Origin of the sequence: Burkholderia sp. 9777_1386 (genome assembly GCF_015712265.1) — a bacterium.
Lineage (GTDB): Bacteria > Pseudomonadota > Gammaproteobacteria > Burkholderiales > Burkholderiaceae > Burkholderia > Burkholderia cenocepacia.
Genome location: NZ_JACCQB010000004.1, coordinates 113,589 through 227,239, shown reverse-complemented (window position 1 = coordinate 227,239; position 113,651 = coordinate 113,589). Strand labels below are relative to the sequence as shown.

The window sequence follows — 113,651 nt, the reverse complement described above, 5'->3', positions numbered from 1 at the left end:
CATCGTCGTAGACACCGTCGTCGTCGTCGAATTCCTCGTCGCCCTGCCCGAAGCCGAGCGCGGCGACCAGTGCGTTCATGTCGTCCGGCAGCGGGCAGCGCCACTGCATCGCCTTGCCCGTGACCGGATGCACGAGGCCGAGCCGCCACGCGTGCAGCGCCTGTCGCGCGAACCCGTCCGGCAGCGGCGTGACCGAGCGCTTGCCGCGCGCGCGCCCGTAGACCGGATCGCCGAGCAGCGGATGTCCGGCATGCGCGCAATGCACGCGGATCTGGTGCGTACGGCCGGTTTCGAGATCGCACTGAATCGCCGAAACCGGCTGACGTTGCCACAGGCATGTGTCAACCGTGCGGAAATGCGTGCGCGCGGGCTTGCCCGACGCGCCGGTGACGACGGCCATGCGCGTGCGCTCGCGCGGATCGCGGCCGATCGGCGCGTCGATCGTGCCCGCCTCGGGCATCGTGCCCCACACCAGCGCGAAATAGCGGCGCTTCACCGTGCGGGCCTGCAGCTGGCGCACGAGGTCCGTCTGCGCGGCCAGCGTGCGGGCGACCACCATCAGGCCGGAGGTTTCCTTGTCGAGCCGGTGGACGATCCCCGCGCGCGGCAGGCCGGCCGCCGCGTCGCCGTAGCGATGCAGGAGGCCGTTGAGGATCGTGCCGCTCCAGTTGCCGGCGGCCGGATGCACGACGAGGCCGGCCGGCTTGTTGATGACGACGAGCGCGTCGTCCTCGTAAATCACGTCGAGCGGCACGGGCTCCGGCGTGAACGCGAGCTGCTCGGGCAGCAGATCGGGCACGAGCGCGATCTTCGCGCCGAGCGGCACCGGCTGGCGGATCTTCGCCGGCGCCCCGTCGACGAGCACCCGCTGCGCCTCGATCCAGCTCTGCAGGCGGCTGCGCGAGAATTCGGGGAACAGTTGGGCAAGCGCCTTGTCGAGCCGTTCGCCGGCGAGCGACAGCGGCACTTCGACGATACGCGGCGCGTCATCGCCCGCCACGGACGGCACGACGGGCGGCTGCATCGCGTCGCCGGCCAGATCGTCATCGAGGGAATCCCCCGAGGCAGCGTCGGCGGGCCGATCGCTTGGGCTATAATCTTCGCGATTTGGTGTGCCCGGCTGGGCATTCTGCGAACTTGAACGGGTCATTTAGACTGGGTCACCGAGACTTGAAGCTAGGACATGCGAGCATGATGAATTCGACCAAACGCACGGCCAGAACCGTCGCCGCCCGGGCTGCGGCGGTAGCGGCCGCGGCCCTCATCGCCGGCTGCCACGGCTTGCCGCAGAAGCAGGACGAGACGGCTACCTGGTCGAACAACAAATTATACTCAGAGGCCCAGGACGCACTGTCCGGCGGCGACTGGGGCAAGTGCGCGAAATATTTCGAATCGCTGCAAGGCCGCGATCCGTTCGGCCATTTCGCACAGCAGGCGCAGATCAACGTCGCGTACTGCAACTGGAAGGACAACGAACCGGCAGCCGCCGACCAGGCCGTCGACCGCTTCATCCAGCTCCACCCGGATCATCCGGATATCCCGTACGCGTACTACCTGAAGGGGATGATCCACTTCAACGACGATCTCGGCCTGTTCGGGCGCTTCTCCGGCCAGGACATGAGCGAACGCGATCCGCAGGCGCTGCGCGAATCGTACGATGCGTTCAAGGTCGTCGTCGATCGCTTCCCGAAGAGCAAGTACGCGCCCGACGCGGCCGCACGGATGCGCTACATCGTCAACGCGCTCGCGTCGCACGAAGTGCACGCGGCCGACTACTACTACCGTCGTGGCGCGTATGTCGCGGCCATCAACCGCGCCCAGCTCGCGATCAAGGACTACAAGGGCGCGCCGGCGATCGAGGATGCGCTGCACATCATGATCCTGTCGTACGGCAAGCTGAACCAGCCAGAACTCGCCGAGGACACCAAGCGCGTGCTCGCGGGCACGTTCCCCGACAGCCCGTATGTGACGGGCCATTCGCGCCCCGGTGCGAAGAAGTCGTGGTGGCAGTTCTGAAGCACGGCGCGATGTAACATCCGTTGTGCACACAAAAAACCCGGCCATCGAGCCGGGTTTTTTTATTGGCGCCGCATGCAAGCGGCACCGGGACAATCAAGCGACAAGTGCCGCGCGCGCGATCAAGCGCGCTTGTCCGAGCGGTGCTCGTCGAAGAAATCCTGCACGACCGCGATCTCGCGCGTGCGCTTGAACGGCGGCAGGCTTTGCCAGATCCGGCGCCCGTACGGCTTGTCGACGAGTCGCGTGTCGCAGATCATCAGCACGCCGCGATCCGTCTCCGCACGAATCAGCCGGCCCGCGCCCTGCTTCAGCGTGATCACGGCCTGCGGCAGCTGATGCACCGCGAACGGGCTCAGCCCCTTCTTCGTCAACGCATCGAGCCGCGCGGCCAGCACCGGATCGTCCGGCGGCGCGAACGGCAGCTTGTCGATCACGACCAGCGACAACGCATCGCCGCGCACGTCGACGCCCTCCCAGAAACTCTGGCTACCGACCAGGATCGCATTGCCGTACGCGCGGAAGCGGTCGAGCAGCTCGGTACGGCTTGCGTCGCCCTGCACGAGCAGCGGCGTGTTCCAGCCGCGCGCCTCGATCACGTCGCGCAGCTTCGAGGCGATCCGGTCGACCGCGCGCAGCGTCGTGCACAGCATGAACACGCCACCGCCGGACGCCTCGATCGCCGGCAACGCGGCATCGAAGACGGCATCGGTAAACGCCGGCGAAGACGGTTGCGGCAGGTTGCGCGGCACGTACAGCAACCCCTGCGACTGGTAATCGAACGGGCTGGCGAGCGTCATCGAACGACGCGAGCTGAGGCCCATCTGCGCCGCGTAGTGCGTGAAATCGCCGCGCACCGACAACGTGGCCGACGTGAACACCCACGCACGCGGCACACCCGCACGCTGCTTCGCGAAAATCGGCGCGACCGACAGCGGCGTTTCGTGCAGTTGCACGGTATGCGCGAACACCTCTACCCAGCGCACCTTCTCGTTCGGATCGCCGTCAGTGGCCGCGTTGTCGCCTGCCACGGCCGCATCGGCCTGCGCGGCCGCTTCCGCCGCGCCGGGCGCGACCCAGCCGGCCAGCAGGTCCTGCAGCTCGCGGGCGCGCCGCAGACACGCGCCGAGCGATTCCGCACGCTCGGCCTGGCTCGCGAGTGCCGAGGCGAGCGCATCGAGCGCAGCGTCGAGCGCGTCGAGCGCACCGAACATCGGGTGATCGTCGCCGAGCTGCGCGAGCGACATGCGCACGATCTGGTCGTTCGCGAACGCGAGACGCAAGTCGCGCGCCGCGCGCTCGAGATCGCCGCCCAGCTTCACCCACTCGACCGCGTCGCGTGCATGGCTCAGGCCTTCGGCCACCGTGTCGCGCGCGAGCTCGAGGATCTGCGTCGTCGACAGCGTCTCGCCGAAGAACAGCGTCGCCGTCTCCGGCAGCTGATGCGCTTCGTCGAAGATGATCGTGTTCGCGTTCGGCAGCAGCTCGGCCATCCCCGTGTCGCGCAGCATGATGTCCGCGAAGAACAGGTGATGGTTGACGACGACGATGTCGGCCTGCTGGGCCTCGCGCCGCGCCTGCATCACGAAGCATTCCTTGTAGTGCGGGCATTCCTGGCCGAGGCAGTTGTCGCGCGTCGACGTGACCATCGACCACACGGGCGCGTTTTCCGGCACGCTTGCGAGTTCGGCCTTGTCGCCGCTCTTCGTGATCTTCGCGAAGCGGACGATTTCCTGCAGATAGGCCGTGTCCTGCCGCGACGGCAGCCGGCCGTTGTCGGCCGTGCGTTGCAGGTAGTAGTGGCACAGATAGTTGGCGCGGCCCTTGAGCATCGCGACCGACACCGGCACCGCGAGCGCGTTGCGCACGGTCGGGATGTCGCGCTGGAACAGCTGGTCCTGCAGGTGCTTCGTGCCGGTCGACACGATCACCTTGCCGCCCCACAGCATCGCGGGCACCAGATACGCGTAGGTCTTGCCGGTACCTGTGCCGGCTTCGACGATCAGCGTGTTGTCGCCCGCGTCGTTGTCCGGTTCGGCTGCCGCGGCATCGTCCGCCGCCGGCCCGGCCGTTTTGTCGCCGTCGCCGAGACGGCGTGCCGGCCGCTTGCGGGTTTCGAAGATCTCGGGTTCGGGCATCCGGCGCGCGGACGCTTCCATCGCGGACGCGACCGCGCGCGCCATCTCGATCTGCGACGTACGCGGCCGATAGCCGTCGAGCGCGCGCGCCAGCAACCCGCCTTCGCCGAAGATCGTGTCGAGCTCGTCGACACGCTTGCGGCTCAGCTCGAAAGTGCCTTCGGGCGCACGAACGCGCCCGGCGGACGTCGTGTCACGCCGGGCATCGGGGGTGGCTTCAAGCGGTGAATTCAAGGCAAGCGTTCCTGTGTCCAGCGCCCGGGCGGCGCCGGCGCTTGCCAGGCCGCGCTCAGGCGCGCTTATCCGGTTCGAGCTGCGATTGCAGCAAAATGATTTTGTCCTTGGCCGCCAGCTTTTCCTTCTTCAGCCGGTGCAGCGTGATGTCGTCGATGTCGGAGTGTCCTTCCTTCAGCTCGATCTCCCGAGCGAGCTGCTGGTGCTGCTCCTGCAATGCAGCCAAACGGTTGTGCAATTCCTGCTGCTGTTCCGTGTGACGGTTTTGCATAGTTGCCTCCTCATCGAAGCAGCGCGACGGCCGGCGTGCCGACGCGCCCGAGACTGATCCCGATCAATTCAACACGTTACTGCCCCTGCTGCTGTTGCTGCTTGGCCTTCTCGGCCGCTTCCTGCTGACGCCGCTCGACATCGGCCTTGTGCTGCGCGGCTTCCTTCTGCTTCTGCTCGTAGCGCGTGGCGTTGTCGGCCCGTTCCTGCGCCTTCTGCGCCGCCTGCTGGTGCGCCTGGTCGAGCTTGCGCTGGAAATCCGCCTGCTTCTGGTCGTATGCCTGCTTGCTCGCCGCGCGTTGCGGTCCTTCCGCGCCGCGCTGCGCCTGTTTCAGTGCATTCTGCTCCTGCTTGTCGCGGAATGCAGCCGCGTTCGCCGCTTCGTTCGCCGCCCGCTGCGGCGCTTCCGCCGCGTTCCGGGCCTGCTTCAGCGCCTGCTGCTGGTCGCGCTGCTGCGCGCGCACCGCACGCTGCTCGTCGTTGAGCGCGAGCTGCTCCTGGCGAATGCTCGCCCGTTCCTCGCGCATCTGGTCGCGCGCCTTGCCGAGACAGTGATTGACGAAGAACTTGCTGTAACAATCGTGCTCCGCCACCGCATAACGATAATCGTTTTCCGCGGAGCGTTGATTGAGCACTTTTTGACGGGCGTCGAAATCCGGGACGGCGGAGGCGGCAACGGGCGCGGACGCGACGGCGTCCGGCGCGCTGGCGTCAGCGGCCTGCGCGAATGCGCCGGAAGGCCCGGCAGACAAAGCCGCGGCGAGCGCTGCGCCGAGCGCGACGAGAGAAATGCGGGAAGTTGGCAACGTCGTAGGAAAGCTGCGGGACATGTGTCAAATTCTATCACCCCCGGCTGGACGCTCCGCCATTTATGGCAAAATGCCCCGCTTCATTCATCCGCGGCCTCTGGCCCGTCGGGCCCGCCGGGCAGCCCGCCGCTCCGGGCCTGCCGGCCCGCGCCGCGATTTCAGCAGGCAGACAGACCATCCACGACATGACGGAAACCGTAGCACTCAAGATCGTACAGCGCATCGCCACCGAACTGTCCGTCCAGCCGCGCCAGGTCGCGGCGGCCGTGCAACTCCTCGACGAAGGCTCGACCGTTCCGTTCATTGCCCGGTACCGCAAGGAAGTGACCGGCAACCTGGACGACACGCAGCTGCGCCAGCTCGAGGAACGCCTCCTGTACCTGCGCGAGCTCGAGGATCGCCGCGCCGCGATCCTGTCGAGCATCGACGAACAAGGCAAGCTGACCGACGAGCTGCGTGCCGCGATCGACGCGGCCGACAGCAAGCAGGTGCTCGAAGACCTTTATCTGCCGTACAAGCCGAAGCGCCGCACGCGTGCGCAGATCGCCCGCGAAGCCGGCCTCGAACCGCTCGCGCAGGCGCTGCTCGCGAACCCGCTGCTCGACCCGCAGGCCGAGGCGGCCGCGTACGTCGACGCCGACAAGGGCGTCGCCGACGTGAAGGCCGCGCTCGACGGCGCGCGCGACATTCTGTCCGAACAGTTCGGCGAGACGGCGGAGCTGCTCGGCAAGCTGCGCGACTACCTGCACAACCAGGGCGTCGTGTCGTCGGCCGTCGTCGAGGGCAAGGAAAACGAGGAAGGCGAGAAATTCCGCGACTATTACGACTACGCGGAAACCATCAAGACCGTGCCGTCGCACCGCGCGCTCGCGCTGTTCCGCGGCCGCAACGCCGGCGTGCTGACGATCAAGCTCGGTCTGGGCGAAGAGCTCGACGCGCAAGTGCCGCATCCCGGCGAGGCGATGATCGCGCGCCATTTCGGCATCGCGAACCAGAATCGCCCGGCCGACAAATGGCTGTCCGACGTCTGCCGCTGGTGCTGGCGCGTGAAGGTGCAGCCGCATATCGAAAACGAACTGCTCACGCAGTTGCGCGAAACGGCCGAAACCGAAGCGATCCGCGTGTTCGCGCGCAACCTGAACGACCTGCTGCTGGCCGCGCCGGCCGGCCCGAAGGCCGTGATCGGCCTCGATCCGGGCCTGCGCACCGGCGTGAAGGTCGCGGTCGTCGACCGCACCGGCAAGGTGCTCGCGACCGACACGATCTACCCGCACGAACCGCGCCGCGACTGGGACGGTTCGATCGCGAAACTCGCGCGCATCGCCGCGCAGACGCAGGCCGAACTGATCAGCATCGGCAATGGCACCGCGTCGCGTGAAACCGACAAGCTCGCGAGCGAACTGATCGCGAAACATCCGGAGCTGCGCCTGCAGAAGATCGTCGTGTCGGAAGCCGGCGCGTCGGTCTACTCGGCGTCCGAGCTCGCCGCGAAGGAATTCCCGGAACTCGACGTATCGCTGCGCGGCGCCGTGTCGATCGCCCGCCGCCTGCAGGACCCGCTTGCCGAACTCGTGAAGATCGAGCCGAAGGCGATCGGCGTCGGTCAGTACCAGCACGACGTGAACCAGCGCGAACTCGCCCGCTCGCTCGACGCGGTCGTCGAGGATTGCGTGAACGCGGTCGGCGTCGACGCGAACACCGCGTCGGCCCCGCTGCTCGCCCGTGTGTCGGGCCTGAACGCGACGCTCGCGCGCAACATCGTCGACTATCGCGATGCGAACGGCCCGTTCCCGTCGCGCGAGCACCTGCGCAAGGTGCCGCGCCTCGGTGACAAGACCTTCGAGCAGGCCGCCGGCTTCCTGCGCATCAACGGCGGCGAGAACCCGCTCGACCGCTCGTCGGTGCACCCGGAAGCGTATCCGGTCGTCGAACGGATACTCGCGAAGATCAACAAGCGCATCGACGACGTGCTCGGCAACCGCGAAGCGCTGTCCGGCCTGTCGCCGACGGAATTTGTTGACGAACGTTTCGGCCTGCCGACCGTACGCGACATCCTGGCCGAACTGGAAAAGCCGGGTCGCGATCCGCGTCCGGAATTCAAGACGGCCACGTTCCGCGAAGGCGTCGAGAAGGTCTCGGATCTCGTACCGGGCATGACGCTGGAAGGCGTCGTGACGAACGTCGCCGCGTTCGGCGCGTTCGTGGATATCGGCGTGCACCAGGACGGCCTCGTCCACGTGTCCGCGATGTCGACGAAATTCATCAAGGACCCGCACGAGGTCGTGAAGGCCGGCCAGGTCGTCAAGGTGAAGGTGCTCGACGTCGACGTGAAGCGCCAGCGCATTGCGCTGACGATGCGCCTCGACGACGACGCGGCAGCGCCCGGCATGTCGTCGCGCGGCGGCCAGGATCGCGGCAACACAGGGCGCGGCGCCGCCCGCCCGCAGCGTTCGCGCGAGCCGGAGCCGGCCGGCGCGATGGCCGCGGCGTTCGCGAAGCTCAAGCGCTGAACAAGCGAATAGACCCGCCGTCGCCGTACGAAAAAGCCCGCCGAAAGGCGGGCTTTTTCATTATCCGGGTACCTGTGACGCGCGGCCGGACGGCCCGCGCGCCGGGCCCGTCAGATCTCGATCTTCGTCCCGAGCTCGACGACGCGGTTCGCCGGAATCGCGAAGAAATCGGTCGGCTTCGCGGCGTTCTGGTGCATCCATGCGAACACCCGCTCGCGCCAGATCGACATCCCTGGCAGATGCGTCGGCACGACCGTTTCGCGCGCGAGGAAGAACGACGTGTCCATCAGCTCGAACGTCATGTCGTGCGTGCGGCCGAATTCCTCGAGCACGGCCTTCACGTCCGGCGTCTCGTTGAAGCCGTACTCGGCCTTGACGATGTACAGCCCGCCGCCCGCATCGCGCGCGCTCTGGCGCTTGTCGTCGCGCACGTACGGAATGTCGCGCGTGACGAACGTCAGGAAAATGGTCCGTTCGTGCAGCACCTTGTTGTGCTTCAGGTTGTGCAGCAGGCTGACGGGCACGAGCTTGTCGTTGCCGGTCAGATAGATCGCGGTGCCCGACACGCGATGCGGCGGATGCGCGAGCAGGCCCTGCAGGAACGGCTCCAGCGGAATACCGTCGGCCGCCGTGCGCTCCTTGACGATGTGACGCCCCTTGTACCAGGTCATCAGCAGGAAGAACAGCAACGCGCCGATACCGAGCGGCAGCCAGCCGCCCTGCGCGACCTTCAGCAGGTTCGCGCCGAAAAAGCCGAGGTCGATCGCGAGGAACACCGCGATGATCGCGCCGACCAGCAGCCGGTTCCAGTTCCACACCTTCACCATCACGACGCACGCGAGCACGGTCGTGATCACCATCGTCGCCGTCACCGCGATGCCGTACGCGGCCGCGAGATTGTCCGAACTCTTGAAGCCGACGACGATACAGAGGATCACGGCCAGCAGCAGCCAGTTCACGACCGGCACGTAGATCTGGCCGATCGCGAGCTCGGACGTATGCAGCACCTTCATGCGCGGCACGTAGCCGAGCTGGATCGCCTGCGACGTCAGCGAATACGCGCCCGAGATCACGGCCTGGGACGCGATCACGGTCGCGACCGTCGACAGCACGACGAGCGGCAGCAGCCCCCATTCGGGCGCCAGCAGGAAGAACGGGTTTTCGATCGCTTTCGGGTTCTGGATCAGCAGCGCGCCCTGCCCGAAGTAGTTCAGCACGAGCGACGGCATCACGAGCCCGTACGCGGCGTACCGGATCGGCTTGGCACCGAAGTGGCCCATGTCCGCGTAGAGCGCTTCCGCGCCGGTCAGCACCAGCACGACCGAACCGAGCACGACGTAGGCCTGCAGCAGGTGGTCGGCCATGAACGACGCCGCGTAATACGGATTGATTGCCGCGATGATGCCCGGCACGCGAACGATGTGGTACACGCCGAGCGCCGCGATCACGACGAACCACAGCACCATGATCGGGCCGAACAGCTTGCCGACCAGCGCGGTACCGTGCCGCTGGATCCAGAACAGCGCGATCAGGATCACGATCGTGATCGGCAACACGAGATGGGACAGGTGCGGCGTCGCGATCTCGAGACCTTCGACGGCCGACATCACGGAAATCGCCGGCGTGATCACCGCGTCCCCGTAGAACATGCAGGCGCCGAATATCCCGAGCGCCATCAGCGCGCCCGCGACCCGGGTCTTGGAGTCGAGCGGGCGCAGCGACAGCGCCATCAGCGCGAGCACGCCGCCCTCGCCGTTGTTGTCCGCCCGCATCACGAACAGCAGGTACTTGACGCCGACCACCAGGATGATCGCCCAGAACAGCAGCGAGATCACGCCGAGAATCGAGCCTTCGGTCAGCGGAATGCCGTGCGCGGGGCTGAACGCCTCCTTGAGCGAATACAGCGGGCTGGTGCCGATGTCGCCGAACACGACGCCGATGGCTGCTATCGCTAGCGCCCGCATCGAGTGTTGTTGCGTCGAATGCGGCGCGTGTGCGGCGTCGGTCGCGTGAGTCGTGTCGTTCATATGAAGCGTAATAATCGGGTCCGGGTCGGACAAAACGAGCGCTATTCTACTCGCGCCCCCGTGAAACGCCGTCCTGCCGTGTTGCCGTGGAACCACGTGATCCACGCCGCGCATGCAATCCGGCGCGACCTGTGGCAGGGCTGCCATCATAGCCGGGGCCGCGCCGCCTGCCTATCGGGTCCGCCGCACACGCCGCCCGGCGCCACCCGCGCGCCAATGAAAAACGGCGCCGCAAGCGGCGCCGTACAAGACTTTCCTTCGATCGGCCGGACGCTTACGCGCCCGAACCGTCGCGCTGCGCGCGACCGCGCTTGATCCACGCCTCGAGGTTGTGCGGACGAACCGTGTCCCACTCCTCGAACGGCTGATGAATCCACGGATTCGTCGGCAGGAACTGCGTGTGATAGTCGGGCTTGACCTTCGAGCAACCCTTGTACCAGAGCACGGCCGAACGCACGGCCGTCACGGACGGATAGCGTTCCTTCAGGTGCTCCTGCACGCGTGCGAGCGTGACGCCGGAATCGACGAGATCGTCGACCAGCAGCACGTTGCCCGCCAGGTTGCCGCGCGTCATCGTGATGTACTGCGCGATGTCGAGCTCGCCCTGCTCGGTGCCGGCTGCTTCCCGGTACGAGCTCGTCGCGAGGATCGCGAGCGGCACGTCATAGATGCGCGACAGCTGGTCGCCGACGCGCAGGCCACCGCGCGCGAGGCACAGGATCTGGTCGAACTTCCAGCCCGAGGCGTGCACCTGGAGCGCGAGCAGCTCGATCAGCCGGTGATACTCGTCCCAGCCTACCCACAGGTTCTTGTCGTCGTTGCGCGGATCGGTCATCAAGTCTGCCGCCGTCATCGTGATTTGCTGCGTCATCTGGGAATTACACCTTGAACGGATGGCGGAGCAGGATCGTTTCGTCGCGGTCCGGGCCCGTCGACACCATGTCGACCGGCACGCCAGCCACTTCCTGGACACGGGACAGGTATGCCTGTGCATTCACCGGCAGCGCGTCCCACGTCTTGATGCCGACCGTGCTTTCCTTCCAGCCGGAGAACGTTTCGTACACGGGCTCGCAACGCGCGACGTCGACCGCGCCACGCGGCAGGATGTCCACGTCCTTGCCGTCGACCTTGTAGCCGACGCACAGCTTGACTTCGTCGAGGCCGTCGAGCACGTCGAGCTTCGTCATGCACAGGCCCGACACGCCGTTGATCTGGATCGAACGGCGCAGCGCAGCCGCGTCGAGCCAGCCGGTGCGGCGCGGACGGCCCGTGACCGAACCGAATTCCTTGCCGACGTTCGCGAGCGTGACGCCGACCTGGTCCTGGCGCTGCGGGTTGTCCGCATCGTACAGCTCGCTCGGGAACGGGCCCGAGCCGACGCGTGTGCAATACGCCTTCGTGATGCCGAGGATGTAGTTGAGCTTCTGCGGACCGACGCCCGCGCCCGCCGACGCCGCACCCGCGACGCAGTTGCTCGACGTGACGAACGGATAGGTGCCGTGGTCGATGTCGAGCAGCGTGCCTTGCGCGCCTTCGAACAGCAGGTTCTGGCCCGCGTTGTTCGCGTCGTACAGGCGGCGCGACACGTCGGCCACCATCGGCTTCAGGCGGTCGGCATAGCCGAGCATCGTGTCGAGCGTGGCCTGGAAGTCGACGGCCGCACCGCCCAGATACTGGGTCAGCACGAAGTTGTGGTAATCGAGATTTTCGCGCAGGCGATCGGCGAAGGTCTTCGCGTCGAACAGGTCCTGCACGCGCAGCGCGCGGCGGCCGACCTTGTCTTCGTACGCGGGGCCGATGCCGCGGCCCGTCGTGCCGATCTTGCCCGCGCCCTTGCGCGCTTCGCGCGCCTGGTCGATCGCGATGTGGTACGGCAGGATCAGCGTCGTGGCTTCGGAGATGAACAGACGGTCGCGTACGTTCACGCCGGCCTCTTCGAGCTCGCCGATTTCCTTGAACAGTGCTTCGGGGGACAGAACGACGCCGTTGCCGATGTAGCAGGCGACGCCTTCACGCATGATGCCCGACGGAATGAGGCGCAAGATCGTTTTCTTGCCGCCGATGATGAGGGTGTGGCCGGCGTTGTGACCGCCCTGGAAACGCACGACGCCTTGAGCGTGGTCCGTCAGCCAGTCGACGATCTTGCCCTTGCCTTCATCACCCCATTGCGTTCCCACGACGACGACATTGCGCCCGGGAGTCACGTTCACTGCGCTGGCAGACATGTTGATTCGTTAGCTGGTTAAAAACGTATTCTACCTATGTTCGCGGGCGATTCCGAATTTTTCCGTTTCGCTTCAACGATATGCACGCCGAAGCGCAGCCCGCGAACGCCTGTTTATCGGGGTTCGACCACCCATGCGCCGTTGCGCTCGACGAGCGAACGATCGCAGGCGAATTCGTCGAGCACGTGGTCGTGGCCCGGCAGCGCCTGGATCACGACCTCGCCCGCATCGCGCAGCGCCGCGACCGCCGCGCCGAGCGCGTCGTCCTGCGCCCACGGCGCGAGAATCGCGGTGCCGCGCGCCTCGACCGGCGAAATCCGCGCGAGCTCGCGCAGGTCGAGCGAAAAGCCGGTTGCCGGGCGGGCCCGGCCATAGGCCTGCCCCACGTGGTCGTAACGACCGCCGCGCGCGATCGCGTTCGGCACGCCGTCGATGTAGGCGCTGAACATCGCGCCGCTGTGATACGCGTAACCGCGCAAATCGGCGAGATCGATCGCGACTTCGACGCCCTTCGCCTGCGACGCAAGCTGCGCGAGATCGTCGAGCGCCCGCGTGATTTCGGGCAGCACCGGCAGGCGCGTGCGCGCCTCGGCGAGCACGCTCGCGTCGCCGTAAAGGTTCGGCAGCGCACGCAGCGCGGCGCGCGTATCGGCGCCGAGATCGTCGGTCAGCTCGTTCAGCAGCGGCACGTCCTTGCCCGACAGCGCGTCGTACAGCGACTCGCCGCGCTCCGCGGCCTGCGCGTCGCGCGCCAGCAGCGCCGCGAGCACACCCGCGTGACCGAGGTCGAGGCGGATCCGCGACAGGCCCGCGAGATGCAGCGCGTCGAGCATCAGCTGCTGGATCTCGAGATCGGCTTCCAGGCCGGCGTGGCCGTAGATTTCCGCGCCGATCTGGATCTGTTCGCGCGTCGCGTGCAGCCCGCGCGGACGCGTATGCATCACGTGGCCCGCATAGCAGAGGCGCGTCACGCCCTGACGGTTCAACAGGTGCGCGTCGATCCGCGCGACCTGCGGCGTGATGTCCGCGCGCAGGCCGAGCGTCCGGCCCGACAACTGGTCGACCAGCTTGAAGGTGCGCAGGCGCAGATCGGCGCCCCCGCTCGTCAGCAGCGACTCGAGATACTCGAGCAGCGGCGGCATCACCATTTCGTAGCCGTACGAACGGAAGCGGTCGAGCAGCCTGCGGCGCAGCTCCTCGATCTTGCGCGCTTCCGACGGCAGCACGTCGGCGATATTCTCGGGAAGTAACCAGGTCGACATCGGTACGGTCCTACGACGGGAAACGGCGCGCGACACGCGCGCCGCGAGTTGAATCGGAACTTCGAAATCGGGCGGAACGAACGGCGGATGCGCCGTCCGGATCGGGGCTCCGGTCAGGTCGCGAGCAGCAGCAGCACGAGCCCGAGCACCATCACGATCAGCCCGCCGATCCGGATATGATGCGGCGGCCGCTCGGCTATTCTACGAAACGTGTCGCGCCAGGCGACGGGAAACACGAAGGGGAACGCCCCCTCGATGATCAGCATCAGCGCTACTGCGAGCAACAACGAGCCAGCCAGGTCCATGCGAGCGACGGCGCCGCTCGACGCGGCGCCCCAAAGTCAATGTTTGCGGGGAGCAGGCGCCGCCGGTGCGGCGCCGCCCGTCGGGCTGCGCATGAAGCGGAAGAACTCGCTGTCGGGATCGACGACGATGATGTCGTTGCGCTTGAACGTATTCCGGTAGGCCTGCAGGCTCGCGTAGAACTGATAGAACTGCGGATCGCGGCCGAACGCGTCTGCGGCGATCGTCGCGGCCTTCGCATCGCCCTCGCCCTTGATCGTCTGCGCGGACTTGTACGCGTTCGCGAGCACGGCCTGCTGCTCGCGTTCGGCGTCGGCCTTGATCTGCTCGACGTCGGCCGCGCCTTGCGCGCGCACTTGCGCCGCCTGATCGCGCAACGCACCGATCATCCGTTGATAGACGGCATCCGTCTGCGCGGCCGGCAGGTCGACGCGCGTCAGCTGGACGTCGACCACGTCGACGCCGAAACCGGTCGCATTCGCCTTCGTCGCATCGCGCGCCGCATCGGCGATCGCACGTTGACCGCCGAGGGCATCGTCGAGCGCGCGCTTGCCGAATGCGTCGCCGAGCGCGCTCTTCAGCGCGCCGGACAGCCGTTCGGCCGCCGCCGCCGGGTCGCCGCCCGTCGCCGTGAAATATTTCATCGGATCGCTGATCCGGTACTTCACCGCATACGCGACGAGCAGGTCGTGCTTGTCTTCGGTTGCCAGTTGCAGCGGATCGGACGACTCGAGCGACTGCAGGCGCGTATCGATCAGCGTGGCCGTCTGCAGCGGCGGCGGCAGCTTGAAGTGGACGCCGGGGCCCGCGAGCTCGGGCTGCGTGCCGTCGCGGCCCGACAACACGGCCGCATGGCGCGGATCGACGGTGAGGACCGTCGATGATGCCGCGAAGGCGACGATCACGATTGCGACGACGAGCGCAATGATTCGGTTCATGTTCTGCGCTCCCCGTTACTTCGTATCGTCTTCACGCGACCGGCTGCGAAACGCTTCGCGCGATCGCAGCACGTCGACGCCCGACGCGGTGGCGGCCGGTGCGGCGCTCGCCGGCGCGGCAGCGGCTGCCGACGGCACGGTTGCCGCCGGTGCGGACGCCGCATCGGCGGCGGATGCGCCGGTCGACGCGGCGGCGTTTTGCCGCCCCTGCTCGACGAGCTTGTCGAGCGGCAGATACACGACGCTGTTGCCGCCCTTGTTGCCGACGAATACCTTCGTCGCGTTCGAATAGATTTCCTGCATCGTCTCGAGGTACATCCGCTCGCGGATGACCGCCGGCGCCTTCGAGTACTGCGCGTAGACCTGCTTGAAGCGGTCCGCGTCGCCTTCGGCTTCGGTGACCACGCGGTCGGCATACGCCTTCGCTTCGTCGACGAGCTTCGCCGCATCGCCCTGCGCCTTCGGCAGCAGGTCGCTCGCATACGCCTGCGCGGCGCGCTTCGCGGCCTCGCGCTCGTCGCGCGCCTTCGCGACTTCGGCGTACGCGGCCTGGGTCTGGTCGGGCGCCGCGACGCTCTGCATCGTGACGGCCGTGACCTCGAGCCCCGACTGGTAGCGGTCGAGATCGCGCTGGATCGCGGTGGACAGCTGCTCGCGCAGCGCATCGCGGTCCTGGTTCAGCATGTCGGCCGCGCTGCGCGTGCCGACGATCGCGCGCACCGCGGCCTGCGCGGCCTGCGACACGCTGCGCTCGGGATCGACGCTGCGGAACAGGTAATCGGTGGCGGAACGAATCCGGTACTGGACGATGAAGCGCACGTCGACGATGTCGGCATCGCGCGTCAGCATCGCGGCTTCTTTCACGTTCGCGAGACGCACGACGTTGTTGCGGCCGATCTCGATCGAACGGACCTGCGACGTGTCGACGATCTCGTGCGATGCGAACGGATACGGCGCGCGCCAGTGCACGCCCTGGCCGACCGTGCCCGACAGCTTGCCGAGCTGCAGCACGACGCCCGTCTGGCCTTCCTGCACGACGAACAGCCCGCTGCCCGCATACACCGCGACCAGCACGCCGATCACGATGCCGACGCCGACCCGTGCGGCCCGGCCGTTGTCGGGACGGAAGCCGTTGCCGCCCTTGCCGCCGAACAGGCCGCTCAGGCGCCGGTTGAAGTTGCGCCACATCTCGTCGAGATCGGGCGGACCGTCGCCGTCGCCGCCTTGCGGACGCTTCGATTCGTTCGCGCGGGGGCGGGATCCGTCCTTGCCATTGCCTTCGCCGCGTCCCCAGCGGGGATCGTTGATCGACAGCAAGGCGCGCATCCGCCGCCAGGTACTCCGCTCGTTGTATTCGTTCACCAGAGTTTGTTCACCAGATTAGACGCCGGCGAACCGGCCGGGACCGGTTAGCGCCCGTGTTCGGAAATCGTGTGGTCTTCGTGCGGTTCAGCGGACGTGCCATCGAGCGCGTCGGGTAACGTCGCGCTGGAAAGGTGTTCCGCGGAGGCGATTTCGGCGATGGCGGCACGCAACGTATCGAGACCCTGACCGGTGCGCGCGCTCAAAAAGACGCGCGAAATATTACCATACTCGTCCCGCTCGACCGCGTCGCCGCGGGCCGCCAGCTCGGGCACGGCGTCGATCTTGTTGAAGACCAGCACCTGCCGGATCGTGTCCGCGCCGATCTCGTGCAGCACGCCGTTGACCTGCTCGATCTGCTCGAGCCGGACCGCGCTCGACGCATCGACCACATGCAGCAGCAGATCCGCATGGATCGTTTCCTCGAGGGTCGCGCGAAACGCCGCGACGAGCTGGTGAGGCAGCTCGCGGATGAACCCGACCGTATCGGACACGACGATCTGCCCGACCTCGTCGCCGAGGTACACGCGCCGCGACGTCGTATCGAGCGTCGCGAACAGCTGGTCGGCCGCGTAGGCCTGCGCTTTCGTCAGCGCATTGAACAGCGTCGACTTGCCCGCGTTCGTATAGCCGACGAGCGACACCGACATCGTGCCGCTGCGCGCGCGCTGCCGGCGCTGCGTGCTGTGCTGGCGACGCAGCCGGTCGAGCCGCGACTTCAGCATCTTGATGCGTTCGCCGATCAGCCGGCGGTCGGTTTCGAGCTGGGTTTCACCCGGGCCGCGCAGGCCGATACCGCCCTTTTGCCGCTCCAGGTGGGTCCACGCGCGAATCAGCCGGGTCGACAGGTATTGAAGCTGCGCGAGCTCGACCTGCAGCTTGCCTTCGTGGCTGCGGGCACGCTGCGCGAAGATGTCGAGGATGAGGCTCGTGCGATCGACCACGCGCCTGTTAAGTGCCTGCTCCAGATTGCGTTGCTGGGCGGGCGCCAAGGCGTGGTTGAAGATGACGATTTCGACGTTGTGCGCATCGCAGGCGAGCCGCAATTCTTCGGCTTTGCCGCTGCCGATGAACATCTTGGCATCGGGACTGGCGCGTCGACCCGTGAGGGTGACGGCGGGACGGGCTCCCGCACTGGAGGCGAGAAGACTGAGTTCTTCGAGACTGGCTTCGAAATCGGTCTTGCCGAAATCGATGCCGACGAGCGCTGCGTTGATCAAATTATCGGGTGTCAAGATAAGGCGGCTGGCATCGGTCGCTCGCGGCGACCGGATGCCGGCCGCTGCGATAGGTTAGGACGAGGCTTCCGCGTCCGGGTGGAAATTCACCGGGCGCGCCGGCACGACCGTCGAGATGGCGTGCTTGTAAACCATCTGGGTCACCGTATTACGGAGCAACACGACGTACTGGTCGAACGATTCAATGTTCCCTTGAAGCTTGATGCCGTTGACGAGGTAAATCGAAACGGGAACGTGCTCTTTGCGCAGTGCGTTCAAAAACGGGTCTTGTAACAATTGCCCTTTGTTGCTCATGGCGTACTCCATCTTTTTTTGCAGGTTGATCTGGATTGGCGGCGAAGAAAAAGAGATCCGGCGCCAATCGCTACACTATAGCTGATTTTGCCTGCCCCGCCCGGGCGTAGGCCATGCGGCCTAGCCCTTGCGGGACGTGCTTCAGCCCTTGTCCGCGTACGGGTTGTTCGACGAACGGAACTCTATGCGCAATGGAGTCCCGGTCAGCGAGAAAGTTTCGCGGAACCGGTTTTCGAGGTAGCGCTTGTAGGTTTCCGTCACCGCGTCGAGCGCGTTGCCGTGGATCACGATGATCGGCGGATTCTGGCCGCCCTGGTGTGCGTAGCGCAGCTTCGGACGCACCGGGCCGCGACGGCGCGGCTGCTGGAATTCGACCGCCTCGATCAGCGCGCGCGTGAGCTTCGGTGTCGGCAGCTTCGACATCGCCGCCGCGTAGGCATCGTCGACCGAGCGCATCAGCGCGCCGATACCCGTCTTCTTCGCGGCCGAAATGAAATGCGATTTCGCGAAGTCGAGGAATTTCAGCTTGCGGGTCAAATCCGCTTTCGCGCGGTCGCGCGCGTGGTCGTCGAGGCCGTCCCACTTGTTCACGCCAATCACGAGCGCGCGGCCCTGCTCGACGACGAAGCCGGCGATGTGCGCGTCCTGGTCGGAAATGTCCTGCTGCGCATCCAACAGAAGAATGACGACGTTCGCGTCGGAGATCGACTGCAGCGTCTTCACGACCGAGAACTTCTCGATCGCCTCGAACACCTTGCCGCGGCGCCGCAGGCCGGCCGTGTCGATCAGCGTGTATTTCTTGCCGTTACGCTCGAAGTCGACGTAGATCGAATCGCGCGTCGTGCCCGGCATGTCGAACGCGATCACACGGTCTTCGCCGATCAGCGCGTTGACGAGCGTCGACTTGCCGACGTTCGGACGGCCGACGATCGCGATCTTGATGCCGCGCGACGGATCATCCTCCTCCGCTTCCTCGGGCTGGCCGGCGTACGCGACTTCGAGCGCCTCGTTGATCATGTCGGTCACGCCGTCGCCATGCGCGGCCGAGATCGCGCGCGGATCGCCGAGCCCGAGCTCGTAGAAGTCGGTCGCGACCGCCGTGTACTTCATCCCCTCGGCCTTGTTGACGACCAGGAAGATCGGCCGGCCGGTCTTGCGCAGGTAGTCGGCGATCGACTTGTCCTGCGGCGCGAGTCCGTTACGGCCGTCGACGATGAACACGACGACGTCGGCCTCCTCGACGGCCTGCCGCGTCTGGCGCGCCATTTCGTGCAGGATGCCGTCCTTCGCGACGGGTTCGAAGCCGCCCGTATCGACGACCAGGTAAGGCCGTTCGCCGACGCGCCCTTCGCCGTAATGGCGATCGCGCGTCAGGCCCGGCAAGTCGGCGACCAGCGCATCGCGCGAGCGCGTGAGCCGGTTGAACAGCGTGGATTTCCCCACATTGGGGCGCCCAACGAGGGCAATGACCGGTTTCATCTGTGTTTTCTACGGTGAAGCGCAGCAGCGGGAGGCCCGCTGCTGCGGGCGGCTGCGCTGAATGAAAATATCACGAATTCGCGCCGCGCCGGATGCGCGCGCCCGGCGCGCGCGCGCGCCGTCGTCTTTCGTCTCGAACTGCCTTTCAAATACCGAGCGGCCGGGAACGCCGGCCGCCTTCAAGTCGCGCGGCCGCGGCGCGCGGGACCTGCCCGCCGCGCCACGGCCACGCCTGTTTCGTGCGCGTCAGCGCGGACGGAACCCGTACAGGCCACCGTCCTTCGTCTGCACGACGAGCGTATTGCCCGCGAGGACCGGCGCCGCCGTGATCGCGCTGCCGTCGGTCTTCATCCGCGCGATGAAGCTGCCATCCTCGCGCGACAGGAAGTGCACGAAGCCCTTGTAATCGCCCATCACGACCGCGTGCCCGAGCAGGTACGGCACGCCGACGTCACGGCTCTTCAGCTTGTCGTTGCGCCAGAGCTGGTTGCCCGTGGCCGCGTCGTACGCGGTGACGACCGACCAGTCGTCGCCGCCGGCGACCACCGAATCGTCCTGCGCGAGGCCGCTGCGGCTCGAGAACGGCTTTTCCCACAGTGGCCGGCCCGAGTTCGCATCGAAGCAACCGAGCTGACCCTGGAACGTCACTGCGCAGGTTTCCGCGCCCACGAGCGTCGGCGGACCGCTGACGTCGTTGATGCGCTCGACCTCGGTCACGCCCTTCGGGAACGACACCGGGGTCTGCCAGAACGGCTCGCCCGTCTGCAGGTTGATCGCGACGAGACCACCGCCCGGGAAGCCCGCGAGCACGGCCGCGTCGCCCGCAAACGTCATGCCCGCCGACACGCGCAGGTTCAGCGGCACCGCACGATTGCGGTAGTTCCACTTCTGCTCGCCCGTCTGCGCGTTGAACGCGATCACCTGGCCGTCGATCGTGCGGACGACCACGAGGCCGTTGCCGACGAGCGGCGGCGAGAAGATCTCGCCCTGCACGCTGGTCTTCCACAGCTGTTTGCCGTCCGGGCCCAGCACGAACACGCCGCCCTTCAACGCACCGACCGCGGTCAGGTTGCCGTCGCTGCCGACTCCGGCCGACAGGTCCGAACCGACCTTCGAGCGCCACAGCGTCTGGCCCGTCTTCGCGTCGATCTTCTCGACCGAACCGTTTTCGCCCGCCGCATAGACGGCGTCGCCCACGGCCACCGGCGAGAACAGGTAGCGCCCGCCCTTGCCGACGCTCGCCTTCCAGACCTGTTGCACGTCCATGACGGGCTTGAACTCGGTGAGCGGCGTCGGCACGCGGCGCGCGTCCTTCGACGACGAGCAAGCCGCCAAAGCGAGGACAGCCGCCGCGCAGGCAACGGGCACAGCGTAACGTTTCAGCAAATTCATCGGTTAGCGAAGCAGAGTTAAGAGGTTGAGGGGACCGGAATTCAGCCGCCGAGCGCGTCCAGCTTGAACTGCACGAGCTGGCGCGCGGACTGGTCGTCCTTCGACAGGCCGTCGAGCGCGAGCTTGTAAGCGGCGCGCGCGTCGTCGGTCTTGCCTTGCGCGGCAAGCAGATCGCCGCGCCGATCGGCCACGAGGCCCTTGAATGCATCGACCGGCGTACCCGACAGCAGCGCGAGGCCCGCGTCGTACGCCTTCTCGTCGAGCAGCAGCGACGCGAGACGCAGCTTCGCGATCTGCTTGTACTCGTCGTCCTTGGCGTGATCGACGGCCCATTGCAGCTGTGCCTTTGCGCCGGCCGCGTCGCCGGCCGCATACAGCGTCTTCGCGGCCGCGAGCGCCGTCATCTGCGCATACGGCGTACTGCCGAACTTGTCTTCCATGTCGGCAGCCGCGCGGGCCATCGTCGCCTTGTCGTTCGCGGCGGCAGCCTTCTGGACCTGCTCGTACAGCCCGGACGCCTCGGCAGCCTGACGGCGCTGCCAGTAGTTCCAGCCGTTGAAACCGGCCGCGACGACGAGCGCCGCGAGCACGATCCACGTGGTGAGGTTGCCCCAGCGGGCCCACCACGCCTTCAGACTTTCAATCGATTCTTGTTCGTCGTGATAACTCATCGGCGAGCGATTCCTTCCTGTTCAGGCTTTTCTTGTCGAGCGGATGCCAGCGCGATCAGTCGTCGCCGTCTTCGGCGGATGCAACCATCGCATTGATTAGGAATTCGGTCAAGCTTTCGACCGGTACGGTCTGCTGAACGTTCTTTTCCCCTTCCGCACCCGCGCCGCGCAACGCTTTCACGCCCACCGTGCCGTTCGCGACCTCTTCTTCGCCGAAGATCACCGCGAACGCGGCGCCGCTTGCGTCGGCCCGCTTCATCTGCGACTTGAAGCTCGCCGGCGCGCCGTCGGCGCTGCAGTGGAAGATCACGTCGAGGCCCGTGTCGCGCAGACGCTCGGCCGCGATGAACGCCTGTTCGCGCGCGGTTTCGCCCTGGTGCACGACGTACACGTCGACGCCTTCCTGCTCGGGCGCGAGATCCTCTTCCTTCAGCAGCTCGAGGATGCGCTCGATGCCCATCGCCCAGCCACACGCGGCGGTCGGCTTGCCGCCGAGCTGCTCGATCAGCGGATCGTAGCGGCCGCCGGCCGCGACCGTGCCCTGCGCGCCGAGCTTGTCGGTCACCCACTCGAACACGGTCAGGTTGTAGTAATCGAGCCCGCGCACGAGACGCGGGTTGATCTTGAACGGAATGTTGTTCGCGAGCAGCAGGCGCTGCAGCCCTTCGAAGTGCGCGCGCGATTCGTCGCCGAGGAAGTCGATCAGCTTCGGTGCGTTCTGCGCGATGTCCTGCAGTGCCGGATTCTTCGTGTCGAGCACGCGCAGCGGGTTCGTATACAGGCGACGCTTCGCATCCTCGTCGAGCACGTCGGCGAACTGCTCGAGGTACTTGATCAGTTCGACGCGGTGCGCGGCGCGCTCTTCGGCGAGGCCGAGCGAGTTGATCTCGAGCTTGATGCCGGTCAGGCCGAGGTCGTCCCACAGGCGCTGGCACATCATGATGATCTCGGCATCCGCATCGGGACCCGCGAAGCCGAGCGCCTCGACGCCGACCTGGTGGAACTGCCGATAGCGGCCGCGCTGCGGACGCTCGTGACGGAACATCGGGCCGATGTACCACAGGCGCTTCGGGCCGTCGTACAGCATGTTGTGCTCGATCGACGCACGCACGACGGCCGCGGTGTTTTCCGGGCGCATCGTCAGGTTCTCGCCGTTCAGCGCGTCGGTGAAGCTGTACATCTCCTTCTCGACGATGTCGGTGACTTCGCCGATGCCGCGCGTGAAGAGCTGCGTATGTTCGACGATCGGCGTGCGGATGTTCTGGTAGCCGTACGCGCGCAGCAGCGATTTCACGGTAGCTTCGAAGAATTCCCACAGGTCGGCATCCTGCGGAAGGATGTCGTTCATGCCCTTGACGCCGGTGAGCTTCTCGATCTTGCGTTTCTGTTCAGTCATCGTTCGTGTGTGTGGACGAATTAGTTCAGGGCCTCGGTGCGGCCGTAATTGCGTGCGACGTAGTCGCTGACGATCTGCTGGAATTCCTCGGCGATCCGCTCGCCGCGCAGCGTCTTGACCTTCTCGCCGTCGATGAAGACGGGTGCGGCCGGGTTCTCGCCCGAACCCGGCAGGCTGATGCCGATGTTCGCGTGCTTCGATTCGCCCGGGCCGTTGACGATGCAGCCCATCACCGCGACGTTCATCTTCTCGACGCCCGGATATTCCTTGCGCCAGACCGGCATCTGCTCGCGCAGGTAGGTCTGGATCTGCATCGCGAGTTCCTGGAACAGCGTGCTCGTCGTACGGCCGCAGCCCGGGCACGCGATCACCATCGGCGCGAACGAGCGCAGGCCCATCGTCTGGAGGATTTCCTGGCCGACGATCACTTCGCCCGTGCGCGACGCGCCCGGTTCCGGCGTCAGCGAGATGCGGATCGTGTCGCCGATCCCTTCCTGCAGCAGCACGCCGAGCGCCGCCGTCGACGCGACGATGCCCTTCGAACCCATGCCGGCCTCGGTCAGTCCGAGGTGCAGCGCGAAGCCGCAGCGGCGGCCGAGTTCGCGGTACACGGCGATCAGGTCCTGCACGCCGCTGACCTTGCACGACAGCACGATGCGGTCACGGCCCAGGCCGAGCTCCACCGCGCGTTCGGCCGAGCCGATCGCCGACTGGATCAGCGCCTCGTACATCACGCTCTGCGCGTCCCACGGCTGCGCCCGCGCGCCGTTCTCGTCCATCATGCGCGCGAGCAGGTCCTGGTCGAGACTGCCCCAGTTCACGCCGATCCGCACCGGCTTGTCGTACTTCGCCGCGGCCTCGATCATCTGCGCGAACTGCGTGTCGCGCTTCGCGCCTTGACCGACGTTGCCGGGGTTGATCCGGTACTTCGACAGCGATTCCGCACAGCCCGGGTAGTCGCGCAGCAGCAGGTGGCCGTTGTAGTGGAAATCGCCGACGAGCGGCACGGTCACGCCCATCCGGTCGAGCTGCTCGCGAATCGCCGGCACGGCGGCCGCGGCTTCGGGCGTGTTGACCGTGATGCGCACCAGTTCGGAGCCCGCATTCGCGAGTTCCTTGATCTGGATCGCCGTGCCGATCGCGTCGGCCGTGTCGGTATTCGTCATCGACTGCACGCGCACCGGCGCGTCGCCGCCGATCGTCACGAGTTGCCCGCCCCAGCGGACATCCACCGCATGCGATACGCGGCGCGGCTGATGCCCGCCGAACACCGGCTCGGTTGAACAAATCTGACTGCTGCGTGGGGATTGAGCTTTGGATTGCATCGATAGATCCATTTACGCGGAATGCGCCGCGACGCGGCGCATGAATTGAAAAAGCGCCGTGCCCTCACGGCCTGCCGAGATCGACGACAGGCCTTCGCCACGGCGCTTGACGTCAGGGCAACGTGAACCGCGCCACGTTACCCCGCGCTGCCGAATATTTTGCCGGATCGACCGGTTTTCCGTCGAACGCAACCGCGTCGAGGCCGGCCTTGTTGCCGATCGTGACCTTGAACGGCCCGTCACCGGCCACCTGCTTCGTTTCGCCGGCGCGCACCAGCGCCGAGAACAGCTCCTTGCCGTTCTTGTCGCGCACGCTGAACCAGCAATCCTGCTTGACCTTCAGTTCGACCATCGACTGACCGGCCGCCACCACGACGCTGGCCGGCTGGGCCGGCGCGGCCGTGCTTGCCGCCGCCGTGGCCGCCACGGGCTGCGACGCAGCGGCAGTCGCGACCGGCGCCGCGGGCGCCGGAACAGCCGACGCGATCGCCTGCGCCGGGGCAGCCGATGCAGCAGCCGGGGCCGGAACCGCATTCGTCACCGCGCCCGACGCGGCGTTCGTGGCCGCTTCTTCAGCAGCCGACGATGCCGTCGCCGCGCTCGCGGCCGACGCATGCTCGGCGTCGCCGCCCTTGAAGCGTGCGAGCAGGCTCGACGAATCGCCGCCAGTGTGCCACATCAGTACGGCGACCACCGCGACGATGACGATCCCCGTCCCCCACAGCCACGGATGGTGACGCGACGAGCCGCCGAGCGGAATCGACACGCGGCCGCGCGGCAGATCCGTGCCCGACGACGCCGGCATCGACAGGTCGACTTCCGGCACCCCGCGCTCGCGGCGCAGCGCCTGCGCGAACGGTTCCGGATCGACGCCGAGCATCTTCGCATAGCTGCGCACGACCCCGAGCGCGAACGTCACGCCGGGCAAATGGCTGATGTCGCCGGCCTCGAGCGCCCGGAGCTTTTGCGGTGCGACCTTGAGTCGCGCCGACACGTCGTCGACCGACCAGCCCTTCGTCTCCCGAAGCTGCGCCAGCCGGCTGCCGACCGCCGCCAGCGATTCCAGTCCCGCCGGTGCCGGCTTCGCGGCATTCGTCTCTGCGCCGTTAGACGGCTGCGGCTCACTCATCCTTGTCCTCGCGTCGATTCTTCTTCACTGGCGGCCGCCGCCGACTCCCGCCGGCCGGCACCCGCAACTGTTCATACCCTGCGCGGCGCCGAGGCGCCGCGACCGATCGCTATTCGCGTGTTGCACCGCCAAAGGGTTCGGGCACCCCGGCCAGGTGCCCCCGTCAAACTGCCCGAACTTCGATGATTTTTCCTGCTGCGCCCGTTCGTTCCGCGAGGCGCGTGCGATCCTTCACCGCGCCGGCCAGCTGCCCGCACGCGGCGTCGATGTCGTCGCCGCGCGTCTTGCGCACGGTCGTGACGACACCCGCGTCGATGAGAACCTGCGCGAAGCGCTTGATCTGCTCCGGCTTCGAGCGGATGAGGCCCGATTCCGGAAACGGATTGAACGGGATCAGGTTGAACTTGCACGGCACGTCGCGCGTGACGGCCAGCAGTTCGCGCGCATGCGCTTCGGTGTCGTTGACGCCGTCGAGCATGCAGTATTCGAAAGTGATGAAGTCGCGCGGCGCGACCTTCAGATAACGCTGACACGCGGCCATCAGCTCGCGAAGCGGATACTTCTTGTTGAGCGGCACCAGCTCGTCGCGCAGCGCATCGTTCGGCGCATGCAGCGAAACGGCCAGCGCGACCGGCAACTCGGCGCCGAGGCGGTCCATCATCGGCACCACGCCGGACGTCGACAGCGTGACGCGGCGGCGCGACAGGCCGTACGCGTTGTCGTCGAGCATCAGTCGCATCGCGGGGACGACCGCGCTGTAATTCAGGAGCGGCTCGCCCATGCCCATCATCACCACGTTGGTGACGACCCGTTCGGCCTTGCCGTTCGGGCCGGGCGCGCGGCCCAGCGACGCGCGCAATGCAAATTCGGCCATCCGGAGCTGGCCGATGATTTCAGCTGTCGACAGGTTGCGGGAGAAACCCTGCTTGCCCGTCGAACAGAAGCGGCAGTTCACCGCGCACCCGGCCTGCGACGACACGCACAGCGTGCCGCGCGTCTCTTCCGGGATGAACACGGTTTCGACCGCATTGCCGTTTCCGACGTCGATCAGCCACTTGCGCGTGCCGTCGGTGGAAACGTGATCGCTGGCGATCTCCGGCATCACGATCGACGCGCGGCCCTTGAGTTTTTCCCTCAGGGACTTCGCGAGATCAGTCATGCCGTCGAAATCGCCGGCGTTGTACTGGTGGATCCAGCGCTGCAATTGCTTGGCGCGGAACGGCTTCTCGCCCAGGCTGCCGCAGTACGCGACAAGACCCTCGGCATCGAAGTCGAGAAGATTGACGGAAGTTTCGCTCGTCATGATGTGCTGCCTTGCCGCGTGCGCTGAATCCTGCCTACTTGCTGTCAGCCAGGGCTTAACGCGAGTAAACGTTCATTTCCGGGAAGAAGAACGCGATTTCGACCGCTGCCGTTTCCGCAGCGTCCGAGCCGTGGACGGCGTTCGCGTCGATGCTGTCGGCGAAGTCGGCGCGGATCGTGCCCTTTTCCGCCTTCTTCGGATCCGTTGCGCCCATCAGGTCGCGGTTCTTCAGGATCGCGCCTTCACCTTCCAGAACCTGGATCATCACCGGGCCCGAGATCATGAAGTCGACGAGGTCCTTGAAGAACGGACGCGCTGCGTGAACTGCATAGAACTTCTCTGCGTCAGCACGCGACAGGTGTGCCATGCGCGATGCGACGATCTTCAGGCCGGCGCCTTCGAAACGGCTGTAGATCTGGCCGATCACGTTCTTTGCCACCGCATCCGGCTTGATGATCGACAGGGTGCGCTCGATTGCCATAAAAACTCCAAAAAATTAAGAAGTTACAGGTTCAAATGAATCCGCTATTGTAGCACGATCCCGTGTATCATTGCGATTGAACCCTTACACGAATGAAAGGTTCAGAATCCATATGTTTTGTGCCGCCGGGCCATTGAAACCTCCCGGCACGGAACGTATCTTAGCCATAGCTGCCCCGGTTTGCTGCGCCGCACATCGCGCGCGCCGAACCGGCCCCGGACGCCCACGCGTTCAATGTTAGGAGAAACCATGAACGACTATCCGTACAATTTCGGCCGCGGCGGTTCCGTCAGCACCGCCGAGGTTCGCAACCGCGTGCTGCGGAACACGTACTGGCTGCTCGCGCTGTCGATGGTGCCGACCGTGCTGGGCGCCTGGGTCGGCGTCGCGACGGGCTTCTCGCTGTTCGCGGCCACGAGCCCGATGATGAGCCTGCTCGCGTTCTTCGCGATCGCGTTCGGCTTCATGTTCGCGATCGAGCGGACGAAAAACAGCGCGGCCGGCGTGTTCGTGCTGCTGGGCTTCACGTTCTTCATGGGCCTGATGCTGTCGCGACTGCTGAGCTTCATCCTCGGCTTCTCGAACGGCCCGTCGCTGATCATGCTCGCGTTCGGCGGCACCGGCATCATCTTCGCCGCGATGGCGACGATCGCCACCGTCAGCAAGCGCGACTTCTCCGGGCTCGGCAAGTGGCTGTTCATGGGCGTGATCGTGATCCTGCTCGCGTCGGTCGCGAACATCTTCCTGCAACTGCCGGCGCTGATGCTCACCGTATCGGTGCTCGCGATCGCGATTTTCTCGGCGTACATGCTGTTCGACGTCCAGCGCGTCGTGAACGGCGGCGAGACGAACTACATCTCGGCCACGCTCGCGATCTACCTCGACCTGTACAACGTGTTCACGAACCTGCTCGCGCTGCTCGGCATCTTCGGCGGCAACCGCAACTGACGTTCGCTGCGCACCACGAAAAAACCGGCCCGCGGGCCGGTTTTTTTACGTCCGCCGCCCGGCTCAATCGCGCTCGAACAGCGCGATCGATTCGACGTGCGACGTATTCGGGAACATGTTCACGACACCGGCGCCCTTCAGCCGGTAGCCGGCCTCGTGCACGAGCAGGCCTGCATCGCGCGCGAGCGTCGACGGGTTGCACGACACGTACACGATGCGCTTCGGCAGCGGACCTTCGCCGCTCTGCGCGATCTCGGCCAGCGCCTTCGACACCGCGAGCGCGCCTTCGCGCGGCGGGTCGATCAGGAACTTGTCGAATGCGCCGAGCGCGCGGAGGTCGTCGCCGGTCACTTCGAACAGGTTCCGGCACGCGAACGTCGTGTGGCCGTCGACCCCGTTCTCGCGTGCGTTCGCCAGCGCGCGCGTGGTCAGCGTGTCGCTGCCCTCGATGCCCATCACTTCGCGCGACAGCCGCGCGAGCGGCAGCGTGAAGTTGCCGATCCCGCAGAACAGGTCGAGCACGCGATCGTCGCGCGACGGCGCGAGCAGGCGCAGCGCGCGGCCCACCAGCACGCGGTTGATCTGGTGATTGACCTGCGTGAAGTCGGTCGGCTTGAACGGCATGCGGATGCCGAATTCCGGCAGCGTGTAGTCGAGCGACACGTCGAGCGGATAGAACGGCGTCACCGTGTCCGGCCCCTTCGGCTGCAACCAGAACTGCACGTTGTGCTCGTCCGCGAACGCGCGCAGCAGCGCTTCGTCGTCCGCATTGATCGGCTCCAGCACGCGCAGCACGAGCGCGGTGACGGTCGAGCCGACCGCGAGTTCGATCTGCGGCATCCGGTCACGAATCGACAGTCCCTCGACGAGCCGGCGCAGCGGCACGAGCATCGCCGACACGTGCGGCGGCAGCACTTCGCAGCTCGTCATGTCGGCGACGTAGCTGCTCTTCTTCTCGTGGAACCCGACCAGCACGCCGCCCTTCTTCGCGACGTTGCGCACGGTCAGGCGCGCCCGGTAGCGGTAGCCCCACGACGGGCCGTGGATCGGCGCGAACATCGTTTCCGCGCGCAGCTTCGCCAGATGCCACAGGTTGTCTTCGAGCACGCGTTGCTTGACCGCCACCTGCGCGCGCATGTCGAGATGCTGCATCGAGCAGCCGCCGCAGGTGCCGAAGAATTTGCACTTCGGCTGCGTGCGCAATACGCTCGGGCGCAGAATGTCGACGACCGTCGCCTGCTCGTAGCTCGGCTTGCGGCGGTAGCTCGAATAAGTCACGCGCTCGCCCGGCAGCGCGCCTTCGACGAAGATCACCTTTCCCGGCCCGCCGTCCTCGGTCACCGTGCGGCCGACACCGCGCGCTTCCATGTCGAGCGATTCGATCTCGAGAACCGGGGCGGGCCCGGGCGCGACGGGCGCATTTTTCGATTTGCGCGCAGAAGTGGGGACGGCTTCGGACACCAGCTTTTCCTGACAAACGTTGAAGAAGGCGAGATTGTAGACGACGAAAGCCTCCGTCGCGCGCTTTGGATGAGGCAGGCGTCGAACTTGCGCACGGACAGCCCGTGGCGCGACCGGGCGGCCATGCAATGCGGCTGCGGGATGCGCCTGCGGCAATGCCCGGCCGCAAATCAGCCGGGGCAACGCCCGAGGCCCAAGGCCCGACATTTCGCCCGACAGGAGATTCGACCATGCGATTGATCGACTGGAACATCCAATGGGGTCGGGACGCGGACGGCGTCGTCGATCTTCCCCGCACCGTCGCGGCCATTCGCGAGCTCGGCGATTTCGACGTGCTGTGCCTGCAGGAAGTCACGCGCGGCTTCGACGCACTGCCCGGCCGGCCGGGCCCCGACCAGTTCGCCGAACTCGCCGCGCTGCTGCCCGGCTATACGGTCGTCGACGCGATCGGCGCCGACCTGCCGGCCATCCGGCCGGGCGCACCGCGCCGCCAGTTCGGCAACGCCATCGCGACAAGGCTGCCGGTCGGGCGCGTGCTGCGCCAGTCGCTGCCGTGGCCGGCCGACGCCGGCGCGCCGTCGATGCCGCGCGTCGCGCTCGACATCGAGTTGCAGGCGCCGTTCGGGCCGTTGCGCGTGGTCACCACGCATCTGGAGTATTACTCGGCGCGCCAGCGGCTCGCGCAGGTCGACGCGCTGCGCGACCGGCATCGCGAGGCCTGTGCGCACGCGACCCACCCGGCCCGCGCCGAAACCGCCGAGGGGCCGTTCAGCGCGACCGGACAGCCACGCGATGCGATCGTCTGCGGCGATTTCAACAGTGCATTCGGCAGCGACGCATACCGGCGCTTCCTGGCGCCGCTTGCCGACGCGCCGGATTTCATCGACGCGTGGGTTGCGCGGCACCCCGGCCGCACGCCGCCGCCGACGGCCGGCGTCTACGATACGGTGCAATGGTCGGACGGGCCGCTCGCGTGCGATTTCGTGTTCGTGACCGACACGCTGTTGCCGCGCGTCACCCGCTGCGAAATCGACGGTAACGTGCGCGCGTCCGATCACCAGCCGGTGCTGCTCGACCTCGGCTGATTCGGGCTGGCCGCGGCGCGGGCTGTCCGCGCTACGCGTCGAAGCCGGCCAGGTATTCGACCCAGTGTGGCGCCGGTTCCAGCGCAAGCGCGTTCTTCACGAGCAGGATCTCGTCCGCGTACTCGCTCGGCGTCAGGCCGCCGCGCATCAACTGGAACCTGCAATACAGCAGATAGGTATTGACGACGTCGGTTTCGCAGTAGTTGCGGATTTCCTCGATTCGCCCGTCCTGGAACGCCGGCCATACCTGGCTGCCGTCCATCCCGAGCTTGCCCGGAAAGCCGCACAGCTTCGCGAGCGCGTCGAGCGGCGCATTGGCGCGCGCCTGATACATCGCGAGCACGTCCATCAGGTCGGTATGCCGCGAGTGATAGCGCGAGATGTAGTTGTTCCACTTGAACTCGCGGTCGTCCTCGCCGAGATCCCAGTAGCGGGTGGCGGGAATGCCGTGCACGAGCGCGCGGTAATGGAGCACCGGCAGATCGAAGCCACCGCCGTTCCACGACACGAGCTGCGGCGTGTATTTCTCGATTACGCGGTAGAACGACTGGATCAGCGTGGCTTCGTTGTCCTGCGGCGTGCCGAGCGAGCGCACGCGAAAACCGTTGTTGTCGCGGAACACGCACGAAATCGCCGCGATCCGCTGCAGGTGATGCGGCAGGAAATCACTGCCGGTCTTCTCGCGGCGTGCGGCGAATGCATGCTCGGCCACCGCGGCATCGTCGAGCGTCGCGGGCAGGTCTTCCAGACGGCGAATGCCGTCGACATCGGGAATCGTCTCGATGTCAAAAACGAGAATCGGAGTCATCAGTTACAGAACGGCGTCCTTGCGCACGCCGTTGGAGGCAAAGAACCGCTTGAGGCGCACCAGCGCTTCCTGCTGGATCTGCCGCACGCGCTCGCGCGTGAGCCCCATCTCGTCGGCGAGTTCCTCGAGCGTCGCCGGTTCGATGTGGTTCAGGCCGAAGCGGCGCTCGATCACGTGCCGGTGCTTGTCGGACAGCCGCGACAGCCACGCGCGCGTCAGCGTTTCGAGCTCGCGGTGCTGCACCTCGGCGTCGGGCGACTGGCTCTGGTCGTCGGGCAGCAGGTCGAGCAGGCTGCTCGCGGGATCGAGGTCGAGCGGCGCGTCGAGCGACGCCGTGTGTTCGTTGAGCGCGAGGATATCGGTGACTTCCTCGGCGGTCTTGCCGGTGAGATAGGCGATGTCGTCGATGCTGGCTTCACGGCGTTCGGCCGCCTCGCCCGTCGACATCGAATTCTTTTCGAGGTGGCGCTTCGCGCGCAGCACCTGGTTCAGTTCGCGGATCACGTGCACGGGCAGGCGCACCGTGCGGGCCTGGTTCATGATCGCCCGCTCGATGCTCTGCCGGATCCACCACGTCGCGTAGGTCGAGAAGCGAAAACCGCGCGTCGGGTCGAATTTCTCGATCGCGTGCATCAGGCCGAGGTTGCCTTCCTCGATCAGGTCGAGCAGCGGCACGCCGCGGTTCAGGTACCCCTTCGCGATACTGACGACGAGACGCAGGTTGCGCTCGATCATCACCTGCCGCGCCTCGAATTCGCCGGCCTTCGCAAGACGCGAATAGCGCTGCTCTTCCTCGACGGTCAGCAGCGGCTTCACGCTGATGCGGTTCAGGTAATGCTGGATCGTGTCGGCCGTGAGTTCGGCCTGCAGCAGCGTGCGGAAATCGTCGACGTCGGGCGCGGCTTCCTGACGGCCTTCGCGCTCGTCGTCGCCACCTTCGGCCTCGGCGTCGCGTGCCTCGAGATCACGTTCGTTTTCCGCGACGTCGTCTTCGTCGTCCGTCGAAGCACCCACTCGCCCCACCGATGCTTGCGTGGCACGACTGATCTTCTCAGACTCGGCTTGCGGCTCGTGGCGCTTCGATTTCGGCATGGTCGTCTCGGTTATTGAGGCGGCAAATACTTCAGCGGATCGACAGGCTTACCCTGCCGGCGAACCTCGAAATGCAGCATCACGCGGTCGGCATCGCTGTTACCCATCTCGGCGATCTTCTGCCCCTTCGTTACCGCGTCCCCCTCTTTTACCATCAAAGCGCGATTGTGTGCATACGCCGTGAGGTAAGTTGCATCGTGCTTGATGATAATGAGGTTGCCGTAACCACGCAGACCGTTGCCGGAGTAAACGACGCGGCCGTCCGCCGCCGCCTTCACGGCCTCGCCGGCCGTCCCGCCGATATTGACACCCTTGTTCTTCGCGTCGTCGAACCCGTTCAGCACGGGGCCGCGCGCGGGCCACGCGAACGTCACGGGGCCGCTCGGCGCCGCGGCCGTATCGCTCGACCCGGTTGCCGCAGCCGGCGGCGTGGCGGCCAGCGCCGACGACGTGCCGGCAGCCGGCGCGGCCGGACCGCTGCTCAGCGGTGCCGTCGCGACCGCGCCACCGACGATCGGCGCGGCGGCCGGCGCACCCGCGACCGCGGCGCCGCCCGGCGGCGCCACGCGCAGCAGCTGGTCGACTTCGATCTGGTTCGGGTTCGCCAGGTTGTTCCACGACGCGATGTCGCGATAGTTCTGCCCATTCTCAAGCGCAATCCGGTACAGCGTGTCGCCCGGCTTCACACGATAGAAGCCAGGCGGCGGCGGGCCGAGCGGCACCGCGGGCTGCGCGGTGGCGGTCGTGCCGAGCGACCCGGAGCGGTCGACGACGGGCGCGTTGTCGAGCCGCGTCGCACAGGCGGCCAGTAGCGTGGAGAACGCAGCCACACAGATCGCGCGCTGGGCGAGCGTGAGCGGTTCCCGGGATCGGTTGTTTTGCATCGCGCGCAACATACTCATCGGTTTCAAATCACTCCGGATTTTAAAGGGACAAAGAAAACGCGATCAAGCCGGGACTCTCGCCATTGCGCGTGCGCGACGCGCTCGACGAGCGTGAGCACCTGGTGCTGCCCGCTCTGCGCGCCGACCGGCGCGACGAGCCGCCCGCCGATCGCGAGCTGCTCGAGCAGTGCCTGCGGCACGTCGAGCCCCGCCGCCGCGATCACGATCGCGTCGAACGGGGCCGCGGACGGCAGGCCGACACGCCCGTCGCCATAGTGCAGACGGATGTTCGGCACGCGCAGCGGCCGCAGGTTCAGCTTCGCGCGCTCATACAGCGGCTTGATGCGTTCAATCGAATACACGTCGCGTGCCACGTGGCTCAGCACGGCGGCCTGATAGCCGCAGCCCGTGCCGATCTCGAGCACGCGCTCGAGTGTGCGGCCGGCCATCGCGAGCTCGATCATGCGCGCGACGACCGACGGCTTTGAAATGGTTTGCTGATGGCCGATCGGCAGCGCCGAATCCTCGTAGGCCTGCGTCGCGAGCCCCGGATCCACGAACATGTGGCGCGGCACCGCGGCCATCGCGTCCAGCACGCGCGTATCGGTCACGCCGTTCGCGCGCAGGCGTTCGACCATCCGCTCGCGCACACGTTCCGACGTGAGGGCGAACGCGCCGGCCGGCGCGATCGTGGGCGCAGCCGGCTTCGGCAGCGCTGGCTTGAGCACGGTCGGCTTCGGTGCGGTCGCCGGTTTCGCGGCGCCGATACCCGGCAGCGGCGCCCGCACGGCGGCCGGCTTCACCGCAACCGGTTTCAGCACGGCTGCGGGTTTGTCGGCGGCCTTCGGCACCGCGCCCGCCGCCTGGCGTTCACCGGCCCGACCGTCCGACTTGCGTGGCGCTCGCTTGAGATCTTCGAGCGCGAGCGGGAACCGCTTCGCGCGCTCGCCGCTCATGAAGCCCGCCCTCCGGCGCGCACCCATTCGCGCGTCGCGGGCAGCATCTGCGTATGCGTGAGATCGAGCTGCAGCGGCGTGATCGACACGAAACCGTTTGCGACGGCGTGAAAATCGGTGCCCTCGCTGGCGTCCAGCGCGTCGCCCGCGGCACCGATCCAGTAGATCGGCTCGCCGCGCGGGTCGGTCTGGCGGATCACCGGCTGCGACGGATGACGCTTGCCGAGGCGCGTAACCTTCCAGCCCTTCAGCTCGTCGTACGGCAGGTTCGGAATATTGACGTTCAGCAGCGGGTTGCCCGGCAGCGGGTGCGCGAGGTAATGCGCGACGATTTCCGCGGCGACGCGCGCGGCGTCCGGCAGCTGGGCCCAGCCCTTGTCGACCAGCGAGAACGCAATCGCCGGCACACCGAACATGATGCCCTCGGTGGCGGCTGCAACTGTCCCCGAATAGAGCGTGTCTTCGCCCATGTTCTGGCCGTTGTTGATGCCGGATACGACGATGTCGGGCCTCTCATCGGCCATCCCCGTCAGCGCGACGTGCACCGAATCGGTCGGCGTGCCGTTCACGTAGAAGAAACCCGTACCCGCTGCGCGCTGCACCGACAGCGGCCGCGACAACGTGAGGGAGTTCGACGCGCCGCTGCAGTTCTGCTCGGGCGCGATCACCGTGAGCTCGGCCAGCGGCTGCAGCGCTTCGCTGAGCGCGGCGAGACCGGGGGCGAGATAGCCGTCGTCGTTGCTGAGTAGGATTCGCATCCGGCGATTGTAACCGAGGAAAGATGGCGCGAGAGCGACAGTCCGGCGGCCGCGGACGGGTGGGTATACGCATGGGCGCACGATGCGCCGCCGCATCGTGCGGCGGCATTCCATGCGCCGGGGAAAACACCGGGTCGCCGGGGTTTTTCGCCCCGACGAACGACTCGTCGGAAAAGGCGTCCGTCGGGCGGCCCGGCGCAAGGCGCCAGGCCGCGGGGCACTCAGATCGCGCCCGCCTCGCGCAGCGCGGCAATCGCCTGCGCGTCGTAGCCGAGGCCGCGCAGCACCTCGTCGGTGTGCTCGCCGAGCTCGGGCCCGAGCCAGCGCGTTTCGCCCGGCGTGTCCGACAGCTTCGGCGTGATGTTCGGCAGCGGAATGTCGGTGCCGTCGGCCAGCTTGAAACGCTGGATCATCTGGCGCGCGACGAACTGCGGATCGGTGAACATGTCGGCGGCGCTGTAGATGCGCCCGGCCGGCACGTCGGCCGCATTCAGCACGGCGAGCGCCTCTTCGATCGTGCGCGGCGCGAGCCACGCGGCGATCGCGTCGTCGATTTCCTGCGTGCGCGGCACGCGCCCGTCGTTTTGCGCGAGCGCGGGATCGTCGGCGAGGTCGTCGCGCTCGATCGCCTTCATCAGCCGCTTGAAGATCGGATCGCTGTTGCCGCCGATCACGATGCTGCCGTCGCGGCATGCATACGTATTCGACGGCACGATACCCGGCAGCGACGCGCCGGTGCGCTCGCGCACCATCCCGTACACGCCGTACTCGGGCACCACGCTTTCCATCATGTTGAAGACGGCTTCATACAGTGCAACGTCGACCACCTGCCCCGCGCCGCCGTTGACCTTGCGGTGATGGAGCGCCATCAGCGCGCCGATCACGCCGTGCAGCGCGGCGATCGAGTCGCCGATCGAGATGCCGATGCGCGGCGGCGGCAGATCCGGATAGCCGGTGATGTGGCGCAGCCCGCCCATCGATTCGGCGATCGCGCCGAAGCCGGGCCGGTCGCGGTACGGGCCCGTCTGCCCGTAGCCGGACAGGCGCACCATCACGAGGCCCGGATTGTCGGCCGACAGCACGTCGTAGCCGAGCCCGAGCTTTTCGAGCAGGCCCGGGCGGAAGTTCTCGATCACGATGTCGGCCTCGCTTGCGAGCTGCCGCGCGATCGCCTTGCCGGCGTCGGCCTTCAGGTTCAGCGTGACCGATTTCTTGTTGCGCGCCTGCACGGACCACCACAGCGACGTGCCGCCCTGCTCCGGATGGAGCTTGCGCCACTTGCGCAGCGGGTCGCCGCCGTTCGGATCCTCGATCTTGATCACTTCCGCGCCGAATTCGGCGAACAGCCGCGACGCGAACGGCCCCGCGATCAGCGTTCCGAATTCGAGCACTTTGACGCCCGCGAGCGGGCCCTGGCTGGTGCTCATGTGTCTCCCTGGCATGAGGAACGGCGCCGCCGGCAGGCGGCGCCCGGCTTACATCGTGCGGCGGTCGAGCATCGCGCGGGCGATGGTGCCCGCGTCGACGTACTCGAGCTCGCCGCCCACCGGCACGCCGCGCGCGAGGCGCGTGACCGCCAGCCCGCGCGCCTTGAGCGTCTGGCCGAGGTAGTGGGCGGTGGCTTCGCCTTCGTTCGTGAAGTTGGTCGCGAGCACGACTTCCTTGACGACGCCGTCGGACGCGCGCCGCACGAGGCGGTCGAAATGGATTTCCTTCGGGCCGATCCCGTCGAGTGGGCTCAGTCGCCCCATCAGCACGAAATACAACCCGCGGTAGGTCATCGTCTGCTCGAGCATGATCTGGTCGGCAGGCGTCTCGACGACGCACAGCAGCGTCGGATCACGCTCCTCGTCGCTGCAGACCTCGCAGATCTGCGCTTCGGTGAACGTGTTGCACTTCTCGCAGTGCTGCAGGTGCTCGGTCGCGAACAGCAGCGACCGGCCGAGCCGCTCCGCGCCCTCACGGTCGTGCTGCATCAGGTGAACCGCCATGCGCTGCGCGGATTTCGGCCCGACGCCGGGCAGCACGCGCAACGCTTCGACGAGGGCGGACAGGGCGGACGGCTGTTTCATACGGCGGCAAACAGTGGCAAGGACGCCGCGCTCAGAACGGCAGCTTGAAGCCCGGGGGCAGCGGCAGGCCCGACGTCATGCCGCTCATCTTTTCCTGCGACGTGGCTTCGGCCTTGCGCACCGCGTCGTTGAACGCAGCGGCGACGAGATCCTCGAGCATGTCCTTGTCGTCCGCGAGCAGGCTCGGGTCGATCGACACGCGGCGCACTTCGTTGCGGCACGTCATCGTCACCTTGACGAGGCCGGCGCCCGACTGCCCTTCGACTTCGATGAGCGCAAGCTGCTCCTGCATCTTCTTCATGTTTTCCTGCATTTGCTGCGCTTGCTTCATCAGTCCGGCGAGGTTGCCTTTCAACATGGGAATACTCCTTCTTGATCGTGTGAAAACCGGCACGCGGCGCGTGCCGGCCAATGTGTGCGGGGCGTGATTGTGCCTGTCGCGGGGCGCTCAGTTCAATGCAGCGTCGGCGGCGCGCCGTCCGGCGCCGAATCGGCGAGCGGGCGCACCGACCCTTCGACGATGCGTGCACCGAACTCGCGCACGAGCTGCTGGACGAACGGATCGCCGTGAATCTCCTGTTCGGCTTCGCGCTGGCGCGCCGCGCGCGCGGCCGCATCGAGCGCCGCCGCGGTGCGCCGCGCGGGCCCGACCTCGACGGTCACCTCGACCGGCTTGCCGAGCGCATCGGCCAGTGCGGCCTTCAGCTTCGCCACCTGTGCGGCGTCCGCATACTGCGGCACCGGCACGGACAATTTCAATGCGGTTGCATCGACGGCCGTCAGCTCGCTGTTGAACGCGAGCTGGTACGCGACACCCTTCAGCGGCAACCGCGCGGCCAGCGCCGGCCATTCGCCGTCGAAACCGATCGGATCGAGCGCGATCGCGGGCGGCAGCGGACGCGTGTCGATCGGCGCGGCCGGACGCGCGTCCGCCGGCTTCGGCGTCACGCGCACGTCGTCGGGACCGCTGTCGAACACCGGCACGAAGGCGTCGTCGGACCCGCCGAACATTTCGTCGGCGCTGAGCGGCACGTAGTCGTCGGGCGGGATGTCTTCCCACGGCGGCGACGGCTGGCGCGAATCGGCTGCTTGCGGCGCACGGGCGGCAGCACGCGGCGTCGGCACCTGGACGGCCGGACGCGGCGCGACCGGCTTTTCAGCAGCCGGCTGGGCCGCAGCCGGCTTGGCGGCAGCGCCTGCGCGCCCGCGGTCCGACGACACGCGCATCCCCGCATTGCGCAGCACGTCGAGTGCGGCGGCGGCACCGCCCGCGCGCGCCGCCGGCCGTGCGGCGGCCGGCTCGGGCGATGCGACGCGCGGCGCCGGTTCGGCCTGCGGAGCCGGTTCGTCGTTTCGCTGCACGACGGCAACGGCGGGCGGCTCGGGTTCCTTGCGCGCGGGAGGCGGCGTGTCGCCGACGGGCGCTGCCTTCGTTTCCGGCTGAGGAGGCTCGACAGCTTGCACGTCAGCCGCGACCGGTTCCGGCGCTGCTTCTGCCGGTGACTGAACGGCAGCCGGCTTGGCGGCCGGCCGTTCGGCTTCATCGCTCGATTGCACCGGCGCCGAACGGGCGACCGGCGCAGCCGGCGTCGCGGCTGGCGGGCGCGCTGCGCTTGCCGGCGCGGCCGATACCGGCTTCGCCGCGGCGGCGGCCGGTGCCGCCGTAGCACGCGGGGCCGGCACCGCACGCGGCGGCACGGACGGCTGACCGCCCGGTGCGCTGCCGGCGCCGACGGCCGGCTCGAACGCGAGCATCCGCAGCAGCGTCATCGTGAAACCGGCGTATTCGTCCGGCGCCAGGCCGAGTTCGGCGCGCCCGACCGTCGCGATCTGATAGAACAACTGCACCTGCTCGGGGCTCAGCGTCTCAGCAAACCGGCGCAGGTCGGCTGCTTCCGGCCATTCGTCGAGCACCGAGCCCGGCGCGAACTGCGCCCACGCGATCCGGTGCAGCAGGCTCGCGAGATCCTGCAGCGCGGTCGAGAACGACAGGCTGCGCAGCGACATCTCGTCGGCAATCGCGAGGATTTCCGGGCCGTTGCCGGCCGCGAGCGCGTCGAGCAGGCGCACCATGTAGGTCTGGTCGAGCGCGCCGAGCATGCCCGACACCGCCGACTCGGTCACCTCGTTCGCCGAATAGGCGATCGCCTGGTCGGTCAGCGACAGCGCGTCGCGCATGCTGCCCTGCGCGGCCCGCGCGAGCAGGCGCAGCGCCTGCGGCTCGAACGTGAGCCGTTCTTCGCCGAGGATCCGCTCGAGATGCGACACGATGTGCCCGGCCGGCATCTGCTTCAGGTTGAACTGCAGACAGCGCGACAGCACGGTGACGGGGATTTTCTGCGGATCGGTCGTCGCGAGGATGAACTTGACGTGCGGCGGCGGCTCTTCCAGCGTCTTCAGCATCGCGTTGAACGCGTGATTCGTCAGCATGTGCACTTCGTCGATCATGTAGACCTTGAAGCGCGCATCGACGGGCGCGTACACCGCGCGCTCGAGCAGCGCGGCCATTTCGTCGACGCCGCGGTTGCTCGCCGCGTCCATCTCGACGTAATCGACGAAACGGCCCTCGTCGATCTCGCGACACGCGCGACACACGCCGCACGGCTGCGACGTGACGCCGGTTTCACAGTTGAGCGCCTTCGCGAAGATCCGCGACAGCGTCGTCTTGCCGACACCGCGGGTTCCGGTAAACAGATAGGCGTGATGGAGACGCCCGCCGTCGAGCGCGTGCGTGAGCGCCCTGACGACGTGCTCCTGGCCGACGAGCGAAGCGAAATCCTTCGGACGCCACTTGCGTGCGAGAACTTGATAGGTCATCGGGAAATTGTATCAGTAACGCTGCGTCGCGCCGACACGCGAAGCGGTGCGGAACACGGGCAAGGTGGAGGTCGAACGGAGTGTGACGCAGAAATAAAAAACGCCCTGCGAACGGGGCGAGAAGGAAGGTGACGAGCCCAACCCTCGGCACTGGCGGAAAACGATTGTGGCTGCTTCGTTCCCGACCTGACCAGGTTCACCGCCCCACCATGCGAGGAGGCCCGTCACGGCACATTCTATCACCGCTTCCGGACGAATGCGACCGTTTGTTCGCATCAAAGCGAATATCGCCGGGCAAACCCGCGCATCGCCCGTTCGCGCGCACCGCATGCGGCCCACCCCCTTGTAATTTGCGGACCGGCCTCCACCTGCGTGGCACGACGGTCGAACGTCGCGTCGTACCCCTACTCGCGTAGCGGCTACTATCGCCGCCCGCAGCAGATAGCAATTTAGGCTAATATGACGCCCGAACGACCCGCGAGCCGCGGCATGCAGCGCTTACGCCCCCTCCCTTCCGGAAGGCGGAGTGACCTGCCGCAGCGGCCGGCAGCCTACGGCGGCCGGTACGCCGCAACGCGCAAGCAGGCAGTCCCCGAACCGTAAGAGGTATTGACCCAATGAGCGAACAGATCAAACACATCAGCGACGCATCGTTCGAACAGGACGTCGTCAAGTCCGACAAGCCCGTACTCGTCGATTTCTGGGCCGAATGGTGCGGCCCGTGCAAGATGATCGCCCCGATCCTCGACGAAGTCGCGAAGGACTACGGCGACAAGCTGCAGATCGCGAAGATCAACGTCGACGACAACCAGGCCACGCCCGCGAAGTTCGGCGTGCGCGGCATCCCGACGCTGATCCTGTTCAAGAACGGCGCGGCCGCCGCGCAGAAGGTCGGCGCGCTGTCGAAGTCGCAGCTCACCGCCTTCCTGGACAGCCACCTGTAATACCGGCAGTTCCACGGACGTGTTGTCAGTCGGCAACACGTCCGTCGCCAAGCCGCCGATCGCTCGCTCAAGCGCGAATCGGCCTATGCTAGAATTAAAAAACGTCGACAAGACGCATTTAAGTCTCTGAGCGCCTCCGCTCGCCCTCCTCCCTTATTTTCTTTCGTCGCTTCTCCTCCCTGGCGGGTTCTCCGTATGCATTTATCCGAGCTCAAGTCTCTGCACGTGTCCGAACTGATCGAAATGGCCAACGGCCTGGAGATCGAAAACGCGAACCGCCTGCGCAAGCAGGAGTTGATGTTTGCCATTCTCAAAAAGCGCGCCAAGACGGGAGAGACGATCTTCGGCGACGGTACGCTCGAAGTGCTGCCGGACGGCTTCGGCTTCCTGCGCTCGCCGGAAATGTCGTACCTCGCGAGCACCGACGACATCTACATCAGCCCGTCGCAGATCCGCCGCTTCAACCTGCACACCGGCGACACCATCGAAGGTGAAGTCCGCACGCCGAAGGACGGCGAGCGCTACTTCGCGCTGGTGAAAGTCGACAAAGTCAACGGGCAGCCGCCCGAGGCCTCGAAACACAAGATCATGTTCGAGAACCTCACGCCGCTGCACCCGAACAAGCCGCTGTCGCTCGAACGCGAAATGCGCGGCGAGGAAAACGTCACGGGCCGCATCATCGACATGATCGCGCCGATCGGCAAGGGCCAGCGCGGCCTGCTCGTCGCGTCGCCGAAGTCCGGCAAGACCGTGATGCTCCAGCACATCGCGCATGCGATCAAGCAGAACCACCCGGACGTGATCCTGTTCGTGCTGCTGATCGACGAGCGCCCGGAAGAAGTGACCGAAATGCAGCGCTCGGTCGCCGGCGAAGTGATCGCGTCGACGTTCGACGAACCGGCCACGCGCCACGTGCAGGTCGCCGAAATGGTGATCGAGAAGGCCAAGCGCCTCGTCGAAATGAAGCACGACGTCGTGATTCTGCTCGACTCGATCACGCGTCTCGCGCGTGCGTACAACACCGTGATCCCGGCATCGGGCAAGGTGCTGACGGGCGGTGTCGACGCGAACGCGCTGCAGCGTCCGAAGCGCTTCTTCGGCGCGGCGCGCAACATCGAGGAAGGCGGTTCGCTGACGATCATCGGCACCGCGCTGATCGAAACCGGCAGCCGCATGGACGACGTGATATACGAAGAGTTCAAGGGCACCGGCAACATGGAAGTGCACCTCGAGCGCCGTCTCGCGGAAAAGCGCGTGTATCCGTCGATCAACCTGAACAAGTCGGGCACGCGTCGCGAGGAAATGCTGATCAAGCCCGAGATCCTTCAGAAGATCTGGGTGCTGCGCAAGTTCATCCACGACATGGACGAAGTCGAGGCAATGGAATTCCTGCTGGACAAGATCCGCCAGACGAAGAGCAACTCCGAGTTCTTCGACCTGATGCGCCGCGGCGGCTGATCGCCCCCGCCCCGTGACACGGCCGCCCGCGCATCCTGCCCGGCGGCCGTTTTTTCGGCCCCAACCTGAACGTGAACGTACAGGTTGATCTATAATCGCGTCATTGCCCCGCCGAATCCCCGATACCCGATGCCGACCGACGCTTCCACCCCGCTATTGACCGTCAGCGACGCCGCGTCGCGGCTCGGCGTCACGCCGCGCACGCTCAAATATTACGAAGAGCGCGGCCTCGTCACGCCGTCGCGCAGCGAAGGCCGCTACCGTCTCTACGACGAAGCCGACCTCGAGCGTTTCGCGCGCATCCTGCGGCTGCGCGCGCTGGGCTTCTCGCTGCACGGCATCACCGAAATGCTGAAGCGTCCGCTGGAAGAAACGGGCGACGGCCGGCGCCGCTATTCGGATGCGTCGCTGCGCGACATCCGCGCCGGCCTCGCCGAGCAGATCGACACGCTCGACCGGCGGATCGCGGCCGTCCAGCGCGAACTGAAGGAAGCCGTCGCGCTGCGCAAGGAGTTGCAGCACGACATCGACTACGTCGAGCGGCGCCTCGCCGGTGAAAACGCCGATGAACTGATCGCGCAGCGGCGGGCCGAAATCGGCGCGCGGCGCGCCCGCAAGGACCGCGAATGAACGCCGTGCCGGGCCGGCCGCCGCTATGGAGCCGCGCGAACCTGCGCGCGGACCTGTTTCCATGGGCGCTCGCGCTCGTCACCGGCATCGACTACTTCGACAACGCCGTCTTCTCGTTCTTCGCGAGCTACATCGCGGGCGGCATCAACGCGTCGCCCGACGAACTCGTGTGGTCGTCGAGCGCCTACGCGGTCACGGCCGTGCTCGGCATCCTGCAGCAGCAATGGTGGGTCGACCGGCTCGGCCATCGCCGCTACGTCGCGGGCTGCATGCTGATGTTCTCGCTCGGCGCGATCGCGGCGGCGCTGGCCGACACGTCGCTGGAGCTCGCGTTCGCGCGCGGCTTCCAGGGCTATTTCATCGGCCCGATGATGGGCGCGTGCCGGATCCTGATCCAGATCAGCTTCAAGCCGCAGGAGCGGCCGCCCGCGACACGCGCGTTCCTGATCATGATCCTGCTCGGCAGCGCGCTCGCGCCGATCGTCGGCGGGCTGCTGGTCGCGCATTCGACGTGGCGCGCCCTGTTCGCGTGCACGGCGCCGGCCGGCATCGCGTTCGCCATCCTCGCGTTGCTCACGCTGCCCGATTCGGGCCGCACGCCGGACGACGAACGCGGCTCCGGACACTTCTGGCCGTATGTCGTGTTCGCGCTCGCGCAAGGGGCGCTGCAGATCGTGCTGCAGCAGGTGCATTACCAGCTCTACAGCGGCTCGCCGATGCTGATCATGCTGACGTTTGCCGGGCTCGGCGCGCTCGCGTGGTTCGCGTATCACCAGTGGAACCATCCGACGCCGCTCGTGCGGCTGCATGCGTTCCGCGAGCGCACTTTTCAGGTCGGGCTGCTGCTCTACATGTTCTATTACTACGAGACGACGGGCTTCAGTTACCTGACGTCGCGATTTCTCGAGGGCGGGCTCGGCTATCCGGTCGAGAATGCCGGGCGCCTGGTCGGCACGATGTCGCTGATCTCCGCCACCGCGCTGTTCGCGTACCTGCGCTACGCGAAATTCGTCACGCACAAGAAGTGGTTCGTCGTGCCCGGGTTCGCGATCGCCGTCACGGCCGCGCTGTGGATGACGCGGATGACGCCGCAGGTCGGCGAAGCCGCGCTGATCGTCCCGCTGCTGCTGCGCGGATTGCTGCTGCTGTTCATCGTGCTGCCGGTCGCGAACCTCACGTTCCGGATCTTCGCGATCGACGAATACACGCACGGCTACCGGCTGAAGAACATCGTGCGGCAACTGACGATCTCGTTCGCGACGTCGTCGGTGATCATCGTCGAGCAGCATCGCGTCGCCGTGCACCAGACGCGGCTCGTCGAGCGCGCGAACCTGTTCGACCCGCTGTTCCAGCAGACCGTCGACGCGCTGACGCGCAGCTACGCGGCAGCCGGCCACGCGCTGAACGACGCGCATGGCCTCGCGATCGCGTCGATCGCGCGAATGGTCGCGCAACAGGCGTCGTTCCTCGCGTCGCTCGACGGCTTTTACTTCCTCGCGGGCGTGGCGCTCGTCGGCGGCCTCTTCGCGGCATGGCAAAAACAGATCGATTGAGTTAAAAGACAGGCTTTGGATTTTCGTCCGCAGCCTCCATGCTTTCGAAACTGACCCGCTGGTTCGACGACCGCCGCCGCGACCGCGCGCTGCGCAGCCATCCGATTCCCGATTCGCTGTGGCAGGAAACCGTCGAACGCCTGCCGTTCCTCGCCGCCCTGCCGCCCGACGCGCTCGGGCGGCTGCGCGAGCTGACGAGCCTGTTCGTCTCGAAAAAATCGTTTTCGACTGCGCACGGGCTCGAGCTGACCGACGCGATGATCGTCGCGATCGCCGCGCAGGCCTGCCTGCCGGTGCTGAATCTGGACCTGTCGCTGTACGACGGCTGGGTCGGCGTCGTCGTGTACCCGGGCGAATTCGTGATCCGCAAGACCGTGCAGGACGAGGACGGCGTCGTCCACGAAGTCGAGCAGGATGCGAGCGGCGAGGCCTGGGAAGGCGGCCCGGTGATCCTGTCGTGGGAAGACGCGCAGATGACGGACGGCCGGGACGCGTACAACGTCGTGATCCACGAGTTCGCGCACAAGATCGACATGGTCAACGGCGCGGCCGACGGCTATCCGCCCCTGTTTCGCCGCTGGCATGCGCCGCACCTCGACGCGCAGGCGTGGGCCGACGTGTTCGAACATGCGTACGACCAGTTCTGCGCGCGCGTCGACGCGGTGCCGGATCGCGCATGGGCGCGCTTCGAGCGGGATTCGCTGATCGATCCCTATGCGGCCGATCACCCGTCGGAATTCTTCGCGGTATGCAGCGAGGCGCTGTTCGTGCGACCGAAAGCGTTCGAGTCCGAATTTCCGGAGCTGTACCGGCTCCTCGCGCGCTACTACCGACAGGATCCGGCCGGCACCGGCGCGCTCGACGCACCGTGAAAATTATTCGTCAACCGTCTGATTTTCTGGCATAATCGCCGTTTTTCGACCTTAGGCAAGTGGCTCGCGCCGGGCTTGACGTCAGCCGAATCGCTCCATCGGGGCGGCTCGACACGGCAAGCGGCGGGTTGGCTACCGCTATCACCAAGGAAAATCATGAAACCTGGCATTCACCCGGACTACCGCGAAGTCGTCTTCCAAGACATGTCGAACGGCTTCAAGTTCATCACGCGCTCGACGATTCAGACGCGCGAAAACATCGAACTCGACGGCAAGACCTACCCGCTCGCCAAGATCGAAGTGTCGTCGGAATCGCACTCGTTCTACACGGGTCAGCAAAAGATCATGGACACGGCAGGCCGTGTCGAGAAGTTCAAGAACAAGTTCGGCGTACGCGCCAACGGCAAGGCGAAGTAAGCTTCGCACCGTATCCGGTGGTTGCAACGTACCGGTATCGCACAAAAGGGCAGCCCAGGCTGCCCTTTTTTGTCTCTGCTCGCCCGACGACGCGCCGCCCGGCGCCCGGGCAACGACCTGACGCACAACAGCGGGCGCGACTACAATGCCGGATGCTCGAAACCGGCTCGACCGCGCGCAACCGCGCTGGCCGCCCGCCCATAACAAATCGCTCATCTGCATGAAGCCTGTCGTCCGTCTCACCGCCTCCGCCACGCGTGCGCTGCCGCGCTGGCTGCTGCTCACGCTCTGCCTCGTCTACGCGGCGTTCGGCCTGTTCGGCCGCGACCCGTGGAAAAACGAGGACGCGGCAGGCTTCGGCGTGATGTGGACGATGGCCAAGGGCGGCTGGCACGACTGGCTGCTGCCGAACCTGGTCGGCAAGTTCATCACGACCGACGGGCCGCTCGGCTACTGGCTCGGCGCGCTGTCGATCCGCGGCCTCGGCCCGTGGGTCGACGCGAGCAACGCGTCGCGCGTCGCGACCGGCGTGCTGTTCTGCGTCGCGTGCGCGTTCGTCTGGTATGCGGCCTACCTGCTCGGCCGGCGCGCCGAGGTCCAACCATTCAAGTACGCGTTCGGCGGCGAGCCCGAGCCGCGCGACTACGGCCGCACGCTCGCGGACGGTGCGCTGCTGGTGCTCGTCGCCTGCTTCGGCCTCGCGGAACGCGGGCACGAAACGACGCCGCAGCTCGCGCAGTTCGCGTGGATCGCGATGCTCGTGTACGGGATCGTGCGCGGCATCGACAAGCCGCTGCAGGGCGCCCTGTGGTGGGGCCTCGCGATCGGCCTCGTCGCGCTGTCCGGCAACCCGGTGCTGGTCGTCGCGCTGCTCGCGGGCACGGCCGCGCTGTGGCTCGTCACGCCCGAGATGCGCAACCTGCACCTGCCGCTGCTCGGCGTGCCGCTCGCGGCCGCGATCTTCGCGCTGTGGCCGCTCGCCGCCATCGTCGCGGCGCCCGACGACGCCGCGTGGTTCTTCAACCAGTGGATCCACGGCAGCCTGATGCGCTTTTCGGGCCCGCCGACGGCCGTGCTCGGCTATGCGGCGAAAAACCTGCCGCTGTTCACGTGGCCCGCGTGGCCGCTCGCGATCTGGGCGTGGTGGAGCTGGGCCGGCATGCGCCGTCGCGCGCACATCGCGATTCCGCTGTCGGTCGCCGTACCGCTCGTCGCGCTCGTGATCCTGCAAAGCCAGCAGTCGAACCGCATGTACATGCTGCTGCTGCCGCCGCTCGCGGTGCTCGCGACGTTCGCGCTGCCGACCCTCAAGCGCGGCGCGATCAACGCGATCGACTGGTTCGCGGTGCTGAGCTTCACGATCCTCGGCACCTTCGTGTGGCTCGTGTGGCTCGCGTCGCTCACCGGCTTCCCGCATCCGCTCGCGCGCAACCTCGCGCGCCTCGTGCCCGGCTACGAGCCGCATTTCAAGATCCTGTCGTTCATCTGCGCGGTGATCGTCACCGTGTGCTGGTGCTTCCTCGTGCGCTGGCGTGTGTCGCGCCAGCCGAAGGTGCTGTGGCGCAGCGTCGTGCTGTCGAGCGCGGGCACCACGTTGATGTGGGTGCTGCTGATGACGCTGTGGCTGCCGATCGTCAACTACGGCCGAACCTATCGCGATGTCGCGCAACAGATCGCCGTGCACCTGCCGTCCGACTACGAGTGCATCTCGCCGGTGCGGCTTGGCGACGCGCAGATCGCGACCTTCGCGTACTTCGGCGACATGCACTTCGATTTCTCCGGCGACTGCGACGTGATCCTGCGCCAGGACCGCGCCGACTTCGGCGAGCCGAGCGCGATGTCGCAATACGTGTGGCGTCTCGTCTGGGAAGGCCGGCGCGTCGCCGACCGCGACGAGCGCTTCCGCCTGTACGAGCGCATCGAACGGCCGAAAGCGCCCGTCAAGCGGCGTCCGCCGCGCCGCCCGACGGCCGATTGACGATGCTCGGCGACATCCGCCGGATCGTCGGTCTCGCGTGGCCGGTGCTGGTCGGCCAGCTCGCGATCATCGCGTTCGGCGTGATCGACACCGCGATGGTCGGCCGCTACTCGGCCGTCGATCTCGCCGCGCTCGGGCTCGGCTCGTCGATCTACGTATCGATCTACATCGGCCTGACGGGCATCCTGTCCGCGCTGCAGCCGATCACCGGGCAACTGTACGGCGCGCGGCGCCATGCGGAGATCGGCGAGGAAGTGCGCCAGGCGCTGTGGCTCGCGCTGCTGCTCGCGATTCCCGGCTTCCTGCTGCTGCATTTTCCCGAGCCGCTGCTGCGCGTCGCGCATGCGCCCGCCGCGCTGCACGACCGCACCGTCGACTACCTGCGCATCCTGTCGTACGGGCTGCCCGCCAGCCTCGTATTCCGCATCTACAACGCGCTGACCAACGCGGCCGGCAAGCCGCGGCTCGCGATGATCCTGCAGATCGGCGCGCTGCTGCTCAAGTTCCCGCTGAACGTGTGGTTCATCTTCGGCGGCTTCGGCGTACCGGCGCTCGGTGGCCCCGGCTGCGGGCTGGCCAGCACGCTGATCAACTGGGCGCTCGCGCTGATCGGCTACACGCTGCTCGCGAAGCTCGACGTGTTCGCGCCGCTCGCGATCTTCTCGCGCTTCTGCTGGCCCGTCTGGGAACGCCAGAAGGCGATCCTGAAGCTCGGCGTGCCGATGGGCCTGTCGTACCTGATCGAGGTCACGTCGTACACGTGCATGGCGCTGTTCATCGCGCAGTTCGGCACGACGACGCTCGCCGGCCACCAGATCGCCGGCAACATCGGCGCCGTGCTGTACATGACGCCGCTGTCGATCGGCGTGGCGGCGTCGACGCTGGTCGCGCGCGCGCTCGGCGCCGGACGCGCCGAGGAAGCCCGGCTGCTCGGCCGGCACAGCGTGATCTTCGCGTGCGGCGTGGCGGCCGCCTACGGCCTGCTCGTGTTCGCGCTGCGCCCGCTCATCATCGGCGGCTACACGCCGAACCCCGCCGTCGCCGCGGCCGCGATGCCGCTCGTCGCGATCGTCGCGTGCTATCACGTGTTCGATGCGCTGCAGGTCACGTCGGCGTTCGTGCTGCGCGCGTACAAGGTGGCGGTCGTGCCGACCGTGATCTATGCAGTCGCGCTGTGGGGCGTCGGACTCAGCGGCGGCTACGTGCTCGGCTTCGACGTCGGCGGCATCGCACCCGCATGGCTGACCGGCGCGCGCGGCTTCTGGTTCGCGAACACGGTCAGCCTGATGCTGGCGGGCGCGGGGCTCGTGCTGTACCTGCGCCGCATCGGTCGCGCGCACGCCACCGCGGCTGCGTGATGCGCTACGCGCTACGCGTCCTCCAGCACGTCGGCCGCGTGATATGACGAGCGCACGAGCGGGCCGGCGACGACTTCCCTGAAACCGAGCGCAAGCGCCTCGTCGTGCCACGCGGCGAACGCCTCCGGGCTCACGTAGCGCCGCACCGGCAAATGATGCACGGACGGCGCGAGATACTGGCCGAGCGTCAGCACGTCGACCTCGTGCGCGCGCAGGTCGCGCAGCGTGTCGCGCACCTCGTCGTCGCGCTCGCCCAACCCGAGCATCAACCCCGATTTCGTCACGAGCGTCGGCCGCGCGGCCTTCGCCTGCGCGAGCAGCTCGAGCGAGCCGCGATAGTCGGCGCCCGGCCGCGCCGCCCGGTACAGCGACGGCACCGTCTCGATGTTGTGGTTGAACACGTCGGGCCACGCCGACGACAGCGCGTCGAGCGCGCGGGCCGCGCGGCCGCGAAAGTCCGGCGTCAGCACCTCGACCCCGATGCCCGGCACGCTCGCGCGCACCGCCGCGATGCACGCGGCGAAATGCGCGGCGCCGCCGTCGCGCAGATCGTCGCGGTCGACCGACGTGATCACGACGTAGCGCAACCCGAGCGCCGCGGCCGCGTCGGCCAGCCGCGCCGGCTCGTCGGGATCGAGCGGTTCGGGACGGCCGTGCGCGACATCGCAGAACGGGCAACGCCGCGTACACAGCCCGCCCATGATCATGAAGGTCGCGGTGCGCTGCGCGAAGCATTCGCCGATGTTCGGACACATTGCCTCCTCGCAGACGGAATGCAGCCGATGCTCGCGCAGCACGGCGGCCATGTCGGCCACCGCCGCGCTCATCATCGGCCGCGCGCGCAGCCACGGCGGCTTCGGCAGTGCCGTGCCGGCCGCGGGCTCGACGCGCACCGGAATGCGCGCGAGCTTGTCGCGACTTCTGGCGCCGGGCTGGCCGAGCGCCGTGAGGCTGGGTCGTTCGAGCGCGGCGGCCATCGTCAGTCTCCGAGGAACGCGACGATCAGGCGGTTCACATCGGCGGCCGCCTCCATCTGCACCATGTGCCCGCTGCCGGCGATCACCTCGGCACGCACGCCGTCCGGCAAACCCTGCGCATGCTGCGCGGGAATCACCTCGTCGCGCTCACCCCAGATCACCAGCGTGCGCGGCGCAAGCGTCGCGAGCCGGTCGCGGAACACGCGCCGCTGTGCGGCGCCGTCGAACGCGGCATCCGCGATCTTCTCCAGCGCGGCCTGCACGCCTTCGAGCCGCTTGTACTTGACGAGATCCTCGACGAGCTGCCGCGTGACCAGCGCGTGGTCCGCGAACAGCGCGCCGAGGTGCGGCTTCAGCGTGTTGCGGCTGTTGCCGGCGACGAAGCCGTCGATGTACGCGCGATTGATGTCGGTGCCGAGCCCCGCGCTCGCGATCAGCGTGAGCGACGCGACGCATTGCGGCGCGCGCTCGGCCACCGTCATCGCGACCGCGCCGCCCATCGAATGGCCGATCAGGTGCGCGCGCTCGATGTGCTGCGCATCGAGCAGCGCGAGCACCGCGTCGGCCAGTTCGTCGAGGCTGCCGTTCTCGACCGCCTTGCCCGATTCGCCGTGGCCCGGCAGATCGAGCGCCCACACCGGCCGGTGCGCGGCGAGCTCCGCGTGATTGAACAGCCAGTTGTTCAGGTCGCCGCCGAAGCCGTGGATCAGCACGGCCGGCGTGCCCGAACCGTCGCCCAGCTTCAGGAAGCGGATCGTGCGTCCGCCGATCTGCGCCTTCTCGGGCTGCGGGCCGGCCGCCTCGTCGGACGCCGCGCTCGGCACGAAATCGCGCTGAAAGTCGGCGATCGCCGCGTCGATGTCGGCATCGCTTGCATCGGCCGCCGCGACCACACCGAGCAGCGCGCCGACCGGCAGCGTCTCGCCCTCCTGCGCGACCTGCCGGCGCAGCGTGCCGTCGAACGCGCATTCGACGCCCGACGAGATCTTGTCGGTCTCGACGTCGAGCACCTCGTCGCCCTTCGTCACGCGCTCGCCGACTGCCTTCAGCCAGCCGTTGACCTGCCCCTGCTCCATCGACAGCCCCCACTTGGGCATCGTGATCATGTGAATCGACATCGTGTCAGCTCCTCGTCTTCAGGACCGCCTGCGCAATCGCATCGGCGGACGGGATATACAGGTCTTCCAGCACGCCGGCGAACGGCGCGGGCGTATGCGGCGCGGTGACGAGCTCGATCGGCGCCTTCAGCGACCGGAACGCGCGCTGCGCGACGAGCGCGGCGATGTCGGTCGCGATCGAGCAGCGCGGATTCGCTTCGTCGACAACCACCACGCGGCCGGTACGCTCGGCGCTGTCGAGGATCGTTTCCTCGTCGAGCGGCGACGTCGTGCGCAGGTCGATCACCTCGCACTGGATGCCGTCCTTCGCGAGCTTGGCGGCCGCGTCCATCGCGAGATGCACCATCCGGCCGTACGTGACGATCGTCGCGTCGTCGCCGTCGCGCATCACGTTCGCCTCGCCGAACGGAATCGCATAGGATTCCTCCGGGACGTCGCCCTCGCGCGTGTAGAGCAGCTTGTGTTCGAGGAAGATCACGGGATCGTTGTCGCGGATCGCCTGGATCAGGAGCCCCTTCGCGTCGTACGGCGTCGACGGGCACACGACCTTCAGCCCCGGAATGTGCGTGAACAACGACGTGAGCATCTGCGAGTGCTGCGCGGCCGCGCGCAGGCCGGCGCCGTACATCGCGCGGATCACGACCGGCGTCACGGCCTTGCCGCCGAACATGTAGCGGAATTTCGCGGCCTGGTTGAAGATCTGGTCGAAGCACACACCCATGAAATCGATGAACATCAGTTCCGCGACGGGCCGCATCCCGCACGCGGCCGCGCCGACCGCCGCACCGATGTAGCCGCCCTCCGACAGCGGCGTATCGAGCACGCGGCCCGGAAACTTGTGGAACAGCCCCTTCGTCACGCCGAGCACGCCGCCCCATGCGTCGTCCTCGCCCGGCGCGCCCGCGCCGCCCGCGTTGTCCTCGCCCATCACGATCACGCTGTCGTCGCGCGCCATTTCCTGCGCGAGCGCCTCGTTGATCGCCTGCGAATAAGTGATCTTCCTTGCCATGTCTGTCTCCTGGAATGTTCGGTTCGCCGTGCCGGCTGCTGGGTCAGGCCGCGCTCACGGATACGACACGTAGACGTCGGCCAGCAGGTCGGCGGCATCCGGCAGCGGCGCCGCCTTCGCCTGCGCGACCGCGTCGTCGATCAGCGCCTTCACCTGTGCGTCTACCGCGCGCAGGTCGTCGGTCGTCAGCGCTTCGGCGCGCACGACGCGCGTTTCGAAATGCTTCAGGCAATCCTTCTCGTCGCGCAGCTTCTGCACTTCGCCCGGCGCCCGGTAGGTTTGCGCATCGCCCTCGAAGTGGCCGAAATAGCGCGTGAACTTCACCTCGACGAGCGTCGGGCCGCCGCCGTTGCGCGCACGCTCGACGGCCTCGCCGAGCGCCTCGTGCACCGCGAAGAAGTCGAAGCCGTCGACGATCACGCCCGGCATCCCGAACCCGTTCGCGCGATCGGCGATGTTGTCGGTCGCGACCGACCAGCTCGACGACGTCGCTTCCGCATAGCCGTTGTTTTCGGCGACGAAGATCGCGGGCAGCCGCCACACCGACGCGAGGTTCATCGATTCGAAGATCACGCCCTGGTTCGACGCGCCGTCGCCGAAGAAGCACACGCCGACGCCGCCCGTCTTCTTGTGCTTGGCCGCGAGCGCCGCGCCGCACACGAGCGGGCCGCCCGCGCCGACGATGCCGTTCGCGCCGAGCATCCCCATCGACAGGTCGGCGATGTGCATCGAGCCGCCCTTGCCGTGGCAGACGCCCGTCTTCTTGCCGTAGATCTCGGCCATCATCCCGTGCACGTCGACGCCCTTCGCGATGCAATGGCCGTGGCCGCGGTGCGTGGTGGCCACGTAGTCGTCGAGGCCGAGATGCAGCATCGTGCCGACGGCGGACGCCTCCTCGCCCGCATACAGGTGAACGAAGCCGGGTATCTCGCCGGTCGCGAATTCGACGTGCAGGCGCTCCTCGAATTCGCGGATCGTGCGCATCAGCCGATAGGCGTCCAGCAGCGTGTCCCTGCTGAGCTGTGTCGAAGCGGTCATGTGTGTCTCCTGGGTGGGTCTGACTGCGAATGCCGCCCCGGCCATGCCGTGGCGGCGGATTGCACGGCCTGCGGCCGTCAGTGGAACGTGAAGCCGCCGTCGACGTTCACGGCCTGGCCCGTCACGTTGTCCATCGTCGCGAAGAACAGCGCGAGCCGGCCCATGTCCTCCGGCGTCTGCGCGCGGCCCTGCGGAATCAGCGTCAACTGGTGCCGCTGCCACGACTGCTCGACCGATTCGCCGTCGGTCTTCCATTCGTCGGACAGCCGGTCCCACATGTAGGTACGGACGATGCCGGGGCAGATCGCGTTGACGGTCACGCCGTCGCGCGCGAGTTCCTTCGCCAGCGCATTGGTGAAGCCGACGACCGCGAATTTCGATGCGCTGTAATGCGCGAGATTCGGAAAGCCTTCCTTGCCCGCGATCGACGCGACGTTGATGATCCGGCCACGCCCCTGCGCCTTCAGGTGGGCAAGCGCCGCCCGGCAGCCGAGGAACGTGCCCTTCGCGTTCACGTTCATCACGAAATCCCAGTCGCGCTCGGTCAGCTCGGCGACCGGATGAATGCTGATCACGCCCGCGCAGTTCACGAGGATGTCGAGCCCGCCGAGGTCGGCGAGCGCCTGCGCGACCATCGCGTCGACCTGCGCGGCCTGCGTGACGTCGACCTTCGCGATCGCCGCGCGGCGGCCGAGCGCACGCACCTCGCGCGCGGTGGCGTCGAGCGCGTCGTCGAGCAGGTCGGCCAGCAGGATGTCGGCGCCGGCGCCGGCGAGCGTCAGCGCGATGCCGCGGCCGATGCCGCGCGCGCCGCCGGTGACGATGGCGACCTGTCCTTCGAGAGGGGCTGTCATGGCGATGTCTCCTTGTTGATCGTGATGGATGGCGAAATGCCGTTGCGTACCGCGAAGCGTCAGTCGTGCCATGCACCGGCGTCGCGCAGCAGTTGCCGCGACGACGCGTAGCGCAGCGTGCGGCCGACGTCGACCGTCAACGGTCCGCGCCAGTCGAGCGCAATCTCGTAGCGATCGCCGCGCGCGACCTCGATCTCGCGCTCGCCGTCGAACGCGAGCGTGCCGCGCTCGAACGGAATCGCGTGCCACGAACCCGGTTCGAGCCGCTCGCAACTGCGCATCACGACGCGGTCGACGCGCCCCGGCGCGATCGGCGCGACGAGCGGCGTGCCGGCCGTCTTGCCGGCTTCCGCGAAGCGCATCGCGAGCCCGTGCGGCGCGCTGCGTTCGAGCGGCGCCCATGCGCCGCCGAGCGCGGACAGGCCGATGCCGTCCGGTTCCGCGAACGTCAGGTAGAGCGAATCGATGTCGTCGGAGCCGGAAATCGCGCGTGCGCCGATGAAGCGTTGCCGCGCGGCGCACACGTCGACGAGCGCGATCTCCTCGCGCCCGGGCTGCGCGCCCGCGACGCAGCGCACGACGAGCCGCTTGTTGCGCACGAACGCGACCTCGGCCGGCACGGCGCCGGTTGCGGCAAGCCCGGCCGCGACGCCGGCGACGGTCGCCTCGCGATGTTCGGGAAACGCGTTGTTGGTGCCGGTGGACAGCGCGACGAGCGGCGTCGCGCCGCAATGCGCGGCCACCGCGCGATGGGTGCCATCGCCGCCGAGCACGACGATCAGCGACACTTCCATCCGGTGCAGATAGGCCGCGCCGGCCTGCGTGTCGGCGACGGTATCGGTGATCGGCAGGTCGACGAATTCGACCTCGGGCCAGCGCTCGTGCGGCGCGACCGCGCGATGCGTGTCGATCGCGCGCAGCAGCAGCGTCGCGATGCCCGTGCGGTCGCGCAGCGTCAGCACGCGCTCGACGCCCATCGCGCCAAGGCCGGCCAGGAGGCGCACGATCATGTTCGCCTTCTCCGCGGTCGGGAACACGGATGCATGCGTCGTGAGGCGGCGGATGTCGCGCCCCGAGGCGGGGTTCGCGATCACACCGACGGTAACGGGCGTCGTCACGGGTTTGTCTCCATCCAGTCGGCGGGGCCGGCGCATTGGCGCGCGCGCCGGCTCCACCTGTTTCGTCCGCTGCCATCGACGGGCGGCGGATCGTCGTCGCCGACACGATCGCGCCGGCTTGCCCGTGATCTCTGCAAGCGGCGTGCCATCGTGCGTGCGATAGCCGTGAAACCCGCGTGCACGCTGGCGTGGCGGGTGAGTGCGTGTTCCGGATGGGCGGCCGGGACGACGCCGCGCGCGGCGAATTCATCGGTGCGTCTCACGTCGTCGATACGTCGACGCGATCGTCGCGGCCCCCGCGCAAGCCCGGCGTTCCGCCCGCAAACCCCTGCATTTGCGCGGCGTCACGCAGGCGATGCGTGGCCGGACCAGCGCCGCACGCCACGCACGGGGCCGTCTCAACTGCGCGAGACATGGCGCGATACCGGTGAGACGACCGTCTCACGCGCGCCGCGTGCTGCGATGCAATGTGATCTGCCGGAACGGATGTGCTACAAGAACAGCGACATCCCCGCCGTCCGGAACCGGAGCCGACCATGCCCTACGCCGTCCCCCAGGCCCAGCACGCCGACCGTGTCCTCGGCGCGCTCGCCGGGCGCCTGCCCGCGCCGGCCGATTCCGCGCGCCTCGTGTCGTCGTGGCAACGATCGCTGGAGCGCTACCGTCTCGACCCCGCTTCGTCGATCGGCCCGCGCGTGCTGACCGCGGCCGAACTGCGCGAAGTGCGCGACAAGGAGGAAGCCTTCCTGCGCGCGTCGGGCCAGTGCCTGACGCGGCTGCACGACATGATCCGCGTCGCCGACTACTGCGTGATGCTGACCGACGCGCACGGCGTGACGATCGACTACCGGATCGACCGCGAACGCCGCAACGACTTCCGTCACGCGGGGCTGCACATCGGCTCGTGCTGGTCGGAAAGCGAGGAAGGAACCTGCGGCGTCGCGAGCGTGCTGACCGATCTCGCGCCGATCACCGTGCACAAGACCGATCACTTTCGCGCGGCGTTCACGACGCTCACGTGCAGCGCGGCGCCGATCTTCTCGCCGGGCGGCGAACTGATCGGCGTGCTCGACGCGTCGGCCGTGCATTCGCCCGACGGCCGCGACAGCCAGCGCCTCGTCTACCAGCTCGTGCGGCAGAGCGCGGCGTTGATCGAGGACGGCTACTTCGTGCACAGCACCGCGCAGCACTGGATATTGTTCGGGCATCCGAATCGTCACTACGTCGAGGCGCAACCGGAGTGGCTGATCGCGTTCGACGAATGCGGCAACATCGTCGCCGCGAACCGGCACGCGCGCGACGCGCTGCCGGCGCTGCGCGAGCCGCGTCATATCGACGAGATCTTCGACGCGACCGAGATGCCGCTGCGCGACGCCGCGCGGCTCGATGCGATCGTCGCGCTGCGGCTGCGCGCGACCGGCGCGCCGCTCTACGCGCGGCTGCGTGCGCCGCTACGGCGCGCCGGCCGCGAGCCCGGCGCGGCATCGCGCCGCCCGGGCAGCGCCGCGCCGCGTCACGTCGGCGCGCTGACGCCGTTCCTGCACAGCAGCGACCCGCGCATCGCGCAACAGGCCGAACTCGCGCTGCGCGTCGCGAGCAAGCGGCTGCCGATTCTCGTGCTCGGCGAGACCGGCGCCGGCAAGGAAGTATTCGCGCGCGCGATCCACGACGCCGGCGCGCGGCGCGCGCGGCCGTTCGTCGCCGTCAACTGCGGCGCGCTGCCCGAAGCGCTGATCGAGAGCGAACTGTTCGGTTACGCGGCCGGCGCATTCACCGGCGCACGCAAGCACGGCGCGCGCGGCAAGATCGCGCTCGCCGACGGCGGCACGCTGTTTCTCGATGAAATCGGCGACATGCCGCTCGCGCTGCAGACGCGCCTGTTGCGCGTGCTGGCCGACGGCGAGGTCGTGCCGCTCGGCAGCGATACGCCCGTGCGCGTCGATCTCGACGTGATCTGCGCGACGCACCGCGATCTCGCGCGGATGGTGGCCGACGGCACGTTCCGCGAGGATCTGTACTACCGGTTGAGCGGCGCGACGTTCGACCTGCCGCCGCTGCGCGAACGCGCGGACGTGCGCGACGTGATCGCCGCCGTGTTCGCCGAGGAAGCGCAGGCGACCGGCCACGTGCTCACGCTCGACGCGACGCTCGCCGAACAGCTCGCCGCCTACCCATGGCCGGGCAACGTGCGGCAACTGCGCAACGTGCTGCGCTATGCGTGCGCGGTGTGCGACGCCGCGCGCGTGACGCGGCGCGACCTGCCGGCCGACCTCGCCGCGCAACTCGGCGGCGCGCCGGCGGGCGCGCTGCCCGACGATGAACGCAGCCGCATCGTCGCCGCGCTCACCGCGCATCGCTGGCGGCCCGACGCGGCCGCCCGGGCGCTCGGCATCTCGCGCGCGACGCTGTACCGGCGCATCGCGAAGCACCGGATCGTCGCGCCGCACCGCGCGTGACGCACCGGCGCACGCGCCGTCATGCGGACTGCCCGGCCGCTTCGTTCGCGTCGTCTGCCACGCCGGCCGCTGCGTCGCGCCGCGTGAACACCTCGTGCGCGGCGAACAGCGCGTTGAGCGCAGCCGGCATCCCCGCATACACGGCCATCTGCATGAACACCTCGACGATCTCGTCGCGCGTGCAGCCGACGTTCAGCGCGGCCTCGATATGCACCTTCAGTTGCGGCTGTGCGTTGCCGAGCGCGGCCAGCGCCGCGATCGTCGCGATTTCGCGCGCCTTCAGGTCGAGCTGCGGCCGGCTGTAAATGTCGCCGAAGCTGAATTCGACCAGCAGCCGTCCGAAGTCCGGTGCGATCGGCGCAAGCGCCGCGATCACGCGCTCGCCCACTTCGCCGTCGATTTCCTTCAGCTTGTTCCAGCCGCGCGTGTAGCGATCCTCAACGAGTCGTTCCATCGTGTCCGTCCTGTTCCGGTAAAGAGTGAGAAGGATTCGCCCGTCGTTCCATTTCCCGTTCCTGCGCCTCGTAGTACGCGATCTTGTCGCCGATCGCGTCGAGGCTCGCCTGCAGTTCCGCGATATGCGCGCGCACCGCGTCGCGATGCGCGACCAGCAAGTCGCGCCGCGCGCCGAACGTCGACTCGCCCTGCTCGCGCAGCACCGCGAACGCCTGCATCTGCGCGATCGGCATGCCGGTCGCCTTCAGGCGCATCACGAAAGCCAGCCAGTCAAGGTCGGCCGGCGCATAGAGCCGGTGCCCGGCCGCAGTGCGCGAGATCGCGCGCAGCAGCCCGGCCTGCTCGTAATACCGCAACGTATGCGTCGACACGCCCGTCAGTTCGGCGACTTGCCCGATCGTCAGCGGACCGGCGGCGGAGGGTTGGGATACGGTTTTCGACATGGCAGGAACGAGGTTAGGAGTTAGAGTTCACTCTAAGTCAAGCCCTGTCTGACGGCCAGCGCGACGTTCTCCCGGGACACACCCTCGGACACCGTAAAGAATGGTCAAAATCGGCCCCCGGCACCGGTTTCGGCCTTTACAGCACCGCAAGCCTTCAGCAAGATTCGGTCAGCCTGTCTTAAAAAGGGCACGCATTTGTCCTATGCTTAACGGCGACGCCCGGCCACCTCGCGCGTCGTCATCCGTTGCAACAGCCATTCATCCGTCAGAACCAGGGAGCCTTTGCCATGCTGAAAAAGCTGCTGATGCTGTTCGTCGCGCTATCGCTGTCGCTCGCCGCCGGCCTTGCCGCGGCCGTCGAAGTCAACACGGCTGACCAGGCCGCGCTCGAATCCGTGAAGGGGCTCGGGCCCGTGAAGTCGAAGGCGATCATCGACGAACGCACCAAGAACGGCCCGTTCAAGGACGCCGACGATCTCGCGAACCGCGTGAAGGGCCTCGGCACGAAGTCGGTCGGGCATCTCGAGGAAAACGGCCTGACGATCGGCGGCGCATCGACGCCGCCGAAGGGCGTGAAGCTGTCGAAGCCGGCCGCGACGACGTCCGCGACCACGTCGACCACGACGTCGGCAGGCACCGCGTCGACGTCCACGACGGCGACGGCCGGCACGACGACCGCGGCGCCCGCGCCGACGGCAAGCGCACCGGAAGCGGCCGCCAAGCCGGCCAAGACCAAGCGTGCGTCGAAGAAGGAAAAAGCGGCAGCGGCGGCGGCGGCATCCGCCGACGCGGGTGCGAGCGCACCGGCGGCCGCGTCGTCCACGAAGGCGACGAAGGGTTCGAAGAAGAAGAGCAAGAAGGACAAGGCAGCCTCCGCCGCCGCGGCGTCGGGCGCCTGATGTGCGCCGCGCGCGCGACGGCGTGCGCGCGGCATTCGTTCAACGGGCGCCGTCGTCACGGCGCCCTTTTCAGTGAAGGTGAAGAACCATGGGTCTCCTCGACATCGTTGGCGGTCTGATCGGCGGCCAGGCCGGCGGCAACTCCCAAAGCGCGCTGATCACGACCGCGCTCGAATTCATCAACAACCAGCCGGGCGGCCTGAACGGGCTGATCGAGAAGTTCAAGGCCGGCGGCGCCGGCGAGATCATCGGTTCGTGGGTCGGCACCGGCGAAAACCAGCCGATCTCGGCCGATACGCTGCAGAACGTGCTCGGCTCGGACGTCGTCGGCTCGCTCGCGAGCAAGGTCGGCATCGATCCGTCGCAGGCGTCGTCGATCCTCGCGCAGGTGCTGCCGCACGTCGTCAACGGCGCGACGCCGAACGGCGAAGTGCCGGCCGGCGGCCAGGTCGACACGTCGAACGTGCTCGGCACGCTGACGCAACTCGCCGGCATGTTCGGCGGCAACAAGCAGGCGTAAGCCCGCCGCGCAGCGCGCCGACATCCCGCGCAGCGGTTTCGGTCGCTCCATATGCAAACACCCCGCCGAGGCGGGGTGTTTGTTTTTGCGCGCCCGGCGCGAACCGGGCACGCTGCCGATGGCAGGCGATCAGTGCACGACGCGGTCGAACACGAACTGGCCGTCGTTGACGTCGACCGGGATCACGTCCTTCGGACCGAAGCGGCCGGCGAGGATCAGCTTCGCGACCGGGTTCTCGATCTCCTGCTGGATCGCGCGCTTCAGCGGCCGCGCACCGAACACCGGATCGTAGCCGACCTTCGCGATCTGTTCGAGCGCAGCGGGCGACACGTCGAGCGCCATGTCCAGCTTCGCAAGCCGGTCGTGCAGGCGCGCCAACTGGATCTTCGCGATCGACTCGATGTTGCTGCGGTCGAGCGCATGGAACACGACGACGTCATCGATCCGGTTCAGGAACTCGGGGCGGAAATGCTGCTTCACCTCGAGCCACACGGCGTCCTTGATCTCGTCCTGCGGCGAGCCGGTCATGGCCTGGATCACCTGCGAGCCGAGGTTCGACGTCATCACGATGACCGTGTTCTTGAAGTCGACCGTGCGCCCCTGCCCGTCCGTCATGCGGCCGTCGTCGAGCACCTGCAGCAGCACGTTGAACACGTCCGGATGCGCCTTCTCGATCTCGTCGAGCAGGATCACGCTGTACGGCTTGCGGCGCACGGCTTCCGTCAGGTAGCCGCCTTCCTCGTAGCCGACATAGCCGGGCGGCGCGCCGATCAGCCGCGCGACGCTGTGCTTCTCCATGAACTCGCTCATGTCGATGCGGATCAGGTGCTCTTCCGAATCGAACAGGAACGACGCCAGCGCCTTGCACAGCTCGGTCTTGCCGACCCCCGTCGGGCCGAGGAACAGGAACGAGCCGTACGGACGGTTCGGATCGGCGAGACCCGCGCGCGACCGACGGATCGCATCGGCCACCGCGCTGATCGCCTCGTCCTGGCCGACCACGCGCTCATGCAGCTTTTCCTCGATGTGCAGCAGCTTCTCGCGTTCGCCCTGCATCATCCGCGACACGGGAATCCCCGTCGAACGCGACACGACTTCCGCGATTTCCTCGGCGCCGACCTGCGTGCGCAGCAGGCGCGGGCGCGTCGGGTTGTGCTGCTCCTGCTCTTCGGCCTGCGTGACCTGCTTCAGTTGCGACTCGAGCTGCGGCAGCTTGCCGTACTGCAGCTCGGCGACCTTCTCGAGCTTGCCTTCACGCTGCAGGCGCGCGATGTCCGCCCGCACCTTCTCGATCTCTTCCTTGAGCTGCGCGCTGCCCTGCACCGCGGCCTTCTCGGCGGTCCAGATCTCTTCCAGGTCCGCATATTCGCGGCCGAGGCGTTCGATCTCTTCCTCGATCAGCTGCAGGCGCTTCTGCGACGCTTCGTCCTGCTCCTTCTTCACGGCTTCGCGCTCGATCTTCAGCTGGATCAGACGACGGTCGAGCTTGTCCATCTCTTCGGGCTTCGAATCGATTTCCATCTTGATCTTCGAAGCGGCTTCGTCGATCAGGTCGATCGCCTTGTCGGGCAGGAAGCGGTCGGTGATGTAGCGGTGCGACAGCTCGGCCGCGGCGACGATCGCCGGGTCGGTGATGTCGACGCCGTGGTGCAGTTCGTACTTCTCCTGCAGCCCGCGCAGGATCGCGATCGTCGCCTCGACGCTCGGCTCGTCGACGAGCACCTTCTGGAAGCGGCGCTCGAGCGCGGCGTCCTTCTCGATGTACTTGCGGTATTCGTCGAGCGTGGTCGCGCCGATGCAGTGCAGCTCGCCGCGCGACAGCGCCGGCTTCAGCATGTTGCCCGCGTCCATCGCGCCTTCGGCCTTGCCCGCGCCGACCATCGTGTGGATCTCGTCGATGAAGACGATCGTCTGGCCTTCGTCCTTCGCGATGTCGTTGAGCACCGCCTTCAGGCGCTCCTCGAACTCGCCGCGATACTTCGCGCCGGCGAGCAGCGCGGCCATGTCGAGCGACAGCACGCGCTTGCCCTTCAGCGTCTCGGGCACTTCGCCGTTGACGATCCGCTGCGCGAGCCCTTCGACGATCGCCGTCTTGCCGACGCCCGGCTCGCCGATCAGCACCGGGTTGTTCTTGGTGCGGCGCTGCAGGATCTGGATCGAGCGGCGGATTTCGTCGTCGCGGCCGATCACCGGATCGAGCTTGCCCGCGCGGGCGCGCTCGGTCAGGTCGACCGTGTATTTCTTCAGCGCCTCGCGCTGGCTTTCCGCATCCTGGCTGTGCACCTGCGAGCCGCCGCGCACCGCGGCGATCGCGGCTTCCAGCGCCTTGCGCGTGAGGCCGTGCTGACGCGCGAGCTTGCCGGCATCGCCCTTGTCGTCGGACACCGCGAGCAGGAACATCTCGCTCGCGATGAACGTGTCGTTGAGCTTCTGCGCTTCCTTGTCGGCCTGGTTCAGCAGCCCGGCCAACTCACGGCCGATCTGGATGTCGCCGCCCGTGCCCGTCACCTGCGGCAGGCGCGAGATGGCTTCGTTCAGCGCGCCTTGCAGCGCCTGCACGTGCACGCCCGCACGCGACATCAGCGAGCGGGCCGAGCCGTCCTGTTGCGCGACCAGCGCCGCGAGGACGTGAACGGGTTCGATGTATTGATTGTCGCGGCCTGCCGCGAGGCTTTGCGCGTCCGCGAGTGCTTCCTGGAACTTGGTGGTGAGCTTGTCGATTCTCATTTAGTCGAGACCTCCAATTTTCGATTAACACCAAGATGAGGATGGTTATGCGGCTTTCAAGCGAAATTCGGGTTGATTCAGCGCAAAAAATGCCGGATCGCCTGAAAACGGCCGGCGGCGTGACGGGATGGGCGGCGCCCGCGTGTCAGTGGGCCTTGGACGACGGCTCGGCGGCCGCCGACACCTCGTCCGGCTCCGGCGCCGCACGCACGAGCGCGACCGGGCGAATGCCGAGCAGCGCCACGAGCGGCGACGCAGGCTCGGCCAGTTCGCCGATCGTGTGACGATCGAGCTCCGCGAAGAAGGCATCGCGCGCGGCCGCGAGCACGCCCTTCAGCCGGCACTGCGGCTCGATCACGCAGCCGCGCGACTCGCTGTCGTCGGGCGAAAAGCAACCGACCAGCGCGAAGTCGTTTTCGGTCGCCCGCACCACCTGGCCGACCGTCAGTTGCAGCGAATCGGCGAACAGCCGCAACCCGCCGTTACGGCCGCGAACGGTGTCGACCCAGCCCAGCTCGCCGAGCTGCTGCACCACTTTCATCAGATGGTTCTTCGAGATGCCGTAGGCGTCCGAGATCTCCTGGATCGTCGCGAGCCCCTCGCCGCGCACGGCCAGGTACAGCATCACGCGCAGCGAATAGTCGGTGTAGTCGGTGAGTCTCATGAGCGAATACGGAAAAGATCGATCGTGCCCCGATTACCTGAACCGAGCCGATCGCGATGCGTGCAGGGGCCGATCGATGGTGCCGTTGCGCGGCCCCGGGTTGCCGGGATCGCGTGCGCGCAATAAGATGCGTGACATCTACACGTTTTCCAGGGGTTATTGGACGCTATTTTGCGTCAAAATCCGGCCGGCGTCCTGCTCGTCACCCGTGCCGCCGCGCCGTCGCTGCCCCGATCCACCGGCCATTTTCGTCATGACTGTCCTGCCCACCTCGCCCGAATCCGCACCGGCCCGCCCCCGCGACGCCGAGCCGACCGAAGACAACATCCGCGATCTCGTCTACGCGTTCTACGACCGCGTGCGCGCCGATCCGCTGCTCGGACCCGTGTTCGACGCGAAGCTGGCCGGCCGCTGGGACGATCATCTGCCGAAGATGGTGACGTTCTGGTCGAGCCTCGTGCTCGGCACCAAGGGCTATCGCGGCAACGTGCAGCAGGCGCACCAGCCGCTCGACGGGATCGAGCCGGCCCACTTCAGCCGCTGGCTGTCGCTGTTCCTGAAAACCGTCGAAGCGCGCTACGCGCCGCCGGCGGCGCTCCGTTTCATGGAGCCCGCGCTGCGGATCGCGCAGAGCCTGCAGTTGAGCCGGTTCGGCTGGGATTACCAGATTCCGCCCGAGCAGCAGGCGCTGCTCGACGCGATCGCGCCGCGCCGTCGCGACGCGGGCGACGATCCGCACGCGTTGCCGTCGCGGGCCCGCGGCGAGCCGTTTCCGACCAAGATCATCGGGCGCAGCGTCGACCCGGACGCGTAACGCCCGTCACCCGCGGCGCTCGCGCGCATGCGGCACATCGCCGCATCGTTCGCGCGCCGCGCTCAGCGCCGCGTGTTGCCCGACTCGACGCCCCAGCGCGCGAGCGCGGCGTCGTCGGTGCTGCGCGCATCGACCCAGCGCTCGCCGTCGGGCGTCGTTTCCTTCTTCCAGAACGGCGCTTCGGTCTTCAGGTAATCCATCACGAATTCGCACGATGCAAACGCATCGCCGCGGTGCGACGCGACCGTCGCGACCATCACGATCTGGTCGAGCGGCAACAGCCTGCCGACGCGATGCACGATCGCGACGTCGATGCCCGGCCAGCGCCGGCCGGCCTCGGCCGCGATCTTCTCGAGCGCCTTCTCGGTCATTCCGGGATAGTGCTCGAGCTCCATCGCGGCGACCGACTCGCCTTCGTTCAGGTCGCGCACCGTGCCGACGAAGCACGCGACCGCACCGATCTTCGGGTTGCGCGCCCGCAATGCCGCCACTTCGGCATTCAGATCGAAATCGTCGGTCTGGACTCGTACCGTTGCCATCGCCCGGCCCTCAACCGCCCGTCACCGGCGGAAAGAACGCGACCTCGCAGCCTTCGGTGAGCCGCGTGTCGGGATCGGTCATCTCGTGGTTGCACGCCATGCGCAACGCGCGCCCTTCGGCGAGCGTGTCGGCCCACGCGCCGCCGCGCACGCGCAGCCACGCCCGCACGTCGCCGACGGTCGTCACGCCGTCCGGTACGGTGGCTTCTTCATCGGCGACGCCCAGCGCTTCGCGCACGCTTGCAAAAAATTTCAGCTGAATCTTCATGGTTCGGGAAGCCGTCGCGTTACGACAGCAGTTCGGAAAACGGAATGAAACGCACGGTCTCGCCGGCGCTGATCGCGTGCTGCGGCGGATTGTCGATCAGGCCGTCGCCCCAGACCGTCGACGTGAGCACGGCCGAGCTCTGGTTCGGGAACAGGTCGAGGCCGCCGGCCGCATTCACGCGCGCACGCAGGAATTCGTTGCGCCGGTCGCCCTTGCTCTGCGAAAAATCGGCACGCAGCGACAACGCGCGCGGCGCGACGTCGCGCACGCCGGACAGGCGCAGCAGGAACGGCCGCACGAACAGCAGGAACGTGACGAAGCTCGAGACCGGGTTGCCGGGCAGCCCGATGAAATGCGCGTCGGCGCGCTCGTCGCCGCGGCGCACGGCACCATACGCGAGCGGCTTGCCGGGCTTCATCGCGATCTGCCACAGCGCGAGCCGCCCTTCCGCCTCGACGGCCGGCTTCACGTGATCCTCGTCGCCGACCGACACGCCGCCGCTCGTCAGGATCACGTCGTGATCGCGGGCGGCCTCCCGCAGCGTGTCGCGGGTCGCGGCCAGCGAGTCGGGCACGATGCCGTAGTCGGTCACGTGACAGCCCAGCCGCTCCAGCAGCCCGCGCAGCGTGAAGCGGTTCGAGTTGTAGATCGCGCCGGGTTTCAGCGGCTCGCCGGGCATCGTCAGTTCGTCGCCGGTGAAGAACACCGCCACGCGAATCCGCCGCGCGACCGACAGCTGCGCGCAGCCGACCGATGCGGCGAGACCCAGCGCCTGCGGCGTGAGCCGCGTGCCGGCCGGCAGGATCACCGCCCCCTGGCGGATGTCCGCGCCCTGCGCGGTGATCCATTCACCGGCCTTCGGCGTGTGCAGGATCTCGACCGCGTCGCCGTCGGCCGACGCCTGCTCCTGCATCACGACCGCGTCGGCGCCGGGCGGCACCGTCGCGCCGGTGAAGATCCGCGCGGCCGTGCCGGCCGCGAGCGGTTGCGCCGGATGGCCAGCCGGAATGCGCTGCGACACCGGCAACCGCCGATCGCCGTGCAGCAGGTCGGCGACGCGCACCGCATAGCCGTCCATCGCGCTCGTGTGCATCGGCGGCACGTCGAGCGGCGAGCTGACGTCGGCCGCCAGCACGCGGCCGAGCGCGTCGAGCGTGGCGACGGTTTCGGCGCCGGGCAGCGGCTTCGCGGCATCGAGCAGCGCGGCGAGCGCCTCGGCGGTCGACAGCATTGGCGCGCGCGGCGCCGCGGGATTCGGGTTCGACATCGATGGAATCGGGGATCGTTGGAATCAAACCGTCATTGTAGCGACGCCGTCACGCGCACGCGCGATATGGCGAGCATGCGAAGACTGTGATCGGCGCGAACGCGCGGGTCTGGCACTTGTTTTGCGCGGAGAACGATGCCCGGATGCCGAGCCCGCGAACCAAACGAAACGGCCGGAACCCCGATCCGTTCGACGAATCGGCGTTCCGGCCGTCCTGCGCCGCCGGGCCTGCGGGCCCGGCCGTGCGTCATGCGCCCGTATGGGCGGCGATGAAGTCCTTCACCTGCTGCGCGTCGGCCTTCACGACCTCGAAGCGCTGCGGCAGCGCCTCGAGCCCGTCGAATGCGGCCGGCCGCTCGGCTTCGCGGTCGAGCGCTTCGCGGATCGTCTCGCCGAACTTGATCGGCTGCGCCGTCTCGAGCACGACCATCGGCACGCCGGCTTCCAGGTGCTCGCGCGCGACCTTCACGCCGTCGGCCGTATGCGTGTCGATCATCGTGTCGTAGCGCGAGAACACGTCGCGGATCGTCGCGATGCGGTCGGTGTGGCTGCTGCGGCCCGACACGAAACCGAATTCGGCGACGCGCGCGAAATCGCCGCTCGCCGCGAGATCGAAGCCGCCCTTCTCCTCGACGTCGCGGAACAGCTGCATCACGCGGGCCGGATCGCGGCCGAGCAGGTCGAACACGAAGCGCTCGAAGTTCGACGCCTTCGAGATGTCCATGCTCGGGCTGCTCGTGTGATAGGTGTTCTCGGCGCTGCGCACGCGATACGCGCCCGTGCGGAAGAACTCGTCGAGCACGTCGTTTTCGTTGGTCGCGACCACCAGCTTCGCGATCGGCAGCCCCATCATCCGCGCGATGTGACCCGCGCAGACGTTGCCGAAGTTGCCCGACGGCACCGTGAACGACACGCGCTCGTCGTTGGACTGCGTCGCCGCGAAATAGCCCTTGAAGTAGTAGACGACCTGCGCGACGACACGCGCCCAGTTGATCGAGTTGACGGTGCCGATCTTCTGCTGCGCCTTGAATGCATGATCGTTCGACACGGCCTTCACGATGTCCTGGCAATCGTCGAACACGCCTTCGACCGCGAGGTTGAAGATGTTCGGATCCTGCAGGCTGAACATCTGCGCCGTCTGGAACGCGCTCATCTTCTTGTGCGGCGACAGCATGAACACGCGCACGCCGGCCTTGCAGCGCATCGCGTACTCGGCCGCGCTGCCGGTGTCGCCCGACGTCGCGCCGAGGATGTTCAGCGCTTCACCGTGCTTCGCGAGCGTGTACTCGAACAGGTTGCCGAGCAGCTGCATCGCCATGTCCTTGAACGCGAGCGTCGGGCCGTTCGACAGTTCGAGCAGCGACAGCGCCGCGCCGTGCTCGGTGCCGAGCGTCTTCAGCGGCGTGATGTCGGACGCGTTCTCGCCGTGGCGCGTGTTGCTGTACACGGCGGCCGTGTACGTGCGGCGCGTGATCGCGCGCAGGTCGTCGGCCGGCACGTCGTCGCAGAACTTCGACAGGATCTCGAACGCGAGATCCGCGTACGACAGCGTACGCCAGCGCGCGAGCTCGTCGGCCGACACCTTCGGATACTCGGCAGGCAGGTAGAGCCCGCCGTCCTTCGCGAGACCGCCGAGCAGGATGTCGGAGAACGTATGGCGCTCGCCGATGCCGGCGCCGCGCGTGGAAATGTAGTTCATGTCGTCCTCGGCTCAGTTCAGCGCTTCCATGCGCAGCTTCGTGACCTTCGAGACCACCGTCGCCAGGCTCTCGATCTGCGCGATCGCCGCGTTGACGTTCTTCTCGACCGTCTCGTGCGTGATCAGGATGATGTCGGTCTCGCCGTTCGCGCCGTCGATCTGCTCCGATTCCTTCTGCAGCAGCGCGTCGATCGAGATGCCCGATTCGGCGAGGATGCGCGTAATCGCGGCGAGCACGCCGGTCTGGTCGGCGACGCGCAGGCGCAGGTAGTAGCCGCTCGTCACTTCCTCGATCGGCAAGATCGGCGTGTTCGACAGGCTGTCCGGCTGGAACGCGAGATGCGGCACGCGATGCTCGGGGTCGGCCGTGTGCAGGCGCGTGACGTCGACGAGATCCGCGACGACGGCCGACGCGGTCGGCTCCGCGCCCGCGCCCTTGCCGTAGTACAGCGTCGTGCCGACTGCGTCGCCGTGCACGACGACCGCGTTCATCGCGCCCTCGACGTTCGCGAGCAGGCGCTTTTCCGGAATCAGCGTCGGGTGCACGCGCAGCTCGATGCCGTTTTCGGCGCGGCGCGTGATGCCGAGCAGCTTGATCCGGTAGCCGAGCTCCTCCGCGTAGCGGATGTCGGTCGCGTCGAGCTTGCTGATGCCCTCGACGTACGCGCGGTCGAACTGCACCGGCACGCCGAACGCGATCGCGCTCATGATCGTCGCCTTGTGCGCGGCGTCGACGCCTTCGATGTCGAAGGTCGGATCGGCTTCCGCGTAGCCGAGCTCCTGCGCGGCCTTCAGCGCGGTCGCGAAGTCGAGCCCGCGGTCGCGCATTTCCGACAGGATGTAGTTGGTCGTGCCGTTGATGATGCCGGCGATGTACTGGATGCGGTTCGCGGTCAGGCCTTCGCGCAGCGCCTTGATGATCGGGATGCCGCCGGCGACGGCCGCCTCGAACGCGACCATCACGCCCTTCTCGCGCGCGGCTTCGAAGATCTCGGTGCCGTGCACCGCGAGCAGCGCCTTGTTCGCCGTCACGACGTGCTTGCCGTTCGCGATCGCGCGCAGCACGAGCTCGCGCGCGATGCCCGTGCCGCCGATCATCTCGGCGATGATCGCGATCGACGGATCGTCGACGACCGCGTTGAAATCGTCGGTGATCTGCGCGGCGGCGGCGTCACCGCCGAGCGCAGCCTGCGCCTTGGCCGGGTTACGCACGGCAATGCGCGCCACCTCGATGCCGCGCCCCGCGCGTCGCTTGATTTCTTCCTGGTTGCGGCACAGCACCGTGAAGGTGCCGCTGCCCACCGTGCCGAAGCCCAACAGGCCAACTTTGATCGGTTCCATGCTGCGTGTGATCGATGAGTAAGAAGTAGTGAGTTCCGTGTGGTCCTGCCCGCTCAGACCGAATGGCGCTTGCGGTAGCCGTCGAGGAAGCGTGCGATCCGGTTGATCGAATCGGTCAGGTCGTCGAGGTTCGGCAGGAAGACCACGCGGAAGTGGTCGGGCGTCGTCCAGTTGAAACCCGTGCCCTGGACGAGCAGCACGCGCTCCTCGAGCAACAGGTCGAGAATGAACTGCTGGTCGTTCTGGATCGGATAGAGCGTCGGGTCGAGGCGCGGGAACATGTACAGCGCGGCCTGCGGTTTCACGCAGGTCACGCCCGGGATCGACGTCAGCATGTCATACGCGAGTTCGCGCTGCTTGTACAGGCGCCCGCTCGGCACGATCAGCTCGTTGATGCTCTGATAGCCGCCGAGCGCCGTCTGGATCGCGAACTGGCCGGGCACGTTCGCGCACAGGCGCATCGACGACAGGATGCCGAGCCCTTCGAGGTAGTCCTTCGCGCGCCGGCGGTTGTCGCCGCCGAGGCCCGACACGGCCATCCAGCCCGCGCGGTAGCCGCACGAGCGATAGCTCTTCGACAGGCTGTTGAACGTGACGGTGATCACGTCCTCCGACAGCGCACCCAGCGCCGTGTGCTCGAGGCCGTCGTAGACGATCTTGTCGTAGACCTCGTCGGCGAACACGATCAGCCCGTGCTGGCGCGCGATCTCGAGCAGCTCCAGCAGCAATTCGTCGGAATAAAGCGCGCCGGTCGGATTGTTCGGGTTGATCACGACGATCGCCTTCGTGTTCGGCGTGATCTTGCGGCGGATGTCGTCGAGATCGGGCATCCACGCGTTCTGCTCGTCGCACACGTAGTGCACCGGCGTGCCGCCCGACAGGCTCACGGCCGCCGTCCACAGCGGGTAGTCGGGCGCGGGCAGCAGCACTTCGTCGCCGTCGTTCAGGAGCGCCTGGGTCGCCATCACGATCAGCTCGGACGCGCCGTTGCCGATGTAGATGTCGTCGAGGCCGACGCCGACGACGCCCTTTTCCTGCGTGTAGTGCATCACGGCCTTGCGCGCCGAGAACACGCCCTTCGAATCCGAATAGCCGGACGACGCCGGCAGGTTGCGGATCATGTCCTGGATGATCTCGTCGGGCGCGTCGAAACCGAACGGCGCGAGGTTGCCGATGTTCAGCTTGATGATGCGGTGGCCTTCTTCCTCGAGGCGCTTCGCGTGCTCGAGCACCGGGCCACGGATGTCGTAGCAGACGTTGAGCAGCTTGTTCGACTTCTGAATCGGTTTCACGACGACACGGTTCCTGGGTTGGCCTTGCGGCCGGGGGGACGGGATCAAAACTGGAAAGCGGCCGGTCTGTGCGCGCTGTCTAGACTGGGAAAAAGCGGCGGTCGGACGCGGCTTGTGGCGACGCACGACGCAAGTGGCGCCCGGGGGCGACCAAAAAGTTATAATTTAGCGGATTTTGGCCGACTTTCGCAATGCACCATAGCCGCGCCGGGCCCGCGCCGTCAGGCGTCCCCGCGTGCCCGGGCGCGCGAAACCGGCCAGCCGGGCCCGCACGGCCCGGCCAATCCATTCCCCTACGGAACCGCGGAATACCGATTTGAAACTGCACCAGGACGCGAGCGGCGCGCTCAACACCGTCACCGGCTACGGCCCCGATTATGTCGACGTCAATCTCGAACGCCACGAAACGAGCGTCATCGTGCTGCCCGGCGCGCCGGTCCAGGCCTGGCCCGTGTCGTCGTTCGACGCGCTCGCGCCCGAGCATTTCGCGATGCTGCTCGAGCCGACGCCCGAGCTCGTGATCTTCGGCAGCGGCGCGCGGCTGCGCTTCCCGCACCCGCGGCTCGTCGCGGCGCTCACCGCGCAGCGGATCGGCGTCGAAACGATGGATTTCCAGGCCGCCTGCCGCACCTACAACATCCTGATGGCCGAGGGCCGCAAAGTCGCCGCCGCGCTCTTAATTGAACGTTAATCCCCGATGCGGTAAAACTCGGGCCGGTGCAGCGGGTCGATCCCCCGATCGGCCCGGCCAGGCCGCCCGCCCCCGGCGCCACCCGCCGGCGGCCCGTCACAACAACCAACAGGCTGAAAACCCATGAACGATACGCCGTCGAGGCTACCGCTCAATCGCATCACGCTCGTCCTCCTGCTCGTCGCGCTCGCGATCGTCTGGTTCGCGCCGCTCGGGCTGCGCCACCTGATCCCGAGCGACGAAGGCCGCTACGCGGAAATGGCGCGCGAGATGTTCGTCACCGGCGACTGGATCACGCCGCGCTACAACGGTTACAAGTACTTCGAGAAGCCGCCGCTGCAGACCTGGCTGAACGCGCTGACGTTCGCGTGGTTCGGCATCGGCGAATGGCAGGCGCGCCTCTATACCGCCGTGGCGAGCTTCGCCGGCGTGCTGCTCGTCGGCTACACCGGCGCGCGCCTGTTCAACCCGCTGTCGGGCTTCCTCGCCGCCGTCGTGCTGGCCAGCTCGCCGTACTGGAACCTGATGGGCCACTTCAACGCGCTCGACATGGGGCTCGCGTTCTGGATGGCGCTGTCGCTCTGCTCGCTGCTGCTCGCGCAGCGGCCCGGGCTGCGCCCGGCCGCGGTGCGCGGCTGGATGTGGGCGTGCTGGGCCGCGATGGCGTTCGCGGTGCTGTCCAAGGGCCTCGTCGGCCTGATCCTGCCCGGCGCCGTGCTCGTGCTGTACACGCTGGTCGCGCGCGACTGGGCGCTGTGGAAGCGCCTGTACCTGGTCAGCGGCCTCGTGATCTTCTTCGCGATCGTCACGCCGTGGTTCGTGCTCGTCCAGCAGCGCAACCCCGAGTTCTTCAACTTCTTCTTCATCGTCCAGCAGTTCCGCCGGTACCTGACCCCGGAACAGAACCGCCCGGGTCCGCTGTACTACTTCGTGCCCGTGCTGCTGGTCGGCTTCCTGCCGTGGCTGTCGGTCGCGTGGCAGAGCATCCGCCATGCGGTGCGGATGCCGCGCCAGCCGAACGGCTTCGCGCCGATGCTCGTGCTGCTGATCTGGAGCGCGTTCATCTTCCTGTTCTTCAGCGCGTCGCATTCGAAGCTGATCTCGTACGTGCTGCCGGTCGCGCCGGCACTCGCGCTGATCATCGGCGCGTACCTGCCGCTGATGACGGCCGACCGCTTCCGTCGCCACCTGCTCGGCTACCTCGTGTTTTTCGTCGCCGCGGCGTTCGGGATCGTCTTCCTCGCGTACCAGGGCGACGCACGCACGCCGAACGCGCTGTACCGGGCGTTCCAGATGTGGCTGTACGCCGGCCTCGCGGTCGCGGCCGCGCTGACGCTCGTGGCCGCGTGGCTGAACCGTCGCGCGGGCGTGGCCGCCGCGCTCGCCACGTTCGGCGCCGCATGGCTCGTGTTCGGCACGATCGGCGGCACCGGGCACGACGAGTTCGGCCGCTACAGCTCGGGCGCGCTGCTCGCGCCGGCCGTGCGCGCCGAACTGGCGAAGCTGCCGCCCGACACGCCGTTCTACTCGATCGAAATGCTCGACCACACGTTCCCGTTCTACATGGGTCACACGACGATCATGGTGCAGCGCCAGGACGAGCTCGCGTTCGGGATCTCGGTCGAGCCGAACAAGTGGATTCCGACCGTCGGCGAATGGATCACGCGCTGGAAGCAGGAAACCCACGCGCTCGCGATCATGCCGCCCGGCCAGTACGACGCGCTGGTCAAGGAAGGCGTGCCGATGCGCGTGATCGCGCGCGACAACCGGCGCGTGATCGTCGAGAAACCGCAATCGTAAGGACGCCTCCCGCATGAACCCCGTTTCGTTCGTCTGCATCATCACCGGCGTGATGCTCAACGCCTGTGCGCAACTTCTGCTGAAAGCCGGCGTCAACGCCGTTGGACACTTCGAATTCAGCCGTGCGAACATCATCCCGGTCGGCCTGAAGATCGCGACCCAGTTGCCGATCATCGGCGGCCTCGGCTGCTACGTGCTGAGCGTCGTCGTGTGGATCGTCGGGCTGTCGCGGGTCGACGTGTCGATCGCGTACCCGATGCTGTCGCTCGGCTACGTCGTCAACGCGTTCGCGGCGTGGTACCTGTTCGGCGAGGTGCTGTCGGTCCAGCGGCTCGTCGGCATCGGCATCATCCTGATCGGTGTGCTCGTGCTCGCGCGCAGCTGAGCACGGCGCGCGGCGTTAAGCGTCCGCCTACAAAAAATCACGGTACGAATCCGCCAACCGGTGTTTAATGCCGGTTTCGGACGGATCGCCCGACCCTTTTATTACACGCCATTACAGGCCAAACGCGTTCATGAGCCAGACTACCGCCCCGTTTCTGCCGTTCACCCGCCCCGAGATCGACGAGGAAACCATCCAGGGCGTCGTCGAGGTGCTGCGCTCGGGCTGGATCACCACCGGCCCGCAGTGCCAGAAATTCGAGGCGGCGCTGTCCGAGTACTGCGGCGGCCGTCCGGTCCGCGTATTCAATTCGGGCACCTGCACGCTCGAGATCGGCCTGCGCATCGCGGGCGTCGGCCCCGGCGACGAGGTGATCACGACGCCGGCGTCGTGGGTCTCGACCAGCAACGTGATCATCGAAACGGGCGCGACGCCCGTGTTCGCGGACATCGATCCCGTCACGCGCAACATCGACCTCGACAAGCTCGAGCAGGCGATCACGCCGCGCACGAAGGCGATCATCCCCGTGTTCCTGTCCGGCCTGCCGGTCGACATGGACCGCCTGTACGCGATCGCCCGCGCGCACAAGCTGCGCGTGATCGAGGATGCCGCGCAGGCGTTCGGCTCGACGTGGCACGGCAAGCGCATCGGCGCGATCGGCGACCTCGTGTCGTTCAGCTTCCACGCGAACAAGAACCTGACGACGATCGAAGGCGGCGCGCTCGTGCTGAACAACGAGGACGAAGCGGTGCTCGCGCAGAAGTACCGGCTGCAGGGCATCACGCGCACCGGCTTCGACGGAATGGACTGCGACGTGCTCGGCGGCAAGTACAACCTGACCGACGTCGCCGCGCGCGTCGGCCTCGGCCAGCTGCCGCACCTCGAGCGCTTCACCGCGCAGCGCCGCGCACTCGCGCGCGCGTATTTCGCCGCGTTCGACGGCGGCGCGGCCGCGAAGCTCGGCGTCGGCCTGCCCGTCGCCGAATTCGAGAACGGCAACTGGCACATGTTCCTGGTCACGCTGCCGCTCGAGCGGCTGACGATCACGCGCGCCGAATTCATGGCGCAGATGAAGGAACGCGGCATCGGCACGGGCATCCACTACCCGGCGATCCATCTTTTCACGCTGTACCGTGCGCGCGGTTTCAAGGAGGGCATGTTCCCCCACGCCGAACGGTACGGCGCGTCGACCGTCACGCTGCCGCTGTTTACGCAGATGACGGAAGGCGACGTGCGTCGCGTGGTCGACGCCGTCAATCAGATTTGCGAACAATACGGAAAATAAGCGTACATGAGTCACCTTGAAGCACGCGCCGGACATCCGGGCGCCGCGCATCTGGACACCGGCCGGCCCGAAGTCTCGGTCATCATCCCCGTGTACAACGAGGAAGACGGTCTCGCCGCGCTGTTCGCGCGGCTGTATCCGGCGCTCGACGCCCTCGACACGTCGTACGAAGTGATCCTGATCAACGACGGCAGCCGCGACCGCTCGGCCGCGATGCTCGCCGATCAGTTCCACGTCCGGCCCGACACGACGCGCGTCGTGCTGCTCAACGGCAACTACGGCCAGCACATGGCGATCCTCGCGGGCTTCGCGCAGTCGCGCGGCGAGATCGTCATCACGCTCGACGCGGACCTGCAGAACCCGCCCGAGGAAATCGGCAAGCTGATCGCGAAGATGCGCGAGGGCTACGACTACGTCGGCTCGATCCGCAAGCAGCGCCAGGACAGCCTGTGGCGGCGCAAGGCGTCGCAGATGATGAACCGGCTGCGCGAGCGCATCACGCGCATCAAGATGACCGACCAGGGCTGCATGCTGCGCGCGTACAGCCGCCGCATCATCGACACGATCAACGTGTGCGGCGAAGTCAACACGTTCATCCCCGCGCTCGCGTACACGTTCGCGCAGAACCCGACCGAAATCGAGGTCGCGCACGAGGAACGCTTCGCGGGCGAATCGAAGTACTCGCTGTACAGCCTGATCCGGCTGAACTTCGACCTCGTGACGGGCTTCTCGGTCGTGCCGCTGCAGTGGCTGTCGTTCATCGGCGTGATCCTGTCGCTCGGCTCCGCCGCGCTGTTCGTGCTGCTGCTCGTGCGCCGCTTCATCGTCGGCGCGGAAGTGCAAGGCGTGTTCACGCTGTTCGCGATCACGTTCTTCCTGCTCGGCGTGATCATCTTCGCGCTCGGCCTGCTCGGCGAATACGTCGGCCGCATCTACCAGCAGGTGCGCGCGCGTCCCCGCTACCTGATCCAGGCCGTGCTCGAACAGCACGACGGCATGCCGCCGGTGCCGGCCGCCGCGAACCGCCCGGGAGCCGCGCAATGAAGCCGCGCGCGGTCGTCTTCGCATATCACAACGTCGGCGTGCGGTGCCTGCAGGTGCTGCTCGCGCGCGGCGTCGACGTCGCGCTGGTCGTCACGCACGAGGACAATCCGAACGAGAACATCTGGTTCGGCAGCGTCGCGTCCGTCGCGGCCGAGCACGGCATTCCGGTCGTCACGCCGGCCGACCCGGCCGATCCGGCGCTGCGCCGCGCGGTGGCCGACGCGCAGCCCGATTTCATCTTCTCGTTCTACTACCGCCACATGCTGCCGGTCGACCTGCTCGCGATCGCGCCGCGCGGCGCGTACAACATGCACGGTTCGCTGCTGCCGAAATACCGGGGTCGGGTACCGACCAACTGGGCCGTGCTGAACGGCGAGACCGAAACCGGCGCGACGCTGCACGAGATGGCCGCCAAGCCGGACGCGGGCGCGATCATCGGCCAGACCGCGGTGCCGATCCTGCCGGACGACACGGCCGCGCAGGTGTTCGACAAGGTCACGGTGGCCGCCGAGCAGACGCTGTGGCGCGTGCTGCCCGCGCTGCTCGCGGGCGAGGCGTCGCACCTGCCGAACGATCTCGCGACCGGCAGCTACTACGGCGGGCGCAAGCCCGAGGACGGCCGCGTCGACTGGTCGAAGCCGGCCGCGCAGGTCTACAACCTGGTGCGCGCGGTCGCGCCCCCGTATCCGGGCGCATTCACGGACATCCACGGCGCCCGCTTCGTGATCGCGCGCGCGCGCCTCGCGGCGCCCGGCAGCGCGGCAGCGGCCGCCGCGGCAGATTTGCCGCCCGGCCTGCACGTAAGCGATAATGCGCTATTCGGCGTCTGCGGCGACAGCCGCGCCCTATCCATTCTCGAGCTCCGGCAGCAGCGCGACGGCAGCGAAACCGTCGTGACGCCCGCGGAATTCGCGCAGTTCATTCATTCTTCCCGTCATTCATGAAAGCAAAAAAAGTCCTGATCCTGGGTGTGAACGGCTTCATCGGCCATCACCTGTCGAAGCGCATTCTTGAAACCACCGATTGGGAAGTGTTCGGCATGGACATGCAGACCGACCGGCTGGGCGACCTCGTCAATCACGAGCGGATGCATTTCTTCGAAGGCGACATCACGATCAACAAGGAGTGGGTCGAGTATCACGTGAAGAAGTGCGACGTGATCCTGCCGCTCGTCGCGATCGCCACGCCGGCCACCTACGTCCAGCAGCCGCTGCGCGTGTTCGAGCTCGACTTCGAGGCGAACCTGCCGATCGTGCGCTCGGCTGTCAAGTACGGCAAGCACCTCGTGTTCCCGTCGACCTCCGAGGTCTACGGGATGTGCTCGGACGAGCAGTTCGACCCGGACGCGTCGGCGCTCACCTACGGCCCGATCAACAAGCCGCGCTGGATCTACGCGTGCTCGAAGCAGCTGATGGACCGCGTGATCTGGGGCTACGGGATGGAAGGCCTGAACTTCACGCTGTTCCGCCCGTTCAACTGGATCGGCCCAGGCCTCGACTCGATCTACACGCCGAAGGAAGGCAGCTCGCGCGTGGTCACGCAGTTCCTCGGCCACATCGTGCGCGGCGAGAACATCAGCCTCGTCGACGGCGGCTCGCAAAAGCGCGCGTTCACCGATATCGGCGACGGCATCAGCGCGCTGATGAAGATCATCGAGAACAAGGACGGCGTCGCGTCGGGCAAGATCTACAACATCGGGAATCCGAAGAACAACTTCTCGGTTCGCGAGCTCGCGCACAAGATGCTCGAACTGGCCGCGGAATTCCCCGAGTACGCCGATTCGGCCAAGCAGGTGAAGCTCGTCGAAACGACGTCCGGCGCCTACTACGGCAACGGCTACCAGGACGTGCAGAACCGCGTGCCGAAGATCGACAACACGATGCAGGAGCTCGGCTGGGCGCCGCAGGCGACGTTCGACGACGCGCTGCGCAACATCTTCGAAGCGTATCGCGGCCACGTCGCCGACGCGCGCGCGCTCGTCGAACAGCAAGGCTGACCGGGACGTTCGCTTGGCTCGTATCGTCCTCAAGATCGACGTCGACACGCTGCGCGGCACGCGCGAAGGCGTGCCGAACCTCGCGCGCATCTTCGACCGCTTCAATGCGCGCGCGACCTTCCTCTTCAGCCTCGGGCCGGATCACACCGGCTGGGCGTTGCGGCGCGTGTTCCGCCCGGGCTTCCTGAAGAAGGTGTCGCGCACGTCGGTGGTCGAGCACTACGGCGTGAAGCAGCTGATGTACGGCGTGCTGCTGCCCGGCCCGGACATCGGCCGCCGTGCGATCGCCGACATGCGCGCGATTCACGAGGCCGGCTTCGAATGCGGGATCCACACGTGGGATCACGTGTACTGGCAGGACAACGTGCGCGTCCGCGATCGCGACTGGACCGCGCGTGAAATGCAGAAGAGTCACGCGCGCTTCGGCGAGATCTTCGGCGCGCCGCCCGTCACGCACGGCGCGGCCGGCTGGCAGATGAACGATGCCGCGTTCGAGCAGATCGATGCATGGGGGATGCGCTACGCGTCCGACGGTCGCGGCCATTCGCCGTACCTGCCCGTCGTCGGCGGCCGCACGCTGTCGCACGTGCAGATGCCGACCACGCTGCCCACGCTCGACGAAGTGCTCGGCATCGACGGCGTCGACACGCACAACGTCGCCGCGCACATCCTCAAGTTCACCGAAACCAATCCGCACGACCAGGTGTTCACGCTGCATGCGGAACTGGAAGGGCAGAAACTCGCGCCCGTGTTCGAACAGCTGCTCGCCGGCTGGCGTGCGCAAGGCCACACGTTTGCGACGATGGGCGACTACCACGCGACGCTGGACCGCGACTCGCTGCCATCGTACCCTGTCACGTGGGGCGAAATCCCCGGCCGCTCCGGCGAACTGATCGTCCAGCCCGACTGAAGTTCGCACGCGAGCCGGCGTCGCCGCTCCGCCCCCCGCGGCGCGCTGCCGCGACGCCCCGCCGAACCGCGCCGCCGCAGCGGCGCCCTTCCATAACAACAGGAGAAACACGTGTCTGTCGAAGTTGACCGTCAAGTTCCCGATTTCACCGCACCGGCCACGGGCGGCGACATTTCGCTGTCCGACCTGAAGGGCAAGAAGCTCGTGCTGTACTTCTATCCGAAGGACAACACGCCGGGCTGCACGACCGAAGGGCTGCAGTTCCGCGATCTCTATCCGAAGTTCAAGAAGGCCGGTGCGGAAGTCATCGGCGTGTCGCGCGACAGCCTGCGCTCGCACGACAATTTCAAGGCCAAGCTCGAACTGCCGTTCCCGCTGATCTCCGATGCCGACGAAGCGCTGTGTGCGTTGTTCGATGTCATCAAGATGAAGAAAATGTATGGCAAGGAAGTGCGCGGAATCGAGCGTTCGACGTTCCTGCTCGACGCCGACGGCGTGCTTCGCCAGGCATGGCGCGGCATCAAGGTGCCCGGTCACGTGGACGACGTGCTAAAGGCTGTACAAGCGCTTTGAGGCGCGTTATATTGGGCCGCAATGAATGCCAGTTCGCCCCATATTTCTCGTAGCTGCGCCGGTGCCCGTTGCAATGCTTCCCGGCACCTGACGCGCATCACGACGGCATCAGCCGAGCCGCATGTCCCTGTCGACGGGGCAGCGGCTTTTTTTATGGAACGCGCGCCGGCCCTCCCCGGTCCGGCCCTTACCGCATCGAGGAGCTGATCGACACTTAGGCGAACCGGCTAGACGAAATTCCTGTGCGCCACCGCGCGCAAACTGCATGCGTCTACGTCACGCAGGATGCGATCAGCGGCGCACGCCATGCGACACGATTCCTCCCGAGGGACACCATGCCTTTGCCTACTCCCCCCAGCAAGCTCGGCAGCCTGCTGCCGCCCGACGAATACAAGGCGAAAGCGCGGCCCGCGAAAGCCGCGAAGAAATCCGCCGAAGGGGACGCATCCACAGCCGGTGACTATGGTCCGGCCAGCGTGGCCCAACCGATGATCGAAGCCGCGAACACGGCCGCGCCGCTGCGTGCCGTCGCGTCTTCGGCGCCCGACGCCGCGAGCGCACCCGCGCGCGGCCGCAAGACCAAACAGACGGCCGCGCTGCTGCAGCCGCTGCCGGCGCCCGCCGAACCCGCGGCGCCGGTCGTGGCACGCCATGACAAGCCTGCCGCCGGGAAACCGGCCACGGCGCCCGCGCGCGATGCCGGCGCCGCGACGAAGTCGCGCAGCCGCAAGCCCGCCGAAGCCGAACTGCAGAAACTGTTCGTGCTCGACACCAACGTGTTGATGCACGACCCGAGCAGCCTCTTCCGCTTCGAGGAACACGACGTCTATCTGCCGATGATGACGCTCGAGGAACTCGACAACCACAAGAAGGGGATGTCCGAAGTCGCGCGTAACGCTCGCCAGGTCAGCCGCACGCTCGACGCGCTCGTCGCCGACGGCGGCCCGATCTCGGACGGCATCCCGCTGTCGCGCCTCGGCAGCCGCGAGGCGCTCGGCCGCCTGTACTTCCAGACGAAGCTCGCCGACATCGCGCCGGTCGAAGGCTTGCCCGAGGGCAAGGCCGACAACCAGATCCTCGGCGTCGTGCGCGCGCTGCAGCGCGACCGGCCCGACCGCCAGGTCGTGCTGGTGTCGAAAGACATCAACATGCGGATCAAGGCGCATGCGCTCGGCCTGCCCGCGGAAGACTACTTCAACGACCAGGTGCTCGAGGACAAGGATCTCCTCTACACCGGCGTGCGCGAACTGCCGCAGGACTTCTGGACCAAGCACGCGAAGGGCATGGAGAGCTGGCAGGACACGAAGACGGGCACCACGTACTACCGCGTGACCGGCCCGCTCGTCGCGTCGATGCTCGTCAACGAGTTCGTCTATCTCGAGCCGCAGAACGGCGAGCCGACGTTCCACGCGATCGTCCGCGAGCTGAACGGCAAGACGGCGCTGCTGCAGACGCTGCGCGACTACAGCCACCACAAGAACAACGTGTGGGGCATCACCGCGCGCAACCGCGAGCAGAACTTCGCGCTGAACCTGCTGATGAACCCCGAGATCGACTTCGTCACGCTGCTCGGCCAGGCCGGCACCGGCAAGACGCTCGTCGCGCTCGCGGCCGGCCTCGCGCAGGTACTCGACGACAAGCGCTACAACGAGATCATCGTGACGCGCGCGACCGTGCCCGTCGGCGAGGACATCGGTTTCCTGCCCGGCACCGAGGAAGAGAAGATGCAGCCGTGGATGGGCGCATTCGACGACAACCTCGAAGTGCTGCAGAAGACCGACGATGCCGCCGGCGAATGGGGCCGTGCCGCGACGCAGGAGCTGATCCGTTCGCGCCTGAAGGTGAAGAGCATGAACTTCATGCGCGGCCGCACGTTCGTCGACAAGTACCTGATCATCGACGAGGCGCAGAACCTGACGCCGAAGCAGATGAAGACGCTCGTCACGCGCGCGGGCCCCGGCACGAAGATCGTGTGCCTCGGCAACATCGCACAGATCGACACGCCTTACCTGACCGAAGGCAGCTCGGGCCTGACCTACGTCGTCGACCGCTTCAAGGGCTGGGGCCACAGCGGCCACGTGACCCTCGCGCGCGGCGAACGCTCGCGGCTCGCCGATTACGCGTCGGACATTCTGTAACGCGCAGGCCGGCCGAGCGGCCGGCTCTCGACGCCACGCGGCGCTCCGTTTCCGGAGCGCCGTTTTTATTTGGGGTCGAAGACAAAGATAACGCTTCGTCACGCAACAACGCAGTTTACGCGCGAAACTTCAAGTAAATTCTCAAGAATGGTTGCTTAAGCCCCGCCGGAGCGTCTACCATCGGGTCTGTCTGTTGTCATACGATTCGCGAGCGCGCCGCGCTCGCCCGCCTTGCCATGCTTCGAATCTGGGTTCCCGTCGCCGTCGTCTCCCTGCTTGCGGCCTGCTCCAGCGTGCCGCCGCAGTCGGCATCGCGCTCCGCTTCGGGGATGAAGATCACGACGCCGCGCGCCTTCCCGGCGCCGGCCAATTTCCCGAAATTCGTCGACCACAGCGTCGGCCAGGAAGAAATCTCGATCCAGGCGATGAGCCTCGTCGGCGTCCCGTATCGCTGGGGCGGCAACACGCCGACGAGCGGCTTCGACTGCAGCGGGCTCGTGCGCTACGTGATCGGCCGCGCGGCCGACGTGAACCTGCCGCGCACGACCGCCGACATGAGCGGCCGCGGCGTGTCGATCGAACCCGACCAGATCGCGCCGGGCGACCTGATTTTCTTCAATACGACCGGGCGGCCGCATTCGCACGTCGGCATCTACGTCGGCAAGCTGCGCTTCGTCAACGCACCGTCGACGGGCGGCACCGTGCGGCTCGACTACCTGACGAACCCGTACTGGGCCAAGCGTTTCGACGGCATTCGCCGCGTCGCGCCGCCGCGCTCGGCCCCGACGCCGTTCGATGCGCCGACCTACGAGGCCAAGCGCGACGAGCCGCGCAATCCGACCGCGGTCGCGGCCGCTCCGGTGGTCGTGACGGCCGCCGCCGCGCCGCGGCAGCCGACGTATGCACCGTCGCAAGCAAGCGTGACGCAGGCGCAGGCCATTCCGACCACGCCGGTCGTGACGACGGCCGCAGCGGCACCGCCGGCAACGGCCGCCGATCCGTACGAACCGCCGCCCCCGCGGATGCAGGCGGCGCAACAGCAAGCGACGTCGGCGAATGGCGCCGCGCCCGCGATGACGGCCAATGCAGCACCGGCCGCCCCGGCCGAGGTCGGTACGCAGATTCCGACGACCGCACTGACGGCCGCCCAGGCCGCCGCCTTCGATGCCGAGCCGCCGCCCGCTACCGCGTCGACGCCGACACGCAGTATCGAGCCTGCGCCCGTGCAGGTATTGCGTGCGTCGACGCAATCCGCACCCGTCAGCCCGCGCACCAGTACCGCGGACGATCCGATCGCGCGGTTTGCGACCGGCAGTTACTGACCCGTTGCTCGACCCCGACCGTCACGACGTGGGCGGCATTTGCCACCCGCCACCGCTTCGCCGCCCCCCTCTCCCGCGCCCCCAAAAGAAAATGCGCCGCAGCCTTTCGGCTTGCGGCGCATTTCGTGTCAACCGGAAAGCGTCGACGATCAGAAGATCTGGTGCCCGAGCCACCACCCGCCGGCCGCGAACAGCGCGGCCGCCGGCAGCGTCAGCACCCACGCCCACACGATATTGCCGGCGACGCCCCAGCGCACGGCCGACAACTTCTGCGTCGCGCCGACACCGACGATCGCGCCGGTAATCGTGTGCGTGGTCGACACGGGAATGCCGAGGAACGACGCGACGAACAGCGTGATCGCACCGCCGCTTTCCGCGCAGAAGCCGCCGACCGGCTTGAGCTTCGTGATCTTCTGGCCCATCGTCCGCACGATGCGCCAGCCGCCGAACAGCGTGCCGAGGCCCATCGACAGGTAGCACGCGCCGATCACCCATGCCGGCGGCGCATCGGCGGTGGCCGACGCGTAGCCGCTCGCGATCAGCAGCATCCAGATGATGCCGATCGTCTTCTGTGCATCGTTGCCGCCGTGGCCCAGGCTGTACAGGCCGGCGGACAGCAGTTGCAGCCGGCGGAAGCGCCGGTCGACCTTGCTGGGCGCGGTACGGAAATACAGCCACGACACGCCGAGCATGAACAGCGAACCGAGAATGAAACCGAGCAGCGGCGAAATGAAGATGAACGCGATCGTCTTCAGCAGCCCGTCGACGTTCAGCGAACTCCAGCCCGATTTCGCGAGCGCCGCGCCGACGAGACCGCCGATCAGCGCGTGCGACGAGCTCGACGGAATCCCGTAGTACCACGTGATCACGTTCCAGCCGATCGCGCCGACCAGCGCGCCGAACACGACGTAGTGGTCGACGATTTCGGGATCGATCGTGCCTTTACCGACGGTCTGCGCGACTTTCAGGTGGAAGATGAAGTACGCGATCACGTTGAACGCGGCCGCGAACACCACGGCCTGCTGGGGCTTCAGCACCCCGGTCGACACGACGGTGGCGATCGAGTTCGCCGCGTCGTGAAAGCCGTTCATGAAGTCGAATACGAGCGCGACGAGCACCAGCGTCGCGACCATCCATAGGGCGAGTTGTATCGAATGCATCGTGGTCCGCTCAGGCGTTTTCCAGCACGATGCCTTCGATGATGTTCGCGACGTCCTCGCACTTGTCGGTGATCTCTTCGAGCAGCTCGTAGATCGCCTTCAGCTTGATGAGCGTCTTCACGTCGTCTTCCTCGCGGAACAGCTTCGACATCGCCGCACGCAGCACGCGGTCGGCTTCCGATTCCCAGCGGTCGATTTCCTCGCATTGCTTGAGGATCTGCGCCGATTGTTTCATGTCGGACAGCAATCCGACGGCCTGCTGCACGTGCTGCGCCGACTGGGTGACGATGTGCGCGAGCTGGCTCGCCTCGGACGTGACGGACTGCACGTCGTACAGCGACACGGCCGTCGCGACGTCTTCCATCAGGTCGAGGATGTCGTCCATCGTCGTGATCAGCTTGTGGATCTCGTCGCGATCGAGCGGCGTGATGAAGGTCTTGTGCAGCAGATCGATCGCCTCGTGCGTGAGCTTGTCGGCGGCCTTCTCGGCGATTTGCACGTTTTGCTTGTGAATCTCGGCGTCGGCGAGATTGTCGATCAGCAGTTCGAGCTCGCGGCCACCGGAAACGATGTGCTTCGCGTGCGAGTTGAAGAGTTCAAAGAACTTGCCCTCGGTGGGCATGAATCGACCGAACATGGGATTCCTGAGAGATTGTCAAACTACTGTCACGAAAACGGGCGACATTGTACCGGTTCCGGTCGCGACGCGACGTGCGCATATGCGCACGCCGGGATTGGATACAACATTTGGCGAAATAGGTGTTTACAACCGGCTTTACTCGCCGTAGAAGGTCTGCGCCCCGGCAAAATTGTCGAACTTCGTGTATTGCCCCAGGAACGTGAGCCGAACGGGCCCGATCGGGCCGTTACGCTGCTTGCCGATGATGATTTCGGCCGTCCCCTTGTCAGGGCTGTCGGGATTGTAGACCTCATCGCGGTAAATGAACAGGATCACGTCCGCATCCTGTTCGATTGCGCCCGATTCGCGCAAATCCGACATCACCGGACGCTTGTTCGGGCGCTGTTCGAGGCCGCGGTTCAGCTGCGACAGCGCGATCACCGGCACGTCGAGCTCCTTCGCGAGGCTCTTCAGCGATCGCGAAATTTCCGAAATTTCGGTTGCCCGGTTCTCGCCCTGCGACGAACCCGACATCAGCTGCAGGTAGTCGACGATGATCAGGCCGAGCTTGCCGCATTGCCGCGCCAGACGCCGCGCGCGCGAGCGCAATTCCATCGGATTCAGGCCGCCCGTCTCGTCGATGAAGAGCTGCGCCTCGCTCATCTTCTGCACCGCGTGCGTCAGTTTCGGCCAGTCCTCGTCCGTCAGGCGGCCCGTACGCATCCGGTGCTGGTCGAGCCGGCCGATCGAGCCGAGCATACGCATCACGAGCTGGGTGCCCGGCATTTCCATCGAGAACACCGCGACCGGCAACCCGTACTCGACCGCGACGTATTCGCCGATGTTCATCGAGAACGCGGTCTTACCCATCGACGGGCGCCCCGCGACGATGATCAGCTCGCCGCCGTGCATCCCGGACGTCATCCGGTCGAGGTCGACGAAGCCGGTCGGCGTGCCGGTGACGTCGCTCGGGTTCGCGGTGTGGTACAGCGTGTCGATGCGCTCGACCACCTGCGTGAGCAGCGGGCCGATCTCGAGGAAGCCCTGGTTGCCGCGCGCGCCCTCCTCGGCGATCGAGAACACCTTCGATTCGGCTTCGTCGAGCAGTTGGCGGACTTCCTTGCCCTGCGGATTGAACGCGTCGGCCGAGATCTCGTCGGCGACCGACACGAGCCGGCGCAGCACCGCGCGGTCACGCACGATTTCCGCATAGCGGCGGATGTTCGCCGCGCTCGGCGTGTTCTGCGCGAGCGCGTTCAGGTATGCGAGCCCGCCGACATCGTCGGCCTTGCCGGACGTGGTCAGCGCTTCGTACACGGTCACGACGTCGGCCGGGCGCGTCGACGCGATCAGACGGCCGATGTGCTCGTAGATGATCCGGTGGTCGTAGCGGTAGAAGTCGCCCTGCGACAGGAAGTCGGCAATCCGGTCCCATGCCGCGTTGTCGAGCAACAGGCCGCCGAGCACCGACTGTTCGGCTTCGACCGAATGCGGCGGGACTTTCAGCGATTCGATTTGGGGATCTTGCGGCGCGTTCATGGGTTGGGATTATCGCGAATAGATGGCGGCAGCGCTACCACCGCTTGCCCGCGATCGGGCAATAAAAAAGGCAGGCCCCGGTTGCCCGGGCGCCTGCCCTTGTCCGGACGGCGGAAGCCGCCCGGCAAGCTTGCATACGCTTACGCGTGGTCGCCGATCACGTTGATCGTGACGTCGACGACGACGTCCGTGTGCAGCGCGACCTGGACGTTGTGCTCGCCGATCATCTTCAGCGGGCCTTCCGGCATGCGCACTTGCAGCTTCTCGACTTCGTAGCCTGCCTTCTTCAGCAGTTCCGCGACGTCGCCGTTCGTGACCGAGCCGAACAGACGGCCGTCGACGCCCGACTTCTGCGTGATTTCGAACGACTGGCCGTTCAGCTTCTCGCCGACTGCCTGCGATGCGGCCAGCTTTTCAGCGGCGATCTTTTCGAGTTCAGCGCGGCGCACTTCGAATTCGGCGATCGCTTCCTTCGTTGCGCGGCGAGCCTTGCGGTTCGGGATCAGGAAGTTGCGAGCGTAACCGTCCTTGACCTTGACGATATCGCCGAGGTTACCCAGATTGGCGACTTTTTCCAACAGAATGATTTGCATTCGAATTCTCCTTATTGCGTCGCCTGATTACGCCTTGTGCTGATCGGTGTACGGCAGCAGCGCGAGGAAACGCGCACGCTTGATGGCCGTATCCAGCTGACGCTGATAGTGCGCCTTCGTACCCGTCAGACGAGCCGGCGTGATCTTGCCGTTTTCGCCGATGAAGTCCTTCAGCGTTTCCGTGTCCTTGTAGTCGATCTGCTCGACGCCTGCAGCCGTGAAACGGCAGAACTTCTTGCGCTTGAAGAGCGGGTTTTGTTGCTGACGACGCTTGTCGAATTTCTTACCAGTCGGGCGGGGCATGATTTCAGTCCTTTCCAATGTCCTGCAATGCTGTGATGTGAAACACCAAGGTTCTCGCGTTGCGGCTTTTCTTGGCCAGGAAGCCCGTGAACAGCGTTTCGACGCCCATTTCACGGCTTTCCAGCTTGCCGCTCGCCTCACCGGCCGCCACCGCCTCGATCGTCATTTCGACCTGACGGGGAATGCCTGCTTCGACGACTTCCGTGCGGTGATGCAACGTGGCGCTTGCGATCGGAACACCTGCCGGCGTATATCGCACCGGTGCGCGTTCGACGACGCTCGCCGTCAATTGCAACCTGTTCACGTGAGTGGCGCGCTCCTTGATGGCTTAATGAGTGACGAACTTAAGCCTGCGCTTCGGCCGGCTGAGCTGCAGCCGCCTTCTTGGCTTCTTCGCGCTGAACTTCCTTCATCATCGGCGACGGGCCGGTTTCGGCCTTCTTCATCTTGACGATGAGGTGGCGCAGCACGGCGTCGTTGAACTTGAACGCGTGTTCGAGTTCGTCGAGCGTCGTCTGGTCGCACTCGATGTTCATGCAGACGTAGTGAGCCTTCGCGAGTTTCTCGATCATGTAGGCCAGTTGGCGACGGCCCCAGTCTTCGACACGGTGGATCTGGCCGCCGTGCGACGTGATCGTGGACTTGTAACGCTCGATCATCGCGGGCACTTGCTCGCTTTGATCGGGGTGCACGATGAATACGATTTCGTAATGACGCATTACACACTCCTTGTGGATTAAAGCCACCCGGGCGTCTGAACCGGTGTGGCAAGTGAGAAGCCGAAGATTTTAACCCGGTTACGGAGCGCATGCAAGGCCAATCGACGATGCGCGGACGGATTCGGCCGTATTTTCAAAGACTTGAGCGCGTATGTCGGGCAAGCGGCCGCCGCTCGGCCCTTCTGCAGTCGGGGTCGGAGCGCAAGCACGCCGGTCCCGCGGCCGCAACGGTCACTCGTTATGCGTGCCGGCAAGTCGCGCGTCGAGCGCCGTCCGGAACGCCGCCAGCGCCGACGGCTCGGCGTCGGTCACGGCCCACCACGTCATCCCGGCCGCGTTCCAGCGGTCGAGCGCATAGCCCTGCGACACGGTCGTGTACGGGGCCGCCGGCCGCTCCCCGGCCGGCTGCACGTAGACGTCGACCACGTGCTGCCGGTGGCGGTAGACGAGCACCGCGACGCGGCGCCGCCCGACGTAGTCGAGCCGGCCGCCGACCAGCGCGAAGCCGCTCGCCGCGAGATCCTCGACCGGCGGCGCATAGTCGAGCCGGCCGTTGAACCACGGCTTGACCGTGTGCCGGTCGGTCGAGATCACGTCGATGTCGCGCGCCGACAGGTCGGCCCGCACGTGGCTCGCGACCAGTTCGTCGACCGTACGGGCGGTGTCGGCGTGGCGGGCCGACCATGCCATTCCGCCCGCCGCCGCGAGCGCCATCAGCAACGCGACGCCCCAGCCGAGGCCCGGCAGCGCGGCCACGCGCGGGCCGGTGCCGGTCGATACCGGGCGTGCCGCCCCGCCCCGCCCGGTCAGCCACGCGAACCAGTCGCGCCCGCGCGGCCGCCGGGGCGGCGGTGGCGGGGACTCCGGTCGCGGCTCGGCCCGCGACGGCGCATCGGCACGCGCGTCGGCCGCTGCCGGCAGGCTCGCGAGGAGGCTTGCCCGCAGCGCGTCCGGCGCGCGGTGATAATCGGCCTGCCGCACGGCCTGCACCAGCGTGACGATCCGCGCGCGTTCGCGGCGGCACGCATCGCACCCGTCGACATGCTGCTGGACCCGCAACGCATCGGGCGCCGACAGCTCGCGGTCGACGTCCGCGTCCAGCAACGCTCGCGCTTCGTTACAGTCCATCGATAGCCTCCGATGCGGTTCCGCCCGCCGGCGCACGGCCCGGCCGGCCTTCGGTCGCCGGCGCGGGCGCGCCGCCCAGCAGCGCGGCGAGCTTGCGCCGGCCGCGCGCGAGCCGCGACATCACCGTGCCGACCGGCACGTCCACGATCGCCGCGATCTCGCGGTAGCTCAGGTCCTCCATCTCGCGCAGCACGAGCACCTCGCGGTGTTCGGCCGGCAGCTTCGCGAGCGCCGCATTCACGAGCCGCACGTTCTCGCCGCGCAGCAGGTGCGCGAGCGGGTCCTCCGTCGCCGGCTGCCAGTCGTCCGGGACGTCGGCGTCGTCGAGCGTGTCGGGCAGCGCGACCTCGTGCGCCTGCGTGCGCCGCCGCCACTCGGTGTACCAGGTGTGGCGCACGATCGTCAGCAGCCACGGCCGCGCGTTGTCGCCGCGACACGAATCGACGAAGCGCAGCGCGCGCATGCACGCGTCCTGCACGACGTCGTCCGCATCGCCGGCGCTGCCGCTCAGCCAGCGCGCGAGGTTGTACGCGGCGTCGAGATGCGGCAGCACGAGCGCGCGAAACCGCTCGCCGCGCGCGCGCGCATCGTCCGCCGCCCGGTCATCGACCGCCTGTCCGGCTTGCCCCACATGGCCTCCCTGGTCCCGGCGGCCGACGCCGCGCCCGTTCCGCGCACGGCACCCGGACAAACCGGCAACGTGCGCGCTCGATGACCTTACCGCTGCTGCGTCGAGTTTATTCCCGCGCCGTGCGCATGAAGCGTAAAAAATCGCCGGACGGCCCATCCGGCCGCCCGTTACGGCGTGGTGCTCCAGTAACCGGGGCGCGCGTACGCGGCGCGCAGATAGTCGATGAAATAGCGCACGCGCGCCGGCACGTAGCGCTGCTGCGGGTAGACCGCGAGGATGTCGTAGTCGGGCAGCGCGTATTCGTCGAGTACGGTCTCGAGCTCGCCCGTTTCGAGCTGCGCGGCGATTTCCCACGTCGAACGCCAGCCGAGCCCGAGCCCCTCGGCCACCCAGCGGTGCAGCAGCTCGCCGTCGTTGCAGTCGAGATTGCCGGTCACGCGCATCGTCGCGATCTTGCCGTGACGCTGGAAGTACCAGCCGCGGTTCTGCCCGCCCTGCAGGTTGAACGCCAGGCAGTTGTGCTTCAGCAGGTCGTCGAGCGACTTCGGCCGCCCGTGCTTGCGGAAATAGTCGGGCGTGCCGCACACGACGCGCCGGTTCGACGCGAGCTTCACCGCGACGAAGTTCGGATCGACCGCGCCGCCGATCCGGATCGACAGGTCGTAGCCTTCGCGCACGAGATCGACGACACGGTCGGTCAGGTTGAACGACAGCTGCATCTCCGGCTTGTCGGCCAGGAAGCCGGGCGCGTGCGGCGCGACGTGCTTGCGCCCGAACGCGGCCGGCGCCGACACGATCAGGTGCCCGCTGACCGCGCGCCGGCCGGCGGCCAGCTCGTTCTCGGCCTGATCCCATTCGGACAGCAGCCCGCGGCAGCGCTCGAGGAACGCGGCGCCCTCCTCGCTGACGACCAGCCGCCGCGTCGAGCGGTACATCAGCTTCACGCCGAGGCGTTTCTCCAGCGCGTCGATGCGCCGCCCGAGCACCACCGGCGACACGCCCTCCTCGAGCGCCGCCGCCGCGAGGCTGCCCGCGTCCGCGACCCGCACGAACGTCTCGATCTGCTTGAAGCGATCCATCTCCCGTCTCCGTCTCCGTTCCGACACCGGCGGGAAGCCCCGTCCGGCCGTCATTCCATACTTTTAGTTTCGAAATAAGCGACTTCGGCTGATCTTATCAAACCTTTCCTGCATCCCTAAAGTGTCCTCAACAGACCGATTCGCAAGATTCCACTATCCAAGGAGACATTCATGGCCAAGATGAGAGCCGTCGACGCAGCCGTACTCGTGCTCGAGAAGGAAGGCATCCAGACCGCGTTCGGCGTGCCGGGCGCAGCGATCAACCCGTTCTACTCGGCCATGCGCAAGTCGGGCGGCATCAGCCACGTGCTGGCGCGCCACGTCGAAGGCGCGTCGCACATGGCCGAAGGCTTCACGCGTGCGGCACCGGGCAACATCGGCGTGTGCATCGGCACGTCGGGCCCCGCCGGCACCGACATGATCACCGGCCTCTACTCCGCGTCCGCCGATTCGATTCCGATCCTCGCGATCACCGGCCAGGCACCGCGCGCGCGCCTCTACAAGGAAGACTTCCAGGCCGTCGACATCGAATCGATCGCGAAGCCGGTCACGAAGTGGGCCGTCACCGTGCGCGAACCGGCGCTCGTGCCGCGGGTGTTCCAGCAGGCATTCCACCTGATGCGCTCGGGCCGTCCGGGCCCGGTGCTGGTCGACCTGCCGATCGACGTGCAGCTCGCCGAAATCGAATTCGACATCGACACGTACGAACCGCTGCCGGTCTACAAGCCCGCGGCCACCCGTGCGCAGATCGAGAAGGCGCTCACGATGCTCAACGACGCGGACAAGCCGCTGATCGTGTCGGGCGGCGGCGTGCTCAACGCGGCGGCCGAAGACCTGCTCGTACAGTTCGCCGAAACGGTCGGCGTGCCGGTGATCCCGACGCTGATGTCGTGGGGCGCGATTGCCGACGACCACCCGCTGATGGCCGGCATGGTCGGTCTGCAGACGTCGCACCGCTACGGCAACGCGACGATGCTCGCATCGGATTTCGTGCTCGGCATCGGCAACCGCTGGGCGAACCGCCACACGGGCAGCGTCGAGGTCTACACGAAGGGCCGCAAGTTCGTGCACGTCGACATCGAACCGACGCAGATCGGCCGCGTGTTCGGCCCGGATCTCGGCATCGTGTCCGACGCGAAGGCCGCACTCGAGCTGTTCGTCGCGGTCGCGCAGGAATGGAAGGCCGCCGGCAAGCTGAAGGACCGCAGCGCGTGGGTCGCCGACTGCCAGGAACGCAAGCGCACGCTGCAGCGCAAGACGCACTTCGACAACGTGCCGGTCAAGCCGCAGCGCGTGTACGAAGAGATGAACAAGGTGTTCGGCCGCGATACCTGCTACGTCAGCACGATCGGCCTGTCGCAGATCGCCGCCGCACAGTTCCTGCACGTGTTCAAGGCACGCAACTGGATCAACTGCGGTCAGGCCGGCCCGCTCGGCTGGACGATCCCCGCCGCGCTCGGCGTGCGTGCGGCCGATCCGAGCCGCCCGATCGTCGCGCTGTCCGGCGACTACGACTTCCAGTTCATGATCGAGGAACTGGCGGCCGGCGCGCAATTCAAGCTGCCGTACGTGCACGTCGTCGTGAATAACTCGTACCTCGGGCTGATCCGCCAGGCGCAGCGCGCGTTCGACATGGACTACTGCGTGCAGCTCGCGTTCGACAACGTGAACGCGCCGGAACTGAACGGTTATGGCGTCGACCACGTGGCCGTCGCGGAAGGCCTCGGCTGCAAGGCGCTGCGCGTGTTCAAGCCGGAAGAGATCGAGCCGGCGCTGCGCCAGGCGCAGACGCTCGCGGAAGAGTTCAGCGTGCCGGTGGTCGTCGAAGTGATCCTCGAGCGCGTGACGAACATCTCGATGGGCACCGAAATCGATGCGATCAACGAATTCGAGGATCTCGCCGAAAAGGCCGAGCATGCCCCGACCGCGATCTCGATGCTCGACTGACCTGCAAGACTTTTTTGACTGACCGACCGAAGAGGCTTAGCTCATGCCGAAGTTTGCTGCAAACCTGACCATGCTGTTCAACGAAGTGCCGTTCCTCGACCGCTTCAAGGCGGCCGCGGACGCGGGCTTCGACGCCGTCGAGTTCCTGTTCCCGTACCCGTATGCGAAAGAGGAACTCGCCGAACGGCTCGAGACCAACCGTCTGCGCCTCGTGCTGCACAACCTGCCCGCCGGCAACTGGGATCAGGGCGAGCGCGGCATCGCGTGCCTGCCCGATCGCGTCGGCGAATTCCAGGAAGGCGTCGGCCGCGCGATCGAGTATGCGAAGGCGCTGAAGGTGCCGCAGCTGAACTGCCTCGTCGGCATCCCGTCGGCGAGCACGGCACGCGACAAGACGTTCGTCACGATCGTCGACAACCTGCGCTTCGCGGCCGACGCGCTCAAGCGTGAAGGCATCCGCCTGCTCGTCGAGCCGTGCAACAGCTTCGACATCCCGGGCTTCGCGCTGAACCGCTCGTCGGAAGGGCTCGACGTGATCCGCGCGGTCGGCTCGGACAACCTGTTCCTGCAGTACGACATCTATCACATGCAACGCATGGAAGGCGAACTGGCCGCGACGATCGAACGCAACCTCGCATCGATCGGCCACGTCCAGCTCGCGGACAACCCGGGCCGCAACGAGCCGGGCACCGGCGAGATCAACTATGCGTTCCTGTTCGCGCTGCTCGACCGGCTCGGCTATGCCGGCTACGTCGGCTGCGAATACAAGCCCCGTACCACCACGACGGAAGGCCTCGGCTGGCTGCAAAGCGTGGCCGGCTGCGCACCGGCCTCGGCGCGTCGCGCCGCCTGAGTCGCGCCCTTTCCGTTTTCAGCCCTATAGGAGACTTTCACATGGCAACCATCGGTTTCATCGGCCTCGGCATCATGGGCGCGCACATGGCGCGCAACCTGCTCAAGGGCGATCATCAACTCGTCGTGAACGGCGCGTTCCCGATCCCGGACGACCTGCGCGGCAGCGCGAAGGTCGTCGCGAACTCCACCGAAGTCGCGCAGCACGCCGACATCATCATCTCGATGGTGCCGGACACGCCGGACGTACGTAACGTGCTGTTCGCCGACGACGGCGTCGCGAAGGGCCTGACGGCCGGCAAGCTCGTGATCGACATGAGCTCGATCTCGCCGCTCGACACGCAGGCATTCGCGAAGCAGATCAACGCGCTCGGCTGCGACTACCTCGACGCGCCGGTGTCCGGCGGCGAAGTCGGCGCACGCGAAGCGACGCTGACGATCATGGTCGGCGGCCCGGAGAAGGCATTCGAGCGCGCGAAGCCGCTGTTCGAGAAGATGGGCAAGAACATCACGCTCGTCGGCGACAACGGCGCGGGCCAGACCTGCAAGGTCGCGAACCAGATCATCGTCGCGCTGAACATCGAGGCGGTCGGCGAGGCGCTGCTGTTCGCCGCCCGTTCGGGCGCCGATCCGGAGCGCGTGCGCCAGGCGCTGATGGGCGGCTTCGCCGCGTCGCGCATCCTCGAAGTGCACGGTGCGCGCATGACCAAGCGCACGTTCGATCCGGGCTTCCGCATCGAGCTGCACCAGAAGGACCTGAACCTCGCGCTCGACGGCGCGCGCAAGCTCGGCCTCGCGCTGCCGCACACCGCGAGCGCGCAGCAGTTGTTCAGCGTGTGCGCGTCGCACGGCGGCAAGGCATGGGATCACTCGGCACTCGTGCGCGCGCTCGAGATCATGTCGAACTTCGAGATCGGCCAGACGCCGGCCGCGTAACGCGGATGCCGCAACGCGCGTTTGTGCTGCGATGGCGCAGGCGCGCGACGAATACACGTGACTCGGCCGCGGCCGGTCGCATCGATGCGCGCCGCACGCGCGCATCACGGTGGGGCGCCCCGCCCTGCATCGCCAACGGCATGCGGGACGGGGCGAAAAACGCCGCTCTGGGCTGAGAGCGGCGTGGTGGGGTCCGCAGCGGCACCCGGCGGCGCCGGGGAAGCCTTGGTCGGTCAGACGTCGTCGTCGGGTGTCCGCCTGTCGGATTTCGCGTATTACATTTCTTTACGTTCGAGCGTGCGATTTTTCATGCAATCGTCGCGTTGAACGCCTACACTTTCGCCACGCCTTTCGAGAAAACCGCCGCGCTTGCGCGCCCTTCCGGGCCCGCCCCCAGCGCGGTGTTTTTTTCGCCACTTCACGGCGCGTTTTCTTTTCAACCACCTAAGGAGTGCAACGATGGGTCTTCTTTCGTTTATCAAGGAGGCGGGTGAAAAACTGCTGGGTCACGCCGATGCACAGGCAGCGGAAGATCCGAATGCCGCGAACCAGACTGCGGCCGATGCCATCAAGAACTACATCAGCTCGCAAGGCCTCGACACGTCGAACCTGACCGTCGCGTTCGACGGCGCATCGCGCACCGTCACGCTGTCGGGCAGCGTCGCCGATCTCGACACGAAGGCGAAGGTCAAGGTCGCGGCCGGCAACGTGCAGGGTGTCGCGGGCGTCAACGACGACGATCTGCAGCCGGACGATCCGGAAGTGCAGTACCACGACGTGAAGCCGGGCGACACGCTGTCGGCGATCGCCAAGGAAGTGTATGGCGACGCGAACAAGTATCCGGTGATCTTCGAGGCGAACAAGCCGATGCTGTCGAGCCCGGACCGGATCTACCCGGGCCAGAAGCTCGTGATTCCGCCGCAGTCCTGAGCGTTCGCGCAGCACTGACGCAAAAAATGGCAGGCCATTGGCCTGCCATTTTTTTATGCACGCTGCACGACGTCCGCGCGGCGACCGTCGGTCACAGCGTATCGAACGCGCGCTGCAGGGCGTCGCGATCGTGGATGCCGTTCGCGAGCGCGAGCATCAGCAGCACGCGCGCCTTGAACGGGTGCAGCGAGCCCGCGCTCACGAAACCGAGCGCATCGTCGCTCGCGGCGCCGTTGCGCATCACGTGCCCCGAACCCACGCGCGACGCGCGGACCACCGCCACGCCCGCGTTCACCGCATCGGCGAGCGCCGCCTGCAGCGTCGCATGGATCGAGCCATTGCCGGTACCCGCGACGACGAGGCCGCGCACGCCGGCCGCGACGAGCGCGTCGACGGCCGTGCGCGTCACGCCCGCATAGCTCGCGACGACTTCGACCAGCGGCCAGCTCGCCGCGATCGCCAGTTGCGTGTCGCGGGTACGCGTGACGCGGCGCGCGAATTCGACGCGGCCGTCCTGCACCCAGCCGAGCGCACCGAGCTCCGGCGACTGGAACGCGTCGACCGCATAAGTGCTCGTCTTGACGACATCGCGCGCGCCGTGGATCCGGTTGTTGAACGCGACCAGCACGCCCTGCCCGCGCGCGGCCGGATGGGCGGCCACCGTCACCGCGTTCAGCAGGTTCAGCGGGCCGTCGGACGACAGCGCGGTTGCCGGCCGCATCGCGGCCGTCAGCACGACCGGCTTGTCGCCTTTCACGACCAGATGCAGCGCATACGCGGTCTCCTCGAGCGTATCGGTGCCGTGGGTGATCACGATGCCGTCGATCGCCGGGTCGGCCATCAGCGCGTCGATCCGCGCGGCGAGCGTGTTCCACAGCGGCAGCGCGAGATCCTTGCTGTCGATGCTGGCGACCTGCTCCGCGTCGATGCGCGCGACGGACGCGAGCGCCGGCACGGCGTCGACCAGGAAACTGACGCCGAGCGCGCCGGCCTGGTAGCCGGCCGTGCTGGCCGCGTCGGGCGCGGCGCCGGCGATCGTGCCGCCGGTGGCGAGGACGGCGATGCGCGGCAGCGCCGGCGCGGACGAAGGGGATGCGGTGTTCGGTGTATTCATGGCCGCGATTGTAATGGCTCGCGGCCGCGAGCCGGCGGGTTCCGGCGCGGCAGCCGGCCGTTGCCGGCGCGCGTCATGGTTTGTCCCGATCCCCGCGCCGCACGCGCCGTCAACGGCCGTGGCGTCCGCAACGTTATAGGAAGTGCCGTTTTGGTGTTTTCACATTGATTTGCCATAATCGGAACGCGTGGTGCGATGTGGCCCTGTCCTCATCGCGTCGTGCGTCGTGACGGCGTCGATCACGCGCAATTCACCCCATGGGAGTGTCGAAATGAAAATCCAATCGCTCGTAGCCGCAGTGCTTCTCGGCGGCATGCTGGCTTCCCCCGCATTCGCGGCGAACAGCCAGCAGGACAAGATGAAGGCCTGTAACACGCAGGCAGCCGGCAAGACGGGCGACGAACGCAAGGCGTTCATGAAGGACTGCCTGTCGGCGAAGCCCGCAAAGGCAATGACGCAGCAGGAGAAGATGAAGGCATGCAACACGCAGGCCACCGGCAAGAAGGGTGACGATCGCAAGGCGTTCATGAAGAGCTGCCTGAGCAACCAGCCGGCCGCCTGAGTCCCGGCGCTCCCGTCCCGAATGCCGCGCCCCGCTTCGGCGGGCGCGGCATTTTCGTTTTCGTTGCACGCGCATCGACGTGCGCCATTCGGCCTTTCCCGCCCCGTTTTTCCGGCCCGCCGTCACGACGCCGCCACATGGTGCGGCAATTCGCCGCGTTTTCTTCTATGATGGCTGCAACGCGGCCCACCCAAGACCAAGAAGCGCCATCGGGCCGCCCTCGAGACGGACGCGCACGCGCGTCAAACGGAGGCTTTGGATGGCATGGAGACAACACCGCTGGTTCCGCCGCTGGCTGATCGTGATCGTGTTCTGGGCGGTGCCCGTCGCGATCATCGCCGTGCGCGAGATCCGCGAGGAAATGGCCTATAACAAGGCGGACCTGCAGCTCGCGCTGACCACCTGGCAGCTCACCGATGCGCAGCAGGCCGCCGGCGCCGCCGCGAAGTGCCACGGGGATCCTGACGACGCGCGCGCGGCCGGCTGCCCGGCCGACGTGCTCGCCGCCAACGCGCCGCGCCAGCAGGCGGCCCGCGACGAATACGTGGTGCGCCGCAATACGCTCGCCGGCTACCTGTGGCATGCGTTCGTCGGCTACTGGGTCGTCCCGGCCGCGTTCCTGTTCGCCTGCGGCGTCGTGATCGCGCTGATCCGCCGCGCGCTGCGCCGCCCGCCGATCAAGCCGCCCGTTCCGCCTGTCACGCACTGACCCCGACACGCGCCGCGGGCGCCGCCGCCCCCCGCTCGACCACTGCGTTCCCCGCATGCCGCCCCCGCGCGAAGCGCGCCTGGCGCTCGGGCGCCGCTCCGTCCGTTGGCGCGCCGCGACACCCTCGCGCGATTTGACGCTTTTTCACGTGGCAACGAAAAGAGGCCGTAATCCGCTGTGATATAACTGCCGACGTGATCCGCTCCTTGAGCGAGACTCACTCCGAACATCATCCGATGGAGAACAACGATGCAAAAACGGAATCTTGTGCTGAAAGCCGCCGCTGCGCTCATCGTCGGTAGCCTCGCGCTCACCGGTTGCACCACCACCCCGGACAAGCCGGACAACGCCGCGACCAACGCGTCGAAGCGTCAGTCGATCGACGCGAGCGTCGACGCGACGCTGTCGCGCATGTACTCCACGGTCAAGGGCTCGCGCGAGCTCGTCGCGAAATCGCGCGGCGTGCTGGTGTTCCCCGAAGTGATCCAGGCCGGCTTCATCGTCGGCGGCCAGTCCGGCAATGGCGCGCTGCGCGTCGGCGGCAGCACGGTCGGCTACTACAACACGTCGTCGCTGTCGGTCGGCCTGCAGGCCGGCGCGCAGTCGAAGGCGATCGTGTTCCTGTTCATGACGCAGCAGGCGCTCGACGAATTCCGCGGCTCGGACGGCTGGGCAGCCGGCGCCGGCGCATCGGTCGCGCTCGTGAAGATGGGCGCGAACGGCGCGGTCGACTCCAACACGGCTACCGCGCCGATCCAGGTCGTCGTGCTGACCAACGCCGGCCTGATGGGCGACGTGTCGATCAACGGCACCAAGGTCACCAAGCTCAAGATCTGACGTTGACGCACTGCCCGCGCGTGCCGCGCGCGGGTCATGCGCAAACGGCGATGTCCTTGCGGGCATCGCCGTTTTTTTATCCGCCGGCGCGGCGCCGGGTCGGTCGGACTGCTCGGGCCGTTCAGGCCGCTCAGGTCGTCGAATCGATCACCTTGAAGCGCGAGCGCTTCTGCGCGCGGATCACCGACTGGTACACGTCGACGTACTGCTGCGCCATCCGGCGCGACGTGAAGCGCTCCTCGAAACGCTGCCGCACGCGCGCACGCGGCAGCAGGTGCAGCCGGTTCACGGCGGCCACCGCGCTGATTTCGTCCTCGACGATGAAACCGGACACGCCCTCGTCCACCACTTCGGGCACCGCGCCGCGGTTGAACGCGATCACCGGCGTGCCGCACGACATCGCCTCGATCATCACCAGGCCGAACGGCTCCGGCCAGTCGATCGGAAACAGCAGCGCATGCGCACCCGACAGGAATTCGGCCTTCTCGTGATCGGCGATCTCGCCGATGTATTCGACGTGCGGCAACGCGAAAAGCGGCTTGATCTCGCGGTCGAAGTATTCCTGGTCAGCCGCGTCGATCTTCGCGGCGATCCGGATTGGCAACCCGCACTGGCGGGCGATGCGGATCGCGGTATCGACGCGTTTTTCCGGCGAGATGCGGCCGAGGAACGCGAGATAGCGCGGCTCGACGGGCTGCGGCATGTACAGCGTATCGGGCAGCCCGTGATAGACGGTCGTCAGCCATTTCGCCTGCGGCAACGGCTGGCGCTGCGAATTGGAAATCGAGATCACCGGCGCCGTGTTGAACGTGTCGAACACCGGTTGCTGCTCGGGCAGGTCGAGCCGGCCGTGCAGCGTCGTCACGTAAGGCGTTTCCTGCCGGTTGAAGACCGAGAACGAGTAGTAGTCCATGTGGAAATGGAGCACGTCGAAATCCTTCGCGCGGCGCGCGACCGTCTCCATCAGCAGCATGTGCGGCGCGACCCGGTCGCGGATCGACGAATCGAGCCGCAGCGCGCGCGGCCACACGGGCTCGAGCTTCGCCCGCGTCGTCGAATCGCCGCTCGCGAACAGCGTCACGTCGTGGCCGAGGTCGACGAGCGCCTCGGTGATGTAGGACACGACGCGCTCCGTGCCGCCGTACAGCTTCGGCGGCACGGATTCGGTCAGCGGGGCGATCTGGGCAATTCTCATGGTCCACGTCTCCTGTGTCCTGTCCGTTGCGGTACGGCCGGCGGAGTCCGCGCTTGCGCGCGCCCCGCCCTGCGTCCATGCCGCGCCGGCCGGCATGGCGCCAACCGGATATCTCATTATTATTCGCGATCCCGATGAGCGGAACCGCAGGTCTTGCATTTTTTGGGGGTTGTTACAGACCGGATACATTCGACCGATCGGGCTCGCCGCGTCGCTCGGGCCCGGCTGGCGCGGATTCGGCGCGGCCGGGCGTCGAACACATGCCAACGATCGCGATCAGGCCGTCAACGCGACGGCCACTTCCATGCCGGCAGGTCGCGCGAGTCGGCATCGACGAGCGCGGTCGCGCCGAGCTGCTTGTCGAGCACCAGCGATTCGCAGCCCGCCTCGCGCTCGAGCGTCGCGATGAGCCGCGCCGCGTGCGACACGACCAGCACCTGCGAGCGCTGGGCGGCCTGCGCGATCAGGCGGCCGAGCGCCGGCAGCAGATCGGGATGCAGGCTCGTCTCCGGTTCGTTCAGCACCATCAGCGCCGGCGGCCGAGGCGTCAGCAGCGCGGCCGCGAGCAGCAGGTAGCGCAGCGTGCCGTCGGACAGCTCGGCCGCCGCCAGCGGCCGCAGCAGCCCCGGCTGGCGCATCAGCACGTCGAAGCGGCCACGGCCGCCCGGGTTGTCGATCTCCACCGACGCGCCGGGAAACGCGTCGTCGATCGCCGCATCGAGCGCCGCCGCGTCGCCGATTTCGCGGATCGTCTGCAGCGCGGCGGCGAGGTCGGCCCCGTCGTCCGCGAGCACCGGCGTATGGGTGCCGATGTGCGACTGGCGCGCCGGCGCCTGCGCATCGGTCCGGAAATGGTCGTAAAAGCGCCACGAGCGGATCCGTTCGCGTACCGCGATCATCTCGGGCGCGCCGGTCGGATCGGCGAACTCGGTCATCATGCTGTCGAAGCTCGCGACCGGCTGCGGAATCGTCTGCCAGTCGCCCGATGCGGTACGCACGCGGATCTGCGCGCCCTGCCGGTCGACCAGCAGCGTGGACGGGCGCAGCAACGCGCCGCCCCAGACGCATTCGCGCTTGACCACCGGATCGAGCGCAAACTGCGAACTGCTCGGCAGCGGCAGGCCCAGATCGATCGAGTAGCCGAAATCGTCGCACGCAAAGCCGAGCTTCAGGCTCACCGGGCCCTTGCGCACCGTGCCCGTCACCGGCACGTCGCCGGCCAGCATCGCGCGCGAGAAACGCTCGGGGCCGGCCCACAACGTCGACGGCAAGCCACCCTCGCGGGCGAGCGACGGGATCACGCGGCCCTGCGCGGTGTCGGCGAGCAGCCGCAGCGCGCGGTACACGCTCGACTTGCCGCTGCCGTTCGGCCCCGTGACGACGTTGAGCGCCGCGAGCGGCACGATCAGCTCGCGCAGCGAGCGGTAATTGGCGATGGCGAGCGTCTTCAGCGCGGTCATGGAATTGGGCGACGGGGAATGGCAGGCAGGCGCCGGGCCGCGTTCAGCGGCCGTCGACGGCCTGCGGATCGGCCGCGGTGTTGGCCGCCGTGCTGGCCGCAGGCGACCGCGCGTGCGGCCGCTCGGGATTCGGCGCATCGGGCGCGGATTCGTGCGGATACAGCTCCATCCGGCTGCGCGGCAGGCATTGCGGATAACGGTCCTGCAGATAGGCGATCAATCCTTCGCGCACGCGGCAGCGCAGGTCCCAGCACGACGACGAATCGGCCGCGCTGACGAGCGCGCGCAACTGCATCGTGCGCTCCGTCGCGTCGGTCACCTGCAGCACCTGCACGCGGCCGTCCCATTCCGGCGCCGCGTGGACGAGCCGCGCGAGCTCCTCGCGCAGCGGCGCGAGCGGCGTACGGTAATCGACCGACAGGTAGACCGTGCCGATGATCTCCGCGCTGCTGCGCGTCCAGTTCGTGAACGGGTTCTCGATGATCCACTGCAGCGGCACGACGAGGCGCCGCTGGTCCCACAGCCGCACCGACACGAACGAACCGGTGATTTCCTCGATGCGCCCCCACTCGCCCTGGATCACGACCACGTCGTCGAGCCGGATCGGCTGCGTGAGCGCGATCTGCAACCCGGCAATCAGGTTGCCCAGCACCGGCCGCGCGGCGATACCGGCGACCAGCCCCGCGACACCGGCCGATGCCAGCAGGCTCGCGCCGATCTGGCGCACGTTCGGAAACGTCATCAGCGCGGCGCCGGTACCGATGATCACGATCAGCACCATCACGGTCCGTACGAGCACCTTGGCCTGCGTATGGACGCGTCGCGCGTGGAGGTTGTCGGCCGTATCGATCGGATGGGCCTGGATGATCGCGTCGCCGACGCCGGCCGCGAGCCGCACCAGCAGCCACGTGAGCGACACGATCGAGCCGACCGCCGCCGCGGTGCGCATGCCGCGCACGAACGACATGCCGTCGTCGGCCTGGACCCACACGAATTCGAGCGCCAGCAACGCCAGCACGACGAGCGACGGCTTGTCGATGTAGCGCAGGATCGCGCTCATCAGCGGATACGGCTGCGCGATGCGCTTGACGATGCGTGCGCCGAGGCGGTGCACGACCGTGACGACCAGTATCACGATGACCGACACGACCAGCGTGCCGAGCCACGAATGCAACGGCGCATCGGCGATGCGCTGCAGTTCCTCGATTGAAATCATCGGCGCCCTCGAGTGATGAAGCGCGCAGGCTTCGTCCTGGATGCGTCGGCGACGTCCGGGCCACGCACGCGCCCGGACACGGCGTCAGATCAGTTGCCGCTCCTGCAGGGAAACGCCTTGCCGAGACCGAGCGACACCGCGGTGCTCGCGTTGTAGTCGGCCAGCTTCGGATTTTCGGCGATGTACTTGCGCACCGCGTCCGTCATCTGTTGCGCCCGGATGTCGGGCGGCAGGCAGAAGTACTGGCCGACGCGCGGCCCCGTGGTGCCGCCGATCGCATCGATCGTGTTGTAGACGCCGTCGGCGGCGCCTTCGATATAGGCCGCGCACGACGCCCGCGACTTGACGTCCGTCTTCGCGCACAGCCGGTCGAGATCCGCGCCCGTGAAAGCCGCCGCCGACAACGGCACGGCAAACGCCGCGGCACAAAACATTGCGCGCAACATGGTGTTCCTTATGTCAATGCGGCCGGTGACCGCCTGCTGCGTTGGCCGGTGCGTCGCCGGCTGCCCTGCCGCGGCCGGAAGCCGGCCGGGCGGACAGGCGGCGCCGCACCAAAAACCGTTATTTTGCACTCTTTTGTGCATCTGCCGGCGTCGACGCACCGATACGCGTCGTCCGCTTGCTCAGGATCTCGATCGCGTCCGGCGCGTTGTAGTGCTTCGCGAATTCGAGCGCGGTGATGCCGAGCTGGTTCTTCACCTGCGGATCGGCACCCTGGTCGAGCAGCAGCGTGACCGTCGACGCATGGTTGCCGCGCGCGGCCATCATCAGCGGCGTCGTGCCGTTCGGCGATGCGGTATCGATGTACGCGTCGTGGTCGAGCAGCACCTTGACGACCGCGTCCTGGCCGTTGGTCGCCGCGTAGTGCAGCGGCGCCCAGCCCTTCTTGCTGACTTCCGCGCCCTTGTCGATCAGCAGCTTGACGAGGCCGAGGTCGCCGTTCAGCGACGCGAGCATCAGCGCGTTTTCGCCGGCCTTGTCTTCCTTTTCGAGATCGACGTTCGGCGTCGTCGCGATCGCGGCCGCGACCTTGTCGGACTTCTCGCGCGCGGCGATCACGAGGATCGGGTCGCCGTTCGGCGCGAGCGTGTTCGGATCGAGCTTGCCGCTCTTGAGCTGCTTGCCGATATCGGCGATGTCGTCGAACTTGACGGCCTTGACGATCGCGTCGAGCGACTCGGCATGCGCGCCGGCGGCGGCGAACAGCCCGCTCGCGACGAATGCGGCCGCAACGAGTGCGCGTTTGGGCAGATGGTTGGTCGGCTTCGTCATTGTTGTGGGCTCCTTCCCTGGGTTGTCGGCTGCGCGCCCGTCGTTAGCGGGCGATCCTGAACAGCCGGAAAAAGTTCTGCGTCGTCGCATCCGCGAGCGCCTCGACGGCGATCCCGCGCTCGGATGCGATAAAGCGTCCGACATGGCTGACGTACGCAGGTTCATTCGGCTTGCCGCGATACGGCACCGGCGCGAGGTACGGCGAGTCGGTCTCGATCAGCAGCCGGTCGAGCGGCACGCGCCGCGCGACGTCCTGCACGTCGGTCGCGTTCTTGAACGTGACGATGCCCGACAGCGAGATATGGAAGTTCTGCGCGAGCGCCTGCTCGGCGACCGGCCACGGCTCTGTGAAGCAGTGCATCACGCCGCCCGGCACGTCCGCGCGCTCCTCGGCCATGATCCGCAGCGTGTCTTCCGACGACGAACGCGTATGGATGATCAGCGGCTTCATCGTCGCGGTCGCCGCGCGGATGTGCGTGCGAAAGCGGTCGCGCTGCCATTCCATGTCGGCGATCGAGCGGCCTTCGAGACGGTAATAGTCGAGGCCGGTTTCGCCGATCGCGACGACCTTCGGGTGCGCGGCCAGCTCGACGAGCTCCGCGAGCGCCGGCTCGCGCATGTCCTCGTGATCGGGATGCACGCCGACCGACGCGTACACGTTGTCGTGCGCTTCGGCGATCGCGAGCACGTCGGGCAGCGTCTCCAAATCGACCGACACGCACAGCGCGTGGGTGACGTCGTGCTCGCGCATGTTCTCGAGAACGGCCGGCAGGCGGTCGGCCAGGCCCTTGAAGTTGATGTGGCAGTGAGAGTCGACGAACATCGTGTTTCCTGAATACGTGAGACGGACGCTCATGCGCCCGCCGGCATGCGGCAGCGGGCGACGTGGGCGGGCCGGCCGGCCACGGTCGCGCCGTCGCGTGACCCGTTCATCGTTTCGCAACCCATCGGAAACAATGCCGGATCAAGCAAACATTTCCCGATAGCCGAGAAACAATTCCTCGAATACGAGCCGCGCGTTGAGCGGATGGTTCTCGACGGTCCGCTGCCGCGTCACGGCTTTCATGAAGCGGGCGAATGCGTTCGCGTCGACCGCTTCCGCGCAGCGCGCCAGGGCCGCCGCGTGCATCGGGAAGTAGCGCGGCGCGCCGGCCATCCGCTGCGCGAGCACATCGTACAGCCAGCGTTGCAGCCAGCCGAGCACCAGCGGCACCGGCAGCTTCTGCAGCGTCTCGCCGCACGCGAACGGGTCGCAGGCCGCCCCGGCGGCCAGTTGCCCCAACGTGTAGTCGCGCAGCGGACGATTCTCGTCGCTCGCGAGCGCCAGCGCGGCGAGCGGCGCGCCGCCGGCTTCCGCAAGCAGCGCGCTGGCCTGGTCGACGCCCTGCGCCGCCAGCCACGCGGCGGCGGCCTCCGGTGCCGGCACGGTCATCGGCCACTGGCGGCAGCGGCTGATGATGGTCGGCAACAGGCGGTCGATGCGCGCCGACACGAGCAGGAACACGACGCCGGCCGGCGGCTCCTCCAGCGTTTTCAGCAGCGCGTTCGACGCGGCGACGTTGAGCGCTTCCGCCGGATACAGCGCGACGACGCGCGCGCCGCCGCGGTGCGAGCCGACCCCGCAGAAGTCGAGCAGCGCGCGCACCTGCTCGATCTTGATTTCCTTGCTCGGCGCCCGGGTCTTCTTGCCGCCTTCGTCCGCGTCGGCCGGCTTCGCGTCGTCCGCGGCGCCCGGCGCCTCGCCCGCCAGCGCCTCGGGCAGCACGATCCGGTAGTCCGGGTGGTTGCCCTGCGAGAACCAGTTGCAGGCCGCGCAGGCGCCGCACGGCTCGCCGTTCGGCTGCGGCGATTCGCACAGGAAACCCTGCGCGAGATGCTGCGCGAACTGCAGCTTGCCGATCCCGGCCTGACCGTGCAGCAGCAACGCATGCGGCCATTGCGCGCGCAGTTGCTGCAGGCGGTTCCAGTCGTCGGTTTGCCACGGATAGATCATGGGGTGCGTCCTTGCGGGTTACAGCGCGGCGAGCACGCGTTCGAGCTGCTGGCGAATCTCGGGAATCGATCGCGTCGCGTCGACGATCGCGAAGCGGTGCGGCGCCTCTTCCGCGCGCCGCAGGTATTCGGCACGCGTACGCGAGAAGAACGCGTCGGACTCGCTTTCGAACTTGTCCGGCATGCGCGCGGCCCCGCGACGCTCGCTCGCGACCTGCGGCGCGACGTCGAACAGCACCGTGAGGTCGGGCTGGAAACCGCCCTGCACCCAGCGCTCGAGCGTCTCGAGCTTGTCGCGCGGCAGCCCGCGGCCGCCGCCCTGGTACGCGAAGGTCGCGTCGGTGAAGCGGTCGGACACGACCCAGTCGCCGCGCGCGAGCGCCGGCTCGATCACGAGCGCGAGGTGCTCGCGCCGCGCGGCGAACATCAGCAGCGCTTCCGTCTCGAGATCCATCGGCTGGTTCAGCAGGATCTCGCGCAGTTTCTCGCCGAGCTGCGTGCCGCCCGGCTCGCGGGTCACGACGACCTGCCGGCCGGCCGCAGCCAGCCGGCCCTGAAGGCGTTCGCAGAACCATGCCAGGTGGGTGGTCTTGCCCGCCCCGTCGATGCCCTCGAACGTGATGAATTTACCGCTCGCCATTATTGACCTCGTATGTATTTGTCCACGGCCTTGTTGTGGTCGCCGAGCGTGTCCGAGAACACGCTCGTGCCGTCGCCCTTCGCGACGAAATAGAGCGCGCTCGTCGGGGCCGGATTGATCGCCGCCTGCAGTGCGGCGACGCCCGGCAACGCGATCGGCGTGGGCGGCAGCCCGCGTCGGGTGTAGGTATTGTAAGGAGTGTCGGCCTGCAGGTCGCGCTTGCGCAGCCGGCCGTCGTACGCGTCGCCGAGCCCGTAGATCACGGACGGATCGGTCTGCAGCGGCATGCCGATGCGCAGCCGGTTCGCGAACACGGCCGCGACGAACGCGCGGTCGGCCGCGTGGCCGGTTTCTTTCTCGACGATCGACGCGATCGTCAGCATCTCGTAAGGCGTCTTGTACGGCAGCCCCGGCGTGCGCGCGGCCCATGCCTCGTCGATGCGCGTCTGCATCAGGCGATAGGCGCGCCGGTAGATGTTCAGGTCGCTCGTGCCCTTGTCGAACAGGTAGGTATCGGGGAAGAACAGCCCCTCGCCGCTGCCGCGCTGCACCACGCCGTCCGGCGCGCCGATCGCGCGCAGCAGCTCGGCGTCGCTCATGCCGGCCGTCGCGTGCGCCAGATCGGGATTCGCGTCGAGCTCCGCGCGCATCCGCTTGAAGGTCCAGCCCTCGATGACCGTCGCGACGTATTCGTTCACGTCGCCGCGCGCGATCTTCTGCAGCACGTCGTACGGCGTGATGCCGGTCTTGAATTCGTAATTGCCCGATTTGAGCCGGCTCGACAGCCCGAGCAAGCGCGTCATCGCGACGAAGGCGAACGGCTCGACCGGCACGCCGCCGCGCTTGAGCTGCAGCGCGACGCTCTTCACGCTGCTGCGCGGCTTGATCGTGACGTCGAGCGATGCCGAGCCCAGCAACAGCGGCCGGGTCGCCCAGTAATACCCGCCGCCCGCGCCGGCAGCGGCCACAACGACGGCCAGCGCCACGATCGTCGCGGCGCATTTCTTCAGTAGGGACATGGAAACGTGACTCAGGTAAGACCCATATAATACTTGCTCGCCTTCGTCAAAGTCAGGGTTGACTGTTCCCTCATTCCATGAGCACACCGTTCGCTTCACCGGCTGCCCAGGCCGCATCTGCCTCGCTCCCCGTTTTCCCCCGCCCGTCCGCCGCCGATTTCGATGCGCCGGGCGCCTGCATGCCGCTGCCGCAGTTCGGCGTGATCGACGTGGCCGGCGACGACGCCGCGACGTTCCTGCACAGCCAGCTCACCAACGACATCGAACATCTCGATGCCGGCAGCGCGCGGCTGTCCGGGTACTGCTCGCCGAAGGGCCGCCTGCTCGCGTCGTTCCTCACGTGGCGCGCCGGCCACGGTGTGCGCCTGCTCGTGTCGAAGGACGTGCAGCCTGCCGTGCAGAAGCGGCTGTCGATGTTCGTGCTGCGCGCGAAGGCGAAGCTGACGGATGCGAGCGACACGCTCGCGGTGGCCGGTTTCGCTGGCGACGTGCGCGACGCGCTGTCGGGCATCTTCGATGCGCTGCCCGATGGCGTGCACGTGAAGGTCGACGGCCCGGCCGGCACGCTGATCCGCGTGCCGGATGCGGCCGGCCGCAAGCGCTATCTGTGGATCGGCCCGCGCGCCGAGGTCGACGCGCGCCTCGCCGCGCTCGCCGGCACGCTGCCGGTCGTGTCGCCTGCCGTGTGGGACTGGCTCGACGTGCGCGCGGGCGAGCCGCGCATCACGCAGCCGGCCGTCGAACAGTTCGTACCGCAAATGGTCAACTTCGACGTGATCGGCGCCGTTAACTTCAGGAAAGGGTGCTACCCGGGCCAGGAAGTGGTGGCGCGCAGCCAGTACCGCGGCACGATCAAGCGCCGCACCGCGCTCGCGCACGTCGCCGGCGAGACCGATACCGTGCATGCCGGCGTCGAGCTGTTCCACAGCGACGACCCGGGCCAGCCGTGCGGGATGATCGTCAACGCGGCGGCCGCGCCGGCGGGCGGCGTCGACGCGCTGGTCGAGATCAAGCTCGCCGCGCTCGACAGCGGCACGGTGCACCTCGGTTCGGCCGACGGCCCGGCGCTCGCGTTCGACGCGCTGCCGTACGCGTGGCCGACCGAAGCGTGATGCACTGACAACCCGTTCGCGCGCCGGCTCGCGAGTCGCAGCCGGCGCCCGATGTTTCCTGCGAGAGATTCGCCCGATGTGTCTGATTGCCTTCGACTGGCAGCCTGATGCCGCCGCCGGTCCCGTCTTTACCCTCGCCGCCAATCGCGACGAGTTCTTCCGCCGGACCAGCGCGCCGCTCTCGTGGTGGGAGGACGTGCCGGGCGTACTGGCCGGCCGCGATCTCGAAGCCGGCGGCACGTGGCTCGGCGTATCGCGCGACGGCCGCTTCGCCGCGCTGACCAACTACCGCGCGCCGTTCGACATCCGCGCGGGCGCGCCGACCCGCGGCAAGCTGGTATCCGACTTTCTCGGCGGACCATCGGTCGCACCGCTCGACTATCTCGCGCAACTGGCCGAGCATGCAGCCGTGTACAACGGCTTCAACCTGCTCGTCGGCGACTGGCGCCGGCGCGAACTCGCGTGGTTCTGCAACCGCGCGCCCGAGGGCGAAAGCCGTGTCGCCGCACCCGTCGCGATCGCGCCGGGCGTGCATGCGCTGTCGAATGCGCGGCTCGACACGCCCTGGCCCAAAGTGGTGCGCAAGCGCGCGGAGCTCGGCACGCTGCTCACCGACAATCCGACCCCGTCGCTCGACGAACTGATCGCGCTGATGCGCGACCCGCACGTCGCGGACGACGACGCGCTGCCGCACACGGGCATTCCGATCGAGCGCGAGCGCGCGCTGTCGGCCGCCTTCATCGAGACGCCCGAATACGGCACACGCGGCACCACCGCGCTGCGCGTAACGATGAAGGAAGGCGTGCGGCTGACGGTGGAGGTCAAGGAGCGCAGCGACGACGACGGCTCGCACCGCACCGTCCGGCCGGGCGCGTTCGAGCGCGCGTTCACGTTCGATATCGACGCGACGCGGCCGCGCTGAACGCACGCGTTGCGCGCTACGGCGCGCGCGCCATCTCGACGTGCGGCACGCCGGCTTCGACGAACGGTTCGCCGACCGCCGCGAAGCCGTGCCGCAGATAGAACGACACCGCCGAATCCTGCGCGTACAGCCGCACGACGGCTTGGCCGCGGCGCCGCGCGGCATCCAGCAGCGCATTCAGCACGGCGGACCCGACGCCCTGCCCGCGCATGTCGGCCAGTACCGCGACGCGGCCGATCGTGCCGGACGGCAGCAACCGCCCCGTCGCGACCGCGCGGCGCAACCCGGTCGCCGCGTCGGTCCGGTACGCGACCGCATGCAGCGACAGCGGATCGTCGTCGTCGAGCGCCCATTCCGGCGGAATCTGCTGCTCGCGCACGAATACCGCGTCGCGGATCCTGGCTGCGTCGCCGCCCAGTACCGTCCAGTCGCCCGTTTCCACTCCGCCCACGCCGTTCGTCATCGCAGTCCCTCCCACGGCGTGCGGCCTTCGGCCGCCCGCCGTCAAACCTCGTCGAATGCAGCCTTCAGCGCCGCGACCGCATCGGCATGCGCGGCCCGCACCTCCGGCACGTAGCCGCCCATCTTGAAGAATTCGTGGATCATCCCCGGATAGCGGACCAGCGTGACCGCGTTGCCGGCCGCACGCAACTTGTCCGCGTACGCGGCGCCCTCGTCGCTCAGCGGATCGTATTCGGCCGTCGCGATCCACGCCGGCGCAACGCCCGCGAACGACGGTGCATCGCGCGTGCCGTCGAGCGGCGCGAACCGCCAGTCGTCGCGATCCGCCCGATCGCGCACGTATTGCGCGAAGAACCACTGGATCGTGTCCTGCGTCAGCAGGTAGCCGTTGGCGAGCCGCGCGTGCGATTCGGTGTCCTGGTAGCCCGTCACGCCCGGATAGATCAGCATCTGCAGCGCAAGGCGAATGCCCGCGTCGCGCGCGAGCACCGCGCAGACCGTCGCGAGCGTCCCGCCCGCACTGTCGCCGCCGACCGCCAGCCGCGCGGCGTCGATACCGAATGCGGCGGCCTCGCGATGCAGCCACTGCAACGCGTCGTCCGCATCGTTCACCGCGGTCGGAAATTGGTGTTCGGGCGCGAGCCGGTAGTCGACCGACAGCACCGCGCATTGCGCATCGTGCGCGAACATCCGGCACAGCGCATCGTGCGTGTCGACGCTGCCGACCGTGAAGCCGCCGCCGTGGTAGTACACGAGCGCGGGCAGCGGTTCCGCCAGGCTCGGCGCGACCGGTAAATACAGCCGCGCACCGATCGTGCGGCCGTCGCGCGTCGGCACGACGCACGCCTCCACCGAATGCATCGGCGCCGGCGCGACGTCGAGGATCGGCGCGCTCTTCTCGTACGCGGCGCGCGCCTGCTGCGGCGTCTGATGGTGATACGACGGACGTTTCGCGCGCTCGATCATGTCGAGCACCTGGGCGATCTTCGGATTCAGCGGCATCGGTATGGACGGCGCCGGCGTGGCGCCGTGAACGGACAAAGCGGACAAGCGTGACATGATGCCACGCGGCGGCCGGACCGGCGTACGCGCCGCGCCGTGTGCCGCCATCCCGTGCTGCCAAACAAAACGGCCCTGCCTCATCGAAGAGACAGGGCCGTGCATGGCCGGTGCGCTTACGCGTCGCTCGGGCCCGGCTGGGCGTCCGGCGCGGTGCGCGAACGTTGCCGCTTGATGTCGCGGCCGACCGCGAGCCGCCGCATGTACTTGAACGTACCGAGCGCCTTCGCGACGAAATTGCCGTCGCTGTCGCGCACCTCGCCTTCGCAGTAGGCCATCGTCGTCGAGCGGTGCATCACGCGCCCGTAAGCGCGCAGTTCGCCGCGCCCCGGCTGCATGAAGTTCACCTTCATCTCGACCGTGACGACGCCGACGCCGTCGTCGGTCAGGCTGCGCGCCGCCATCGCGAGCGCGATATCGGCGAGCGTCATCGTCACGCCGCCGTGCGCGATGCTCCACGTGTTCATGTGCCGCTCCTCGAGCGGCAGCACGATCTCGCTCGCGCCATCCTTCGCGGACACCAGTTGCACGCCGAGCAGATCGACGAACGGGCTTTCGATCGACGGGCCTTCCGTCGGGGTTGCCGCGTCGCTCATCGTGCGTTGTCGACGATGTAGTCGACACATTCGCGCGATTCGGCCACCGCGACGACGAATTTCTTCACTTCCTGGTGAACCGGATGCACCTGGTACGCGTCGAGCGCGGCCTTGTCGGCGAAATCGGAGACGAGCACGATGTCGGCGGTCGCATCGAGGCCGGGCGTCGCCACGCCGACGTCGATCTGCAGGGTGCCCGGCACGAGGTCGCGGCAGCCTTCGAGCTTTTCCTTCAGCTTCAGCGCGTTCTGCGCACGCGTCGCGCCTTCGGCCGATTCCTTCAACTTCCACATGACGATATGTCTGATCACTTCGGTTGCTCCTGTTCGTGTTGATTCGGCGATTGGCCTGTCATCCTTGGCAGTCGGGCACTTTACACCTTTCCACCGTTCGCCCACGGTTACCCTGTCCGGCCTAGAGCGCCGACAAGCTCGCGCAGGCGAGAAGCCTATCAAACTTGCCGACGCCAATGGACTGTATCTCGAAGTCGGCGTGTCCGCTGCCAGGCTCTGGCGCCAAACGTGTGCACCGTTCCCGCCACGGCCCACAGCAGCATTGACGTTGCAACAAGGCCGAATAGAAGTACGCGATCCGCCGTCACGTTTCTTTTCCGAAACACATCTCGACAGAAATCGCCTCGCAGTTCAAAACGAGTTTCGATTGCCTGCTCGAGCGCCAAGCGGCGGATGGAGATTTGCCCCTGAAACCGGCGTCCTTGGTACAACGACGGGGAGAGTCTGGACCGTGCCCCGCCGACCCCGAGTACGCTCCCGCGCAGGTCGACCCGGTTCACGTTTCGGTGCCCCAATGCAAAAACCCCGAGCGCTCTCGCGCCCAGGGCTTTGACAGCGTCACATTCGATCACGCCGGACTAGTCCCAAAACAGGTTCTCGAATGGCGTGAACCATCCGTACGTATCTGCGCCGACCACGACTTTCCCGCCGTACACACCGTAGCAGACGTCCTTGCCACCCACTTTCCCCACCACGGGCGCGCCACTGTCACCTGGTTGGGTCCGAGCCTCTCCGTCCAGGTTGAGCAGGACGACATTCTTGACTTGATCGTTGGTGTCCGGCACCGTGATATCGACATCTGTCCCGGCAACCGAGCAATTCACGAGACCAGAGAACGCACCCTGCAACCACAAACGCTGGTCCTTCGTGGGACGCACGTCTGAACCGAACGCCACCTGTTTTATACCGCTGTCCGTCCATATCTCGTTGGGTGTTGCGTCGACTCCCGACGATACCTTCACGATGGCGATATCCTGGTTGTCCTCCAGGAAGTTTTCAAGCAGGTCACCCACCGGGTTTGCGTCATCGGGCTGCCCCACCCTCGCATCTCCCTTTCCGAACACATGGCCCGCCGTCACAAAGCACATGTTGCCGTTGTATTTCACGACCAAACCTAAAGTGCCAATCTTGCTGCGGGTCACAATTTTGATCCCGGCGACCAAAGGACGAACTTTGAGATTGTTTGCAGGCATCACGGGCTCCACCAACGAGTGAAAAAAGCGATCGATAATTGCCGGATGACTATCAAGAACGTTGAAACGCGACGCTCGTGAACCCTGAAACAGGAGCCTGGGGCGCCAAAGGCGGATCATGGGCAACAACCGCAGGTGTCTCGCTCGAGACCGGACTGATGCAACCTGGTTTCACAACGCAACTGGTGGCCGATAAAGAAAAAGGCACGTAGCGAGCGTGCCGGCGATGCAATGGCTGCGACTGCCGAACGATCAATCGACGACCGCGATCGCATCCACTTCGATCAGATAACCGGGCGACAGCGCGGCCACGCCGAGCACCACGTCCGCGGGCTTGTGATCGCCGAACAGCGCCACCCTGGCGCTTTCGATGATCGGCAAGCATGCATCGCGCTCGTAGTTCACGACGTAGACGGTGATCCTCGCGACCTGCTCGGGCCGCGCACCGGCAGCGGCAAGGGCGCGACCGAGATTGCCGAATACCTGACGCGCCTGGGCCGCGAGATCACCGTGACCCACCAGCTTGCCGTCGATGTCCTCGGGCTCCTGGCCCGAGATGAATACCATCTTGCTTCCCGTCGCAACGACGACCTGCGTGTACGTTTGCGGTGTGGGCAGATCCTTGGGATTGATGCATTCGAGCGTCATTGACGAGTCTCCTGCGATGATCAGATGCCAGCATCCCGACAGGGTTGTCGGAATCATCCGATGCTAGCAGACGTCGCAGTTCTTTCCGCTTTCGTCAGCGATCCGTCGTCGTGGAAAGCATGCGCAGGAACGCGGCTTGCTCGGCTTCGTGCGCGCCGTTTCAGCATGTCGGCATGTCACGGCATTGACCGACACCACGCGGCGATTCGTTCGCTGTCCGGCAACAATCGCCGGCGTGGCATGCCATTGCCGATTGTTTCGCCCTCGGACAGCTGCAGCACATTAATCGGCATCCATTAAATCGCACATTTTACCGGGGCGGCGGGTAATAATTGCGACCACTTTTCAATTCAATATTCAAAAACCAAAACATTATTG

The 113,651-nt window shown here is 67.2% G+C and carries 109 protein-coding genes, 1 other RNA gene and 1 pseudogene (1 of these 111 only partly in view); 36 read left to right on the top strand and 75 right to left on the bottom strand.

Features of this window, described 5'->3' with window-relative positions; genetic code table 11:
* Positions 1–1,150 carry the 5' portion of an RluA family pseudouridine synthase gene (locus tag H0X91_RS06020; RefSeq protein WP_034178468.1) on the bottom strand. Its footprint begins 62 nt before the window's first position, so only the first 1,150 of its 1,212 coding nucleotides appear in the window; the start codon lies at positions 1,148–1,150; its stop codon lies beyond the left edge, outside the window.
* Positions 1,151–1,191: 41 nt separating this feature from the next.
* Here H0X91_RS06020 and H0X91_RS06015 point away from each other — a divergent pair, with 41 nt between their 5' ends.
* Positions 1,192–2,016, top strand: a complete 825-nt coding sequence (locus H0X91_RS06015) for an outer membrane protein assembly factor BamD (RefSeq protein ID WP_006484415.1) — start codon at positions 1,192–1,194, stop codon at positions 2,014–2,016.
* Between the two features lie 122 nt (positions 2,017–2,138).
* Here H0X91_RS06015 and H0X91_RS06010 read toward each other — a convergent pair whose 3' ends face one another.
* The 3 genes from H0X91_RS06010 to H0X91_RS06000 all read right to left on the bottom strand — a co-directional run bounded on the left by H0X91_RS06010 (position 2,139) and on the right by H0X91_RS06000 (position 5,488).
* Entirely contained in the window at positions 2,139–4,388 is a 2,250-nt protein-coding gene (locus H0X91_RS06010; RefSeq protein WP_006496420.1) for an ATP-dependent DNA helicase, read from the bottom strand.
* A gap of 55 nt (positions 4,389–4,443) precedes the next feature.
* Complete coding sequence (locus H0X91_RS06005; protein ID WP_006478692.1) at positions 4,444–4,659, bottom strand: YdcH family protein; 216 nt, start codon at positions 4,657–4,659, stop codon at positions 4,444–4,446.
* A 76-nt stretch (positions 4,660–4,735) separates the two neighbouring features.
* Positions 4,736–5,488, bottom strand: coding sequence for a hypothetical protein (locus tag H0X91_RS06000; protein WP_006485898.1), 753 nt, complete (start codon positions 5,486–5,488; stop codon positions 4,736–4,738).
* Between the two features lie 164 nt (positions 5,489–5,652).
* Between H0X91_RS06000 and H0X91_RS05995 the strand changes: the two genes are divergently transcribed.
* A complete protein-coding gene (locus H0X91_RS05995) occupies positions 5,653–7,977 on the top strand; it encodes a Tex family protein (RefSeq protein ID WP_112751503.1) in 2,325 nt (774 codons plus the stop codon).
* A gap of 110 nt (positions 7,978–8,087) precedes the next feature.
* Here the strand turns inward: H0X91_RS05995 and H0X91_RS05990 are convergent, their stop codons facing one another.
* The 17 genes from H0X91_RS05990 to ndk all read right to left on the bottom strand — a co-directional run bounded on the left by H0X91_RS05990 (position 8,088) and on the right by ndk (position 26,802).
* Positions 8,088–10,004, bottom strand: coding sequence for a potassium transporter Kup (locus tag H0X91_RS05990; RefSeq protein ID WP_006485906.1), 1,917 nt, complete (start codon positions 10,002–10,004; stop codon positions 8,088–8,090).
* 274 nt (positions 10,005–10,278) lie between these two features.
* Positions 10,279–10,875 carry a phosphoribosyltransferase gene (locus tag H0X91_RS05985; RefSeq protein ID WP_006485899.1) on the bottom strand — a complete coding sequence of 199 codons (597 nt, stop codon included), beginning with the start codon at positions 10,873–10,875 and terminating at the stop codon, positions 10,279–10,281.
* A 7-nt stretch (positions 10,876–10,882) separates the two neighbouring features.
* Positions 10,883–12,229, bottom strand: a complete 1,347-nt coding sequence (locus H0X91_RS05980; protein WP_006496417.1) for an adenylosuccinate synthase — start codon at positions 12,227–12,229, stop codon at positions 10,883–10,885.
* Positions 12,230–12,342: 113 nt separating this feature from the next.
* Positions 12,343–13,491, bottom strand: a complete 1,149-nt coding sequence (locus tag H0X91_RS05975) for an ATP phosphoribosyltransferase regulatory subunit (protein ID WP_006496416.1) — start codon at positions 13,489–13,491, stop codon at positions 12,343–12,345.
* Positions 13,492–13,604: 113 nt separating this feature from the next.
* On the bottom strand, positions 13,605–13,796 hold the full coding sequence (locus H0X91_RS05970) for a DUF2065 domain-containing protein (protein ID WP_006478685.1): 192 nt from the start codon (positions 13,794–13,796) through the stop codon (positions 13,605–13,607).
* A 36-nt stretch (positions 13,797–13,832) separates the two neighbouring features.
* On the bottom strand, positions 13,833–14,732 hold the full coding sequence (hflC, locus tag H0X91_RS05965; RefSeq protein WP_006485903.1) for a protease modulator HflC: 900 nt from the start codon (positions 14,730–14,732) through the stop codon (positions 13,833–13,835).
* Positions 14,733–14,747: 15 nt separating this feature from the next.
* Positions 14,748–16,094, bottom strand: coding sequence for an FtsH protease activity modulator HflK (gene hflK, locus H0X91_RS05960; protein WP_006493684.1), 1,347 nt, complete (start codon positions 16,092–16,094; stop codon positions 14,748–14,750).
* A 47-nt stretch (positions 16,095–16,141) separates the two neighbouring features.
* On the bottom strand, positions 16,142–17,314 hold the full coding sequence (gene hflX, locus H0X91_RS05955) for a GTPase HflX (RefSeq protein WP_006483315.1): 1,173 nt from the start codon (positions 17,312–17,314) through the stop codon (positions 16,142–16,144).
* Between the two features lie 72 nt (positions 17,315–17,386).
* Positions 17,387–17,626, bottom strand: a complete 240-nt coding sequence (gene hfq / locus H0X91_RS05950) for an RNA chaperone Hfq (protein ID WP_006399927.1) — start codon at positions 17,624–17,626, stop codon at positions 17,387–17,389.
* Positions 17,627–17,767: 141 nt separating this feature from the next.
* The gene (gene der / locus H0X91_RS05945) at positions 17,768–19,105 is read right to left on the bottom strand and encodes a ribosome biogenesis GTPase Der (protein WP_006493685.1); all 1,338 of its coding nucleotides are present in this window, start codon (positions 19,103–19,105) and stop codon (positions 17,768–17,770) included.
* Between the two features lie 246 nt (positions 19,106–19,351).
* Complete coding sequence (bamB, locus tag H0X91_RS05940; RefSeq protein WP_006483316.1) at positions 19,352–20,497, bottom strand: outer membrane protein assembly factor BamB; 1,146 nt, start codon at positions 20,495–20,497, stop codon at positions 19,352–19,354.
* Positions 20,498–20,538: 41 nt separating this feature from the next.
* Entirely contained in the window at positions 20,539–21,168 is a 630-nt protein-coding gene (locus H0X91_RS05935; protein ID WP_006478678.1) for a tetratricopeptide repeat protein, read from the bottom strand.
* Between the two features lie 55 nt (positions 21,169–21,223).
* On the bottom strand, positions 21,224–22,564 hold the full coding sequence (hisS, locus tag H0X91_RS05930) for a histidine--tRNA ligase (protein ID WP_196432877.1): 1,341 nt from the start codon (positions 22,562–22,564) through the stop codon (positions 21,224–21,226).
* A 20-nt stretch (positions 22,565–22,584) separates the two neighbouring features.
* Positions 22,585–23,889: a flavodoxin-dependent (E)-4-hydroxy-3-methylbut-2-enyl-diphosphate synthase gene (ispG, locus tag H0X91_RS05925; RefSeq protein ID WP_196432876.1), complete on the bottom strand. Its 1,305-nt coding sequence runs from the start codon at positions 23,887–23,889 to the stop codon at positions 22,585–22,587.
* 112 nt (positions 23,890–24,001) lie between these two features.
* The gene (locus H0X91_RS05920; RefSeq protein WP_012492656.1) at positions 24,002–25,018 is read right to left on the bottom strand and encodes a helix-turn-helix domain-containing protein; all 1,017 of its coding nucleotides are present in this window, start codon (positions 25,016–25,018) and stop codon (positions 24,002–24,004) included.
* A 163-nt stretch (positions 25,019–25,181) separates the two neighbouring features.
* Complete coding sequence (rlmN, locus tag H0X91_RS05915) at positions 25,182–26,321, bottom strand: 23S rRNA (adenine(2503)-C(2))-methyltransferase RlmN (RefSeq protein WP_006484457.1); 1,140 nt, start codon at positions 26,319–26,321, stop codon at positions 25,182–25,184.
* A 55-nt stretch (positions 26,322–26,376) separates the two neighbouring features.
* Entirely contained in the window at positions 26,377–26,802 is a 426-nt protein-coding gene (ndk, locus tag H0X91_RS05910) for a nucleoside-diphosphate kinase (protein ID WP_006478674.1), read from the bottom strand.
* Positions 26,803–27,051: 249 nt separating this feature from the next.
* Between ndk and H0X91_RS05905 the strand changes: the two genes are divergently transcribed.
* Positions 27,052–27,750 (top strand): Bax inhibitor-1/YccA family protein, encoded by a 699-nt coding sequence (locus H0X91_RS05905; protein ID WP_006761414.1) that lies wholly within the window; start codon positions 27,052–27,054, stop codon positions 27,748–27,750.
* A gap of 63 nt (positions 27,751–27,813) precedes the next feature.
* On the opposite strand, the gene rlmD is transcribed toward H0X91_RS05905, so the two are convergent.
* Positions 27,814–29,214, bottom strand: coding sequence for a 23S rRNA (uracil(1939)-C(5))-methyltransferase RlmD (gene rlmD, locus H0X91_RS05900; protein ID WP_369718879.1), 1,401 nt, complete (start codon positions 29,212–29,214; stop codon positions 27,814–27,816).
* Positions 29,215–29,441: 227 nt separating this feature from the next.
* Here rlmD and H0X91_RS05895 point away from each other — a divergent pair, with 227 nt between their 5' ends.
* Positions 29,442–30,296: an endonuclease/exonuclease/phosphatase family protein gene (locus H0X91_RS05895; protein ID WP_048985928.1), complete on the top strand. Its 855-nt coding sequence runs from the start codon at positions 29,442–29,444 to the stop codon at positions 30,294–30,296.
* A 31-nt stretch (positions 30,297–30,327) separates the two neighbouring features.
* Here H0X91_RS05895 and H0X91_RS05890 read toward each other — a convergent pair whose 3' ends face one another.
* The 10 genes from H0X91_RS05890 to ffs form a co-directional block, all read right to left on the bottom strand.
* A complete protein-coding gene (locus tag H0X91_RS05890) occupies positions 30,328–31,104 on the bottom strand; it encodes a 3'-5' exonuclease (RefSeq protein ID WP_006484453.1) in 777 nt (258 codons plus the stop codon).
* A 3-nt stretch (positions 31,105–31,107) separates the two neighbouring features.
* Positions 31,108–32,196, bottom strand: a complete 1,089-nt coding sequence (gene rpoS, locus H0X91_RS05885; RefSeq protein ID WP_006484452.1) for an RNA polymerase sigma factor RpoS — start codon at positions 32,194–32,196, stop codon at positions 31,108–31,110.
* Positions 32,197–32,207: 11 nt separating this feature from the next.
* Positions 32,208–33,098 (bottom strand): peptidoglycan DD-metalloendopeptidase family protein, encoded by an 891-nt coding sequence (locus H0X91_RS05880; protein WP_034195698.1) that lies wholly within the window; start codon positions 33,096–33,098, stop codon positions 32,208–32,210.
* Between the two features lie 5 nt (positions 33,099–33,103).
* Complete coding sequence (locus tag H0X91_RS05875) at positions 33,104–34,036, bottom strand: protein-L-isoaspartate(D-aspartate) O-methyltransferase (protein WP_034201645.1); 933 nt, start codon at positions 34,034–34,036, stop codon at positions 33,104–33,106.
* Positions 34,033–34,794: a 5'/3'-nucleotidase SurE gene (gene surE, locus H0X91_RS05870; protein WP_006482126.1), complete on the bottom strand. Its 762-nt coding sequence runs from the start codon at positions 34,792–34,794 to the stop codon at positions 34,033–34,035. Before surE ends, H0X91_RS05875 begins: the two co-directional genes overlap by 4 nt.
* A 221-nt stretch (positions 34,795–35,015) precedes the next feature.
* Positions 35,016–36,221, bottom strand: a complete 1,206-nt coding sequence (locus H0X91_RS05865; RefSeq protein ID WP_006482127.1) for a CaiB/BaiF CoA transferase family protein — start codon at positions 36,219–36,221, stop codon at positions 35,016–35,018.
* A gap of 48 nt (positions 36,222–36,269) precedes the next feature.
* Positions 36,270–36,866, bottom strand: coding sequence for a recombination mediator RecR (gene recR / locus H0X91_RS05860; RefSeq protein ID WP_006478665.1), 597 nt, complete (start codon positions 36,864–36,866; stop codon positions 36,270–36,272).
* 31 nt (positions 36,867–36,897) lie between these two features.
* Positions 36,898–37,224: a YbaB/EbfC family nucleoid-associated protein gene (locus H0X91_RS05855; RefSeq protein WP_006482124.1), complete on the bottom strand. Its 327-nt coding sequence runs from the start codon at positions 37,222–37,224 to the stop codon at positions 36,898–36,900.
* 95 nt (positions 37,225–37,319) lie between these two features.
* Positions 37,320–39,683, bottom strand: coding sequence for a DNA polymerase III subunit gamma/tau (locus tag H0X91_RS05850; protein WP_196432875.1), 2,364 nt, complete (start codon positions 39,681–39,683; stop codon positions 37,320–37,322).
* A 127-nt stretch (positions 39,684–39,810) separates the two neighbouring features.
* An RNA gene (ffs, locus tag H0X91_RS05845) (signal recognition particle sRNA small type) lies at positions 39,811–39,909 on the bottom strand.
* Between the two features lie 391 nt (positions 39,910–40,300).
* Here ffs and trxA point away from each other — a divergent pair.
* From trxA to H0X91_RS05805, 8 genes are all read left to right on the top strand, one after another.
* Positions 40,301–40,627, top strand: a complete 327-nt coding sequence (gene trxA / locus H0X91_RS05840; RefSeq protein ID WP_006402348.1) for a thioredoxin TrxA — start codon at positions 40,301–40,303, stop codon at positions 40,625–40,627.
* 195 nt (positions 40,628–40,822) lie between these two features.
* Positions 40,823–42,085 carry a transcription termination factor Rho gene (rho, locus tag H0X91_RS05835; protein ID WP_006478662.1) on the top strand — a complete coding sequence of 421 codons (1,263 nt, stop codon included), beginning with the start codon at positions 40,823–40,825 and terminating at the stop codon, positions 42,083–42,085.
* Positions 42,086–42,214: 129 nt separating this feature from the next.
* Positions 42,215–42,715: a MerR family transcriptional regulator gene (locus H0X91_RS05830; protein ID WP_006485074.1), complete on the top strand. Its 501-nt coding sequence runs from the start codon at positions 42,215–42,217 to the stop codon at positions 42,713–42,715.
* On the top strand, positions 42,712–44,268 hold the full coding sequence (locus H0X91_RS05825; RefSeq protein WP_006485079.1) for an MFS transporter: 1,557 nt from the start codon (positions 42,712–42,714) through the stop codon (positions 44,266–44,268). The genes H0X91_RS05830 and H0X91_RS05825 overlap by 4 nt, the downstream gene beginning before the upstream one ends.
* Before the next feature lie 38 nt (positions 44,269–44,306).
* Positions 44,307–45,140 carry a zinc-dependent peptidase gene (locus H0X91_RS05820; protein WP_058901522.1) on the top strand — a complete coding sequence of 278 codons (834 nt, stop codon included), beginning with the start codon at positions 44,307–44,309 and terminating at the stop codon, positions 45,138–45,140.
* Between the two features lie 156 nt (positions 45,141–45,296).
* Entirely contained in the window at positions 45,297–45,557 is a 261-nt protein-coding gene (locus H0X91_RS05815) for a type B 50S ribosomal protein L31 (RefSeq protein WP_006485080.1), read from the top strand.
* 145 nt (positions 45,558–45,702) lie between these two features.
* Complete coding sequence (locus H0X91_RS05810) at positions 45,703–47,535, top strand: ArnT family glycosyltransferase (RefSeq protein ID WP_006485070.1); 1,833 nt, start codon at positions 45,703–45,705, stop codon at positions 47,533–47,535.
* Between the two features lie 2 nt (positions 47,536–47,537).
* Positions 47,538–48,893: an MATE family efflux transporter gene (locus tag H0X91_RS05805; RefSeq protein ID WP_048985925.1), complete on the top strand. Its 1,356-nt coding sequence runs from the start codon at positions 47,538–47,540 to the stop codon at positions 48,891–48,893.
* Positions 48,894–48,904: 11 nt separating this feature from the next.
* On the opposite strand, the gene lipA is transcribed toward H0X91_RS05805, so the two are convergent.
* The 6 genes from lipA to H0X91_RS05775 form a co-directional block, all read right to left on the bottom strand.
* Positions 48,905–49,870, bottom strand: a complete 966-nt coding sequence (lipA, locus tag H0X91_RS05800; RefSeq protein WP_058901523.1) for a lipoyl synthase — start codon at positions 49,868–49,870, stop codon at positions 48,905–48,907.
* A gap of 2 nt (positions 49,871–49,872) precedes the next feature.
* Positions 49,873–50,988, bottom strand: a complete 1,116-nt coding sequence (locus tag H0X91_RS05795) for an acetoin dehydrogenase dihydrolipoyllysine-residue acetyltransferase subunit (RefSeq protein ID WP_006485078.1) — start codon at positions 50,986–50,988, stop codon at positions 49,873–49,875.
* Between the two features lie 4 nt (positions 50,989–50,992).
* Positions 50,993–51,997: an alpha-ketoacid dehydrogenase subunit beta gene (locus H0X91_RS05790; protein WP_006485069.1), complete on the bottom strand. Its 1,005-nt coding sequence runs from the start codon at positions 51,995–51,997 to the stop codon at positions 50,993–50,995.
* Between the two features lie 54 nt (positions 51,998–52,051).
* Positions 52,052–53,035, bottom strand: coding sequence for a thiamine pyrophosphate-dependent dehydrogenase E1 component subunit alpha (locus H0X91_RS05785; protein ID WP_006485077.1), 984 nt, complete (start codon positions 53,033–53,035; stop codon positions 52,052–52,054).
* Between the two features lie 77 nt (positions 53,036–53,112).
* Positions 53,113–53,889 (bottom strand): SDR family NAD(P)-dependent oxidoreductase, encoded by a 777-nt coding sequence (locus H0X91_RS05780; RefSeq protein ID WP_006496398.1) that lies wholly within the window; start codon positions 53,887–53,889, stop codon positions 53,113–53,115.
* A 59-nt stretch (positions 53,890–53,948) separates the two neighbouring features.
* Positions 53,949–55,007, bottom strand: a complete 1,059-nt coding sequence (locus H0X91_RS05775; RefSeq protein ID WP_006485073.1) for an ATP-NAD kinase family protein — start codon at positions 55,005–55,007, stop codon at positions 53,949–53,951.
* 536 nt (positions 55,008–55,543) lie between these two features.
* Here H0X91_RS05775 and H0X91_RS05770 point away from each other — a divergent pair.
* Positions 55,544–57,463 (top strand): sigma-54-dependent Fis family transcriptional regulator, encoded by a 1,920-nt coding sequence (locus H0X91_RS05770; RefSeq protein WP_048985924.1) that lies wholly within the window; start codon positions 55,544–55,546, stop codon positions 57,461–57,463.
* A gap of 19 nt (positions 57,464–57,482) precedes the next feature.
* Here H0X91_RS05770 and H0X91_RS05765 read toward each other — a convergent pair whose 3' ends face one another.
* Both H0X91_RS05765 and H0X91_RS05760 read right to left on the bottom strand, forming a co-directional pair.
* The gene (locus H0X91_RS05765) at positions 57,483–57,917 is read right to left on the bottom strand and encodes a carboxymuconolactone decarboxylase family protein (protein WP_034201641.1); all 435 of its coding nucleotides are present in this window, start codon (positions 57,915–57,917) and stop codon (positions 57,483–57,485) included.
* Positions 57,901–58,362 carry a MerR family transcriptional regulator gene (locus H0X91_RS05760; RefSeq protein ID WP_006484054.1) on the bottom strand — a complete coding sequence of 154 codons (462 nt, stop codon included), beginning with the start codon at positions 58,360–58,362 and terminating at the stop codon, positions 57,901–57,903. The genes H0X91_RS05765 and H0X91_RS05760 overlap by 17 nt, the downstream gene beginning before the upstream one ends.
* Positions 58,363–58,649: 287 nt before the next feature.
* On the opposite strand from H0X91_RS05760, the gene H0X91_RS05755 reads away from it, so the two are divergent.
* On the top strand, positions 58,650–59,261 hold the full coding sequence (locus H0X91_RS05755; RefSeq protein WP_006496393.1) for a ComEA family DNA-binding protein: 612 nt from the start codon (positions 58,650–58,652) through the stop codon (positions 59,259–59,261).
* Positions 59,262–59,349: 88 nt separating this feature from the next.
* Positions 59,350–59,781 (top strand): YidB family protein, encoded by a 432-nt coding sequence (locus tag H0X91_RS05750; protein WP_006484058.1) that lies wholly within the window; start codon positions 59,350–59,352, stop codon positions 59,779–59,781.
* Positions 59,782–59,910: 129 nt separating this feature from the next.
* Here the strand turns inward: H0X91_RS05750 and clpB are convergent, their stop codons facing one another.
* Entirely contained in the window at positions 59,911–62,508 is a 2,598-nt protein-coding gene (gene clpB / locus H0X91_RS05745; RefSeq protein WP_006496391.1) for an ATP-dependent chaperone ClpB, read from the bottom strand.
* Positions 62,509–62,653: 145 nt separating this feature from the next.
* The gene (locus H0X91_RS05740; protein WP_006484059.1) at positions 62,654–63,172 is read right to left on the bottom strand and encodes an Rrf2 family transcriptional regulator; all 519 of its coding nucleotides are present in this window, start codon (positions 63,170–63,172) and stop codon (positions 62,654–62,656) included.
* 253 nt (positions 63,173–63,425) lie between these two features.
* On the opposite strand from H0X91_RS05740, the gene H0X91_RS05735 reads away from it, so the two are divergent.
* Positions 63,426–63,986 carry a group III truncated hemoglobin gene (locus H0X91_RS05735; protein ID WP_196432874.1) on the top strand — a complete coding sequence of 187 codons (561 nt, stop codon included), beginning with the start codon at positions 63,426–63,428 and terminating at the stop codon, positions 63,984–63,986.
* Positions 63,987–64,048: 62 nt separating this feature from the next.
* Here the strand turns inward: H0X91_RS05735 and H0X91_RS05730 are convergent, their stop codons facing one another.
* The 6 genes from H0X91_RS05730 to H0X91_RS05705 all read right to left on the bottom strand — a co-directional run bounded on the left by H0X91_RS05730 (position 64,049) and on the right by H0X91_RS05705 (position 70,392).
* Positions 64,049–64,525: a molybdenum cofactor biosynthesis protein MoaE gene (locus H0X91_RS05730; RefSeq protein WP_006482862.1), complete on the bottom strand. Its 477-nt coding sequence runs from the start codon at positions 64,523–64,525 to the stop codon at positions 64,049–64,051.
* 10 nt (positions 64,526–64,535) lie between these two features.
* Positions 64,536–64,793: a molybdopterin converting factor subunit 1 gene (gene moaD / locus H0X91_RS05725; RefSeq protein ID WP_006482857.1), complete on the bottom strand. Its 258-nt coding sequence runs from the start codon at positions 64,791–64,793 to the stop codon at positions 64,536–64,538.
* Positions 64,794–64,812: 19 nt separating this feature from the next.
* On the bottom strand, positions 64,813–66,060 hold the full coding sequence (locus tag H0X91_RS05720; RefSeq protein WP_012492667.1) for a molybdopterin molybdotransferase MoeA: 1,248 nt from the start codon (positions 66,058–66,060) through the stop codon (positions 64,813–64,815).
* 247 nt (positions 66,061–66,307) lie between these two features.
* A complete protein-coding gene (gene thrC, locus H0X91_RS05715; protein ID WP_196432873.1) occupies positions 66,308–67,759 on the bottom strand; it encodes a threonine synthase in 1,452 nt (483 codons plus the stop codon).
* Positions 67,760–67,771: 12 nt separating this feature from the next.
* Entirely contained in the window at positions 67,772–69,100 is a 1,329-nt protein-coding gene (locus H0X91_RS05710) for a homoserine dehydrogenase (protein ID WP_077056412.1), read from the bottom strand.
* A 53-nt stretch (positions 69,101–69,153) separates the two neighbouring features.
* Positions 69,154–70,392: a pyridoxal phosphate-dependent aminotransferase gene (locus tag H0X91_RS05705; RefSeq protein WP_077056413.1), complete on the bottom strand. Its 1,239-nt coding sequence runs from the start codon at positions 70,390–70,392 to the stop codon at positions 69,154–69,156.
* A gap of 316 nt (positions 70,393–70,708) precedes the next feature.
* Between H0X91_RS05705 and H0X91_RS05700 the strand changes: the two genes are divergently transcribed.
* The 9 genes from H0X91_RS05700 to H0X91_RS05660 all read left to right on the top strand — a co-directional run bounded on the left by H0X91_RS05700 (position 70,709) and on the right by H0X91_RS05660 (position 79,073).
* Positions 70,709–71,083: an Mth938-like domain-containing protein gene (locus H0X91_RS05700; protein ID WP_006482859.1), complete on the top strand. Its 375-nt coding sequence runs from the start codon at positions 70,709–70,711 to the stop codon at positions 71,081–71,083.
* 123 nt (positions 71,084–71,206) lie between these two features.
* A complete protein-coding gene (locus H0X91_RS05695; RefSeq protein ID WP_060211301.1) occupies positions 71,207–72,883 on the top strand; it encodes a glycosyltransferase family 39 protein in 1,677 nt (558 codons plus the stop codon).
* Positions 72,884–72,896: 13 nt separating this feature from the next.
* Positions 72,897–73,268 carry an EamA family transporter gene (locus tag H0X91_RS05690; RefSeq protein WP_011352303.1) on the top strand — a complete coding sequence of 124 codons (372 nt, stop codon included), beginning with the start codon at positions 72,897–72,899 and terminating at the stop codon, positions 73,266–73,268.
* A gap of 130 nt (positions 73,269–73,398) precedes the next feature.
* Complete coding sequence (locus H0X91_RS05685) at positions 73,399–74,550, top strand: DegT/DnrJ/EryC1/StrS family aminotransferase (RefSeq protein ID WP_006482866.1); 1,152 nt, start codon at positions 73,399–73,401, stop codon at positions 74,548–74,550.
* Positions 74,551–74,556: 6 nt separating this feature from the next.
* Positions 74,557–75,594: a glycosyltransferase gene (locus H0X91_RS05680; RefSeq protein WP_034201635.1), complete on the top strand. Its 1,038-nt coding sequence runs from the start codon at positions 74,557–74,559 to the stop codon at positions 75,592–75,594.
* Complete coding sequence (locus H0X91_RS05675) at positions 75,591–76,538, top strand: formyltransferase (protein WP_006482868.1); 948 nt, start codon at positions 75,591–75,593, stop codon at positions 76,536–76,538. The genes H0X91_RS05680 and H0X91_RS05675 overlap by 4 nt, the downstream gene beginning before the upstream one ends.
* Positions 76,535–77,590 carry a bifunctional UDP-4-keto-pentose/UDP-xylose synthase gene (locus H0X91_RS05670; protein ID WP_006482864.1) on the top strand — a complete coding sequence of 352 codons (1,056 nt, stop codon included), beginning with the start codon at positions 76,535–76,537 and terminating at the stop codon, positions 77,588–77,590. The genes H0X91_RS05675 and H0X91_RS05670 overlap by 4 nt, the downstream gene beginning before the upstream one ends.
* Before the next feature lie 13 nt (positions 77,591–77,603).
* The gene (locus tag H0X91_RS05665) at positions 77,604–78,500 is read left to right on the top strand and encodes a polysaccharide deacetylase family protein (protein ID WP_062910575.1); all 897 of its coding nucleotides are present in this window, start codon (positions 77,604–77,606) and stop codon (positions 78,498–78,500) included.
* A gap of 111 nt (positions 78,501–78,611) precedes the next feature.
* On the top strand, positions 78,612–79,073 hold the full coding sequence (locus H0X91_RS05660) for a peroxiredoxin (protein WP_006482867.1): 462 nt from the start codon (positions 78,612–78,614) through the stop codon (positions 79,071–79,073).
* Between the two features lie 198 nt (positions 79,074–79,271).
* Here H0X91_RS05660 and H0X91_RS34940 read toward each other — a convergent pair.
* A pseudogene (locus H0X91_RS34940) lies at positions 79,272–79,513 on the bottom strand (hypothetical protein); the annotation flags it as partial.
* On the opposite strand from H0X91_RS34940, the gene H0X91_RS05655 reads away from it, so the two are divergent.
* Both H0X91_RS05655 and H0X91_RS05650 read left to right on the top strand, forming a co-directional pair.
* Positions 79,409–81,211, top strand: a complete 1,803-nt coding sequence (locus H0X91_RS05655; RefSeq protein ID WP_043205346.1) for a PhoH family protein — start codon at positions 79,409–79,411, stop codon at positions 81,209–81,211. The pseudogene H0X91_RS34940 and the gene H0X91_RS05655 sit on opposite strands and share 105 nt — an antisense overlap.
* 236 nt (positions 81,212–81,447) lie before the next feature.
* Positions 81,448–82,533 (top strand): C40 family peptidase, encoded by a 1,086-nt coding sequence (locus H0X91_RS05650; protein ID WP_043205345.1) that lies wholly within the window; start codon positions 81,448–81,450, stop codon positions 82,531–82,533.
* 149 nt (positions 82,534–82,682) lie between these two features.
* Here H0X91_RS05650 and H0X91_RS05645 read toward each other — a convergent pair whose 3' ends face one another.
* The 10 genes from H0X91_RS05645 to H0X91_RS05600 form a co-directional block, all read right to left on the bottom strand.
* Positions 82,683–83,693 (bottom strand): inorganic phosphate transporter, encoded by a 1,011-nt coding sequence (locus H0X91_RS05645; RefSeq protein ID WP_006486254.1) that lies wholly within the window; start codon positions 83,691–83,693, stop codon positions 82,683–82,685.
* A gap of 10 nt (positions 83,694–83,703) precedes the next feature.
* Positions 83,704–84,330, bottom strand: coding sequence for a DUF47 domain-containing protein (locus H0X91_RS05640; protein WP_006486252.1), 627 nt, complete (start codon positions 84,328–84,330; stop codon positions 83,704–83,706).
* A gap of 138 nt (positions 84,331–84,468) precedes the next feature.
* Entirely contained in the window at positions 84,469–85,851 is a 1,383-nt protein-coding gene (locus H0X91_RS05635; RefSeq protein ID WP_006486249.1) for a replicative DNA helicase, read from the bottom strand.
* Between the two features lie 140 nt (positions 85,852–85,991).
* Positions 85,992–86,444 (bottom strand): 50S ribosomal protein L9, encoded by a 453-nt coding sequence (gene rplI / locus H0X91_RS05630; RefSeq protein WP_006486256.1) that lies wholly within the window; start codon positions 86,442–86,444, stop codon positions 85,992–85,994.
* Between the two features lie 27 nt (positions 86,445–86,471).
* On the bottom strand, positions 86,472–86,747 hold the full coding sequence (rpsR, locus tag H0X91_RS05625; RefSeq protein ID WP_006486248.1) for a 30S ribosomal protein S18: 276 nt from the start codon (positions 86,745–86,747) through the stop codon (positions 86,472–86,474).
* 4 nt (positions 86,748–86,751) lie between these two features.
* Positions 86,752–87,051, bottom strand: a complete 300-nt coding sequence (gene priB / locus H0X91_RS05620; protein ID WP_006486250.1) for a primosomal replication protein N — start codon at positions 87,049–87,051, stop codon at positions 86,752–86,754.
* Positions 87,052–87,091: 40 nt separating this feature from the next.
* Positions 87,092–87,466, bottom strand: coding sequence for a 30S ribosomal protein S6 (gene rpsF / locus H0X91_RS05615; protein ID WP_006486255.1), 375 nt, complete (start codon positions 87,464–87,466; stop codon positions 87,092–87,094).
* A gap of 231 nt (positions 87,467–87,697) precedes the next feature.
* Positions 87,698–88,594, bottom strand: a complete 897-nt coding sequence (locus H0X91_RS05610) for an anti-sigma factor family protein (protein WP_062884486.1) — start codon at positions 88,592–88,594, stop codon at positions 87,698–87,700.
* Positions 88,584–89,225: an RNA polymerase sigma factor gene (locus tag H0X91_RS05605; RefSeq protein ID WP_062884485.1), complete on the bottom strand. Its 642-nt coding sequence runs from the start codon at positions 89,223–89,225 to the stop codon at positions 88,584–88,586. The genes H0X91_RS05610 and H0X91_RS05605 overlap by 11 nt, the downstream gene beginning before the upstream one ends.
* 167 nt (positions 89,226–89,392) lie before the next feature.
* Positions 89,393–90,304 carry a LysR family transcriptional regulator gene (locus H0X91_RS05600; protein ID WP_006496376.1) on the bottom strand — a complete coding sequence of 304 codons (912 nt, stop codon included), beginning with the start codon at positions 90,302–90,304 and terminating at the stop codon, positions 89,393–89,395.
* Between the two features lie 171 nt (positions 90,305–90,475).
* Here H0X91_RS05600 and gcl point away from each other — a divergent pair, with 171 nt between their 5' ends.
* From gcl to lysM, 4 genes are all read left to right on the top strand, one after another.
* On the top strand, positions 90,476–92,251 hold the full coding sequence (gene gcl, locus H0X91_RS05595) for a glyoxylate carboligase (protein ID WP_006485953.1): 1,776 nt from the start codon (positions 90,476–90,478) through the stop codon (positions 92,249–92,251).
* Positions 92,252–92,294: 43 nt separating this feature from the next.
* Positions 92,295–93,104 carry a hydroxypyruvate isomerase gene (gene hyi, locus H0X91_RS05590; RefSeq protein ID WP_006485952.1) on the top strand — a complete coding sequence of 270 codons (810 nt, stop codon included), beginning with the start codon at positions 92,295–92,297 and terminating at the stop codon, positions 93,102–93,104.
* Between the two features lie 41 nt (positions 93,105–93,145).
* Positions 93,146–94,039 (top strand): 2-hydroxy-3-oxopropionate reductase, encoded by an 894-nt coding sequence (locus H0X91_RS05585; protein WP_006485940.1) that lies wholly within the window; start codon positions 93,146–93,148, stop codon positions 94,037–94,039.
* A 459-nt stretch (positions 94,040–94,498) separates the two neighbouring features.
* Positions 94,499–94,969 carry a peptidoglycan-binding protein LysM gene (lysM, locus tag H0X91_RS05580; protein ID WP_006478617.1) on the top strand — a complete coding sequence of 157 codons (471 nt, stop codon included), beginning with the start codon at positions 94,499–94,501 and terminating at the stop codon, positions 94,967–94,969.
* 91 nt (positions 94,970–95,060) lie between these two features.
* Here the strand turns inward: lysM and H0X91_RS05575 are convergent, their stop codons facing one another.
* On the bottom strand, positions 95,061–96,083 hold the full coding sequence (locus tag H0X91_RS05575; protein ID WP_069353271.1) for an asparaginase: 1,023 nt from the start codon (positions 96,081–96,083) through the stop codon (positions 95,061–95,063).
* Between the two features lie 271 nt (positions 96,084–96,354).
* Between H0X91_RS05575 and H0X91_RS05570 the strand changes: the two genes are divergently transcribed.
* From H0X91_RS05570 to H0X91_RS05560, 3 genes are all read left to right on the top strand, one after another.
* Entirely contained in the window at positions 96,355–96,645 is a 291-nt protein-coding gene (locus H0X91_RS05570) for a PsiF family protein (RefSeq protein ID WP_011549641.1), read from the top strand.
* A gap of 259 nt (positions 96,646–96,904) precedes the next feature.
* Positions 96,905–97,354, top strand: coding sequence for a membrane protein (locus tag H0X91_RS05565; protein ID WP_006485938.1), 450 nt, complete (start codon positions 96,905–96,907; stop codon positions 97,352–97,354).
* A 249-nt stretch (positions 97,355–97,603) separates the two neighbouring features.
* Positions 97,604–98,191, top strand: a complete 588-nt coding sequence (locus H0X91_RS05560) for a BPSL1445 family SYLF domain-containing lipoprotein (protein WP_006496373.1) — start codon at positions 97,604–97,606, stop codon at positions 98,189–98,191.
* Positions 98,192–98,321: 130 nt separating this feature from the next.
* On the opposite strand, the gene H0X91_RS05555 is transcribed toward H0X91_RS05560, so the two are convergent.
* The 9 genes from H0X91_RS05555 to mltG all read right to left on the bottom strand — a co-directional run bounded on the left by H0X91_RS05555 (position 98,322) and on the right by mltG (position 106,988).
* Positions 98,322–99,386 carry a glycosyltransferase family 4 protein gene (locus tag H0X91_RS05555; RefSeq protein WP_006485945.1) on the bottom strand — a complete coding sequence of 355 codons (1,065 nt, stop codon included), beginning with the start codon at positions 99,384–99,386 and terminating at the stop codon, positions 98,322–98,324.
* Between the two features lie 284 nt (positions 99,387–99,670).
* Positions 99,671–100,846, bottom strand: coding sequence for an AAA family ATPase (locus H0X91_RS05550; RefSeq protein WP_034201629.1), 1,176 nt, complete (start codon positions 100,844–100,846; stop codon positions 99,671–99,673).
* A 43-nt stretch (positions 100,847–100,889) separates the two neighbouring features.
* On the bottom strand, positions 100,890–102,062 hold the full coding sequence (locus H0X91_RS05545) for a mechanosensitive ion channel family protein (protein ID WP_006485950.1): 1,173 nt from the start codon (positions 102,060–102,062) through the stop codon (positions 100,890–100,892).
* Between the two features lie 89 nt (positions 102,063–102,151).
* Positions 102,152–102,508, bottom strand: coding sequence for a Rap1a/Tai family immunity protein (locus tag H0X91_RS05540; protein ID WP_006485939.1), 357 nt, complete (start codon positions 102,506–102,508; stop codon positions 102,152–102,154).
* Between the two features lie 118 nt (positions 102,509–102,626).
* Complete coding sequence (locus tag H0X91_RS05535; protein ID WP_006485954.1) at positions 102,627–103,337, bottom strand: ankyrin repeat domain-containing protein; 711 nt, start codon at positions 103,335–103,337, stop codon at positions 102,627–102,629.
* Between the two features lie 43 nt (positions 103,338–103,380).
* On the bottom strand, positions 103,381–104,160 hold the full coding sequence (locus H0X91_RS05530) for a TatD family hydrolase (RefSeq protein ID WP_062884483.1): 780 nt from the start codon (positions 104,158–104,160) through the stop codon (positions 103,381–103,383).
* Positions 104,161–104,301: 141 nt separating this feature from the next.
* Positions 104,302–105,330 (bottom strand): DNA polymerase III subunit delta', encoded by a 1,029-nt coding sequence (locus tag H0X91_RS05525; protein ID WP_196432872.1) that lies wholly within the window; start codon positions 105,328–105,330, stop codon positions 104,302–104,304.
* Between the two features lie 18 nt (positions 105,331–105,348).
* Complete coding sequence (gene tmk, locus H0X91_RS05520; protein ID WP_006483888.1) at positions 105,349–105,969, bottom strand: dTMP kinase; 621 nt, start codon at positions 105,967–105,969, stop codon at positions 105,349–105,351.
* The gene (gene mltG / locus H0X91_RS05515) at positions 105,969–106,988 is read right to left on the bottom strand and encodes an endolytic transglycosylase MltG (protein WP_058901536.1); all 1,020 of its coding nucleotides are present in this window, start codon (positions 106,986–106,988) and stop codon (positions 105,969–105,971) included. Before mltG ends, tmk begins: the two co-directional genes overlap by 1 nt.
* 77 nt (positions 106,989–107,065) lie before the next feature.
* Here mltG and ygfZ point away from each other — a divergent pair, with 77 nt between their 5' ends.
* Both ygfZ and H0X91_RS05505 read left to right on the top strand, forming a co-directional pair.
* Positions 107,066–108,100: a CAF17-like 4Fe-4S cluster assembly/insertion protein YgfZ gene (gene ygfZ, locus H0X91_RS05510; RefSeq protein ID WP_034201627.1), complete on the top strand. Its 1,035-nt coding sequence runs from the start codon at positions 107,066–107,068 to the stop codon at positions 108,098–108,100.
* A 76-nt stretch (positions 108,101–108,176) separates the two neighbouring features.
* Positions 108,177–109,022: an NRDE family protein gene (locus H0X91_RS05505; protein ID WP_034201626.1), complete on the top strand. Its 846-nt coding sequence runs from the start codon at positions 108,177–108,179 to the stop codon at positions 109,020–109,022.
* Between the two features lie 16 nt (positions 109,023–109,038).
* On the opposite strand, the gene H0X91_RS05500 is transcribed toward H0X91_RS05505, so the two are convergent.
* The 6 genes from H0X91_RS05500 to H0X91_RS05475 form a co-directional block, all read right to left on the bottom strand.
* Positions 109,039–109,485: a GNAT family N-acetyltransferase gene (locus H0X91_RS05500; RefSeq protein WP_006483905.1), complete on the bottom strand. Its 447-nt coding sequence runs from the start codon at positions 109,483–109,485 to the stop codon at positions 109,039–109,041.
* Between the two features lie 41 nt (positions 109,486–109,526).
* Positions 109,527–110,486, bottom strand: a complete 960-nt coding sequence (locus tag H0X91_RS05495) for an alpha/beta hydrolase (RefSeq protein WP_048985909.1) — start codon at positions 110,484–110,486, stop codon at positions 109,527–109,529.
* A gap of 173 nt (positions 110,487–110,659) precedes the next feature.
* Positions 110,660–111,139, bottom strand: a complete 480-nt coding sequence (locus tag H0X91_RS05490) for a PaaI family thioesterase (protein WP_006483907.1) — start codon at positions 111,137–111,139, stop codon at positions 110,660–110,662.
* The gene (locus H0X91_RS05485; protein WP_006483902.1) at positions 111,136–111,450 is read right to left on the bottom strand and encodes a Dabb family protein; all 315 of its coding nucleotides are present in this window, start codon (positions 111,448–111,450) and stop codon (positions 111,136–111,138) included. Before H0X91_RS05485 ends, H0X91_RS05490 begins: the two co-directional genes overlap by 4 nt.
* 560 nt (positions 111,451–112,010) lie before the next feature.
* Positions 112,011–112,745 carry a hypothetical protein gene (locus tag H0X91_RS05480; protein ID WP_124633293.1) on the bottom strand — a complete coding sequence of 245 codons (735 nt, stop codon included), beginning with the start codon at positions 112,743–112,745 and terminating at the stop codon, positions 112,011–112,013.
* Positions 112,746–112,877: 132 nt separating this feature from the next.
* Entirely contained in the window at positions 112,878–113,273 is a 396-nt protein-coding gene (locus tag H0X91_RS05475) for a RidA family protein (RefSeq protein WP_077056441.1), read from the bottom strand.
* Positions 113,274–113,651: the final 378 nt, after the last annotated feature.

Coding starts and splice junctions, on each gene's coding strand:
- H0X91_RS05785 (WP_006485077.1), bottom strand. CDS start 53,035: ATGACCGCTTCGACACAGCTCAGCAGGGACACGCTGCTGGACGCCTAT.
- H0X91_RS05765 (WP_034201641.1), bottom strand. CDS start 57,917: ATGGAACGACTCGTTGAGGATCGCTACACGCGCGGCTGGAACAAGCTG.
- H0X91_RS05995 (WP_112751503.1), top strand. CDS start 5,653: ATGACGGAAACCGTAGCACTCAAGATCGTACAGCGCATCGCCACCGAA.
- ispG (WP_196432876.1), bottom strand. CDS start 23,889: ATGCAATCCAAAGCTCAATCCCCACGCAGCAGTCAGATTTGTTCAACC.
- H0X91_RS06000 (WP_006485898.1), bottom strand. CDS start 5,488: ATGTCCCGCAGCTTTCCTACGACGTTGCCAACTTCCCGCATTTCTCTC.
- H0X91_RS05980 (WP_006496417.1), bottom strand. CDS start 12,229: ATGTCTGCCAGCGCAGTGAACGTGACTCCCGGGCGCAATGTCGTCGTC.
- gcl (WP_006485953.1), top strand. CDS start 90,476: ATGGCCAAGATGAGAGCCGTCGACGCAGCCGTACTCGTGCTCGAGAAG.
- H0X91_RS05710 (WP_077056412.1), bottom strand. CDS start 69,100: ATGGAACCGATCAAAGTTGGCCTGTTGGGCTTCGGCACGGTGGGCAGC.
- H0X91_RS05680 (WP_034201635.1), top strand. CDS start 74,557: ATGAGTCACCTTGAAGCACGCGCCGGACATCCGGGCGCCGCGCATCTG.
- H0X91_RS05770 (WP_048985924.1), top strand. CDS start 55,544: ATGCCCTACGCCGTCCCCCAGGCCCAGCACGCCGACCGTGTCCTCGGC.
- hflC (WP_006485903.1), bottom strand. CDS start 14,732: ATGAACCGAATCATTGCGCTCGTCGTCGCAATCGTGATCGTCGCCTTC.
- H0X91_RS05875 (WP_034201645.1), bottom strand. CDS start 34,036: ATGAGCGGCGAGCGCGCGAAGCGGTTCCCGCTCGCGCTCGAAGATCTC.
- tmk (WP_006483888.1), bottom strand. CDS start 105,969: ATGGCGAGCGGTAAATTCATCACGTTCGAGGGCATCGACGGGGCGGGC.
- moaD (WP_006482857.1), bottom strand. CDS start 64,793: ATGAAGATTCAGCTGAAATTTTTTGCAAGCGTGCGCGAAGCGCTGGGC.
- H0X91_RS05810 (WP_006485070.1), top strand. CDS start 45,703: ATGCCGGATGCTCGAAACCGGCTCGACCGCGCGCAACCGCGCTGGCCG.
- rplI (WP_006486256.1), bottom strand. CDS start 86,444: ATGCAAATCATTCTGTTGGAAAAAGTCGCCAATCTGGGTAACCTCGGC.
- hfq (WP_006399927.1), bottom strand. CDS start 17,626: ATGAGCAACAAAGGGCAATTGTTACAAGACCCGTTTTTGAACGCACTG.
- H0X91_RS05695 (WP_060211301.1), top strand. CDS start 71,207: ATGAACGATACGCCGTCGAGGCTACCGCTCAATCGCATCACGCTCGTC.
- mltG (WP_058901536.1), bottom strand. CDS start 106,988: ATGTCCCTACTGAAGAAATGCGCCGCGACGATCGTGGCGCTGGCCGTC.
- H0X91_RS05850 (WP_196432875.1), bottom strand. CDS start 39,683: ATGACCTATCAAGTTCTCGCACGCAAGTGGCGTCCGAAGGATTTCGCT.
- H0X91_RS05490 (WP_006483907.1), bottom strand. CDS start 111,139: ATGAGCGACGCGGCAACCCCGACGGAAGGCCCGTCGATCGAAAGCCCG.
- H0X91_RS05475 (WP_077056441.1), bottom strand. CDS start 113,273: ATGACGCTCGAATGCATCAATCCCAAGGATCTGCCCACACCGCAAACG.
- H0X91_RS05495 (WP_048985909.1), bottom strand. CDS start 110,486: ATGCCGCTGAATCCGAAGATCGCCCAGGTGCTCGACATGATCGAGCGC.
- H0X91_RS06015 (WP_006484415.1), top strand. CDS start 1,192: ATGATGAATTCGACCAAACGCACGGCCAGAACCGTCGCCGCCCGGGCT.
- H0X91_RS05670 (WP_006482864.1), top strand. CDS start 76,535: ATGAAAGCAAAAAAAGTCCTGATCCTGGGTGTGAACGGCTTCATCGGC.
- H0X91_RS05540 (WP_006485939.1), bottom strand. CDS start 102,508: ATGTTGCGCGCAATGTTTTGTGCCGCGGCGTTTGCCGTGCCGTTGTCG.
- H0X91_RS05560 (WP_006496373.1), top strand. CDS start 97,604: ATGCAAAAACGGAATCTTGTGCTGAAAGCCGCCGCTGCGCTCATCGTC.
- H0X91_RS05690 (WP_011352303.1), top strand. CDS start 72,897: ATGAACCCCGTTTCGTTCGTCTGCATCATCACCGGCGTGATGCTCAAC.
- H0X91_RS05505 (WP_034201626.1), top strand. CDS start 108,177: ATGTGTCTGATTGCCTTCGACTGGCAGCCTGATGCCGCCGCCGGTCCC.
- H0X91_RS05830 (WP_006485074.1), top strand. CDS start 42,215: ATGCCGACCGACGCTTCCACCCCGCTATTGACCGTCAGCGACGCCGCG.
- H0X91_RS05935 (WP_006478678.1), bottom strand. CDS start 21,168: ATGAGTTATCACGACGAACAAGAATCGATTGAAAGTCTGAAGGCGTGG.
- H0X91_RS05730 (WP_006482862.1), bottom strand. CDS start 64,525: ATGGCAACGGTACGAGTCCAGACCGACGATTTCGATCTGAATGCCGAA.
- hisS (WP_196432877.1), bottom strand. CDS start 22,564: ATGACTGAACAGAAACGCAAGATCGAGAAGCTCACCGGCGTCAAGGGC.
- rlmN (WP_006484457.1), bottom strand. CDS start 26,321: ATGACGAGCGAAACTTCCGTCAATCTTCTCGACTTCGATGCCGAGGGT.
- H0X91_RS05570 (WP_011549641.1), top strand. CDS start 96,355: ATGAAAATCCAATCGCTCGTAGCCGCAGTGCTTCTCGGCGGCATGCTG.
- rpsF (WP_006486255.1), bottom strand. CDS start 87,466: ATGCGTCATTACGAAATCGTATTCATCGTGCACCCCGATCAAAGCGAG.
- clpB (WP_006496391.1), bottom strand. CDS start 62,508: ATGAGAATCGACAAGCTCACCACCAAGTTCCAGGAAGCACTCGCGGAC.
- rho (WP_006478662.1), top strand. CDS start 40,823: ATGCATTTATCCGAGCTCAAGTCTCTGCACGTGTCCGAACTGATCGAA.
- lysM (WP_006478617.1), top strand. CDS start 94,499: ATGGGTCTTCTTTCGTTTATCAAGGAGGCGGGTGAAAAACTGCTGGGT.
- H0X91_RS05905 (WP_006761414.1), top strand. CDS start 27,052: ATGAACGACTATCCGTACAATTTCGGCCGCGGCGGTTCCGTCAGCACC.
- H0X91_RS06005 (WP_006478692.1), bottom strand. CDS start 4,659: ATGCAAAACCGTCACACGGAACAGCAGCAGGAATTGCACAACCGTTTG.
- H0X91_RS05750 (WP_006484058.1), top strand. CDS start 59,350: ATGGGTCTCCTCGACATCGTTGGCGGTCTGATCGGCGGCCAGGCCGGC.
- H0X91_RS05525 (WP_196432872.1), bottom strand. CDS start 105,330: ATGATCTATCCGTGGCAAACCGACGACTGGAACCGCCTGCAGCAACTG.
- lipA (WP_058901523.1), bottom strand. CDS start 49,870: ATGGCCGCCGCGCTCGAACGACCCAGCCTCACGGCGCTCGGCCAGCCC.
- H0X91_RS05880 (WP_034195698.1), bottom strand. CDS start 33,098: ATGAGTATGTTGCGCGCGATGCAAAACAACCGATCCCGGGAACCGCTC.
- surE (WP_006482126.1), bottom strand. CDS start 34,794: ATGCGAATCCTACTCAGCAACGACGACGGCTATCTCGCCCCCGGTCTC.
- H0X91_RS05970 (WP_006478685.1), bottom strand. CDS start 13,796: ATGGACCTGGCTGGCTCGTTGTTGCTCGCAGTAGCGCTGATGCTGATC.
- H0X91_RS05585 (WP_006485940.1), top strand. CDS start 93,146: ATGGCAACCATCGGTTTCATCGGCCTCGGCATCATGGGCGCGCACATG.
- H0X91_RS05805 (WP_048985925.1), top strand. CDS start 47,538: ATGCTCGGCGACATCCGCCGGATCGTCGGTCTCGCGTGGCCGGTGCTG.
- H0X91_RS05610 (WP_062884486.1), bottom strand. CDS start 88,594: ATGGACTGTAACGAAGCGCGAGCGTTGCTGGACGCGGACGTCGACCGC.
- H0X91_RS05735 (WP_196432874.1), top strand. CDS start 63,426: ATGACTGTCCTGCCCACCTCGCCCGAATCCGCACCGGCCCGCCCCCGC.
- H0X91_RS05825 (WP_006485079.1), top strand. CDS start 42,712: ATGAACGCCGTGCCGGGCCGGCCGCCGCTATGGAGCCGCGCGAACCTG.
- hyi (WP_006485952.1), top strand. CDS start 92,295: ATGCCGAAGTTTGCTGCAAACCTGACCATGCTGTTCAACGAAGTGCCG.
- H0X91_RS05645 (WP_006486254.1), bottom strand. CDS start 83,693: ATGCATTCGATACAACTCGCCCTATGGATGGTCGCGACGCTGGTGCTC.
- H0X91_RS05760 (WP_006484054.1), bottom strand. CDS start 58,362: ATGTCGAAAACCGTATCCCAACCCTCCGCCGCCGGTCCGCTGACGATC.
- H0X91_RS05500 (WP_006483905.1), bottom strand. CDS start 109,485: ATGACGAACGGCGTGGGCGGAGTGGAAACGGGCGACTGGACGGTACTG.
- H0X91_RS05555 (WP_006485945.1), bottom strand. CDS start 99,386: ATGAGAATTGCCCAGATCGCCCCGCTGACCGAATCCGTGCCGCCGAAG.
- H0X91_RS05635 (WP_006486249.1), bottom strand. CDS start 85,851: ATGAACGCGCCGCAAGATCCCCAAATCGAATCGCTGAAAGTCCCGCCG.
- rpoS (WP_006484452.1), bottom strand. CDS start 32,196: ATGCCGAAATCGAAGCGCCACGAGCCGCAAGCCGAGTCTGAGAAGATC.
- H0X91_RS05550 (WP_034201629.1), bottom strand. CDS start 100,846: ATGACCGCGCTGAAGACGCTCGCCATCGCCAATTACCGCTCGCTGCGC.
- H0X91_RS05985 (WP_006485899.1), bottom strand. CDS start 10,875: ATGACGCAGCAAATCACGATGACGGCGGCAGACTTGATGACCGATCCG.
- H0X91_RS05855 (WP_006482124.1), bottom strand. CDS start 37,224: ATGTTGAAAGGCAACCTCGCCGGACTGATGAAGCAAGCGCAGCAAATG.
- H0X91_RS05820 (WP_058901522.1), top strand. CDS start 44,307: ATGCTTTCGAAACTGACCCGCTGGTTCGACGACCGCCGCCGCGACCGC.
- H0X91_RS05920 (WP_012492656.1), bottom strand. CDS start 25,018: ATGAGTGAGCCGCAGCCGTCTAACGGCGCAGAGACGAATGCCGCGAAG.
- H0X91_RS05535 (WP_006485954.1), bottom strand. CDS start 103,337: ATGACGAAGCCGACCAACCATCTGCCCAAACGCGCACTCGTTGCGGCC.
- H0X91_RS05975 (WP_006496416.1), bottom strand. CDS start 13,491: ATGTCGACCTGGTTACTTCCCGAGAATATCGCCGACGTGCTGCCGTCG.
- trxA (WP_006402348.1), top strand. CDS start 40,301: ATGAGCGAACAGATCAAACACATCAGCGACGCATCGTTCGAACAGGAC.
- ygfZ (WP_034201627.1), top strand. CDS start 107,066: ATGAGCACACCGTTCGCTTCACCGGCTGCCCAGGCCGCATCTGCCTCG.
- H0X91_RS05685 (WP_006482866.1), top strand. CDS start 73,399: ATGAGCCAGACTACCGCCCCGTTTCTGCCGTTCACCCGCCCCGAGATC.
- H0X91_RS05740 (WP_006484059.1), bottom strand. CDS start 63,172: ATGAGACTCACCGACTACACCGACTATTCGCTGCGCGTGATGCTGTAC.
- H0X91_RS05575 (WP_069353271.1), bottom strand. CDS start 96,083: ATGAATACACCGAACACCGCATCCCCTTCGTCCGCGCCGGCGCTGCCG.
- H0X91_RS05720 (WP_012492667.1), bottom strand. CDS start 66,060: ATGTCGAACCCGAATCCCGCGGCGCCGCGCGCGCCAATGCTGTCGACC.
- H0X91_RS05755 (WP_006496393.1), top strand. CDS start 58,650: ATGCTGAAAAAGCTGCTGATGCTGTTCGTCGCGCTATCGCTGTCGCTC.
- recR (WP_006478665.1), bottom strand. CDS start 36,866: ATGAAACAGCCGTCCGCCCTGTCCGCCCTCGTCGAAGCGTTGCGCGTG.
- thrC (WP_196432873.1), bottom strand. CDS start 67,759: ATGAACTACATTTCCACGCGCGGCGCCGGCATCGGCGAGCGCCATACG.
- H0X91_RS05640 (WP_006486252.1), bottom strand. CDS start 84,330: ATGTTCGGTCGATTCATGCCCACCGAGGGCAAGTTCTTTGAACTCTTC.
- H0X91_RS05675 (WP_006482868.1), top strand. CDS start 75,591: ATGAAGCCGCGCGCGGTCGTCTTCGCATATCACAACGTCGGCGTGCGG.
- H0X91_RS05865 (WP_006482127.1), bottom strand. CDS start 36,221: ATGAGCACCAGCCAGGGCCCGCTCGCGGGCGTCAAAGTGCTCGAATTC.
- der (WP_006493685.1), bottom strand. CDS start 19,105: ATGAAACCGGTCATTGCCCTCGTTGGGCGCCCCAATGTGGGGAAATCC.
- H0X91_RS05530 (WP_062884483.1), bottom strand. CDS start 104,160: ATGTTCGTCGACTCTCACTGCCACATCAACTTCAAGGGCCTGGCCGAC.
- H0X91_RS05790 (WP_006485069.1), bottom strand. CDS start 51,997: ATGGCAAGGAAGATCACTTATTCGCAGGCGATCAACGAGGCGCTCGCG.
- H0X91_RS05480 (WP_124633293.1), bottom strand. CDS start 112,745: ATGATCCGCCTTTGGCGCCCCAGGCTCCTGTTTCAGGGTTCACGAGCG.
- H0X91_RS05895 (WP_048985928.1), top strand. CDS start 29,442: ATGCGATTGATCGACTGGAACATCCAATGGGGTCGGGACGCGGACGGC.
- ndk (WP_006478674.1), bottom strand. CDS start 26,802: ATGGCAATCGAGCGCACCCTGTCGATCATCAAGCCGGATGCGGTGGCA.
- H0X91_RS05795 (WP_006485078.1), bottom strand. CDS start 50,988: ATGTCGATTCACATGATCACGATGCCCAAGTGGGGGCTGTCGATGGAG.
- H0X91_RS05890 (WP_006484453.1), bottom strand. CDS start 31,104: ATGACTCCGATTCTCGTTTTTGACATCGAGACGATTCCCGATGTCGAC.
- H0X91_RS05780 (WP_006496398.1), bottom strand. CDS start 53,889: ATGACAGCCCCTCTCGAAGGACAGGTCGCCATCGTCACCGGCGGCGCG.
- H0X91_RS05655 (WP_043205346.1), top strand. CDS start 79,409: ATGCCTTTGCCTACTCCCCCCAGCAAGCTCGGCAGCCTGCTGCCGCCC.
- H0X91_RS05545 (WP_006485950.1), bottom strand. CDS start 102,062: ATGATTTCAATCGAGGAACTGCAGCGCATCGCCGATGCGCCGTTGCAT.
- H0X91_RS05990 (WP_006485906.1), bottom strand. CDS start 10,004: ATGAACGACACGACTCACGCGACCGACGCCGCACACGCGCCGCATTCG.
- H0X91_RS05600 (WP_006496376.1), bottom strand. CDS start 90,304: ATGGATCGCTTCAAGCAGATCGAGACGTTCGTGCGGGTCGCGGACGCG.
- H0X91_RS05650 (WP_043205345.1), top strand. CDS start 81,448: ATGCTTCGAATCTGGGTTCCCGTCGCCGTCGTCTCCCTGCTTGCGGCC.
- rpsR (WP_006486248.1), bottom strand. CDS start 86,747: ATGCCCCGCCCGACTGGTAAGAAATTCGACAAGCGTCGTCAGCAACAA.
- bamB (WP_006483316.1), bottom strand. CDS start 20,497: ATGAATTTGCTGAAACGTTACGCTGTGCCCGTTGCCTGCGCGGCGGCT.
- H0X91_RS05815 (WP_006485080.1), top strand. CDS start 45,297: ATGAAACCTGGCATTCACCCGGACTACCGCGAAGTCGTCTTCCAAGAC.
- H0X91_RS05565 (WP_006485938.1), top strand. CDS start 96,905: ATGGCATGGAGACAACACCGCTGGTTCCGCCGCTGGCTGATCGTGATC.